This is a genomic window from Thiomonas sp. SCN 64-16, from assembly GCF_001725585.1.
Lineage (GTDB): Bacteria > Pseudomonadota > Gammaproteobacteria > Burkholderiales > Burkholderiaceae_C > Thiomonas > Thiomonas arsenitoxydans.
In genome coordinates this window covers 1-100,105 of record NZ_MEGQ01000011.1, presented here as the reverse complement: position 1 = coordinate 100,105, position 100,105 = coordinate 1, and the positions used below count along the sequence as shown (strand labels likewise).

Sequence of the window (100,105 nt, the reverse complement as noted above, 5' to 3'; positions counted from 1 at the left end):
CGGGCGCTCTGGCTCGCCTGTTGCCGCAAAGGCGGGTCGTCGAGCCAACGCGCAAAAGCCGCCCACACCTGCGCCGCATCCATCGCCTGCACTGCGGCCCCGCCGTCGATCGCTGCCTGAGCCGCGGCAGCGAAGTTGAACTGCGACGGCCCCAGCACCACGGGGCAGCCGCAAGCGCAGGCTTCGATCAGGTTCTGCCCGCCCAAAGGCAGCAGGCTGCCGCCGATGAACGCCGCATCGGCCATGGCGTAGTAAGCCGCCATCTCGCCCAGTGAGTCGCCCAGCCACACGGCAGTCTCGGCCGTCGGCGCCCCCATGCTGCGGCGCTGCACGGCGTGGCCTTGACCCGCGAGAAGTTGCGCGACCGCATCGAAGCGCTGCGGATGGCGCGGCACCCAAACCAGCAGTGCCCGCTGCGCCAGCGCCAAAGGCAGCGCGGCCAGCAGCAACGCCTCCTCGCTCTGCCCGCCCTGCTCGCGGGTGGACGCCAGCAGCAACACTGGGCGCGCAGCAGCCGCCTTCCACTGCTCACCGAGTTGCATCAGCGCGGGGTCGGCTCGCATGTCGAACTTCAGATTACCCAGACTCGTCGCCTGCGCCGCTCCCAGCGCCTGAATGCGCCGTGCATCTTCAGGTGTTTGCGCCGCAGCGAACAAGCCGCCCCAGGCCACGCGCGCCAAGGACGGCCAGCGCTGCCAGCGGCTCGCACTGCGCGCACTCAGCCGTGCATTGGCCAGCAGCACCGGCACCCCGGCTGCGCGACATTGCTCGGCCAGATTCGGCCACACCTCGGTTTCCATCAGCACAGCCGCACACGGCTGAAACCGGCGCAGAAAACGCCGCATCGGCCCCGGCAAGTCATACGGCAGCCAGACCTGCAAATCGCCGGGCTGCAGCAGCTCAGCCCCGGCGGCGCGGCCAGTGGCGGTCATATGCGTCAGCAAAAGGCGCATCTGCGGCATACGCTCGCGCAGTGCCTCGATCAGCGGCGCAGCGGCGCGGGTTTCGCCCAGAGACACCGCATGCACCCAGACCCGCGGCCCCGTAGTCGTCGCAGAAGCCGACTTGCCGTTGAACCATCCCAGCCGCTCTGCCCAATGCCGCCGATACAACGGCTCGGCGCGGCCGCGCCACCACAGCCGCAGCAAGGCGAAGGGCAAAGCCAGCCGCCAGAGCAGGCCGTAAATCCGCAAGGTCAGTTTCATGCCGGGGAGCGACTATTCGCAGCCGCTGACAGCACGTCCCGCGTGGCATTCAGCACCTCGGCCACAGCAGGCTGCTGGCCGGTGTCACCCAGACTGCGCCACGGCCCCGCCGACTCGAAATCCACACTGTGCGGCGACGAGCCGGTGTAAACAGCCACCGCGGGCGTGCCCACTGCGGCAGCGAGATAGAGCAGACCGGTATCGACTCCAACCACCACGCTGGCTGCACGCAACACACGCATCCATTCGGCTAGGCCGAAGGCAGCGGGGGCAACGCAAGCGCGTGTCATCGTGACGTCGGACGCGGCAGCATTCACCGCCTCGGCCAGACGCACAGCGCGGGCACGCTCGGCCTCATCGCCCCAGGCGAACACCCCGATCCGACCTTGCGCTGCAAGCGCTCGACCCAGAGCGACCCAGCGCGCTTCCTCCCACAGCTTGCGGTCTTTGGCGGTGGCGCTCAGCAGCAAGGCATAGGGTGCATCGCCAGCCAGCCATGCGGGGCGCTCGGCCTGCAGGCTCAGGCCGTATTGCGGCTTGCCTTGCGGGGCATAGCGCAAGGCCCAGGCGACCAGCGCCCGGTAGCGCGGCACAGCAGCCTCGGTGCGATGCAAGTCGGTCTTCTGACGATGGGCGTAGAACAAGGGCGCGAGCGCCTCGCGTGCGTTGCCCCACGACAGGCCATAGAGCGGCCCGCGCGCCAGCCGGGCGATGAGGGCGCTTTTCACCAGCCCTTGCAAATCGATCACGGCGTCATAGGTCTCGGCGCGCAAACCAGCCTTCCACTCGCGCCATTCCTGCCGGGTTTCTGCACGCCAGAACTGCTTGCGCCAGCGCCGCAGCGCCAGCGGAATCACTCGCCTGACCCCGGGATGGGCGCGCACGATGTCGGCGTAGGCCTCCTCGACCAGCCAGTCGATTCTCGCCCCCGGATGCGCGGTCAGGATGTCGTGCACCACCGGCAGCGCGTGCACCACGTCGCCCATCGAGCTGGTCTTGACGATCAGCACGCGCAAGGGCGGTGTGGACGGATTCAATACCGTGGTCAAAATGGCAGTTTCAACGAAGCATCGAGCGCCAGCAACGCGGCGCGGAACTCGGCCTGCACCCGCGCCAGCGCCGCCGCATCGGCGCCCTCGAATCGCAGCACCACGCAGGGCGTCGTGTTGGAGGGCCGCGCCAGGCCGAAACCATCGGCGTAGTCGGCACGCACGCCGTCGATGGTGGAAATATTCAAAGCGCCGGGAAAGCGGCCTTCGCGCTGCAAACGCTCGCACAGCGTGAAATTGGCGCCCTCGGCCGTCTGCAGCTTCAACTCCGGGGTGGAGACGGAATCGGGCAAGGCTTCGAGCACGCCCCCCGCATTCTCGGCCCGAGAAAGAATTTCCAGCAGCCGCGCCGCGCCATACTGCGCGTCGTCGAAGCCGTACCAGCGATCCTTGAAAAAGATGTGGCCGCTCATCTCGCCAGCCAGCGGCGCGTCGATTTCTTTCATCTTGGCCTTGACCAGCGAATGCCCGGTGCGTCCCATCACCGGCTCGCCGCCGTGACGCCGCACCCAGGCGGGCAGCTGCGCGGTGCATTTCACGTCGAACAGAATGGGCGCGCCGGGATGGCGCTCCAGCACATCGGCGGCGTAGAGCATGAGCTGGCGATCGGGCCAGATGACGGCCCCGCTGGGCGTGACCACGCCGAGACGGTCGCCGTCGCCATCGAACGCCAGGCCCAGCTCGGCGCCGGTGTCGCGCACGGTGCGGATGAGATCTTCGAGGTTGTGCGGATCGGCGGGATCGGGATGATGGTTGGGAAAGGTGCCATCGACTTCGCAGAACAACTCCACCACTTCGCAGCCCAGGCTGCGCAGCAAGCGCGGCGCAAAAGCGCCGGATACGCCGTTGCCGCAATCGACCACCACTTTCATCGGCCGCGCCAGCTTGATGTCGCCTTCGATGCGGCCCAGATAGTCCTCGACGATGGAGGCCTGCCGCGTGCTGCCCTGTCCTCGTGCGAAGGCATCGCTGCGGGTCAGCGCCAGCAATTCCTGAATCTGCTCGCCGAACAGGGCATTGCCGCCGAGCACCATTTTCAGGCCGTTGTACTCGGGCGGATTGTGGCTGCCAGTGATCTGAATGCCGCTGACCACCGGCGTGGTGGCGCAGGCGTAGTACAGCATGGGCGTGGCGTTCATGCCCAGATCAATCACGTCCACGCCCCCGGCGCGCAAACCGTCGCTAAGCGCCTGCGCCAGCGCCGGGCCGGACAGACGCCCGTCACGGCTGATATTCACCGCCGTCTCGCCATTGCGGCGGGCCAGCGTGGCGAAGGCTTGGCCGATCGCGCGGCAGGCGTCCTCGGTCAGCGTTTTGCCAACGATGCCGCGAATGTCGTAGGCCTTGAAAATCGTGGGATCAAGCTGCGCCATGCGTGGCTCCGGTGGAATGGATTGTCGAGAAGAGCACGCAAGCGTCAACTTGCGTCATTACGATGATGCGTTTGGTAAACCACGCATTTTAGGGAGAGGCTTTGGCAACGTACCTGATCGGCGATGTGCAAGGCTGCGCCGACGCCTTCGACGCCCTGCTCGACGCGCTGCAGTTCGACCCGGCGCACGACAGGCTCATCGTGCTGGGCGATCTGGTCAATCGCGGCCCGCAGTCGCTCGCCAGCATGGAGCGGCTGATGGCGCTGGGCGACAGCGCGCAATGTCTGCTGGGCAATCACGACCTGCATCTGCTGGCCGTGGCGCATGGCGTGCGCAAGGCACACCGCAGCGACACACTCGACGACATCCTGCAATCACCACGGCGCACGGAGCTGATCGACTGGGTGCGCCGCCGCCCGCTGGCACTGATGGAGCAAGGCTGGCTGCTGGTGCACGCCGGGGTGCTGCCGCAATGGTCGGCCGACAAAACCCTGCAACTCGCCGCCGAGGTGGAACGCCGGTTGCGCGCGCCCGATTACGTCGATTTCCTGCGTGTGATGTTCGGCAACCAGCCCGACGAATGGAGCGAGAGTCTGGCGGGGTTCGACCGTCTGCGCATCGTGGTCAACACCCTCACCCGCGCCCGTTTTCTGCAGGCCAGCGGCCCGAATCGGGGACGGCTGGATTTTCACAACAAGCAGGCCAGCGCCAACGGCGCCTCCTCCGAACTCCTGCCCTGGTTCGCCCTGCCGCAGCGCGAGACCGCGCAGACTCCCATCGCTTTCGGCCACTGGTCCACCCTGGGCCTGCGCTGGGAACACAACGCGCTATGCCTGGACAGCGGTTGCCTGTGGGGCGGGGCGCTCAGCGCATTGAAGCTGCCGCCCGCGGGTCAGCCCTGGCTGGACATCACCCAGATCCCCTGCACCCGCAGCCTGGCGCCCATGCCGGACTGAGCTGCAAGGCCCCCTGGCCTGCTGCGCAAGCCGCCCCCCGAGGAGGGATAACTGACATCGACCTGACTGTCGACCTCTGTGCTTTCCCGCTGGCCCGCCTCAGCGGTGCGGGCTAAAGTGGGCGCATAACAACATCAGGAGACTTCGATGCAGATCAGCCACCCCATCAGCCACCCCGGCGCCCATGCCGGTTTTATGCAGGCGCGCGACTTGCTGCAGCGCCATCGCACCGATTACGCCCGCGCCTACGCCGAATTCCGCTGGCCCGCGCTCGACCGCTTCAACTGGGCGCTCGATTATTTCGATCCGATGGCCCAAGACAACGACGCGACTGCGCTGTGGATCGTGGAAGAAGACGGCAGCGAGGCGCGCTACAGCTTTGCCGACATGGCGCAGCGCTCGGCGCGCATGGCCAACTTCCTGCGCGCGGGCGGCGTGGCGCGCGGCGACCGCGTGCTGCTCATGCTGCCCAACTGCATCGAGCTATGGGACGCCATGCTCGCCTGCATCAAACTCGGCGCGGTGATGATTCCCGCCACCACCCTGCTCACCCCCACCGACCTCCAAGACCGCATCGTCCGCGGCGGCGTGCGGCATGTGATCTGCCTGCCGGCCGACACCGCCAAATTCCACGACCTGCCGCAAACCGTCTGGACGCAGGTGCAAGGCCGTTTCACCGCAGGCAGCGCGCCCATCGGGTGGACAGCGCTTGCCGGGGCGCAAACAGCGGCCGCCGACTTCGCGCCCGAGGCCGACACCCGCGCCACCGATCCGCTGCTGCTCTACTTCACCTCCGGCACCACCTCCAAGCCCAAGCTGGTGCTGCACACCCATCAAAGCTACCCCGTGGGTACGCTGGCCACGATGTACTGGATCGGCCTGCAGCCCGGCGATGTGCACTGGAACATCAGCTCCCCCGGTTGGGCCAAGCATGCGTGGAGCAGTTTTTTCGCCCCCTGGAACGCCGGCGCGGCCATCTTCGCCTTCAACCAGAGCCGCTTCAACGCCGCGACCACGCTGCAAACCCTGTCGCGCTGCGGCATCACCACCCTGTGCGCGCCGCCCACGGTGTGGCGCATGCTCATTCAGGAAGATTTGAAGCGCTATCCGGTCAAACTGCGCGAACTGGTGGGCGCTGGTGAGCCGCTCAACCCGGAAGTGATCGAGCGCGTGCGCGCCGCCTGGGGCATCACCATCCGCGACGGCTACGGCCAGACCGAGACCTGTGCACTTATTGGCAACAGCCCCGGCCAGCCGCTCAAACCCGGCGCCATGGGCCGCCCCATGCCGGGCTACCGCATCCGCCTGGTCGATGTGGACGGCAACTCAGCGGAAGAAGGCGAAGTCTGCGTCGAGACCGAGCCGCGCCCCACCGGTCTGCTGGTCGAATATGCGGGCGATGCCGAGAAAACCGCGCAGGTCATGCACGACGGCCTCTACCACACCGGCGACGTGGCGCAACGCGACGCCGACGGCTATTACACCTTCGTCGGCCGCACCGACGACGTGTTCAAGTCCTCCGACTACCGCATCAGCCCGTTCGAGCTGGAAAGCCTGCTGATCGAACATCCCGCCGTGGCCGAGGCCGCCGTGGTGCCCTGCCCTGATGCGCTGCGCCTGACCATCCCCAAGGCCTTCGTGTCGTGCCGGGTCGGCTTTGCGCCCAGCGCCGAACTGGCCCGGGACATTCTGCTGTTCGTGCGCGAACGCGCCGCGCCCTACAAGCGCATCCGCCGCATCGAGTTCTTCGACCTGCCCAAGACCATCTCGGGCAAGATCCGCCGGGTTGAGTTGCGCAAAATCGAAGCCGACCGCGCAGCAGGCGTGCGAGGCGAACTGGAGTTTTACGAGGACGACTTCCCGGGCTGAAAGCGCCGCGCTGCCTTTCTAACCGCGTCTCTAAAATCGCGGCCTTGCTCACCCACAAGCCCCCCATGATCCACAACGAACTCGACGTCCTGACCGAACTGGTGCCGCTGGGTAACAGCCTGAAGGTCATCGAACTGGGTTGCGGTAGTGCCCGGCTGCTCACCGAGCTGCTGCAGCGCTGCCCGGCCTGCGAAGCGCTGGCGCTGGAAGTCGATGCGGTCCAGCACGCCAAGAATCTGGCGCGTCTGCCCGAAATGCTTGCACCGCGGCTGCGCTTCGTGCAGGAGAGCGCCACGGCCATACCGGCCGCGGACGGCGGCTTCGATCTGGCGCTGATGCTCAAGTCGCTGCACCACATTCCGCAGGGCGCCATGCAGACCGCACTGGCGGAAACCTGGCGCGTGCTGCGTCCGGGCGGCTGGCTCTACGTCTCGGAGCCGGTTTATGAAGGCGCGCTCAACGACATCGTCAAGCTCTACAACGACGAAGGTCCGGTGCGCGCCGCAGCGCAGGCCGCGCTCGACCGGGCCCTGTCAACCGGGCAATGGCAGCAGACCGCCGAGCGCCGCTTCGACATGCCCGCGCACTTCCCCAGCTGGGAGTCTTTCGAGCAGCGCATGCTCTACCCCAGCTTCGCCGATCATCAGATCACCGACGATTTGCGGCAGCGCGTCAAGGCCGCCTTCGACCCGCATTGCAGCGCCGACGGCGCGCACTTCACCCGCCCGATGCACGTGCGGCTACTGCAAAAGCAAGCGGCTTGATTCACCCCGCCACTTCCGGATCGACGCCCGCCACTGGCACGCGCAGGAAGTGCTCGCGGTAGTGGCGCAACTCGTCGATGGATTCCTGAATGTCGGCCAGCGCGGTGTGGGCCTGCTGCTTTTTGAAGGCGCTCACCAGCTCGGGGCGCCAGCGCCGCGCCAGTTCCTTAAGGGTGCTCACGTCGAGGTTGCGGTAGTGGAAATAGGCCTCCAGCTCGGGCATGCCCCGGGCCATGAAACGGCGATCCTGGCAAATGGTGTTGCCGCACATCGGCGACTTGCCAGCGGGCACGTATTTTTTGAGGAAGGCGATGATCGCCTTGCTGGCCTGCGCTTCGTCCACGGTGCTGGCGCGCACCCGGTCGGTGAGGCCGGATTTGCCGTGGGTGTTCTGGTTCCAGGCGTCCATGCCGGCCAGCACCGCATCGCTTTGATGGATGGCCAGCACCGGCCCTTCCACGCGCACGGTGAGCTGCGGGTCGGTCACGACCACGGCCACTTCGATGATGCGATCGGTGTCGGGATTCAGCCCCGTCATCTCCATGTCGACCCAGATGAGGTTGTCGTCGTGACAGGTGAGGATGGAAGCGGCGGACGTGGCGGAATCGGACATGAAATGCATTCAAGTAGGGGAATGGCGGCGGCGGGTCGCGAGGACAGGCCGGGTGGGATAATCTGACTGAACCTAAGACTGACAAGGATTTTCGCATGAGCCCGCAACATCTTGCCCTCGCCTGGAGCGCGCTGTTCGCCGCTGCGCTGATTGGCGGCACGGCGCTGAAGCTCTGGCTGGCCCAGCGGCAGCAGCGCCATGTGCTCGCGCACCGTGATGCCGTGCCCGCGCCATTCCGCGCCAGCATTTCGCTCGAAGCCCACCAGAAGGCCGCTGACTACACCGTGGCGAAACTGCGCTTTGGTCTGTGGACGACGCTGTTCTCCGCCATGATCGTGCTGGTGTGGACGCTCGAAGGCGGGCTGCAGTTGCTCAACGGCTGGGTGAGCGCCACTTTCGGCACCGCTTTGGGAGGCCAGCTTGCGCTGCTGGTGGCCTTCGCCGTGATCGGTTCGCTGCTTGATCTGCCCTGGGAAGTGGCGCGCACTTTCGGGCTGGAATCGCGCTTCGGTTTCAACCGGCTCACCCCGCGCATGTTCGTGGTCGATCTGCTCAAAAACGCGCTGGTCGGCGCGGTACTCATGCTGCCGCTGGCCCTGCTGGTGCTCTGGATCATGCAGGTGGCCGGGGGTTGGTGGTGGCTGTGGGCTTGGGCGGGGCTTACGGCTTTCAGCCTGCTGATGATGGTGGCGTATCCGCTAGTGATCGCCCCGTTGTTCAACAAGTTTCAGCCGCTGCCCGACGGCGAGGTGAAAACCCGCGCGCAGGCGCTCATGCAGCGTTGTGACTTTGCGCTATCCGGCCTGTTCGTCATGGACGGTTCGCGTCGCAGCGCTCACGCCAACGCCTACTTCACCGGCATGGGCGCGGCGCGGCGCGTGGTGCTGTTCGACACCCTGCTCGGCCAGCTCAGCCCGGCGCAGATCGAAGGCGTACTGGCGCACGAGGTCGGGCACTACAAGCGCCATCACATTCTCAAGCGCATGGGGGTGATGTTCGGCGTCAGTCTGGCGGGCTTTGCGCTGCTGGGCTGGCTGTCCAACCAAGTGTGGTTCTATGTCGGCCTGGGCGTCATGCCCAATCTGTTCGCCCCCAACCATGCGCTCGCGCTCATTTTGTTCAGTCTGGCGCTGCCGGTGTTTGGCGTGTTTTTCAGCCCACTGGGTGCGGCCACTTCGCGCAAACATGAATTCGAGGCCGACGCCTACGCGGCCCAGCACAGCGACGCCCGCGCGCTAGGCGAAGCCCTCGTCACCCTCTACCGCGACAATGCCAGCACGCTCACGCCCGACCCCATCTATGTGCGCTTTTATTACAGCCACCCGCCCGCCCTGCAGCGACTGGAACGGCTGGGCGCATTGCCCTCATCCATCGCGCCCTCTTCGGCCCACACTCCGGCGACAGCCTGAACAGCCATGACACTCCAGGATTTGCTCGACAGCCACTGCATGCCGCTAGACGCCAGCCAGCGCCTGGACACCGCGGCCATGACGCCCTACCTGCAACTGCTGGACGGCTGGCGGTTTGAAGACGGCAGCATCCGCAAGACTTACGTCTTCGGCAACTATTACCAGACCTTGGCCTTCGTCAACGCACTGGCTTGGATGGTTCACCGCGAAGACCATCACCCCGATCTGCTGGTGCAATACAACCGCTGCAGTGTGGCGTTCAACACCCATTCGGCCGGCGGCATTACCCGAAACGACTTCATTTGCGCGGCCAAAGCCGACGCGATGTTTGCCCAGGGCGCCGCGCGCTAAACCGCCAAACGGCTGGCATGGACGACCTGGAACGCCACAACCCGCAACGCCCCAAGGGCAAGCGCAGCACCAAATCCGCACCGTCCACCTCCCACGGTTTGACCGCACGCATCGTCGGCGCGTTTGGGCGGCACTATCTGGCGCAGCTTGACGATGGCACGGTGCTCGCCTGCGTGCCCCGCGGCAAGCGCGCCGAGGTGGTCTGCGGCGACCGTGTCACCCTCGCCCCGGGTGACGCGCCGCTGGCCATCGAACAGGTGCATGCGCGACGCAATGCGTTGTGGCGCGAAGATCTCTGGCGCAGCAAGATGTTTGCTGCCAACCTCGACCGCGTGATGCTGGTCACCGCCACCTATCCCGGCATCCAGCACGGCCTGATCGGCCGCGCGCTCATCGCGGCAGACGCGGCCGACATTCCCGCAACCCTGCTGCTGAACAAATGCGACTTGCCGCAAGCCGACGCCGCGCGGGCCGAAATGCGGCTGTATCGCGATTTGGGCTATGAAGTGCTCGAACTCTCGGTGCGCACCGAGCCGCAAGCCGCGCTGGCAGCGCTGACTCCCCTGCTCAGCGGCCAAACCACGCTGCTGCTGGGCGCCTCCGGCGTGGGCAAGTCCAGCCTGACGAATCTGCTGGCGCCGCAGGCGCAGGCGCCCACGCGCGAAATTTCCGAGGCGCTGTCAGCCGGCAAGCACACCACGACCGCGACACGGCTATACGACCTACCCGGCTTTCCGCCGGGAAGCGTGCTGATGGATTCGCCGGGCTTTCAGTCCTTCGGTCTGCATCATCTCTCGGTGTCGCAGTTGCAGCACGGCTTTCCGGAAATCCGCGCGCGCAACGGGCAGTGCCGTTTTCAGAACTGCACCCATCGCGACGAACCGGGCTGCGTGTTCACCACCGACCCACAGGCCATCTCTGCGTCGCGGCTGGCGCTCTACCGCACGCTCTACGCTGAACTCACCTCGGCTGCACCGCGATGAAACGGGTGGACATCGCGCCCAATCTGGTCATCGCCACGCTTTGGGCCGATGCGCTCAACGCCGCAGGCCTGCGCGCCGAAGTGTTCTCGCGCTACCTCACCAGCATCGCGGGCGAGATTCCGCCCGATCAATGCAACCCAGCGGTCTGGGTGCTCGACGACGGCGATCTGGCGCGCGCCAAACAGTTGCTGCAGGAATTGCGCACCCCCCTGCGCGGCGCGTTGTGGACCTGCGCCGACTGCGGCGAACGTCACGGTCCGCAATTCGCCCAGTGCTGGAAATGCGGCCACAGCCGCCCGGATTCGTCCTCGTTCTGATCAGGCCGCATCGCCATCCCGGCGCATTTCAGGTGGCGCAGTCGTAACCCCAGTGGGTGCCGCGTCGAGCCAAGGGTGCGCCGCCAAAAGAAGGCCGAAAAGCCACGCCCCTATCGCCGCGGCGCTCAGCGTGTCTGCCTGACTGCGGGGAAAAATACCCAGCGCCCCGCTCAGGCTCCAGGCCAGCAGGCTGAAGATCAGCCCGCTCCACAGCAGCCAGCGGCGCGACCGGTGCGGCAGCCACGGCGCCAGCAGCAAACCCGCGGCGATCAAGGTGTCGACCAGCGCGATCAGCACGGCGAACGCACCCATGCCGAGCGCTTGTGCGAGACCGGCCCAGGCCGCAATCCACTCCGCCTGCCCGTTTGGCGCGTGGGCCTGCGCCTGAATCAAAGCGTCCGACAGGCGCAGCCCGAGGCCCGGCTGCCAGACCGTCCAGACGATTGCAATCCAAAGCAGTCCGACCAGCCAGAAGGCCCAGCGCATCTGCGACAGACCGGGTCTGCGCAGCGCCGCGTCAGACCACGCCGAACCCTGCCATGCCCGCAGCAACAGCAATAGCGCAAAACCCAGCGCATAGACCAGGGCCACCGTGCCAGCGCCGCCGCCGAGCGCGCTCCACACCAGCAGTTCGTAGGCCAGCCCCAACCACCCCATTGCCGGAAATCCCCAGCCCGTCAACAGCCCAACGGTGAGCAGAGCCTCGACACCAAACAGCAGCGCCAAGCCCTTGCTCACCCCGGCAGCAGACAAAACGCGCCAAACCGCACCATCCCACACGGCAAGCCAGTGCGGTTGAGCGGCCGCATCAGCAGCCTGACGCGCGAACTGCGCGGCGTATTGCGGGTGCAAGTGCAGCCCGAGGTTGACGGCGAAGCACACCCCGAACACGAGGCGCAGCCAAAGCAGCGCCCGCATCGCAGTCTGATCGGCCATACCGGGCGGCCCAGCCTTTTCGGCGTCGGCCTGAACAAGCGGCAGCCTGACGTGAGGAACGCCATGGCCGTGCTGCGGCGCAGAAGAATTTTGTTGTGTGAACGCCATGCCTGAACTCCCGAACGATGCATCGCCTGACGATGCACCGCAACAAGATTTTGCTCAGGCCGACTTAAATGCGACTTAGGGCGGGCGTTACGGCCACCCGACCTCGCCTAGGGGAACAGTGTCAATCCAGGCGACCCAAAAGCAGGAATTCCATCAGCGCCTTCTGGCCATGCAGGCGATTTTCCGCCTCGTCCCACACCACGCTCTGCGGCCCGTCGATGACTTCGGCCGCCACTTCCTCGCCGCGGTGCGCCGGTAGGCAGTGCATGAACAGCGCATCGGAATGGGCGCGGGCCATCATCTCGCCATCCACCATGAAGCCCTTGAACGCCTGCTCGCGCGCCAGTTTTTCCGCCTCATAGCCCATGCTCGTCCACACATCGGTGGTGATGAGGTGCGCGCCCTCGCAGGCTTGCCGCGGATCGTCGAACTCGCGCAGGTGCGCGATCTGCGCCGCGCTCAGGGGGTAGCCCGGGCGGTTCTTTTCGACGCCATAGCCTTTCGGCCCGGCGAAGTGCAGGGTGAAACCGAGCACCTCCGCCGCCTGCAGCCAGGTGTAGAACATATTGTTGGCGTCGCCGATCCAGGCCACGGTCTTGCCCTGGATCGGGCCGCGATGCTCGATGTAGGTCATGACATCGGCGAGGATCTGGCAGGGATGAAACTCGTTGGTCAGGCCGTTGATCACCGGCACGCGCGAATACGCGGCGAAACGCTCGACGATCTCCTGACCATAGGTGCGAATCATCACCAGATCGACCATGCGCGAAAACACCTGCGCCGCATCTTCTATGGGCTCGCCACGGCCCAACTGGCTATCGCGGGTATTGATGTAGATGGCCGCGCCGCCGAGCTGGTGCATGCCGGCCTCGAAGCTCAACCGGGTGCGGGTGGAGTGCTTCTCGAAAATCATCGCCAGGGTGCGATCGACCAAGGGCTGGTGCGGTTCGTAGCGCTTGAACTTGGCCTTAATCAGCGCGGCGCGCGCGAAGACGTAGTCGTACTCCTCGCGGTTCAGGTCGGAAAATTGCAGATAGTGCCGCAGCGTGGTTTTCATCACAGCCTCCTTGGATGTCTTTGGTGTGTCTTATTTCGCGGGCGCGTCCTGCAAAAAATCAAGCACCGCGGGAACCAGCGCCTGCACCAGCGCGTCAGCTTGCTCCTGGGTGAAGATCAGCGGTGGCAACAGGCGGACAACCCGCTCCTGCGTGACGTTGAGCAACACCCCGCGCTCCAGCATCCGCCCTACCAGCGCACCGGCCGGCCGGTCGAGCTCGATGCCGATCATCAGACCCTGACCGCGCACTTCCACCACGCCAGCATGGCCGGCAAACGCATGACGCAGCGCATGCTGAATCTGCTCACCGCGCGCCTGCGCGTTGGCCAAAAGGCCATCGTCTTCGATCACGGCGAGGGTTTCCAGCGCGGCACGGCAGGCCAGCGGATTGCCGCCAAACGTGGTGCCATGCTGTCCGGGGCCGAAAGTGGTCGCGGCCGCCCCGCGCGCCAGAATGGCGCCGATGGGCACGCCCGAAGCCAGCCCCTTGGCCATGGCGATCACGTCGGGACTCACCCCGGCCCACTGATGGGCGAACCATTTGCCGGTCCGCCCCGTGCCGCATTGCACTTCGTCGATCATCAGCAACCAACCGTGACGATCGCATAGCGTGCGCGCAGCGCGCAAGAAATCAGCGTGCGCCGGTTGAATGCCGCCCTCGCCCTGAATCGCCTCGATGAATACCGCCACGACATTGGGGTGCGTCTCGGCCACGCTTTGCAAGGCCGAGGCGTCGTTCAGCGGCACGCGCACGAAACCTTCGACCAGCGGCTCGAAGCCTTTTTGCACTTTGGGATTGCCTGTGGCCGAGAGCGTGGCCAGCGAGCGCCCATGAAACGCCCGTTCGAACACCACGATTTCCGGACGGTCGATCCCTTTGTTGTGACCGTGCAAACGCGCCAGCTTGATCGCCGCTTCGTTGGCTTCCAGCCCCGAGTTGCAGAAAAACGCCGTGTCCATGCCGCCCAAGGCGCATAAACGGTCGGCCAACTGCTCCTGCAGGGGAATCTGATACAGATTGGACGTGTGGATCAGCTTGCCCACCTGATCGGTCAGTGCGGCGACCAGCCTCGGATGCGCATGGCCCAGCGTGTTGACTGCGATGCCCGACAGCGCGTCCAGATAGCGTTTGCCCTGCGTATCCCACACCCACGCCCCCTCGCCATGCGCCAGGGCAATGGGGAGCCGCGCATAGGTGTTCATCACATGAGAGGGCATGGTCATTTCTCCTTTGCAAAAAAAGCAAACCCGGCGGGCAAGGCATAAAAAAGCACTGCGCCTCCGGGGGCAAAGTGAAATTATAGAGATCGGCGCATGACAGCTGAACTCAGGCAGCCCGGAGCATTTGTTGCAACTGCAACACAGAATCACCGTTCGGGTTTACCCGGTAATACTGCATTGCAGCATAATTGCGGCACCGCAGCAAAACTGCCTCTTCAAGGATTCACAGCCATGAGCGCCTTTCCACACTCCCTAGAACTGGTCAAACCCAGAGAAATTTTCATTCGCGGCGTCACCACCGAGGGACGCACCTTCCGCCCGAGCGACTGGGCAGAACGCCTGGCAGGCCTGATGGCCCGCTTTCGTCCCGTCGGTCTGTGCCGCAAAGAAGCCCACCTCGGTTACTCGCCCTATTGCGTGCCCACCTTGGTGGACGGCGTGCGTTGCTTGGTGGTGAGCGAGTCGCTGCGTGATATCGAGCCCATGGCGTTTGATTTTCTGCTCAACTTCGCCCGCGACAACCAGCTCGACGTGGTTGAAGCCTGCCTGACGCAAGCCGCCGCAATTGACGCTGAAATGGATGCCGAGGTAGAGGACCTGCAAACGGCGCGCGAAACGCTGCAGCGCGTGTTCCAAACCGCTTGAGTACTTCCCGCCCCCGCGCTGACTTGAAGACATAGGCGCACACAAAAAAGCCCGCAGATGCGGGCTTTTTTGTGGTCAATCTTTTGGTCAACCCAGAGGCCGACCAGAGCAGGCAAGGCAAATCAGGCCGCGGCGCCGGTAGCGGCAGAGGAGGCCAGCGCCTTGATCGCCGCGTTCAGGCGGCTCTTGTGACGCGCTGCGGTGTTCTTGTGGAAAATCTTTTTGTCGGCGATCGAGTCCAGCACCGGGGCGTTGGTCTTGAACACTTCCATCGCCTTGGCGTGATCGCCAGCGGCGATGGCCTTGCGAACCGACTTCACAGCCGTGCGAAAACGCGAACGCAGCGCGGTGTTGGCGGCGTTGGCCTTGACGGATTGACGCGCGCGTTTGCGACCCGACGGGGTGCGAACGCTCTTCTTTTTGGCTGCGGCTTTGGTTGCCATAGTTGAAATCCTTCTGTATTGCCTGCTCGGGAAACCGACCATTATAGACAAAAAATGGCGGGGTGCCAGCCTCTTTCGAGGCCAAGGCCTGCACATTCCTATAATGCTGCCCGGTGAATCTGCTCAAGGCCGCCTCCACCATCTCTTTGCTCACACTGACCTCGCGCATCACCGGCCTGGTGCGGGAAATCATGGTGGCGACTTATTTCGGCGCCAGCGCCTGGACGGACGCGTTCAACGTGGCGTTTCGCCTGCCCAATCTGCTGCGCCGCATGTTTGCCGAGGGCGCGTTTTCGCAGGCCTTCGTGCCCCTGTTGTCGCAGACGCGGCAGACCCAGACGGAAGAGCAGACGCAGGAGCTGATCGATCAGGTGTCCACCGCCTTGCTGTGGATACTCGCGGGGATCAGCCTTGTCGGCGTGCTACTCGCGCCCGTGCTGGTGTGGCTCACAGCGTCCGGCCTGCATCCCGAAGCGTTTGACGCGGCCGTCTGGATGACACGGCTGATGTTTCCCTACGCGGGGCTGATTTCGCTGGTGGCGCTCAGCGCAGGCATTCTCAATACCTGGAAGCACTTCGCGGTGCCCGCGGTCACCCCGGCGCTGCTCAACCTGGCCATCATCGGCGCCGCAGTGGCGTTTCACAAACTGGTGCATCCGCCCATTTTCGCCCTGGCGATCGGGGTGATGATCGGCGGGGTGGCGCAGTTGGCGGTGCAATGGCCGGCGCTGCGCAAATACGCCGTGGTGCCACGCTTTCGGCTGAGCTTTCTCAAGGCCTGGCGCTCTGAGGGCGTGCACCGCGTGGTCAAGCAGATGCTGCCCGCGAGCCTGTCGGTTTCGGTGGCGCAGGTGTCCATTGTCATCAACACGCAGATCGCGTCGCACCTGCAAGCGGGCAGCGTGTCCTGGCTGGCGTATGCGGACCGGCTGATGGAATTCCCCACCGCCATTCTCGGCGTGGCGCTGGGCTCGGTGCTGCTGCCCAGCCTGTCGCGCGCCAGCGCTACGCAAGACGTGGCCAAGTACAGCACCCTGCTCGACTGGGGGCTGCGCCTCACCCTGGTACTGGCGCTGCCCAGCGCCATTGCGCTGCTGATCTTCGCCCAGCCGCTGGTATCGATGCTTTACAACTACGGCCGCTTCGACCATGCGGATGTGCTGGCCACGACGAGCGCACTGCGGGCTTATGGCATCGGCCTGATCGCGTTGATTGGCGTCAAGATTCTGGCCCCCGGCTTCTATGCCCGGCAAGACTTGCGCACCCCGGTGAAAATCGCCCTGGTGGTGCTGGTGTGCACCCAGCTGATGAACCTGCTGTTCGTGCCGTGGCTGGGGCATGCTGGACTAGCGCTGGCCATCTCCGTGGGCGCGCTGCTCAATGCCAGCCTGCTGTTTCGCGGGCTGCGCCGACGCGGCATGTTTCAGCCGCAACCGGGCTGGGGGCGGTATGCGCTCAAGGTGGCTCTGGCACAACTGCCGCTGGGCGGGGTGATGTTGTGGGGCGCCGTCGCCCTGCCGTGGGACCGGGCGCATGGCGACCTGCTGCGGCTGGGCATGGGGCTGGGCCTGCTGGCCGTGGCCGCCGTGCTGTATTTCGCTACGCTGCGACTGCTCGGTTTCCGTCTGCGGCAATTCATGCACAGTGAATGATGTGTTGCGCCAACGCAAGCCGGTGCCCGCTCCGACCTTCCACAATAGGCGCATCATCTGCTGCATCAGCACAACAAGGAGAACGACATGAGCCTCGCCACTGACCTGCGCAATACCCTGCGCGACAAACTGCAGCAACGCCGCGTCCAGATGTTGGCCGACCTCCGGGACGAGTCCATCAGCGACGAGGGCACGCTGGCGGTGCGCAGCCACCGCGGCGAAACCGACGATGAGGCCGTGGTCGAATCGATGGACGCGGTGGAAATCGCCTCGACCGCGCGCGACGCCACCGAGCTTGCCGCCATCGACAGCGCGCTACAGCGTCTGGATACGCCTGACTTCGGCATCTGCATCGACTGCGGCGCGGACATCGAGCCCGCCCGGCTGCTGGCCGAGCCCACCGTGCTGCGTTGCACCGCCTGCCAGCAGCGTTTCGAGCATCAACACCACACGCCCGGCGGCGCGCGGCTGTAGCATCCGGGGCATGCCTGCAAGCCCCGTCACTCCTCCCCGCACCCCGCTCGGCGCACCCGGCCTTGAGCGGGTGCTCACCCGCTGGCTGATTCCGGCCTACGTCATCGGCGTGAGTCTGCCCTGGATCATTGGCGCGTGGATCAAGACCGGCTATCAGCCCGGTCTGGTGAACGGCGACCCGCAGCCCACCCGCGATCTGATCGATATTTTTTGCATCGGCATGAGCCTGTTCGACGCCACGCTGGTGTTCACCGTGGGCATCGGCTGCCTGGTGGTGTCCATCATGAAAGGCCCGGTGCGCTGGGCCGACGCCTCTCACGCCACACAACAGGTGCGCGAACCGGGCGAGCGCGAGAGGTTTTGAGATGCCTCACGCCATCGCCGTCGTCGACATCACCGGCCTGATTCTCGCCGGGGGCCGCGGCAGCCGCATGGGCGGGGTGGACAAAGGCCTTCAGCCCTGGCGCGGCCAGCCGCTGGCACGGCAAGTGCTGCAGCGGCTCAGGCCCCAGGTGGGCACGGTGTTGCTCAACGCCAACCGCCACCTCGAGGTCTATCGCGGCTGGGGCCTGCCGGTGTTGACCGATGCCGCGCCGGACGAATTTTCGGGGCCGCTGGCCGGCTTTCTCGCTGGACTGCAAGCGTGTGTCACGCCGTATCTGCTCACCGCCCCCTGCGATTCGCCGCTGTTGCCCACCGATCTGGCCGCGCGTCTGGGAACAGCGCTGCTGAAGTCTTCTGCGCGCATCGCGTTGCCCCGCGCGGGAGGGCGGCTGCAGCCCGTGTTCTGCCTGATGGAGGCCAGTCTGCGCGACGATCTGGGCGCCTTCCTTCAATCCGGCGGGCGCAAGATCGAGCATTGGACCGCGCAGCACCCCACGGCCATCGTCGACTTCGACGACACCCGAGCCTTCGAAAACATCAACACCCCGGACGACCTGCAGCGGCTGGACGCCGACGTTTCACCATGACCCCTTCATTCGATCTGCAGCACATCATTTCCTGCGTCAGCGGCTACGACCCCAACGCCCTTCGGGTGGACGCGGCGCTGGCGGTCATTCAGGCCAGCATGCAGCCGGTACAGGCCAACGAGCGCCTGGCGGTGCGCGCGGCACTCGGCCGGGTGCTGGCGCAGGACATCATTTCGCCCATCGACGTGCCCGCCCACGACAACTCGGCGATGGACGGTTACGCCCTGCGCGGCGCCGATCTCGCAGCGCAAGGCGACACCGTGCTTTCGGTCGCCGGACGCGGGCTCGCCGGTCATGCCTTCAGCGGCGAAGCGCCGGCGGGCAGCGCCGTGCGCATCATGACCGGCGCGGTGATGCCCGCAGGCTGCGACACCGTGGTGCCGCAGGAGTTTTGCCGCGTCGAAGGCGATCAGGTCATTTTCCCGCCCGGCCTGGTGCGGCCCGGCGACAACCGCCGCCTGCGAGGCGAAGACCTGGCGCGCGGCAAAGCGGCCCTGCCCGCAGGCAAGGTGCTGCGCCCCGCCGATCTGGGTCTGATGGCCTCGCTGGGCATGGCCGAAGTCTCGGTGCGCCGCAAGCTGCGCGTGGCCTTCTTCTCCAGCGGAGACGAGCTGCGCTCGGTCGGCCAGCCGCTCGATCCCGGCTGCGTTTATGACAGCAACCGCTACACCCTGTGGGGCATGCTGGAACGTCTGGGCTGCGAAGTCATCGACCTCGGCGTGGTGGCCGACAACCCGCAGGCGGTAGAGGCCGCGCTGCGCACCGCGACCGAATGCGCCGATGTGGTCATCACCTCCGGCGGCGTGAGCGTGGGCGAGGCCGACTACCTGCGCAGCACCCTGGCGAATGTGGGCGAAGTGGTGTTCTGGCGCATCGCCATGCGGCCGGGCCGTCCGCTGGCTTTCGGCCAGTTGCGCGCGGGTGCGCACAGCGCCTGGCTGTTCGGCTTGCCGGGCAATCCGGTGGCGGTGATGGTGACGTTCTACGCCTTCGTCCGCCCTGCCCTGCTGCACTGCATGGGCGCCAGCCCGCAGCCGCAGCCGATGCTGCGCGCCGTCAGCGCGCAAACCCTGCGCAAAAAACCCGGCCGCACCGAATACCAGCGCGGCCTGCTCACCCCTTTGCCCGATGGCCGCTGGCAGGTGAGCGCCATCGGCAACCAGGGATCGGGCGTGCTCAGCTCCATGTCGCAAGCGCACGGTCTGATCGTGCTGCACCATGAGCAGAGCACCGCACAGGCTGGCGATTTGGTGGACGTACTGCTGTTCGACGGGCTGGTTTGAGCGTTCTGTTTGGGCCGCTCAGAAAATCTTGTTGATCAGATCGTCGCCCAGCCCCATACCCGCGCCCATTTCCATCGCGCGGCCAAAGCCGGAATTGAGAAAACCGTCGAGCGCGCCCATGATGCCGCCGCCCTGCTGCTGCATGGGCATGGCCGAGTTCTGCGCCATCATGCCCTGAGGCATATAGCCCGGCTGCATGGCGGCCGGCATCGCCTGCATCTGCTGCGCCTGGTTTTGCCACATGCCGTGGATGGCCTGCAGCACTTGCCCCATTTGCTGCTGCTCGGCCTGCACGCCCAGCGCGACTTCGCGCAGATCGAGCAACCATTCGCGCGCGTCCTGGTTGCCGCCCTGGGCCGCCGTCTGCAGCTTGGCGGCCAGCGCCTGCAACTGCTGCCCGACCTGCTGCGCCTCGCTCTGCAATTGCTGATACTGCTGATCGATGGTCTGAATATCCATGCGGAAGCCTCCGGGTTGTTCAAAGACCTCTATTGCACCGCAGCGCCAGCGCCCTGCGGGTCAATGGATGTCAAAGTGGCAACAATTCATTCAAGCGCGTCCATCAGTTTGTCCTGCTCATCGTTTTTCGGCTGCCCGCGGCCCAGCAAGGCGTAGAGCAGGATGGCGCCGAAGGTCGCCGTGCCGATGCCGCCCAGTGCGAAGTCGCCGAACTTGAGGGTGAAGTCTGCCGTGCCCAGCATCAGGGTGATAGCCACGATGATGAGGTTGCGGCTGTCGGAGAAGTCCACCTTGTTGTCCACCCAGATGCGCGCGCCGGAAACCGCGATTAAGCCAAAAATGACAATGGCCACGCCGCGCAGCACCGGCGGCGGAATGAGGTGAATGAGCGCGCCGAATTTGGGGCTGAAGCCAAACACAATGGCAATCACCGCGGCGGTGGCGAAAATCAGCGTGGAGTAGATCTTGGTCGCGGCCATCACGCCGATGTTCTCGGCATAGGTCGTCACCCCCGTGCCGCCGGCCGAACCCGAAACAATCGTGGCGAGACCGTCGCCGAGAAAGGCGCGGCCCATGTAGCGATCGAGGTTGCGGCCGGTCATGGCGGTGACGGCCTTGATGTGGCCCAGGTTCTCCGCCACCAGAATGACCACGACGGGCACGATCAGCGTCATCGCCTTGGGCTGAAACTCGGGCGTGGCGAACGTCGGCATGCCGAACCAGGCGGCGTTGGTCAAGCCGGAGAAGTCCATCGGCGTGCCCAGTCCCAGGCCATTGGTGAGCACGGCGTAAATCACGCTGGCGATCAACAAACCCACCAGAATGAGCAGCCGCTGCACCATGCCGCGGGTGTAAACCGCCACCAGACCGATGCTGACGAAGGAGATCAGCGCCATCCAGTCGTCGAAGTTGCTCGCGCCGTGACTCTTGATGGCGATGGGCGCCAGATTCAGCCCGATCACCGCGACCACCGAGCCGGTCACCACCGGCGGCATGAGCCGCTCGATCCATTTCACGCCCACGCCCATGACAATGAGACCGATCACCGCATACACCACGCCGCAGGCGATGATGCCGCCCAGCGCGACACCGATATTCGGGTTCGCCCCGCTGCCCGAATAGCCACTGGCCGCGATGACCACGCCGATGAACGAAAACGACGAGCCGAGATAACTCGGCACTCGCCCGCCGACGACCAGAAAGAAAATCAACGTGCCGATGCCGCTCATCAAAATCGCGATATTGGGACTGAAACCCATGAGCAGCGGCGCGAACACCGTCGAGCCGAACATGGCCACCACATGCTGCAGCCCCATCACCAGGGTCTGCGGCCCGGGCAGGCGTTCATCCGGGGCGATCACCCCGCTGGTCTTGAGTTGCCATTTAGGAAAGTAACCATCGGCCATATTGCGCTCCGCCTTGGATTGAGAGTGGGTGGGATCGGGCTTGAGCTCCGGCGTATGCCGACCGCTGCCCCGGTTTTTACTTGGTGCCGAAAATGCGGTCGCCCGCGTCGCCCAGACCCGGCACGATGTAGCCGTGGTCGTTGAGCCGCTCGTCGATGGCGGCCAGGGTGATGGGCACGTCCGGGTGAGCGGTGCGCACGGTGCGCACCCCTTCGGGCGCGGCCAGCAGGTTCACCAGCTTGAGCGACGTCGCTCCGGCGCGCTTGAGATGGGTGAGCGCGGCGGCGGCCGAGTTGCCGGTGGCCAGCATGGGATCGACCACGATCACCAGGCGTTCGGCCATGTCTTCGGGCACCTTGAAGTAATACTCCACCGGCTCCAGCGTGGCCGGGTCGCGGTACAGGCCGATGTGGCCGACGCGGGCGTTGGGCAGCAGGTCGATCATGCCATCGAGCATGCCGTTGCCCGCCCGCAGGATGGACACCAGACACAGCTTCTTGCCCGCGAGGATGGGCATGCGGCACTGCGCCACCGGCGTGGTCACCTCGACCAATTCCGTGGGCAGATCGCGGGTGGCTTCATAGGCCAGCATGGCGGCGATTTCGCGCACCAGTCGGCGGAAGTTGTCGGTGGTGGTGTCCTGGCTGCGCGCCAGCGTGAGCTTGTGCTGCACCAGCGGATGCGAGACGACGTGGACCTGGGAATCATTCATGGCGGGCTCTTTTTGGAATTGTGACGTTGGAGTAAGAACGGCAATTTTGCGTCATCCCGCTGTACCCACCTGCTACAGCCGCAACCGTTGGTGTGCAAACTACCGAGAATCGGATGCTACGGGTTTGCACTGAGGCGATTGTTGAACCATACTGCAGTGCAACAGAAAAAAGAGATGCGATTCGCACCGCCCCCATTCCAACCAGGAGACTCTCAATGCGTTTACCTCTTTTGACCCTGCTTGCGGGCTGCGCGCTGGGCCTGCAGGCCCAGGCCGCCTTTGCCGCGCAGCCCACCCCGAACGACCCCGAAGTGATGCGCGGCGCCTATCTGGCCCGTGCCGGCGATTGCATCGCCTGCCACACCGCGCCGAAAGGCGAGCCCTTTGCCGGCGGCCTGCCGATGAATCTGCCCATGGGCATCGGCAAGGTGTACTCGCCCAACATCACGCCGGATAAGAAGGACGGCATCGGCAACTGGACTTTCGCGCAGTTCGACGAAGCCGTGCGCCACGGCAAGTCGCCGCGCCTGGGCTACCTCTACCCGGCCATGCCTTACCCCTCGTATGCCCGCATCGAACCGCAGGACATGCGTGCGCTCTACGCCTATTTCATGCACGGCGTGCAGCCGGTGGCGCAGGCCAACAAGCCCGAAGACATTCCCTGGCCGCTGAACATGCGCTGGCCGCTGGCGGTGTGGGACTGGCTGTTCGCCCGCGACGGCGTTTACAAACCCGACCCCAAGCAGACCGCGCAGTGGAACCGCGGCGCTTATCTCGTTGAAGGACTGGGGCACTGCGGCGCCTGCCATACCCCGCGCGGCCCGTTTCTGCAGGAAAAGGCGCTGGCGCCCGGCGGGGCGGATGGCAGCCTGTATCTCTCTGGCGCGCGCATCGACAACTGGTACGCGGCCAATCTGCGCGGCGACCAGTCCGACGGTCTGGGCCGCTGGACCCCAGCCGAACTGGTGCAACTGCTCAAGACCGGGCGCACCGCTAACTTCACCATTGTCGGCAGCATGACCGATGTGATCCACGACAGCACCCAGCACCTGAATGACGGCGATCTGGAAGCGATTGCCGTGTTCCTCAAATCGTTGTCGCCCATCCACCCGAATGCCGCGATCAACCAGCCGCAAACCCCGGTGATGACCGCTGTTGCCCGGGCCGGCGGCCCGCTGTACGCGGCGCATTGCGCCATGTGCCATCAGGCGCAGGGCCAGGGCATTCCCAATGTGTTCCCCGCTCTGGCGCTCAACCCCACGGTCAACACGCCCGACCCGATCAACACCATTCGCATGATGCTGCACGGCGGACATACGGTCGAGACCAAAGGCAACCCCACGCCCATGGCCATGCCCGATCTGGGCGCCACGCTGGGCGACACGCAAGTGGCCGAAATCGCCAGCTATGTGCGCAGCAGCTGGGGCAACGACGCGCCGAACGTCAGCGCGGACGAGGTGGCGAAAATCCGCAAACTCGTCGCGGCGAAATAATCCAAGCAGCCCTTCCAGGCCCGGCCCAGCCGGGCTTTTTTTGCGCCCTCAAAAAAACGCCCGGGCGCCAAAGACACGTCCAGTTTCAAATCAACGCACTTGTTCACCGCTTTGCGCAAAGTCCAGACCGAGAATGAATCATGACATTTCGAAGACGCGCCAAGCACGCGTCGGTTCAGTTTCATCCTCTGGAGACTCTCATGTCCATTCGCACATCCAAAAAAATTCTGCGTCACTTCGCAGCCGGTCTGGCTTTGAGTGCCACGGCCGTTGCCGCCCACGCTGCGGCGGCTCCGTCGCAGATCAAGATCGGCACGCTCTACGCCAGCAGCGGCCCCTTCGCCGTCGCCTCGCAAGGCCAGTATGAAGGCCTGAAGTATTGGGCCGACGCCATCAACAAAGAGGGCGGCGTGTTCGTCAAGGCGTTCAACAAAAAGATTCCCGTCAAGCTCGTCGCCTACGACGACCAAAGCTCCACCTCCACCGCGACCACGCTCTACAACCAGCTCATCACGCAAGACAAGGTGGATGTGCTCGTGGCCGATTTCGGCTCGGTGCTCACCTCGGTGGCCGTGCCGCTGGCCGCCGAGCACCACATGCTGCTGATCGACCCGACCGGCTCGGGCGCCAACTTCTTTACCAAGCCCACCAACTATCTCGCCGATGTAAGCATTCCGTCGAGCACGGTGTGGCCGGTGCCGCTGGCCAACTATCTGGTGCAGCAGAAGATCAAGCGCGTGGCCATCGTCTACAGCGCCAACGACTTCGACGCCTCTCAGGCCGCCACCCTCAAGGACGTGCTGGCCAAGGCCGGCATCAAGCCGGTGTATGACCACGGCGTGCCCACCAGCGAGTCGAACTACACCATCCTGCTGCACACCATCGCCGCCACCCAGCCCGAGGCGGTGCTGGAGTTCGGCTATGCGCCCAACGACATCGCCTTCCTTAAGGCGCTGCACCAGAGCGGGCTGCATTTCCCCATGACCTTCACCATCTTTCCGGGCCAACTGCTGTCGCTGCTGACCAAGAACGTGGGTGAAAAGGCGCTGGCCTATACCTACACCTACCCGACTCCGCCGCTGGTGAAGTACGACAAGGTGAGCTACGGCATGAACACCCAGCAGTTCGTCGATGCCTTCAAGACGGCCATGAAAAAAGAGCCCAACTTCCTCGATTGCTCGGGCTACAACACCGGGCTGATCGTGCAGCACATGCTCGACACCGCGCCCAAGTTCGACCAGCTCGCCTTCCATCAGGCCGTCATGGACATGTCGGGCAAGACCACCACCCTGCTCGGCCCCTTCGACGTCAACGCCAACGGCGCCCAGCTCGGCCAGCCCTTCCCGGTGGCGCAACTACAGCCCAAGGACGGCAAGCTCGACGTGGTCGTGGTCTATCCGCAAGACAAGGCGACCGGCAAGGCGGTGTATCCCGCGCCCAAGCCGTAAGCACGACAAGCCGGGTGACAAAGCGGCGCGGCAGGTGCAGCCTGTGCGCCGCTTCCTTCGACTAATCCACCAAAAGCAGCTCAGGGAGGGCGCGTGGAACTGCTTGAATACGCCATCATCGGCGGCATTCTGTATGGCATTTATTTCAGCCTGATCGGCATCGGGCTGAACCTGATCTTTGGCGTCATGCGCATCATCAATCTGGCGCATGGGCAGTTCATCGTGCTGGGCGCGTATGCCGCCTGGCTGGTGTCGCGCCACTTCGGTTTCAACCCGCTGTGGGGCGTGCCGACGGTGATCGTGGCCGCCATCGTCATCGGCTATCCGCTCTATTACGCCGTGGTGCCCCGACTGCAGCGCAGCGGCGACCCGGAAATGCTGTCGTTCATTCTGTTTTTCGGCGTGGGGCAGATGCTCGAAGCACTCACCGGGCTGGGCTTCGGCGCCGATCAGCGTTCGCTGCCCAGCGAGGCGCTGGGCTCGGGCAATCTTGGGGTATTTGGGCAGGAGTTTCCGGACAGCTGGTGGTGGGCTGCCGGAGTGAGCATCGCCGCCATCGTGGCGCTGTGGCTGTATTTCACCCGCACCCGGCTGGGCTACGCCACCCGCGCCATCATGGCCAGCCGCGAAGAAGCGCTGGCCACCGGCATCAACGTGAACAAGGTCTCGGTGCTGGCCTTCGTGGCCGGGCTGGCGCTCGCCGGTGTCGCCGGGGTGTTTCTGCCCTACCTGCTCGGCTCGGTTTCGCCCGATCTGGGCGACAGCCTCACCACCACCTCGTTCGCCATCGTCATCATCGGCTCGCTGGGCAACCCGCTGGGCACCATCATCGGCGGCCTGGTGTTCGGGCTGGGCACGATGTTGATGCAGACCTATTACTCCTCCTGGTCCAACCTCGTGCCTTATGTGCTCTTGCTGGTGATCGTGCTCATCCGCCCCACGGGCCTGCTCGGAAAGGCGGTGCGCAGTGTCTGAACATTCTTTGCTACAACGCTGGCGACCGGGGCTCATCGTGCTGGCCTTGCTGATTGCGGTGTTCCTGTTTCTGCCGCATGTCTACGGCAACGAATCGCTGCTGTTCACGCTGATGACCTTCATCGTGCTCGCGCAGGGTCTCAATCTGCTCTATGGCTTTACCGGCTATCTGCCCTTCGGTTATGTGGGCTTTTTTGGCTGCGGCGCTTATGCCACCTCGCTGCTGGTGCTGCACAGCGGTCTGCCGGTGCTGCTGTGCGTGGTGGGAGGCGGGCTCGCTGCGGTGGTGATGGGGCTGATTCTCGGGCCGCTGCTGCGGCTCTCAGGCGCTTACTTTTCCATCGCCAGCCTGGCGGCGTCGCAGATTCTGTATTTCGTCGTCTCCAACACCAATCTGGCCGACATCACCGGCGGGCCTTACGGGCTGAAAATCGAACAGGTGTATGCGCCCTCTGCGAGCTATCACACCATGCTGGCGGTGCTGGTGCTGGCCACGGCGCTGGCCGCCTACTTTCGCGTCTCGGCCTTCGGCATGGGGCTGCGCGCCATGAAGCAAGACCCGGTGAGCGCGTCCATGGTCGGCATCAACATCGTGCGCGCCCGGCTCATCACCTGGCTGATTTCGGCTGGCGTGGCTGGCTTGGCCGGCGGGGCCTATGCGTGGAATCTGTCGGTGTTCTATCCCGAAGCGGTGTTCACCTTGCAGATTTCGGTGTTCGCCATCGTGTTCTCGTTGTTTGGCGGGGTGGGCACGGTCATCGGCCCCATCATCGGCGCGGGAGTGCTTTACAGCTTGTATTCGGCGATCGGCATCTCAGAGCCGCAGTATTTCCAGTTGATCTACGGCGGGCTCATCGTGCTGCTGGTGTTGTTCATGCCCGGCGGCGTGCTGTCGCTGTTGACGCGGAGGGGCGTGCGTGTCTTCTGAAACCCTCCTTCAGCTGCAGGGCGTGAACAAGCGCTTCGGCGGCCATGTGGTGCTCAACGACGTGAGCTTCAGCCTCGCGCCGGGCGAGATCGTCGGCCTGGTTGGCCCCAATGGTTCAGGCAAGACCACGACCATCAATCTCATCTCGGGCCTGTACCGCGCCGACAGTGGCAGTATTGCGTTCAACGGCAAGCCGGTGCACAAGGTGCCGATGCACAAGCTGGCGCAGCTCGGCATCAACCGCACTTTTCAGGTGCCCAAGACCTTTCGCGATATGACGGTGCGCGAGAACATTGAAGTGGCCGCGCACTTCGGCCATGCCGCGGGCGCGGTGGACATTAACGCCATCCTGCACGACATCGAGCTGGACAAGCAGGCCGACAAGCTGGCGGGCTCGCTCACGGTCAACCAGCAAAAGCTGCTCGATCTGGGGCGCGCACTGGCCACGGGGCCGAAGTTGCTGCTGGTCGATGAAATCGGCGCCGGGCTCAACCCGGCCGAGCTGGGCGGCATTGCCGAGCTGCTGCGCAAGCTGTCGCAGCGCGGCATCGCCCTCATCGTGGTGGAGCATCTGATGGCGTTTCTCGGCAGCATCACCCAGCGTGTCATCGTGCTCGGGGCCGGGCGCATGTTGTTCGAGGGCTCGCTCGACGCCGCCTCGCGCCACCCGGAAGTCGTGGCCGCATTCTTCGGGGGCGAAGCATGAGCGCATCCAATACAAGCGCCGCCCTGCTTTCGCTACGCGATGTGCAGACCGGCTATGGCGCGCTGCAAGTGCTCTGGGGCGTCGATCTGGAGGTGATGCCCGGCGAGACGGTGCTGCTGCTCGGCGCCAATAGCGCGGGCAAGTCCACCCTGCTGCGCACCCTCATCGGGCTGCTGCCGTGCTGGCGGGGCGAGATTGCCTTCGAGGGCGAACGCATCGACCGCCTCGCACCCGATCAGCGCATTCGCCGCGGCATGGCCTATATGTCGGAACTCGGGGTATTTCCCACCCTGTCGATCGACGAGAACATCGCCCTGGGCGGCTACTTTCTGAGCGATGCGCAGATTCGCAAACGCAAGGAGCAGTTGTTCGCGTTGTTCCCCGATCTGGCCGCCAAGCGACGCGACGCGGCGGGCACGCTGTCGGGCGGGCAGCGCAAGATGTTGGGCATCGCCAAGGTGCTGATCTCCGAGCCCAAGCTGCTGCTGATGGACGAGCCGTCGTCGGGCCTGGCACCGGTGTTCGTCAAGCAGGTCATCGAAGTGCTCAAGACCAGCATCGGCGCGGGCACCGCCCTGCTCATCGCCGAGCAGAACGTGGCCTTCCTGGAACTGGCCGACCGCGGCTATCTGATCGATCACGGCAAGGTGCGACTCTCGGGCACGCGGGCCGAACTCGAAGCCAGCGACGCGGTTCGCGAGACTTACTTCGGGCTGTAAACTCGGCGGCAACGATGCGGCATGTTGTCGCGTGTTGCCGCCATGCCCTACTCCACCTCCCGACAAGACGCCTTCAAACAGAGCACCTATCGCCGCATCTACCCGCTGCGCGTGGTCGGCATGGGGCTGGGCGGGCTGGCGATAGCCGGGGTGCTGATCAAACAGCACGCGCACCCGTGGCGCTGGGCGCTGATGATCGCAAGCTGCCTGCTGTGGCCGCAGATCGCCCTGCTGCGCGCGCGGCTGAGCACCGACAGCTACCGCGCTGAAAAACACAACCTGCTGATCGACTCGGCCATCGCCGGCATGTGGGTGGCGTTGATGCATTTCAACCTGCTGCCCAGCGTGGTGCTGGTCACCGTCACCACCTTCGACAAACTCAGCAGCGGCATGCGCCGCCTGTGGCTGATCTCGCTGCCGGGGCTGTTTGGCGCGGCAGTGCTTACCGCGTTAATTCTGCGCCCACCGGTTCAGCTGGAAAGCTCGCTGCTGATCGTTGCCTGCACCTTGCCGCTGCTGGTGGTGCACACCCTGTCGAGCAGCATCGGCAGCTACCGGCTCATTCGCACCGTGTCGCGGCAGAACAAGCTGCTGGAACAACTGCGCCGCACCGATGCGCAAACCGGTCTGTTCGCCCGCGACCACTGGCAGCAGCAGGCCGACGCCGCGCTGCAGCTTTTTCAGGCCGTGGGGCAGCCGGCCTGTCTGCTGATGATCGATGTGGATCACTTCAAGCAGGTGAACGATACCTACGGCCACACGGCCGGAGACGACGCCATCCGCGCAGTGGGGCAACTCATCCGCGACTGCATCCGCGAAGAAGACTGCGCCGGTCGCTACGGCGGCGACGAGTTTGCGGTGCTGTGCCAGAACACCGGCCAGCCCGACCCGCTGGGCATCGCCGAGCGCATCCGCACCGAGTTGCTGACGCTGCGGCTGCCGCATCACCCCAATGTGCGGCTGAGCAGCAGTATCGGCGTAGCCGCTGCCGCCCCGGCATTCAGCAACCTGCAAGCCTGGATGCAAGCCGCCGACGCTGCGCTTTACTCGGCCAAGCACCAAGGGCGCAACCAAGTAGCGAGTCACCCGACTGCTCCTTACGCTGCGGCGCAGGTTCGCCCCGCCTGAATCAAAGGCCACCTACGGCGGCAATAGTTGGCAATTCGCCCGCTGCAGGTCGCCTTCGCCCCTTCAATTGAGGGGGATGTCCGTTTACATTTCTTGGCATTGATGCGCACTGACCCCGCCCCCATGCCGCACGACGCCCAGATCACGACTGCACCGCACGCCATTGCTGCGGCACGCGTGCGGCTGTTGCTCGCCACGGTGCCGGTCTCTGCCGTGACCAACGCCTCCGTGGCGCTCATCGCCATGGCGCTTCTGCACGGCGGCGCACCCGTCGGCTTTTATGCGGTCTGGGGTGGCGTGATGATCGGCCTGCAGGCGATTCGGCTGTTGGTCTGGCTGATCTGGCGCGGGGCGTCGGCGGAAAACCTTCGTCCGGTGCAGCGCTCGCTGCGGCTACGCGTGCTGCGGGCCGCGTCCTGGGCCACGGGGATGAGTTGGGGCGCGATTCCCGCCGCCCTCTTTCCCGCAACCCCCATCGAGCAGTCGTTCGTCGCCTTCTTCTTGGCTGGGGTGAGCGGGGCTGCGGTGGCGGGCCTGGCGTTCGATGCCTGGGCTTCCGGGCTGTTCGTCGTCTCGGTCATCGTGCCGCTGGCGCTGCGCCTGATGGGGGTGCAAACCTCTTTGTCCACGGCGATGGCGGCCATGGTTTGCATCTATCTGCTCTACCTCGGCGTGGCGATACGCCGCGGGCAGCTCCAGTTCCTGCAACTGCTCGATTGGCGCACGCGGGCCGAAACCGCACGCGCACGCACCGCGCGGCAAGCCCAGCTCAACGCCCTGCTGGCCGAAGCCAACCAGCTTGGCACCAGTGCGCCCAATGCCGCAGCGCTCTATGCCGCGATCTGCCGCACCTACGCAGCGCTGGACGGCCAAGCGCCGCTGAGCATCGTGCAGCGCGACCCCATCACAGGAAGTTTCGAGATCGCCGCGCAGTCCAGCCCGGCGCCGCTGGACGTGCTGGACACCTCGCTGCTCGACAGCGCCTGGGGCCAGAACCGCCCGCAGTTCCAGGGCGATGGCCGCACGCTGGACGCCTGCATCCCGCTGCATGCGCAAGGGCAGGTGTGCGCCCTGCTGCGCGTGGTCTGCGCCAACACAGCCGAGCGCGCCCCTTGCGAAATGGATGACAGCCTGCGCGACTGGCTGCTCAATCTGGCCGCCAGCGTGGATCGCGGGCTGCAAGCCATCAGCCAGCGCGAGCGCATCGACCGGCTGCAAAAACTCTACCGCGCCCTGATCAGCGAAGGCGAAGTGGTGCTGCAGTCGCGCAGCGCAGAAGAGATGCTGCAGCGCACCTGCGACACCCTCGCCACCGACACCCAGTTCCATGCCGCCTGGCTGGCGCGGCCGGACGACAGCGGCGCCTTTCGCGTGCTGGCGCGCGCAGGCGAAGGCGCCCTGCAGCTCGATCACTTTCGCGTGCATCTGAACGACGCCAACCGCGTGCCCCTGGTGCTGCGCGTCTGGGATACCCAGACTCTGCAGGTCTGCAACGATCTGCTCCGCGACCCGGACATGCAGCCCTGGAACTCCACACTGTCGCGCTATCGCTGGCACGCCGCCCTGGCCACCCCCGTATGGCGCGGTGGCGCGCTGTGGGGGGTGCTGGTGTTCACCTCGCCACAGGCGCAGGCCTTCGACGAGCAGACCATCGCCCTGTGCCAGCAGGTCGCGGCCCTGCTGGGCTATGGGCTCGATGAACTCGACGTGAAAGAGCGCCTGAGCCATCTGCAGCGCGTCGAAGCGCACCGCGCGCGGCACGACACCCTCACCGGCCTGCCCAATCGCTATGCCCTGGAGCAATACCTGCCCGAAGTCATCGCCCGCGCGCGTCGGCAAGGCAGCCTGTTCGCCGTGGGCATGATCGATCTCGACGGCTTCAAGCTGATCAACGACACCTGGGGCCATAGCGCGGGCGACCGCGTGCTGCGCGAACTCACCCGTCGCCTGCAGGCCGTGCAGCGTCAGACCGATTTCCTGGTGCGCCTGGGCGGAGACGAATTCGTCGTAGTGATGGAAGACCTCAACCCGCTCGAAGTCCAGACCGGCTATGCCAACAGCGTGCAGCGCCTGCGACAAGCCGTAGCCGCCCCGTTCGACATTGCGCCGAATGTGCAACTACCCATCGACATGAGCATCGGCATCTCCGCCTACCCGCTCGACGCGCAGGACGCCGACACCCTGATGCGGCTGGCCGACAAAGCGATGTATGCGGCCAAACCGAAAAACAGAACCTCTGCGAACTCCCCCTGAATCGCGCGAGCCCTGAAAAGTACGCTACTTCACCAGCGGCCTGATGGTGGTGAAGCCCCCATCCACCGGGATGCACTGGCCGGTGATGCGGCTGGCGGACGCTGACAGCAGAAAGGCCATGACTTCGGCGATTTGCTCGGCCGTCTGCACCCCGCCCAGCGGATATTGCTTGCCCGCGCCTTCGCGCATGGCAGCCACTTTGAGCATGCCCGCGGTCAAAGGCGTGTCGGTCATGCCAGGCGCCACGGCGTTGACGCGCAGGCAGATCGGCGCGTAGGTCGCCGCCGCGCTGCGCACCAGTCCTTCCACGCCCGCTTTGGCCGCGGCAATGGCTTCGTGGTTGGCCACCCCGATCTGCGCGACGACCGAACTCACCAGCACCGCCGCGCCCGGTTGTTGCGCGGCGCGGCGCGCCTCGATCCACGCGCCGAGCACGCAAAGAGCGCTATCGAGGTTGACGCGCAGCACCTCGCGCCATTGCTGGGCGCTGGTGCGGTGCAACGGTGCGATCAGGGTGCTGCCCACGCAATGCGCCAGATGCGACGGCGTCTGGCCCAGTTGCTCCGCGCACTGCGCGATGGCCTGCGCCGCGCCCTCGGGCGTGGTGACATCCGCGGTAATGCGCACGCTGGACGGCACATCGGCCAGCGCCGTCGCGTCGCGCCCAACGGCGGCCACGCGCCAGCCCTGCGCATGCAACTGCGCACTCAGCGCCCGGCCCATGCCGCCGCGCGCACCGGTAATCAAAACAACGGGTTGCTCATTCATGAAACAAATCTCCTTGAATAGACGATGACGCTGAAAGGATTTGCACGCGCGACCAATACGCAGAAAACGATCGGCAACGCGGCGTCGGCTCGGCAAAAGCCGGTGGCGGCGTGGCCAGAGCAAGATCGCTCCAGGCTGCGGAAAGATGCGGGTTATGCCAGCCCTGCACCGAGCGCGCCGCCTGGAGCGCCTCCAGCAAAGAGGCCGTCGTCCCAAACCATCGCGCGGGCGTAAGCACCTGCATGCGTGCAGTCACAAACTGCCAACGCGCGGCAGACCAGGGCCAGCGCGCGTGCCAACCGGCATCGCAAACTGCGACCGGCAGCCTGCCTTCTGGAACCGGCCCCAGCGCCCAGGGGTGAACCAGCCAGACATCCCGTGCGGCCACGGCCAGCGCATCCGCTTGTGAAAACCCACCGGCGGGCGGCTCGGAGAACAGGGCGGGTTCTGCCACGCCGACAAACTCGCCGGGTTCAGGGCCGAGGTCTTGTGGTTGAAGCGCAAGCGCATTCAGCTTGTCGTAAGACGCATCGATCACGGTGCCCGGGCTATGCCAGGCGGCAGGCGCGTACTTCGCCACGTTGTCGGCATTGAACAAATAGGGCTTGGAGCTGCCCGTGCCCGCCACCCATTGCCAAGACAGGTGGTTGCTGACGAGATCGCCATCGAGCAGGTGCGCAAACATCCAGTCGGCCCCGGCGCGCCAGTGCACCTTGCGCAGATGCACGGTGTAGGAAGCCAGCCACATGCGCGCGTGGTTGTGCAAATAGCCCGTGGCATAGAGCGTGCGCACCGCCTGGTCGATCACCGACACGCCGGTGCGGCCTTCGCGCAGGTCCGCGGGCAAGGCGGGGGCGTAAGCACGGTCTGGCAGCGGGCCGGGGTGCTGCGATCGCAAAATGCCGCTGCCCTCGTGACGCCAAACATGCTGAAAAAAGGCGCGCCAACCGAGCTCCTGCAACAGCTTGTCCTGAAGCCCGAGGCCGTGGCGCATCGACAGGTGCTGCACCACGTCGCGCAGACCGAGAAAGCCATGCGTCAAATACGGTGAGAGCCGGGTGACGCGCCCTTCCAGATGGTTGCGGCTGCGGGCGTAGTCTGCAGGACGCACCGCAGCGAGGCGGCGCTGCGCTGCCGCAAGGGTCGGCTCGAAAAGCGTCGCTGGTTCGGTTGCCAGAGTCATGCCGCGTCCCGGATGGACTGGGCTTGCGCCTGGATGCGTGCGCGCTCGTCGGCCGACAACCGCGCCAGATTGCGCACCTGCATCACCGTGCGCGGATTGGCCGCAAGGCGCGCCTCGTGCCGCAGCAAAAAGTCCCAATACAGCGTGGTGTAGGGGCAAGCCTTCGCACCCACACGCTGCGCCGGGTCAAACCGGCAGGCCGCGCACAGGCTGCCTCCGCTCATGCGCTGAATGTATTTGCCGCTGGCGATATAGGGCTTGCTGGCCATCAGGCCGTCGTCCGCCGCCTGGCTCATCCCCAGGGTGTTGGGCAGTTCCACCCACTCCACCGCATCGACATACACGGCCAAAAACCACTGGTGCACCTGCTGCGGCTGCACCCCGTGCAGCAAGGCATACAGGCCGATGACCATCAGCCGCTGGATGTGATGGGCGTAACCGTAGCGCAGGGTTTGCGCCAGGGCGTCGCGCAAGCAGGCCATGTCGGTCTGGCCGGTCCAGAACCAGGCGGGCAACGGCGCCTGCGCGCCCAGCGCGTTGCGCTCGGCGTAGCCGGGCATCTGCGTCCAGTAAATGCCGCGCACATATTCGCGCCAGCCCAGAATCTGGCGGATGAAGCCTTCGGCGCTGTGCAGCGGCGCTTGCCCCTGGCGCCAAGCGGTCTGCGCCGCCTCGACCACTTCGCGCGGATTCAGGAGCTTGAGGTTGAGCGCAGCAGAAAGGTGGGCATGCCAGAGCCAGGGCTCGTTGGGCCAGAGTGCGTCTTGCCACTGGCCGAATTGCGGCAGGCGCTCGCGCATGAAGCGCTCCAGCGCCTGCAAGGCCTGCGGCCGAGTCACCGGCCAGGCGAAATCGGCCAGCGTGCCCGGATGGCTGGCGAAGCGCTGATTCACCACAGCGATGACCTCGCGCGTGATGGCGTCTGGTGCAAACTGCGCCGGGCTGGGTACATGGCCGGGGCCGGACTTGGGAAACGCCTCGCGGTTGTCGGCATCGAAATTCCACTGTCCGCCAGAGGGCTGATCACCCTCCATCAACACATCGTGTCGCTGGCGCATGGCGCGGTAGAAAAACTCCATGCGCAACTGCTTGCGGCCTCGGGCGTGCGCGGCAAAGTCGCTGGGCGAAGCGTAGAAGTGCCGGTCTTCGCGCACTTCCAGCGGCACGCCGCGCGCAGCGGCGGCGGCCTTGATCGACTGCAGCACCCGCCAATCGCCGGGCTGGGTCATGACCAACTGCGCGGGGCGCAGGCGCTGCACAGCGCGCTGCAGTTCGGCAGCCAGACTGCCCGCGTTAGCGGCGTCGTCAAGCTCGGTGTAATGCACTGCGAGGCCAGCAGCACGCAAGTCTGCCGCGAAGTGGCGCATCGCCGCCAGAAACAAAGCGATACGCGGCTTGGAAGACCAGACATGGGTGGACTCTTCTGCCACCTCGGCCATCCACACCGCATCCTGCATGGGGTCGAACCCGTCGAACGCGCTAGCCTGCGGGTCGAGCTGATCACCCAGCACCAGCACCAAATGGCGCAGCGGCCTCGCAGGATCAGGGCTTGTCATGCCACGCTCCGGCTTGGCTCTTGGCCTTGTTCCGATTTTTGCGGCAGGCTTGCGAGCAGTAGCGCACCGCCTCCCAGTTTTTCGCCCAGGCGCGACGCCAGCTCATGGGGCGACCGCACACCGCGCAGGGTTTGCTGGCCAGAGCCGCCTTGTTTCCCTTGTGACCGCTTGCCGCTGCGCTCATTCGAACAACTCCTGCTGTCGCGGTGGCGCGGGTGGCGCGACCGGCGGCTTGCGCGCGCGGGAGCCGCTGGGCGGCAGGCCGCTCTTGCGCGAGCCGTGCCGCTGTTGCACCGCCAGCGCCTCATCGTTCGCCTGAGGGCTTTGGCGGATGGCGTAGATGCGGTCTTTGGCCTGCTTGACGGCGCTGCGCTCATCGACGATGGGCGGCGGATAAGCCGAAGTCCCCCACTCCGGCACCCACTGGCGGATGAACGCGCCCTGCGGATCATGGTCAGCCTGCTGCTTGGCCGGGGAATACACGCGCAGGGTGTTGATGCCGGTGGTGCCCGACTGCATCTGCATCTGGCTCCAGTGAATGCCCGGCTCGAAATCGAGAAACTGCCGCGCCAGATGCAGCCCCGGCTCGCGCCAATGCAACCAGAGGTGATAGGCGGCAAAACTCACCAGCATGGCGCGCATGCGAAAGTTGATCCAGCCGGTTGCGTTGAGGCAGCGCATGCAGGCGTCCACCATCGGGAAGCCGGTGTTGCCACTGCGCCAAGCCTCGAAATACGCGGGGTTGAATTCAGGCTCGCGCAAGCCGTCGTAGGCGCGCGCAAAGTTGTGGAATTCGATGCCCGGTTCATCTTCGAGCTTTTGCATGAAGTGGCAATGCCAGCGCAGCCGCCCGGCAAAACCGCGCAGGTGATACACCATGCTGCGCGCCGGCGCCTCGCCACTGGCCTGCAAGGCGCGAATGCGTTGCTCGGTGGCCTGATGCACTTGCCGCATGGAGAGCGTGCCGAAGGCCAGATGCGCGCTCAGGCGCGAGCAGCCCTGCGCTGCCGTGAGCGGACTGGACAGATCGCGCCGGTACTGCGCGCCCCGCGTGTGCAAAAAGCTGTGCAGAGTGGACAGGGCCGCCGCCGTGCCTGCAGCGGGCATGGGGCGGGCCGCGGGCAAGCGCAGATCGCGCAGGGCCGGAAAGTCGCCCGCTGCCAACGGCTTGGATGCGTCGCGCAGGCCCTGCGGCACAGGCAGCTGCGGCGCATCCATGCGCCTTTGCCAGCGGGCCGCCCAGCCCGCACGATCACGCAGACGGCGCACCACGCCGTTTTGCGGCCATTCCTGCCAGATCACGCCTTGCTCGCGGCACCAATGCGCCACCCGTTTGTCGCGCGCATAGGTCCAGCCTGGACCGGTTTCTTCGTGGCTGAACAGATGGGTGAAACGCACCTCGCGGCGGATGTCTTCGAACACCTGAGGCACATCGCCCACGCGCACCAACAGCCTGAGACCGGCTTGCGTCAGCGACTCCCTCAGCGCGGAAACGCAATCCGCCGCGAACTGCACATGCTGCGCATCGCACTCCGGGCTGGCGATCCACTCCGGCTCCACCACATAAAGCGCCAGCGCCGCATCGCATTGCGCGGCGGCGTGCAATGCGGCGTGATCCTGCACACGCAGGTCGCGTTTGAACCAAACGAGCGCCAAAGTCGACATGGTTCGATGATGCCATGTCCCCATGGCACGCCGCTGCGCGCCGTCGAGTGCCATGACGGCGCCTACGGAAATGTCCGCCGCTTCACAAGGTGGCCGCCAAAACCCCACGCAAACTATTGACCACGGCGATTTGCTCGGCGCGGAGCAATGCATCGGGTTTGAGCACACACTCGCGCACCCCGCCGTGGTCGATCAGCCATTGCCGCCCCACTCCGGGCAACAGGCCGCTTGCCAGCGCCGGTGTGCACCACGCGCCGCCCAAGCGCAGCAGCAATGAGCTGCGCCCGCCTTCGCACAGTTCGCCGCGTTCGTTGCAGAAGATCTGGTCGAACGCGCCCTGCGCCTCGGCGGCGCGCCAGGCGGCGTCGTAGCGCGCACGATGGGTGGTCTTGTGGCGCAGGAACAAGTCGGCCGAATCGAGCGCGTCGGCGGCCCGCAGCAGCCGCACCGGTTGCTGCGGCGCGGGCGGCATGGGCTGCACGTCGATCTCGACCGCGCCCGATTTGCGCAGCACCAACCGCGTGCGCCAGGGCGCGGGAGCCAGCGCCGCGCAAGCGGCTTGCCACGCCTGGCAGCCATCGGCGAGTGCGGGCGCAGAAGGCGCAACGAGGCCGCGATGCGCCTCGGCCAAGGCTTGGCGCAGTGCGGGCAGGTCGCAGGCAAAGGCGAAAAACGCCGCCGAGCGCGCCAGCCGCGCCAGATGCCGCTCGATGCGCGCAGCCTGCGCGGGCCACACGGCGGCGAAGGTTTCGATCAGACCGAAGCCCGGATCGTGCGCGGTGACGAAGCGCAGCTTGTCCCAACATTCCTGCCACTCGGTGGCGGGGTCGGAGTCGATCACCACGCCGCTGCCCACGCCCAGTTGAAAAGCGCGGGTTCCGGCAGTCTCCCCTGTGGTCTGCACGCCGTCTTCGACCTGCAAGGTGCGAATGGGCACGCTGAACACCGCCAGCGGCCCTTGCCCGGCATCGCGCGGGTCGATGAAGCCCAGCGCGCCGGTATAAAGCCCGCGCGGCCCGCCCTCCAGCGCGCGAATGATCTCCATGCTTTTGCGCTTGGGCGCGCCCGTCACCGAGCCGCAGGGAAACAGCGCGGCAAAAATCTCCGCCCAGCGCCGTGGCCCGCCGCGCTCGTCGAGCACGGCCTGCACGCTGGAGGTCATCTGCCACACAGTGGGATAGCGCTCGACGGTGAAGCGCTCGGGCACGCGCACCGAACCCGGCACGGCCAGCCGCCCCAGATCGTTGCGCAACAGGTCGAGGATCATCAGGTTCTCGGCGCGGTTCTTGGGATCGGCAGCCAGCGCCAGCGCGGCCTGCGCGTCGGCTTCTGCGTCGGCGCTGCGCGCAGCGGTGCCCTTCATGGGCCGTGCGCGCAGCGTGGCCCCGTCGCGCGCGAAAAACAGTTCGGGCGAAAAACTGAGCACCCAGCGCCCGCCGAGTTTGGCCAGGCAGGAATAGCGCGTGGGCTGCCCCTGCCGCAGCGCGGCATACAGCGCCAGCGGATGGCCGAACGCCTGACCGCGCAGCGGCCAGGTGAAGTTGATCTGGTAGCTATCGCCCGCGCGCAGGTGCGCAGCGATGCGCGCCAGGGCGGCGGTGTAGTCCGCCTGCGTGATGCCGGGCTGCAGAGCGGCCACGCCGCAGGGCTGGCCACCATCGAGGCGGGCGATTTGCGCTTGGAACCACTGCTGCGTCTCGGCGGCGGTCATGCGCCTGGCCGCATCGAACGCCAGCGCCTCGACCAAAGGGGCGGCCAGGGGAGCATGCACGGGCAAGTCGGCCAGCGCCTGCGCGGCTTCGTAATGGACGAACAAGGCGACCTGACGCCCAGCGTTCAATGCGTGTTCGATCTGCTGAAAAGCACTCTCGACTTGCTCTGCCTGCCACGCCTGCCAGCGCGACAGCGGCTGCTGGTACAGGCGGGTCAGCGGCTGCGACGGCTCCAGCGCGTCGTCGAACAACACAAAGTCTTGCATGGCGGTGAGGCGAATTCGGGGAAACCCCTGTGACAGGTGGGCGACAAATGCGACGTTTTGTCGCGCTCGGGGCGCAACAGGCATTCCTACAGTGAGACCGTCGTTTTTGGCAACGGTTTGAATCCATCGCTTTCAATTGTCCATGCAAACATCTTTCTGTCTTCAGTCAAGCTCGCGTCTGTCGCGTACCGCTCTTTCAATCGCCCTGAGTGCCGCACTGGCGGCGCTGTGCGCCAGCAACGTCCAGGCCGCCGAGACCGCCCTGCCCGAAGTCGTCGTCTCGGGCGCGGCCGCTGGCGCGCAGTCCTGGGCGCAATGGCAAAGCGCCATCGATCTGGCCCAGCGTCGCGCCGCAACGAATGACACCGCCAGCCTGCTGCTGGGCATTCCCGGCCTGTCGGTCAACGCGGCGGGCGGCGTCTCCGGGCTGCCGCAGTACAACGGCCTGTCGGACGACAACCTCGACATCCAGCTCGACGGCATGGGGCTGATCGCCAGCTGCCCCAACCACATGAACCCGGTGCTGTCTTACGCCTCGCCCTCGCAGGTGCAAAGCATCACCGTGTATCCGGCGGGCATGGTGCCGGTGTCGGTCGGTGGCGACGCCATCGGCGGCGCCATCGAGGTGAAAACCCGCGCGCCGCAATTTGCCCCGACGGGGCAGGCGTCGATCACCGGCGGCGAGGTCATCGCGGGCTATGCCAGCAACGGCGATGCGCGCAGCCTCGGGCTGAACGCCTACTACGGCACGCAGTCGTTCGCCATCGCCTATGACGGCGCGCTGACCAAGGCCGACGACTACTCCGCCGGGGGCGACTTCAAAACCTTTACCGCCACCGGCCGCCCGGGGCAGAGCCTCGCGCGCGACGTCGTCGGCTCCACCGCCTACGACGTGCGCAACCACACCCTGGGGCTGGCGTGGAAGGGCAGCGACCAATTATTCGAAATCGGTCTGGGCTATCAGGACGTGCCGTATCAGCTCTACCCCAACCAGCGCATGGACATGCTGGGCAATACCGAAAAGCGCATCAATCTGCACTGGCTCAAGCAGTTCGGCTGGGGCTCGCTCGATGCGCGCGCCTACCATGAAACCGTCGATCACTTCATGGACTTCGGCGCAGATAAACGCTTCTGGTACGGCAGCCAGACCATGCAGGGCAGCGTGGGCGGCTATCCCTGCAGCCCGATCTCGCCCACCTGCGCCGCCGGCATGCCGATGTATAGCCAAAGCCGCACCACCGGGGCGAAGCTGCAGGCGAGCATCGATCTGTCGGCGCAGGACGTGTTGCGCACCGGAGTCGAGCTGCAGCGCTATCACCTCGACGACTACTGGACGCCTTCGGGCGGGATGATGTGGCCCGGCACCTTCCTCAACGTCAACGACGGCAAGCGCGACCGCATCGGCGTGTGGGGCGAATGGCAAAAGCAGCTCAGCGCAGAGTGGCAAACCCTGGCGGGGCTGCGGGTGGAGCGCGTGCGCACCGATGCCGGGCCGGTGCACGGCTATGCCAACAGCAATGGCATGGGCACGATGATGAACTACCAGTTGCGCGACGCCACGGCGTTCAACACCATCGACCGCGCGCGCACCGACACCAATGTCGATGCCTCGCTGCTGTCGCGCTGGACGCTTACTCCCACGCAAGATCTCTCGGTGGGCCTGAGCCACACCACCCGCTCGCCCAACCTCTACCAGCGCGATCCCTGGAGCACCTGGTCGATGGCCGCGGTGATGAACAACTTCGTCGGCGACGGCAACGGCTACATCGGCAACCCCAATCTCAAGCCAGAAAAAGCCACCACCCTGTCGGCCAGCTTCGATTTGCACAGTGCCGACCGCGCTTGGGCGTTCACCGCGCAACCGTTCTACACCCATGTCAGCGATTACATCGACGTGGTGCAGTGGAACGCAATGGCCAACGCGCCGCAATCCACTCCGCTGAAAAACCAGTTCGTCGTCCTCAAATACGTCAACCAGACCGCGCGGCTGTATGGGCTGAATCTCTCGGGCAAGATGCCTTTGGGCGATGGCCCGCTCGGCCGGCTGGGGTTGCAAGGCGTGGTGAACTACACCCGCGGGGAAAACACCACCACGGGAGACAACCTCTACGCCATCATGCCGCTCAACGCCCGGCTCAGTCTCACCCAGCAGTTGGGCGGATGGAACAACGCGCTGGAATGGGTGCTGGTCAAGGCCAAGACACAGGTTTCCGCCGTGCGCAATGAAATCCCGACCGGCGGCTACGGCCTGCTCAACCTGCGCACCAGCTACAGCTTCAAGCAAGCGCGGGTCGATTTCGGCATCGACAACCTGCTCGACAAGTTCTACGCCCTGCCCACCGGCGGCGCCTACGTTGGCCAGGGCACGACCATGTCGATCAACGGCCTGCCCTGGGGCATTGCCGTGCCGGGGCCGGGACGCTCGGTGTACGCGCGGGTGGGGGTGAAGTTCTAAGCTGCCCGGATGGCGTTGAACCCGGATTTTCCATGAGGACACGGGATGATGGCGCGGCGGATTGGGGATGGATTCGGCCCTGCGCGACAAGCCCATAGCCCGAGCTATGGGCGCGAAGCGCGGGGGCGAAGACGCCTCAAGCCGTCCGCCAGCGCCCGTGTAGGGGCAAAGCCCCGCCGAATGGGAAATCCGGGTTGAAATAGCATTGCCTTTTTGCGCCGCCCCTGAAAACCGGGGCGGCTGTTCCCTCACAAGGCTTTGCTCGCATGCACACCACCCGCAGAAGTTTTATCTCCACCCTGGCCGGTGGCTTATTGCTCGGCGCCGCGCCAGTGCATGCGCGGCAGATTCCCACCGTCAAGCTCGCTTTCATCGACCCGCTCACCGGCCCCTTCGCCGCAGTAGGGCAGAACCAGTTGCAGAGTTGGCAGTTCGTGGCCGACCGGGTCAACCGCGGCAACACCGCCGGGGTGCGCTTCGAGATCGTGCCCTTCGACAACAAGGGCGCGGTGCAAGATACGGTCAACGCGCTGCAGGCCGCGGTGGATCAGGGCATCCGCTATGTGTTGCAGGGCGACGGATCGGGCGCGGCGATTGCGCTCTCCAAAGCGGTGAGCCGTCACAACACCCGCCATCCCGGCCAGGAAGTGCTCTACCTGAACTACGCCGCGGTCGATTCCGCACTGACGGGCAGTGACTGCAGTTTCTGGCACTTTGCGCTGCAGCCCAGCGTGCCCATGACCCTGCAGGCGATGACCGACGACATCCGCAACCGGCCGCAGATCAAGCGCGTCTATCTCATCGAGCAAGACTATTCCTTCGGCCATCAGGTGGCGAAGTACGCCCGCGAAATGCTGGCGCTCAAACGACCCGACATCCAGATCGTGGGCGAAGATTTCGTGCCCCTCGGGCAGGTCAAAGACTTTTCGCCCTATATCGCCAAGGTGCAGGCCGCCAAGGCAGACTGCATCATCACCGCCAACTGGGGCCCCGACCTCACCCTGCTCATCAAGGCGGCGCAGCAAGGCGGGCTCAAGGCCGATCTCTACACCTTCTACGCCAGCAGCCTGGGCGCGCCCAGCGAAATCGGCCCGCACGACGCCGGGCGCGTCAAGCTGGTCTATTACAGCAACCCCAATCTGCCCGGCGTGCTGCAAAGCCTGCAAAAAGGTTTCCGCGACAAGTACAAGCAAGACTTCTCGGTACCCGCCACCTACACCGGACTGGCCTTGCTCACCGCCGCCATGACCAAGGCGCACAGCACCGAGCCGTTGAAGGTCGCTAGCGCGATGGAAGGGCTCAAGTTCCACACCTTCAACGGCGAGGTCACCCTGCGCGCGGCCGATCACCAGTTGCTCCAGCCCATCTATGTCAGCGACTGGCAGCCGGTCTCGCCCGCCAACCCTTACGACGTGGAAAACACCGGCTACACCTTTGCGCTGGAGCACACCTACCGCCCCGCGCAAACCACCCTGCCCGCGCAATGCACCATGCAGCGGCCGCTGATGACCGAGGTCTATCCGGTCAAACCGCCCAAGGTGACGGCCAGCGCAGTGCCCGGCGCCAGCCAGGGCACGCCGTCGCGCTAAAGCCGGGAGTCTGATCCCTGGCCACGGCTGCTGCATGGAGGCGCTCGCACTCTCCGCCCTCAATGGCCTGAGCTACAGCCTGCTGCTGTTCCTGCTCGCCTCAGGGCTGACGCTGATCTTTTCGCTGCTGGGCGTACTCAATTTCGCCCACGGCAGTTTCTACATGCTCGGCGCCTATCTGGCCTGGCAAAGCGGCCAGTGGCTGGGCTTCTGGGGCGGACTGCTGCTTGCGCCCCTGGGCGTTGCCGTGGTGGCCACCGGGTTTGAAGTCGGCGTGTTGCGGCGTCTGCGCACGCAGGGGCATCTGCCGGAGCTGCTCGCCACTTTCGCCTTCGGCGTGGTGCTGGTGGAAGCGGCCCGCCTGTTGTGGGGCAGCGGCTCGGTGCCCTATGCCATACCCGCATCTATGCAGGGCGCGCTGTTCACCTTGAGCGGGGTGGATTTTCCGGTGTACCGCGGCTTTGTCATGGCGACGGCGCTGGCCGCGCTGGCGCTGGCCTGGCTGCTGCTGTGGCGCACACGCGCCGGGCTGATCGTGCAGGCCGCGCTGACGCACGCGCCCATGACTTCGGCTCTGGGGCACGATGTGCGCGCCGTGCAGACCGTGGTGTTTGCCGTGGGCGGCGCGCTGGCCGGGCTGGCCGGCGCGGTGGGCGGGCCACTGCTCGTCACCGAGCCGGACATGGCCGCGCAAATGGGCGCACTGCTGTTTGCCGTCATCATCATCGGCGGTCTGGGGTCGTTGCGCGGGGCGCTACTGGGTGCGCTGCTGGTGGGCGAAGTGCAGACCCTCGCCGTAGCCGTCAACGGCTCCTTGGCCGACGGCCTGCAACGTCTGGGCTGGAACGCCCCGGCCGCCTGGCCCGCGAGCGACGGCATTCTCCCCAGCCTGCTGCACCTCGACCTGGCCCGCGCCGCGCCGCTGCTGCCCTATGTGCTGCTGATCGGGGTACTGGCGCTGCGCCCGCAGGGGCTGACGCGCGCGCTGTCTCGGGACGACGGGCTGTGAACGCCGCCGTGCCCGCCCCGGCGCGCGGCCGCGCTGCGCTGTTTTCGCTGCTGGTCGCGCTGCCGCTGGCCTTGCCGCTGAGCAGCGCCGGTTTCAGCCTGCTGTCGCAACTGGCCAGCGCCTGGCTACTGCTGCTGTCGGTGGGGCTGCTGGTCACCCGCGCCGGGCTGCTCAGCTTCGGGCAGGCGATGTATGCGGGGCTGGCCGCCTATGCCGCCGCGCATGCGATGAACACGATTGCCGCCTGCGGCTGGCCGCTGCCCTTTGCCCTGGCGCCCTTGTATGGCGGGGCGTTTGCCTTGGCCGTGGCGCTGGTGCTCGGCCCGATCAGCGTGCGGCGAGGCGGTTTGAGCTTTGCCATGATCACGCTGGGGCTGGGCCTGCTCGTAGCGCTGGCCGCGCCCATGCTGCAGGGGTTTTTCGGCGGGGAAGGCGGCGTGTCCACCGACCGCACCGCCGGGCCGGTCTGGCTGGGGCTGGATTTTCTGTCGCAGCGACAGGTCTATGGCGTGAGCGCCGCTTATGTGCTGCTGGGCGCGGTCTTGCTGCGCGGGCTCGACGGCACCCGGCTCGACCTGCTGGCGCGCGCGGTGCGCGACAACCCCTTGCGCGTTGCGGTCAGCGGCGCCACACCGCGACGGGTTCGGCTGCAACTGGTGCTGGTGAGCGCCTTTCTAGCCGGCCTGTCCGGCGCCTTGCAAACCCTGCGTCTCGAACAGGTGAGCGCCGGATCGCTCGGGCTGCCACAATCGAGCATGGCCCTGCTGTTCAGCTTGGCCGCAGGCAGCGGCACGGCCTGGGGCGCCTTGCTGGGCGCCGGCTTGATGGTGGGCAGCGAGTCGGTTCTGGCCTCGGTTTCGCAGGCCTGGATGCTGTATGTCGGCCTCGGTTTTCTCGCCATCGTGATCTGGGCGCCGCAGGGTTTGAGCGGGGTCTTGCGCGATTTGGCGCAAGGGCTTCGCGCCCGCCGCAATCCCGATCTGCTGTGGGGCCTGGCAGCACTATTGCTCTGCAGCGCGCTCGCGGTCATCGGCGCGAGCAGCCTGGTCGAACTGCTCTACGCCGTGCGTCAACAACTGCAGGTGGGCAGCACTCTGCGGCTGTATGGCGTGCCGCTGCAGATCGACAGCGCCGATGCCTGGGTTGGCGCGGCGCTGCTGGCCGCCACGGGCGCGGGGCTGTGCGCCCTGGTGTGGCGGGCACTGGCGCCGCAGTTGCGCGCAGGCGGAGCCCGCGAATGAACGCCCCACTCAATGCCGCATTCAGCGCCACCGAGCGCCCTCCCTTGCTCGACGTGCGCGGCGTGCACTGCGTGCTCGGCGGCCAGCCCGTCCTCACCGATCTGAATCTGCAGATCGAGGCTGGCGAACGGGTGGCCCTCATCGGCCCCAACGGTGCGGGCAAGTCCACCTTGTTTCAGGTGATCAGCGGCCTGCGCCCCTTGCGCGCCGGGAGCGTGTGGCTGGCGGGCCGACGGATCGACCGCATGAACCCCGCGCAGATCGCCCAGGCGGGCATCGGCCGCAGCTTCCAGTCGCCGCAGGTTTTTTCCCGCTTGAGCGTGGCGGACAATCTGCGCACCTGCCTGCTTGCGGCACAACCGGCCCGGCGCTGGTGGCTGCCGTACCGACGCGATGCCGAACTGCAGCAGCAGGTCGCCTACTGGCTGCGGGCGCTGCAATTGCAGGACTGCGCTGATACGCCGGCGCAAAACATCGACTATGCCCGCCTGCGCGCGCTGGAACTCGGCCTCGGGCTGATCAACAGCGCGCCTTTGCTGCTGCTCGACGAGCCCACTGCCGGCATGAACCGGGCGCAGGCCGCGCACATGCTCGATCTGATCGCCCAGCTCTGCAGCGACCGCACCCTGCTGCTGATCGAGCACGACCCGCACGCCGTGTTCCGCCTGGCCACGCGGGTGGTGGTGCTGCATCAGGGCCGCGTGCTGGCCGACGGCGCGCCCGAGGCCATTCGCCACGACGCGAAGGTGCAGGCGGTCTATCTGGGCACGGCGCCATGAAGCTCCCGCCCGAGAAAGCCGCACTGCTCGATGTTCGCTCGCTGCAGGCGGGCTACGGACCGGTGCAGGTGCTGCGCGGCGTGCATCTGCAACTGCGCGCGGGGGAATTGCTGCTCGTTCTCGGGCGCAATGGCAGCGGGCGCAGCACCCTGCTCAAGGCGCTGATGGGCCTCATTCCCGCAACGGGCTACGCGAGTCTGGCCGGACGAGAACTGCTGGGCCTGCCCGCGCATCGCCGCGCCCGGCTGGGGCTGGGCTATGTGCCGGAGCAGCGCGAGATTTTTCCGCGTCTGAGCGTGCGGCAGAACCTGCTTTTGGGCGCCAAGCCGTCGCCAATAGTCGCGCGAATAGGCCCGTCGCGCTGGAACGAGGCGGCGGTGCTGGCCCTGTTTCCGGCACTGACGCCACGGCTGCACGCGCCCGCCCAGGCGCTGTCCGGCGGCGAACAGCAAATGCTCGCCATCGCCCGCGCGCTGATGGGTAACCCCGATCTACTCCTGCTCGATGAGCCGACCGAAGGTCTGGCACCCCAGCGCGTGGCCGCGACGGCCACGCTCATCCAGCAACTGCAGGAGCAGGGGCTGGGTGTGCTCATGGTCGAGCAAAAACCGTGGGCACGGGAACTCGCGGATCGCGTCATCGTGCTCGGTGACGGCCTCACGCAGTTCGAAGGCCCGCCCGCCGAACTACCGCCCGAGGTCTCAGCGGCGTGGCTTTGAGGCGGCAGCCCGCAAGCGCCGTGCGGTCATGGGATCGACCAGCAAGGGACGGCACAGATCGATGCGGTCGCCGTCCTGAAGCACCTGCTGCAGCGTGACGCGCTGGCCGTCGATGCCGTAGAGGATATCGATCCAGGTCAATTCGGGATGGGCGCCGAGCATGCCGCTGGCCTGCAGCGCCTGGCTAACTGTGGCGCCTGCTGGCAGCGCCAACCGCCTCAAGTCAGGTTCGCCGCGTTCGGGCGCGTAGAACACCGCGATATTCACCACGGCGTCACCACGGCGGCCTCAACGCGGCCCATAGACCTGCTTGGCGCGCTGCACGAAGGCATCGACAAAGCTGCTGGCGATATGGTTGAACACCGGGCCGATGACCTTCTCCACCAGAAAGTTGGAGAACTTGTAGTCGAGCAGAAACTCGACCTTGCACGCCTTGCCGTCGGCCAGGGGGTTGAACACCCAGCGCCCGTGCAGGGCGGAAAAGGGCCCGTCCACCAGCCGCATGCGTACTTCCTGGCCGGGCACGTTGGTGTTTTGTGTGGTGAAGCTCTGACGGATGCCCTTGAAGTCGATGGTCACACTGGCGCGCACCGTATCGCCCTCTTCCGACTGCACCGAGGCGCCCCCGCACCAGGGCAGAAACTGCGGATAGGCGGCCACATCGGTGACCAGGTCGTACATCTCTTGCGGGCTGTACCAGATGAGGACGGATTTGTGAACCTGGGGCATGGGCGAACGCGGGCGGATCAAGGCTTCTTAGAATGTCATGATTGTATTGAGGGCCGAACGCCCCATATTCCCCGCATGAGCATCGCCGAAAACCGCAAGGCCCATTTCAATTACTTCCTCGAAGACCGTTTCGAAGCGGGCATCGTGCTCGAAGGCTGGGAGGTCAAATCCGTGCGCGCCGGGCAGGTGCAACTCACCGACGGCTATGTGGTCATCCGCGACGGCGAGCTGTTTCTGATCGGCATGAACGTCACCGCACTCAACAGCGCCTCCACCCATGTGCGGCCGGACGCGTCGCGTACGCGCAAACTGCTGATGCACAAGGATGAAATCCGCAAGCTCATCGGCAAGGTCGAGCAGCGCGGCTACACCCTGGTGCCCATCAACCTGCATTACAAGGGCGGCCGAGTCAAGCTCGATCTGGCGCTGGGCAAGGGCAAGAAAGACCACGACAAACGCGACACCGAAGCCAAGCGCGACTGGCAACGGGAAAAGGCGCGCATCATGAAAACGCGGTAGCGTTTCGAAAAAACGCGATAGCGTTTCAACAAAACGCGGTAGCGCGCCAGCTTGGTGCGTCGGCGCCCGCTACGCCGCGCCGATGCCGGGAACCAGACTGCCCGCCATCGCTGCAGTCTTTTGCGCTGCTGTGAAGTCGAGCATGCGCTGCACCGGCACGCGGGCGCGGGCGGCCAGAGCGGCGTCGAGTTCGATGGCATTCGCCCCGGTCTCCAACACACGCGCCAGGCCAGCCAGACTGTTCATCGCCATCCATGGGCAATGCGCGCAACTCTTGCAGGTGGCGGCATTGCCCGCGGTGGGCGCGGCGATGAAGGTCTTGCCGGGGTTCTGCTGCTGCAGGGCGTGGAACATGCCGGCATCGGTGGCGACGATGAATTCAGGCGCGTCGAGTTCGCGCGCCGCCTTGAGAATCTGCGCCGTCGAGCCCACCACGTCGGCCAGGGCGACCACGGCAGCCGGGCTTTCTGGATGCACCAGCACGCGCGCTTTGGGATGCTCGGCCTTGAGCAATTCGAGTTCGAGCGCCTTGAATTCGTCGTGCACGATGCATGAGCCCTGCCACAGCAGCATGTCGGCGCCGGTTTGCTGCTCGATATAGCCGCCCAGATGGCGGTCGGGCGCCCAGAGGATTTTTTCGCCGCGCGCATGCAGATGCGCCACGATGTCGAGCGCGCAGCTCGAAGTCACCACCCAGTCGGCACGCGCCTTCACCGCCGCGCTAGTGTTGGCATAGACCACCACGGTACGGTCGGGATGGGCATCGCAGAAGGCGCTGAACTGCGGCGCGGGGCAACCCAGATCGAGCGAGCAATTGGCGTCGAGGTCGGGCATGAGCACGCGCTTGTCCATCGACAGCATCTTGGCGGTCTCGCCCATGAAACGCACCCCGGCGACGACCAGGGTGCTGGCCGGATGACGGGCGCCGAAACGCGCCATTTCCAGCGAATCGGCCACCAGCCCGCCCGTGGCCTGCGCGAGATCCTGCAGATCGGGATGGGTGTAGTAATGCGCCACCAAGACAGCGTCCTGCGTGCGCAGCAGTTGGGCGCAGCGCGCCATCAGCGCGTCACGCTCGGCGGGGCTGGGCTCCACGGGCACGCGCGCCCAGGCCTGCGCGGTGCCGCTGACCGGGCTATCAAATGCGATCGAAAAAGTGGCGGACATGCAGACTTCCTCTTGAATGAATGCGCAACAAATCAAAGCGCCGTAAAACGCATCGACAGATCGACGGCCTGCACATCCTTGGTCAGCTTGCCCACGGAGATGCGGTCCACGCCGGTTTCTGCAATGGCACGCACGGTTTGCAGATCCACCCCGCCAGACACTTCCAGCACGGCGCGCTGGCCGGTGAGGCGGACCGCCTCGCGCAGTTGATCGAGCGACATATTGTCCAGCAGCACCATACGCGCGCCTGCGCGCAGAGCCTCGTCGAGCTGGGCCAGGGTTTCGACCTCGATCTGGATGAAGTGCGCCTGCGCCGCCACCGCCTGCGCCCTGTGCAGCGCCTGCGCCACCCCACCTGCGGCGGCGATATGGTTTTCCTTGATCAGCACAGCGTCGAACAGGCCGATGCGGTGATTCATTCCACCGCCCACACGTACCGCGTATTTCTGCGCCAGACGCAAGCCCGGCAGGGTTTTTCGGGTATCGACAATTTGCGCCCGTGTGCCGCGCACCACGTCCACATACTGCGCGGTACGCGTGGCCACCGCGCTGAGCAATTGCAGGAAATTGAGCATCGTCCGCTCGGCGCTGAGCAGCGCCCGTGCTTTGCCTCTGATCTCCAAAAACACAGCATCTGCTTGCAACGTAGCGCCTTCAGGCGCTAACCACTCCAGATGCGCCGCCGGGTCGAGCGCGCGCACGCAGGCATTGGCCCACGGCGTGCCGCACAACCGCGCGGCCTCACGGCTGCGCACCGTGGCACGCGCCACGGTCTGCGGGTCGATTAGCGCAGCGGTGAGGTCGCCGCTGCCCAGATCCTCCTCCAAAGCTCGCCGCACATCGCGGGCGGCCAGAGTGTGCACATCCATCATGGTGATCGCGCCTTTCGTCTTTACAGGCTGAAAAGCGTTGCAGTGTAGGCGGATCGGCAAACCGTCCCGGGCGTCGCGGGTGTGTCAGGTTGTCGCGGATTGGGCACAAAGGGCTACCGCACCCGCGACAGATTGCCGCAGTTTTGTGCGCTGCAAAAATCGACATTCCGCAATGAAGCGCGCCAAAAATCAGGGTTAGTCCTAGTTATCACGGTGAATTCCCTATATTGACAAGGCCATATCAGTACTCGCTAATATTGCGCTAAATCAATGAAAGCGAGTTATGGAAACCACTTTTGCCAATCCGCAGACAACCACGGCGATTCCGCTCGCGACCCTGCGCAAAACCTTGCCGCGCAGCAAGCAGCCGGAAGCCAACCGCCTGGCGCATACCGAGGTGGTTAACGCCTGGCGCGGCGCTTCCGACTGTCGCAGCTGCGGCGTGCGCCGTATTGCGCTGTTCGGCGCGCTGCGCATGGAAGACTTCGACACCTTCCATCAGGTCATCGACGACATGCAATTTGCCCCCGGACAGCAGCTGTTCAGCGAAGGGCAGCGGGGCGACTGGCTCTACACCATCAAGACCGGCTATGTGAAGCTGGAACGCGTGCTGCCCGATGGCACCCGCCGCATCACCCGCGTGGCGCGGCGCGGCGATCTGATCGGGCTGGAGTGCTTCATTCAAGAGCCCTATATGCATCACGCTTCGGCCATCGGCGCGGTGCGGGTGTGCCGCATTCCGGTGGAAGTGATTCGCAAAATGGAAGAGCAGGTGCCCAATCTGCGCCAGGAGTTTCTGGAGCGCTGGCACCGCGCGCTGCGCGACACCGACGAATGGGCGCTGCTGCTCGGCTCGGGAGCCATTCCCGCGCGCATGGCTCGTCTGCTGCTCAAACTGGCCGACCCGGAACTCAACGACACCATCACCCTACCCAAGCGCAGCGACCTCGGCGCCATGCTCGGCGTGGCGCTCGAAACGGCCAGCCGCGTGATCGCCCAGTTCGAGCGCGACAAGCTGCTCGAGCATGTCGGCCCGCGCTTGTTCCGCGTCAACCGCCCGGCGCTCGGTCTCGTCGCGCAACCCGAACGCGCCGCCTGAGGCGGGCCGAAACCATCCCTTCGACAAAACGGCAGAGCGAAACTCCCGAAAAACCGCAGCCGCCAGCTTCCTTGCAGCTTGGGCACATCCGACGCAATGTTTGCAGGATGTGCCTATTTTTTTACCCGCGCCCTGACGGCTGCTGCAGCCAGCGAGTGATGGGCAGCCATTGCTCCAGGTCTTTGGCCGCCTGGCTGGGCGGCAGGTCCCACAGGGTGAGGCCGTGCGCGGCCATCTGCGGGTACAGCGTGGTCTGGCGCAGATTGCTCAGCATCGGCAGGCCACTTTGCGTCACGAAGGCCTGTAATTGCTCGGCGGCATGGGTGCGCGGGTCGATGCGCACGCCCACCAGGCCCACATCGAAGCCGTGTTTTTCACGCGCCTCGCGCAGTTTTTCCAGGAATTCCTGCGTGGCGTAGATGTCGAAAATCGACGCCGACAGCGGCACCAGCACCTTGTCGGCCTGTTTCATCACATCGTTCAGCCGCCAGCCATGCAGCCCGGCGGAGGTGTCGATCACCGCGTGGGTCGTGCCCTTGGGCGGTTTGGCGATGTAATCAAAGCTCATCTCCCAGGTGTCGATGCGCGGCAGCGCTGAATCGCGCAGCGACAGCCAGAGGCGGGCCGATTCCTGCCGGTCGGAGTCGCCCAGCATGACCCCATGGCCTTGACTGGCGAAAAATCCGGCAACCTGCGTGGACAGGGTGGATTTGCCCACCCCGCCCTTGGGATTGGCGACAACGATGACCGGCATGAGGCGTCCTTTCTGTTTTGTGTTCTGGTGATGGGTACGAAATTACCAGAACCGACGCACAAACTCCACGCCGCGCACGCGCGCCCTATGCGATGCGACAAGCCTGCTCGAAGCTCAGACGCGGGCTGCGGGGGAACAACGCGCTGGCGTCGCCATAGCCGAGATTGCACAGAAAGTTCACCTTGACTTCGGTGCCCGCGAAAAATGCGGCGTTCACCGCGTCGGCGTCGAATCCGCTCATCGGGCCGCAGTCCAGCCCCAGGGCGCGGGCCGCGAGAATGAAATAGCCGCCTTGCAGGCTGGAGTTGCGCATCGCCGAGGAGGCGATGAAATCCGGCTTGCCCGCAAACCAGTTGCGCGCGTCGAGATTGTGCGGAAACAGCTGTGGCAGCTGGTCGTAAAACGCCATGTCCATGCCGATGATGGCGGTCACTGGCGCTTTGAGCGTCTTGGCGCGGTTGCCCTCGCTCATACAGGGCGCAAGGCGGGCCTTGGCCTCCTGCGACTGCACAAACACGATGCGCGCCGGGGAACAGTTGGCCGAGGTTGGCCCCCATTTCATCAGGTCGTAGAGCTGGTGCAGCAGGTGCTCGGGCACGGGCTGGTCCAGCCAGGCGTTGTGCGTGCGGGCTTGGTCAAACAGTTGGCGCAGGGCGCTGGCGTCGATCATGGGCATGGTGAGTCTCCTGAGAACAAGCTGAAATGGTCGCTCAAAACCGATTTGTAAGTGCATGCGAATCACGGGCGGATCGGCTGCAGGACAATACGCCCACCATGTTCAATCCCAGCAAAGACGAGGTTCGGCAGTTTTTTCTTTCCGCCTGGAAGCGGCATCGTGCTGGCGGCGTGCTCACGCCGCTGGAACTCATCGCGGCAGACTGGATGGAACTGCACCCCGAATATCACGCCGAGCTCACCGACCCGCAAAGCGCCAGCCGCGACTACGCCGTGGAGCAGGGCCGCACCAACCCGTTTCTGCATCTGTCGATGCATCTGACGATCGCCGAGCAGGTGTCCATCGACCAGCCGCCGGGCATCCGCCAGGCCTTTGAGTTGCTGCGCAGCAAGCTGGGCGAGCACGAAGCACACCACACCATCATGGAGTGTCTGGGCGAGATGTTGTGGACGGCGCAGCGCAGCGGTCTGCCCCCGGATGGCGCCGCCTATGTGGACTGCGTGCAGCGCCGCGCGACGCGGCGCTGATAGCCCTTTGGGGCGAGAACCGAGCGCAGCGAGGTTTTCGGACGCGCGCCTTCATCCTTCGATGGCTTCAAGCACCAGTTGCACCTGGGTGATGCCCTGCCAGGTATTGCTCTCCAGCCGGTAGGCGATGCGCGCTTCATCCGGGAGAAAGTCGGTGCGGCCCCAAGCCACGAGGTCGAACTGCGCGTTGCCGGGCGCGCCCTCGCCGTCGAGCAGCCGCACCTTGGCTTTCAAGTGACGCTCGCCGAGCAGCCGCTGCTGTCGCACCTGCACCCGGGCGCTGAACAAGGGCGCGGCGAAGCCCTGCCCCCACACCTGCGCAGCAAGGAGCGACGCCATTTCGGGCAGCAGCCATTGCGCGGGTAGCGGCCCGTCCACCTCAATGCGGCGCTGCAACTGGGCCGGCGCCAGCCATTCGGCGGCCACTTGGGCAAACGCGGCGCGAAAGCGCTCGAAGCCATCGTCCACCAAGGAACAACCCGCCGCCATGGCGTGGCCGCCGAAGCGCAGCAACAGACCCGGCTCGCGCTTGGAGACGAGATCGAGCGCGTCGCGCAGATGAAACCCGGCAATCGAGCGGCCCGAGCCACGCAGCGTGCCGTCTTCAGCCGGGGCGAACACAAAGGTAGGGCGATGCTCGCGGTCTTTGATGCGCCCGGCAACGATGCCGATCACGCCTTCGTGCCAGTTGGGCGCGAACAGGCTGATGGCGGGGGCGCTGCCTTCAGTACCGAGATCCAGCCCTTCCAGCATGGCCAGCGCCTCGGCCTTGATGCCGTCTTCGATGCTGCGCCGCTCGCGGTTGAAGGTGTCGAGCAGTTGCGCGAGTTGCAGCGCGCGGGCGGGGTCGTCTGTGGCGAGGCACTCGATGCCTACGGTCATATCCGCCAAGCGCCCCGCGGCGTTGATACGGGGCCCCAGCGCAAAGCCCAGATCGGCGCTGTTCACCCGCGCCGCCTCACGCCCCGCCACCTGCAGCAGCGCGGCAACACCCGGCTGCATGCGCCCGTCGCGGATGCGCTTGAGCCCCTGCGCCACCAGCAGCCGGTTGTTGGCATCGAGCCGCACCACGTCGGCCACGGTGCCCAGGGCCACGAGATCGAGCAAGGCGTCGAGGCGCGGCTGGCTGGCGGCGTCGAACACCCCGCGCTGGCGAAGTTCAGACCGCAGCGCCAGCAGCACATAAAACATCACCCCGACCCCGGCGATGGACTTGCTCGGAAAGTCACAGCCCGGCTGATTCGGGTTGACGATGACCTCGGCCTCGGGCAGCGTGTCGCCCGGCAGGTGGTGGTCGGTGACGAGCACGCGAATGCCCTGCTCGCGCGCCCGCGCCACGCCCTCGACACTGGCGATGCCGTTGTCCACGGTGACGATCCAGTCGGGCTTGCCATCGGCGTGCTGCAAGGCCAGCTCCACCACCGCGGGCGACAGGCCATAGCCCGTGGTGAAGCGGTTGGGCACGAGGTAGGAAACCGCCGCCCCCATCGCCCGCAGGCCGCGCAGCCCCACGGCGCAGGCGGTGGCGCCGTCGCAGTCGTAATCAGCGACGATGAGCAGGCGCTCGCCGCGCGCAATGGCATCGGCCAGCATGCGCGCGGCGTCCTCCGCGCCCTTGAGCTGTTTGGGCGGCAGTAAATGCGGCAAGGCCAGTTCCAGTTCATCCGCCTCTTTGACCCCGCGCGCGGCGAACAACTGCGCCAGCAAGGGATGCGTGCCGGCCGCTTGCAGCCGGTGCTGAGCGCGGGGATCGGGTTGGCGCAGAACGAATTGCATGGGTTCGTGTCGAGAGTCAAAACACTATTGGAACCGATGCCGCAGCGGCCCACCCCCGCCCCTACACTGCGCAGTCCATGTCGCGCTCCAAACTCGTCTCTGCTCTGCTGCCCACGGTGCTGCCGTGGATGACCTCGCCGCCGCTGCGGCCGCTGCTCAACTGGGGGCTGCGCCGCAGCCTGCGCGCCCCGCGCCTGGCGCACACCCGCAGCCCGGGTGACTTCGGCCTGGCGTTTGCCACGGTGCGCATCCCCACCGCCAACGGCAAAACCCTGCACGCCTGGTATTTGCCCGCACCGCAAGCCGCGCCGCGGCCCTCGCCCGCCCTCGTCATCGTGCATGGCTGGGGCAGCAATGCCGACCTCATGCTGCCACTGGCCCCCGCGCTGCATGCCGCCGGGCTTGCGCTGCTGTTCATCGACACCCGCTGCCACGGCGCCAGCGATGACGAGCCCTTCACCTCGCTGCCGCGCTTCGCCGAAGACACGGTGCACGCGGTGGACTGGTTGGCCGCCCAACCCGACATCGCCCCAAGCCGCATCGCCCTGCTCGGCCATTCCGTCGGCGCGGGCGCGGTGCTTTTGGCGGCCACCTGGCGGCCGCAAATCGCCGCCGTCGTCAGCCTGGCCGCCTTCGCCCACCCCGCCGACATGATGCAGCGCTGGATGGCCGAACAAAACCTGCCAGATGCCGTCATCGGCCCCTACATCCTGCAGTATGTGCAGCGCACCATCGGCTATCGCTTCGACACCATCGCCCCGCTCACCACCCTGCCGCAACTGCGCTGCCCCGTGCTGCTGATGCACGGCGAGCACGACACCACGGTGCCGGTGGAAGATGCGCACCGCCTGCTGGCCGCCGCCGCAGCGCGCGACAGCGTGCAACTGCACATCGGCCCCGGCGGGCATGATTCGATGGACGCTTTTCTCGAGCAAATGCCCCAGGTCATCGGCTTCCTGAATCAGGTCAACAGCGCACCGACAGATCTGGCAAACCGCATCGCCACGGACTCGGGTTGCGGCTGCTACGCCTCGATCTCCGGCCGTCCCCAGTAGTAGCCCTGTCCCCAGTCCACGCCGATGCGGCGCATGACTTCGGCGGTGGCCTCGTCTTCGATGCCTTCGGCGATGGTCAGGATGCCCAGCTCGTGCGCCATGCTGTTGATCGAGCGCACCATGGCCTGCGCCCGCGCGCTGTGCGCGGCTTCGCGCACCAGCTCGGCCTCGATCTTGAGGTAGCTCACCGGCAGCTTGAGCACATAGAGATACGACGAGTAGCCGCTGCCGAAATCGTCCACCGCGAGCTGGAAGCCGAAGTCGATCAGCGGCTGCACCAGTTGGCGCACCGCTTCGGCATCTCCGATGAGTTGACGTTCGGTGATCTCGATGACCATGGGCTTGGCCTTGCCGGTCATATCCACCGCGCAAGTGCTGCAGAAATGCTGCGCCCGGTCAAGCAGTTGTTGCACATCTTCCGGTCGACTGAGGAAGTCGGCAGAGCAGTTGATCATGTACTTCATCGGCGTGCCGGTCTGCTCCATGCGCTGGCTGCAGCGCGCCATGACCTGCTTGGACACACGCGAATCGATGCGGTGCTCCAGGCGCAGACGGTTGGCCACGTCGATGAACTGCCCGGCCGCAATCACATCGCCGTTTTCCGCAACCAGCCGCGCGAGGGCTTCAAACCCCATGATCTGCCCGTCGGCCAGGGACACCAGCGGCTGGTAGGCCACGCGGATGCGGTCGTCCTCGATGGCGCGCTTGAGGGTGAAGCCCTGCAGATAGTCCTGCGCCGACTTGCCCTCGAACTGCTTGACCCGGTTGCGCCCGCCGGCCTTGGCGTTGTAGAGCGCGGAGTCGCACTGCCCCAGCAGCTCGGCGGAGGTGAGCGGGCCGCCGGGCTCCCAGGCCGAAACGCCGAAACTCGCCGTCAGCCGCAACTCCGAGCCGCCCACGGACATGCGAGTGTGCGAGATCAGGTCGCGCAGCTTCTCCGCCGTGGCGTGCGCGGTCTCGAGCGACGAATCGGGCAGCAGCACCAAAAACTCCTCGCCGCCCCAGCGCGCCACCTGGTCTTCTTTGCGCACCCGGGTTTGCAGCAGGTGCGCCACCTGCTGCAGCACGGCGTCGCCCGCGGCGTGGCCGAAGCCGTCGTTGATCAGCTTGAAGTGATCGAGGTCGAACAGCACCAGCGCGTAGCCGATGCCATGGTCTCTAGCGCGATCATGGGCGCGCTGCAGGTATTCACCTATGCCGCGGCGGTTGAGCAGCCCGGTGAGGCTGTCCTGATTGGCCAGGCGGTACATGATTTCGGACCGATCGCGCAGTTGCGCGCTGTCGCGCTCGGCCTGTTTGCGCACCAGCCGATAGGCCAGCGTGAGCACCGCCAACCACAGCGCCAGAATGGTCAGCGCAGGCCAGTAGGCGCGCCAGAAATCACGCCAGATCAAAGCGCGCGGCACGGTCATGTTCACCAGCACGTCGTAGTGCGGCAGGCGCACCCAGGCGCCCAGGCGGGGAATATCGTCCGAGTCCACCCGGCCGCTGAACACGCCGGAGGTGGCGCCATCCGGCGCATGCCGCGCGGCACGGGCCAGTTCTCCCTGCCGCTTGGCGCTGTAAAAGCGCGGCAAATCGTCCGTCTTGGGCGCGGGCCAGCGCGCGAGCAGGTAGCCATCTACGCGCATCAGCGCGATCGACATGCCCGGCATGGCATATTCCGCAGCCGCCACGGAACGCCGCCAGCGCTCGAGAAAGTCATTGAGCTCCACGGGCACCGCAATCAGCAACTGCGGCTGCCCCGCGGCGTTTTTCACGATCAGGCGCAGAGGAATCACCCAGCGATGCAGCATGGGGCCATACACCGCCTTGCCCACCTCCAGGCCCCCAGTGCGTCCCGCCTGCTGGATGCCCGGCCAGATGTCGGGCATGTTGCGGAAATTGGGCAAGCGCCTCTGTCCGGGCAGGGTCGTGGCAAACATCTGGCCATCGGCCATGGACAAATTGATCGACAAGGCCTGATCCGGCCCGAGCAGGGCGCGATAGCGCTGCAACAGCGGCTGGAGCTGATCGGGTGCGGCCAGCAATTCAGGACGCGTCAGCAGATCGTTGCCAAGCGCGGACATGACCGATTCATAGCGGTCGAGATAGGCCGAGGTGGCGTCCGCGAGAAACGCCGTTTCCACCCGCAGGGTGCTGCGCAGCGTGACGTCCTGCCGCTGCCAGTTGATCCAGGCCAGCCAGGCCGCGAAAACCAAGGTGAGCCCGACCAGACCCCAATAGCCGCGACGCAGTCGGCGCGGCATGGCCGCGGCGCCTTGCGGCGCAAGCGTCTGGGCGGGGGAAAACAGCGGGGTGGAACCAGGCATGCAGCAAAAAATCACGTACCGGTATCCCGCACGATGCTGTGCGATCTGCGCCGGTTTTTTTTAAGTTGGGCGCAGTGTAAATGCGCCTTGTCTGAAGAGCCCGTCGATTACTTCACACTTTGGCGGCCACCCCCGCGGCCGCTGTGCCCTGCGTCGGCAGATCGAGCCCGGGTGCACCGATAGCGATCTGCAGCGTTGACAGGCCCTACATGCCGACGTAGTTCGGCCCGCCCCCGCCTTCGGGCGCGACCCAGACGATGTTCTGCGTCGGGTCTTTGATGTCGCAGGTCTTGCAGTGCACGCAGTTCTGCGCGTTGATCTGCAATTTGTCGCAGCCGTCTGGGCCCTTGACGAATTCGTACACCCCGGCCGGACAGTAGCGGGTCTCCGGCCCGGCATAGGTCTTGAGGTTGACTTGCACCGGCACCGACACGTCCTTGAGCGTGAGGTGGGGCGGCTGATTCTCCTCGTGATTGGTGTTGCTCAAATAGACCGAACTCAGCCGGTCGAAAGTAAGCACGCCGTCGGGCTTCGGATAGTCGATGCGCGGGCAATCGGCCGCAGGCTTGAGCATGGCGTGGTCAGGCACATGGTGATGCACCGTCCACGGCGGCGACTTGATGCCGATGCGAGGCAGAAACCAACGCTCGATGCCGGTCATCAGCGTGCCCACCAGTCGGCCCTTCTTGAACCACTGCTTGAAATTGCGCGCGGTCTTGAGTTCGGCATGCAGCCATGACTGCTCGAACGCCGCAGGATAGGCGCTGAGTTCGTCCTGCGCGCGCCCTGCAGCCAGCGCATCGGCGATGGCCTGCGCCGCCATCATGCCGGTCTTGATCGCCGCATGACTGCCCTTGATGCGCGAGGCGTTGAGAAACCCCGCTTCGCACCCCACCAGACAGCCGCCGGGAAACACCAGCTTGGGCAAGCTCAACAGCCCGCCGGCCGTGATGGTGCGTGCGCCGTAGCCCAGACGCTTGGCGCCGTCGAACAAACCGCGAATTGCCGGATGGGTCTTGAGCCGCTGAAATTCCTCGAACGGACTCATCCACGGATTGGTGTAATCCAGCCCGACCACGAAGCCGATGGCCACCTTGCGGTCTTCGAGGTGGTAGAGAAACCCTCCGCCGTAAGTCTTGGGATCGAGCGGCCAGCCTGCGGTGTGCAGCACTAGCCCGGGCTGATGCTTGTCGGCGGCGACTTCCCAGAGCTCCTTGATGCCAATGCCGTAGCTTTGCGGATCGCGGCCAGCGTCGAGCTTGAAATGCGCGATCAACTCGCGGCCCAGCTGACCGCGCGAGCCTTCGGCGAACACCGTGTACTTGGCGCGCAGTTCCATGCCCAGCGCGAAATGATCGGTCGGCTCGCCGTCCTTGCCCAGCCCCTGGTTGCCCGTGGCCACGCCGCAAACACGGCCCTGCTCGTCATAGAGCACCTCGGCCGCGGCGAAGCCGGGGAAAATCTCCACGCCCAACGCTTCAGCCTGCTGCGCCATCCAGCGCACCAGATTGCCCAGGCTGATGACGTAGTTGCCGTGATTCTTGAAACAGTCGGGCAGAAAAGCCGCGGGCGCGGGCTTGGCGTTGGCGTCGCTCAGGAACAAAAACTGATCCGCCATGACTGGCTGATTCAGCGGCGCGCCCATCGCCTTCCAGTCGGGGAACAGTTCGGTCAGCGCGCCGGGATCCATGATGGCCCCGGACAGAATGTGCGCACCCGGCTCGGAACCTTTTTCCAGCACGCAGACCGAGATCTCGCGCCCGGCCTGCTGCGCCAACTGTTTGAGATGGATGGCCGTAGCCAGTCCGCCAGGGCCGGCCCCGACGACGACGACGTCGTAATCCATGGCCTCGCGCGGGCCGAATTTTTCCAAGAGTTGATGCGGGGTCATCGCGGTCTCCACGGTCAGGCTGTTTTGAGCAGCATTTTAGGCACGGCGGCCACAAAAAAGAACGGTCGTTCGATTTTAGGGCAACCGCATTTCAGACAGCGTAATAGAGCACCGCGAAAAAATGACAGACCGTGCCCGCGAGCACGAACAGATGCCAGACGAAGTGCGCGTAGCGCCAGCGCTCGTCGAACACAAAAAACACCACCCCCAGGGTGTAAGACACGCCGCCCGCCACCAGCCAGAACAGCCCCATCGGCGCGATGCGCTCGGCTAGCGGCACGATGGCGATCAGCACCACCCAACCCATGCCCAGATAAAGTGCAGTGGACAGGTGCGGAAAGCGCACCCCGGCAAACGCCTTGAGCAGCAGCCCCATCGCCGCCAGCCCCCAGACCAGGCCGAACAAGGTCCACCCCCATCCTCCGCGCAACACGCCCAGGGTGAAGGGGGTGTAGGTGCCGGCGATCAGCAGGTAAATGGCGGCATGGTCGAGACGCTGAAACACCGCCTTGAGCCGCGGCTGCGGCAGGGCGTGGTACAGAGTGGAGGCGAGATAGAGCAGGATGGCGCTGGCGCCGAAAACCGTCGCCCCCACCACGCTGGCCACCGGCTGGTACCCAACCGCATGAACGATGAGCACGGGCAGCGCAGCAATCGACAGCAACAGCCCGAGCCCGTGGCTGATGCTGTTTGCGATCTCTTCGCCCAGACTCTGCGATCGCAGAGTGGCGATGTCGGTTGCGCCCTCGGTTGCGCGTTCAGTTGCGATTTGTGCCATGCAGCAAATATTAAGCCGCTCCCTGAATTCGCGCACCCGACCGGCTCCTGGAAAATTCCCTGCCTGTGCAAATATCTCCCTGCCGCACTATCCTTGCGCTCACGCAAATTAAGGCTATTTTTGCGTTTTCCCGCACTCCCACAAAGATCCAGACCGTGAGTTCCACCCCCACCACCGCTGCACTCGCCCCGGCTGACAACGCCCCGGCGGAGCAGACCCGCTTTCGCATCCTCGGAGCGATCAGCTTTTCGCATTTCCTCAACGACATGATCCAGTCGTTGATTCTGGCGATCTATCCGCTGTTCAAAACCGATTTCCATCTGAATTTCGCTCAGATCGGTCTGATCACCCTCACCTATCAATTCACCGCCTCGCTGCTGCAGCCGCTGGTGGGCTACTACACCGACAAATATCCCAAACCCTATTCGCTGGCGGTGGGCATGGGCTGCACCCTGGCCGGGCTGCTGACGCTGTCGGTGGCGCCGACCTTCCCCATCCTGCTGCTGGCCGCGGCCATGGTGGGCACCGGCTCCTCGATCTTCCACCCGGAGTCGTCGCGCGTGGCCCGCATGGCCTCGGGCGGACGCCACGGTCTGGCGCAGTCCATCTTCCAGGTGGGGGGCAATGCGGGCACCGCCACCGGGCCGCTGCTGGCCGCGTGGATCGTGCTGCCGCATGGGCAAAAGAGCGTGGCGTGGTTTTCGCTGGCCGCCCTGCTGGCCATCGTCGTGCTCATCGGCGTGGGTCGCTGGTACAGCCACCAGCACCGCCTGCCGAAGAAGGCCACCGCCATCAAGCATTCACCGGTTCCGCCGCATCTGGTGCGCCGCACGCTGGCGGTGCTGCTGGCGCTGATCTTCTCCAAGTTCTTCTATTTGGCGAGCATCAACAGTTATCTCATTTTTTATCTGATGCACAAATTCCACGTCAGCACGGAAATTGGGCAGTACCACCTCTTTGTCTTCCTCGCCTCGGTCGCGGCGGGAACGCTGATGGGCGGCCCGATCGGCGACCGGGTCGGCCGCAAGGCGGTGATCTGGGTGTCCATCCTCGGCGTGGCGCCCTTCACCCTGATGCTGCCTTACGCCAGTCTGGAGATGTCGGCCGTGCTCAGCGCCATCATCGGTTTCATGCTGGCCTCGGCATTTCCGTCGATGGTGGTCTATGCGCAGGAGCTCATTCCCGGCAAGGTCGGCACCGTGGCCGGGCTGTTCTTCGGCTTGGCGTTCGGCCTTGGCGGTATCGGTGCAGCCATGCTGGGCCAGTTGGCCGATATGTGGGGCATCGACGCGGTTTACAAAATCTGCTCCTTCCTGCCGCTTATCGGGCTCTTGGCCGTGTTTCTACCCAATCTGCATCAACCCAAGGCTGCGCCGCCCAAACCCGCAGCCGCCTGACGGCATTTCGGCCAAACCCCGGGCCAAACCCCGCCCCGGCGGGGTTTTTTCATGGCCGCAGAAAAATGAAACGAGGCTGAAGGGCTGCCGCCCACGGGCGAACCCGGCCCGCCGGGCAAGGTCTATTTCAGGGCGTGTTCACGCAAGTCTTGAAAGGATCATCATCATGTCCCTCTCGTATCAAGCCCTGCGCCGGGGCGCACTGATCGGCGCTTTAGTGGGCGTGTCGGCGGCTGGCTTGCTCAGCCCCACTCTGAGCCAGGCTGCGGAGGTTCACCACGCCGGAGATATCTCTTACCTCTGCGGCGGCGTGGGCCAAGGCAGCCTGAAAGCGCTGCAGGCGCGAGCGCCCGAATTCAATCTCGGCTTCTGGATGGTGGAAGGGCCGCAAGGGGCCTATCTGGCTGATGTGCCGATCCATGTCATGCAGCACGGCAAGACCGTGGCCCAGTTCACCGCTGGCGGCCCTTTGTGCTATCTCAAAGCGCCTGCGGGTCAGTACACCATCGTCGGGCTGCACAAACAGCAGGAACGCAAAATCGAGATGCAGACCGGAAACAAAAACGCCTACCTGCGCTGGTGAGGCGCGGGCAGGCGTCTTGCCGTTGTGCCCTGCTTCTGCGGCTGATTACAGCGGGCGGCTGATGACTACGGCGCCGCGCAGCTGCCCCGGCGCGTAGCCAGTGGCCGCATCGTGCGGGTAGTCGGTCTTGAGTTTGTCGGCCACGCCGGGTGCGAGTTGCGCGGTGGTACCGTGGCAAGCTAGGCATTGCGTCTGCAGCACGATGGCCTTGGCGTAATGCAGGGTGGGCTTGCCGTTCTCAGTCACCACTTCGCTCCATTCCAGGGTTTCGGGCTTGGCGCCCGATTTCAGATCGGCGTTCAGGTGGCCCAGCGCCTTGTGCTGCCAGACGTTGGGTGTGCCCATGTCGATATTGCGCACTCGGGTGCCCACGCGGGTGATCTTCCAACCAGTCTTGTCGGCCAGACCCATGGCGATTTCGGGGGCGATGGTTTTGCAAACCGTGATCGAACCCGCCGGGCCGTTTTCCTTCATGCTCTCCTGCAGCTTGCCGCTCAGGGTTTTGAGCAGCTCGCCGGTGACGGCGCGAGTGGCCTGCATCTGTTCGGGGCTTGCGGCCTGTTGCGCAAGAGCGGAAACCGGCACAGCTGCAACGGCCAGCGCAGCCATCAAGGGTGGCAAATGACGAGTCAAATGACGCATGAGCATCTCTCCAGAAAATCGCGTCCTGACGACTTGCCGGACACCTTGGCGCGATTATGTAACTAATTGTGTTTCGAGTCTGCCCTAGTTCGCGCGCTTGCGCTTCATATTGATTGAAATCAAACTCACAGCAGACGACCGTCTGACAGCGGCGACATGTCGCACTTTTTTTGCAGTCCCAAACTCAGGTCTGCGGATCGAGGAAGCCCCCCGCGCGATAAGTCAGCACCAAGGTATCGCGCCAGCCGCCTCGGGTTTCGCCTGCGGGCAGGACGGGGGTACTTTCGTGAATCACGCGGGTGTCGTCCATCAGCAGCACGCTGCACGGCTCGGCCAGAGTGAAGCGCACGCCGCGTTGTCCGGCGAGCTCGAACACCCGGGTTTCGCCACCGCGAATGTCGTGCCGCGAGATCAGCACCACGGCCACAAAATCCACGCCGTCGCGGTGCGCCCCTTCCGGCGTCGGGCGGCCCACACCTTCGCGGGTATCGATGCGGAACTGGTGCGCTTCGATGAACCATTGCGGCGCCGGGCGCACCTGCGCGAACAGCCGCCCCAGCCCGAGCAGCAAGGGCTGCCAGAACGGTGCCCGCTGCAGCTCGGCGGTCAAGGGCGCGAACCAGCGCAACATGCCGCCGTGCAGCGCGTTATAAGAGGTCGGCTGCCAATGCGCACGGTGCGGCGCGGTCTGAAGCTCCGCCTGCCCTGCGGCCGGCTGCCGGGTCTGAATGAAGCTGCCGTGACGCCGAAAGCGATAGTGCCCGCCGTCTTTGAGGTAATCGTCGGGCGGCAGGTCGTTCCACAAACCGAGGGCCGGTGCACAGCTCGCCAGGTCATAGCCCGCCATGGCGGCCAGATCGGCTGCGCCCAGCACACAAAAACCTTGCTGCTGCAAGCGCGCCAGCGCGCTGCTGCCCGCGGGCATGGGCGCGCCAAAACTCAGGGTGTCATCGGGCGCCTGCATCATCACTTGCCCCAGCTGTCTCTGAGCGTCGTCGTGCGGTTGAACACGGGCTGCGCCGGGGAATGATCGACCCGGTCGGCGACAAAATAGCCGTGCCGCTCGAACTGAAACGAGGCTCCGGCAGGAGCTATGGCCAGCGCGGGCTCGATATAGGCCTGCACCGTCTGCTTGCTTTGCGGATTGAGCACAGCGAGAAAATCGCGGCCACCCGCGTCGGGATGCGCCTCGGTGAACAGGCGGTCGAACAAGCGCACCTGCGCGGCCACGCCCAGGCTGGCGCTCACCCAGGTAATCACGCCTTTGACCTTCACCGCGTCTGCCCCCGGCGTGCCGCTTTTGGTGTCGGGCAACAGTTCGGCCAGCACCTTGGTGACTCGCCCATCGGCATCTTTTTCACAGCCGGTGCAACGAATCACGTAGCCGTATTTCAGCCGCGCGAGGCCACCGGGCGTGAGGCGGTGATAGCCCTTGGGCGGAACCTCCATGAAGTCTTCACGCTCGATCCAGACCTGCGCGGTGAGGTCGAACTGCCGCCGCCCCATCTCGGGATGTCCGGGATGGACGGGCGCGCTGCAGGGCTCGGCGTGCGCCGCGTTGCCGAACACCTCGGCCCAGTTGGTGAGTTCGAGCTTGAGGGGATCGAGCACGGCCATTGCACGCGGGGCGCGCGCATCGAGATCGTCGCGCAAAGCCTGTTCGAGCACGCTGTAGTCGATCCAGGAATCGGCCTTGCTCACGCCGATGCGGTCGGTGAACAGACGCAGGCTCTCAGGCGTGTAACCGCGCCGACGCAAGCCCACCAGCGTGGGCATGCGCGGGTCGTCCCAGCCGCCCACATGGCGCTCGGCCACGAGTTGCGCGAGCTTGCGCTTGCTCGTCACCACATAGGTGAGATTCAGGCGGGCGAATTCGTACTGGTGCGGCCGCGGACTGGCGACCAAGCCCAGCCGCACGAGATGATCGAGCAGCCAGTCGTAGAAAGGCCGTTGATCCTCGAACTCCAGGGTGCACAGGCTGTGGCTGATGCATTCCATCGCGTCTTCGATCGGATGCGCGAAGGTGTACATCGGGTAGATGCACCAGGTGTCGCCCGTACGGTGATGGTGCGCGAAGCGGATGCGGTAAATCGCCGGATCGCGCAAATTGATATTAGGCGCGGCCATGTCGATCTTTGCGCGCAACACCATGCTGCCTTCCGGGTGCTGGCCCGCGCGCATTTCCTCGAAACGCCGCAGGTTTTCCTCGGGCGTACGGTTGCGCCAGGGGCTGTCCACACCCGGCTCGGTGAGCGTACCGCGGTTGCGGCGCATGTCGTCAGCGTTCTGTTCATCCACGTAAGCCAGACCGTGTTCGATCAGCGCGCTGGCGCAGCGGTACATGAAATCGAAGTCGTCACTGGCATAGAACAGATGCGAAACGCCGTCCGCGTTCCAGTCGAAGCCCAGCCAATGCACCGCATCGAGAATGGCATCGACGTATTCCTGGTCTTCTTTTTCGGGATTGGTGTCGTCGAAGCGCAAATGGCAGACCCCGCCGAAATCCTGCGCCAGACCGAAATTCAGGCAGATGCTCTTGGCGTGGCCGATGTGCAGATAGCCGTTGGGCTCGGGCGGAAAGCGGGTGCGGATGCGTGCCGGATCGGGCTGGCCCGCAGCATGTCCGGCAGCGTCGGCCGGATGACCGGCAAAACGCCGGTTTGCATAAATGCCTTGCGCCAGATCGCGCTCGATAATCTGACGCAGGAAGTTCGAAGGTTTGTCAAGAGGTTCCATAGCCCCGCTATTTGAACAGGTCTGGAAAAGGCAGGACGCGGCTGTGTTGCAGTGCAAACAGGCTGCCCTGTCCTGCGCCGGGCTGAAAGCCAAAATTCTGCCCCGATTGAAGCGCGGGAAAAAACTTCACACGCGCTGTCGGCAAGCCGGAATGGCTCTCGTTACTCAAGCACCAACCACAAGATGTTCAGGAGGTTTCCATCATGTTCCGTCACATCGTTCTGGCCCTTGCGGGCAGCGCCGCACTGATTGCCGCACCCGCGGCGCATGCTGACCGGGTGTTTTGGTCGGTCAACGTCGGCGTTCCCGGGGTGGTGACCAATTTTTCGAATGCTTACCCGGTGTATCAGGCGCCGCCGGTGGTGTATGCACCGCCGCCGCCCATGCCGCCGGTCTATTTCGCCCCACCTCCTCCCCCGCCGCGCCCGGTGTACTACGGCTATGGTCAGGTTTACACCCCGGTGGCAGTCGCGCCGCCCTACTACTACGGCGCTCCGGTGCGCCGCTGGGACCGCGATCATTGGCGGCATGACCGCGGACACGGCTGGGGGCATCGCGACCACGACCGAGGCGATTGGGATCGCCGCTGAGCATAGAGTGATCAGCGGCGCTTGCTGCCCCCCAGCAGGCTGCCCAGCACGCCGCGGATGATTTCCCGGCCCACGGTGCTGCCGATGCTGCGCGCGGCCGATTTGGCCAGGGTTTCGAGCATGGAATCCTTGCGGCCCGACCCGCGCGCCAGACCGCCCAGGCCCTGCCCCAGCGAATCGAGCAGACCGCCGCCTGAACCGGTTGGCGCTCCGGCAGTTGGCGCGGGCGCGGCGACTTCTTGCGCGGTTTCCACACGACCTTTGAGCAGTTCGTAGGCCGATTCGCGGTCTACCGTTTTTTCATACACCCCCGCCACCAGCGAGCCCTGCATCAGCGCCTTGCGTTCCTCGGGGCTGATCGGCCCGATGCGGCTGCCGGGCGCCAGCATCCACACGCGCTCGGTCGGTGTGGGGCGACCCTTTTCGTCGAGCAGCGACACCAGCGCCTCGCCCACCGCGAGTTCGGTGATGGCCTGGGCCACGTCCAGACCGGGGTTGGGACGCATGGTGTCGGCCGCGGTTTTCACTGCCTTCTGGTCACGCGGGGTAAACGCGCGCAGCGCGTGCTGAATGCGGTTGCCCAGCTGGCCGAGCACGGTATCGGGAATGTCCAGCGGGTTCTGCGTGACGAAGAACACGCCCACACCCTTGGAGCGGATGAGCCGCACGACCTGCTCGATTTTTTCCAGCAGCGGTTTGGGCGCATCGTTGAACAGCAGATGCGCCTCGTCGAAGAAGAACACCAGCTTGGGCTGATCGGGGTCGCCGATTTCGGGCAGACGCTCGAACAGCTCGGACAACAACCACAGCAGAAAGGTCGCATACAAACGCGGTGCCTGATAGAGCTTGTCGGCCGCGAGAATGTTGACCATGCCGCGCCCATTGCCGTCGGTCTGCATCAGGTCGTCGATGTTGAGCATGGGCTCGCCGAAGAACTTGTCGGCGCCCTGGCTTTCAAGCTGCAGCAACCCGCGCTGAATGGCCCCCACGCTGGCCGCGCTGATATTGCCGTACTCGGTAGTGAAGCTCGCCGCGTTGTCGCCCACCTCCTGCAGCATGGCGCGCAGATCCTTCATGTCGAGCAGCAGCAGGCCGTTGTCGTCGGCAATCTTGAACACCAGATTGAGCACGCCGGTCTGCGTTTCGTTGAGTTGCAGCAACCGCGCCAGCAGCAGCGGCCCCATGTCGGAAATGGTGGCGCGGATGGGATGGCCCTGCTCGCCGAACACGTCCCACAGCGTCACCGGGCAGGCGCCGAAAGTCGGCTCGGGCAGACCGAGGGTCTTGAGGCGCTCAGTCAGCTTGGGGCTCAGACTGCCCGCTTGTGAAATTCCGGTCAGGTCGCCCTTCACATCGGCCATGAATACCGGCGTGCCGATGCGCGAAAACGCCTCTGCCAGCACCTGCAGACTCACGGTCTTGCCGGTGCCGGTCGCGCCGGTGATGAGGCCGTGGCGATTGGACAGGCGCGGCAACAAGTGGCATTGCACCTTGCCGTGCTGGGCGATGAGGATGGGGTCGGACATGGCGGTAGCCTGGGTGTGAAGGGGGGCGAGCGGGAATCGGGCGCACGGCGCGAAAGTAGAATTCGCAGTCTATCAACGCCCTCGCTGCACGCTGTCACCCTGCCGCAGGGCATCCTCAGGAGCATCGCACCACCATGGCCGGACATTCCAAATGGGCCAATATCCAGCACCGCAAAGGCCGTCAGGACGAAAAACGCGGCAAGGTCTGGACCAAGATCATTCGTGAAATCTCGGCCGCAGCCCGTCTGGGCGGCGGCGACCCCAACGCCAATCCCCGCCTGCGCCTGGCGGTCGACAAGGCCAAGGCGGCGAATATGCCCGCCGATACGGTGAAGAAAAACATCGACAAGGCCACCGGCGCGCTCGAAGGCGTGCATTACGAAGAAATTCGCTACGAAGGCTATGGCGTGGGCGGTGCGGCGATCATCATCGACTGCCTGACCGACAACCGCGTGCGCACCGTGGCCGAAGTGCGCCATGCGCTGTCCAAGAACGGCGGCAATCTGGGCACCGAGGGCTCGGTGGCCTTCCAGTTCAGGCATTGCGGCCAGCTCGTGTTCGCGCCCGGCACCTCGGAAGACAAGGTGATGGAAGTAGCGCTGGAGGCTGGAGCGGACGACGTGATCACGGATGACGACGGCGCGATCGAAGTGCTCACTCCGCCGGCCCAGTTCGAGGCGGTGCGCGCCGCGCTCGAAGCCGCCGCGCTGCAGCCGGAACTCGCCGTCATCACCATGCGCGCCGACAACACGGTCGAGCTGGCGGGCGACGACGCCGAAAAGATGCAAAAACTCATCGACGCCCTGGAAGACCTCGACGATGTGCAAGAGGTCTATCACAACGCCGCCTTCGCCTAAACCACCGTATTCACCATGAAACTCCTCGTCATCGGCTCCGGCGGACGTGAACACGCCATCGCCTGGAAGCTGGCGCAGGCGCCGCGGGTACAGAAGGTCTATGTCTCTCCCGGCAACGGCGGCACCGCGCTCGACTCCCGGCTGGAGAACCTGCAGGTGGCCAACGCCGAAGAGCTGGCCGCGTTCTGCGTGCGCGAAAAAATCGCCTACACCGTGGTCGGGCCCGAAGCGCCGCTGGCCGCTGGCATCGTCGATGGCTTTCGCGCCCGCGGCCTGAAAATTTTCGGCCCGACGCGCGCAGCCGCCCAGCTCGAAAGCTCCAAAGCCTTCTCCAAGGACTTCATGGCGCGGCACCATATTCCTACCGCCGCCTATGCCACCTTCGAAGACGCTGCGGCAGCGCATGCCTATGTAGACGAGCACGGCGCGCCCATCGTCGTCAAGGCCGATGGCCTGGCTGCGGGCAAGGGCGTGGTGGTGGCGCAGACGGCGGAAGAAGCCCATGCCGCGATCGACGACATGCTGCAGGCCAACCGCTACGGCGTGCAGCACAACGCGGGCCGCGCACGCGTGGTCATCGAAGAGTTTTTGCAGGGCGAGGAAGCCAGTTTCATCGTCATGGTCGACGGCCTGCATGTGCTCGCACTGGCCTCCAGCCAGGATCACAAACGGCTGCTCGATGGCGACAACGGCCCCAACACCGGCGGCATGGGCGCCTACTCACCAGCGCCCGTGGTCACGCCCGAAGTGCACGCCCGGGTGATGCGCGAAATCATCCAGCCCACCGTCAAAGGCATGGCGGCCGACGGCATTCCGTTCACCGGCTTTCTCTACGCTGGGCTGATGATCGACGCCCAAGGCCGCGCCAAGACGCTGGAATTCAACTGCCGTATGGGCGACCCGGAAACCCAGCCCATCATGGCCCGTCTCAAGAGCGACCTTTCGGTGGTGTTCGAGAAGGCCATCGCCGGGCAGCTCGATCAAGTGGAACTGGAGTGGGACCGCCGCACCGCCCTGGGCGTGGTGCTCGCCGCACATGGCTACCCTGAAAGCCCGCGCAAGGGCGACGCGATCACCGGCATTCCGCCCGAGACCGCCGACTGCATCACCTTCCATGCCGGTACCACGCTTGACGCGCAGGGCGTGCTGCGCACCTCGGGCGGCCGGGTGCTGGCCGTCACCGCGCTGGGCGATTCGCCGCGCATCGCGCAGCAACGGGCTTACGAGGCCATCCACACGATTCACTTCGACGGCATGCAATGCCGCCGCGACATCGGCTGGCGGGCCATCAAGCGATAAGCTGAACGTTGACCTGCGCCTGCAAGCCGGGCAAAACGGCCGGATCGAATAGCTCGGTACCCGGCTGCTGAGAAGTGCCGCTGCCGCAGGCCAGGGCGAGACGCAGGGCATCGGCGGGTGTTGCATGGCGTGAGAGGGCGGCGACCAAACCGCCGACCATCGAATCGCCCGCGCCGACGGTGGACACCACCACCACCTCGGGCGCGTGGCCGATATAGGTCTCGGCGCCCACCAGCACCGCGCCTTCGCCGCCCAGAGAGACACAGACCCACTCCACGCCTTGCGCGTGCAGCACGCGGGCCTCGCGGATGACCTCATCCCGCGTGGGCAGCGGTCGGCCGACGAGCTGTTCGAGTTCGAAACGGTTGGGCTTGATGAGAAAGGGCCGGGCGGCCACTGCCTGCGCCAGCGCCTCGCCCTGCGCGTCTACCACGGGCTTTGCGGCTTGGGCGCGCAGGGCGGCGCACAACTCGGCGTAATAGCCGGGCGGAACGCCAGGGGAACGCGAGCCGGTGAGCACTGCGTAGCCATTGCGGGCGAGTTCGAGCACTTCGGCGCTGATGCGGTCCAGTATCGCGGCGTCGATCACCGGCCCGGTGGCGCTGACCTCGAACTGGGCACGCGGCTGGCGCTGCTGCAAGGTGGTGTTGATACGGGTTTCGCCGTCGATGCGCACCAGATGAGGATGGTCGATTTGCCCGGCGATCAGTCGCTCGAACAGCATGCCGATTTCGCCCGCCACGGTGGCGCAGGCCCATGCCGGAATGCGCAGCCGCTTGAGCGCGCGCGCCACGTTGATACCGTTGCCGCCGGGATCAAGCCGCGTGGCGGTGGCGTGGACTTTCTGGTCTTCGATCAGTTGCGGGATGTCGTAGCTTACGTCCACGCAGGGGTTGAGCGTGAGGGTGACGATGGGCGGCACGTCGGCTTGAACGGGGGTCATGCGGTTTCCTCTTTGCGATGCCCTCAACCATAACCGCCGCCGCCGGGCGTTTGAATGACGAATACATCTCCCGGCTGCATTTCTACACTGGCGCAAGCGGGCAGCGGCTCGATGCGGCCATCGGCGCGTTCGATCTGGTTGAGGCCCATGGCGCCAGGAGCGCCGCCCGCCATGCCGAAGGCGGGCACGCGGCGGCCATTGGAGAGAATGCCCGCGGTCATCGGCTCGAGAAAGCGGATGCACCGCACCCCGCCGTCGCCGCCGCGCCAGCGCCCGGCGCCGCCCGAACCGGCGCGGATGGCGAAGCTCTCCATCCGCACGGGATAGCGCCATTCCAGCACTTCGGGATCGGTCAGTCGGGAGTTGGTCATATGGGTCTGGACGACGGAGGCGCCGTCGAAGCCGCCGGTTTGCTGGCCCTGGGCATCGAACACACCTCCCGCGCCGGAGCCGCCCGCGATGGTCTCGTAATACTGATGCTGCGCGTTGCCGAAGGTGAAGTTGTTCATGGTGCACTGGCTTGCGGCCTGCACGCCCAGTGCGCCGAACAGCGCATTGGTGACACACATGCTCACTTCCACATTGCCTGCGACTACGGCAGCGGGCGGCCGCGGCGCAAGCATCGAGCCCTCGGGCACGATGAGTTGCAGGGGCTTGAGGCAACCGGCGTTGAGCGGAATGTCGTCGTCCACCAGGCAGCGAAACACGTACAGCACCGCCGCCACGGTAACGGCCTTGGGCGCGTTGAAGTTGTCGGGCTGCTGCGGCGAGGTGCCGGTGAAGTCGATCACGGCTTCGCGCCGCTCGCGGTTGACACGGATGCTCACGCAGATGCGTGCGCCGCTATCGAGCTCCAGGCTGAACGCGCCGTCATGCAGCGCGCCGATCACCCGGCGCACCGCGGCCTCGGCGTTGTCCTGCACATGCTGCATATAGGCGCGCACCACGTTCAGCCCATAGTCGGCCACGAGCTTGCGCAATTCGTATGCGCCGGTCTGGTTGGCCGCGATCTGCGCCTTGAGGTCGGCCAGGTTCTGCTGCGGATTGCGCGCTGGCCAGCGTCCGCCAGACAGCAGCGCCAGCACCTCGGCCTCGCGCAGACGGCCTGCGTCCACCAGCTTGAAGTTGTCGATCACCACGCCTTCTTCAAGAATGCTGCACGAGAACGGCGGCATGGAGCCCGGCGTGATGCCGCCGATGTCGGCATGGTGGCCGCGTGAACCCACGTAGAACAGCACCTCGCGCCCTGCGGCGTCGAACACCGGCGTGACCACGGTGACATCGGGCAGATGCGTGCCGCCGTGATAGGGATCGTTGAGCATGAACACATCGCCAGGCCGCATGGTGGCGCGGTTTTCGCGAATGACCGTCTGGATGCTCTCGCCCATCGACCCGAGATGCACCGGCACATGCGGCGCATTGGCGATGAGCTGGCCCTGCGCGTCGAACAGCGCGCAAGAGAAGTCCAGCCGCTCCTTGATGTTGACCGACACGGCGGTGTTTTGCAGTTGCACCCCCATCTGCTCGGCGATGTGCATGAACTGGTTGTTGAACAGCTCCAGCCGCACCGGGTTGACCGCGGTGTCGTCATCGCACGCGCGGGTCTGGGTGGCCTGCCGGTGCAATTCAACATGACCGGCCGCGGTGATGCGGGCGCGCCAGGCGGGGGCAACGAACACCGTGGTATGGGCATCTGCGAGCAACGCGGGGCCATCGACATGCTGGCCCGGCTGGCACTCGGGGCGCCGCACCAGCACGGTGTCTTGCCAGCGGCCGCCAATGAACACGGGCAGCCGGGCGTGCGGCGGCATGACGCCCGTCACTTCCGTCTGCAGCGCCTCGTGGTGCAGTGGTGCGCCGCCTCCAGCGGCCTCCACCGACAACGCCTCGACCACCAGGCCGCGTTCGGGCATGTGGTGGGCATAGCGCTGCAGATAGATGCGCTCGAATTCGGCCCGCATCGCCCCCGCATCGGCCAGCGCCACCGGCAGCGCGCTATCGCTGCCCGCATAGCGCAACAGCACGCTGACGCGCAAACGGATGCTGGGCGCATCCACGCCCTGCGCTTGCAGCTCTTGCCGCGCCTGCGCCGCCAGCGTGTCGCGCAAAGCGTGCAGGCGCGGCAGCAGGTCGTCGTGCAGCGGCGCTTCCACACTGCGCTGCTGCATGGCGGTCTGCTCGGCCAGCCCCATGCCGTAGGCGGAGAGCACTCCGGCGAAGCGATGGATGAACACCCGCTCCATGCCCAGCGCATCGGCCACGCTGCAGGCGTGCTGCGCCCCGGCGCCGCCAAAACATTGCAGGGTGTAGGGCGCCACGTCATAGCCGCGCGCCAACGAAATACGCTTGATCGCCCCGGCCATGGCCTGCACCGCAACGGCGAGATAGCCCTCGGCTACATCCTCCGGGGTTTGCGGCTGGCCGGTGTCGCGGGCGATGCGCGCGGCCAGTTCGGTAAAGCGCTCGCGCACCCCGTCAGCATCCAGCGGAGCGTCGCCCCGCGGTCCGAACACGGACGGAAAGTGCTCGGGGCGAATGCGGCCGAGCATCACATTCGCATCGGTGATGGTCAGCGGCCCACCGCGCCGGTAGCTGGCCGGGCCCGGGTTGGCCCCGGCCGAATCGGGCCCCACGCGCAGCCGTGCGCCATCGAAATGCAGAATGGAACTGCCCCCGGCCGCCACGGTATGAATATGCAACATCGGCGCGCGCACCCGCACCCCGGTCACCTGGGTATCGAACACCCGCTCGAACTCGCCCGCGTAATGCGACACGTCGGTCGAGGTGCCCCCCATGTCGAAGCTGATGACCTTGGCATGGCCCGCCTGCTCCGCCGTGCGCGCCATGCCCACGATGCCGCCTGCCGGGCCAGACAGAATCGCGTCCTTCCCATGAAAAGCATGCGCCTCGGTCAGCCCGCCGCTGGACTGCATGAACAGCAGCCGCACCCCCGGCATCTCGGCGGCCACCTGATCGACATAGCGACGCAGAATGGGCGAGAGATAGGCGTCGACCACCGTGGTGTCGCCCCGCGAGACAAACTTCATCAGCGGGCTGGTTTCATGCGAGGTACTCACCTGCGTGAAGCCGACTTCGCGGGCGATGCGCGCCGCAGCAAGCTCGTGCTCGGGCTCACGCCAGCCGTGCATGAACACAATCGCCGCCGCACGCAGCCCAGCATCAAAGGCATCTTGCAGATCGCGCCGCAAGGCCTCGGCATCGAGCGGCCGCAACACCGCTCCGTTGGCCCCCACACGTTCCTGCGCCTCGATCACCCGGCTGTAAAGCAGCTCGGGCAACACGATGCGGCGGTCAAATAGTCTGGGACGGTTTTGGTACGCAATGCGCAGCGCGTCGCGAAACCCGCGCGTGGTCACCAGCACCACCGGCTCGCCCTTACGCTCCAGCAGCGCATTGGTCGCCACCGTCGTGCCCATGCGCACGCTCTCCACCTGCCCCGGCGTGATCAAAGCCCCCTGCTGCAACCCCAGCAGTTGGCGTATGCCCGCCACCGCCGCGTCGCGGTACTGCTGCGGGTTCTCCGACAGCAGCTTGTGCGCCACCAAACTTCCATCGGGCCGACGCGCAACGATGTCGGTGAACGTGCCGCCACGGTCGATCCAGAATTGCCAGCGATCGGACGGGGCAAGCATGGCAGAGGTTCAGCTGTTCTGCACGCTGATGGTCGGGAACTTGGCGGTGTAGTCGCGGCCTTGCTGCGCGACTTTCACTGCCACGGCGCGGGCGATGGATTTGTAGCTCTGGGCGATGGCACCCTCCGGGTCGGCCACCACGGTGGGACGGCCGCTGTCGGCCTGCTCGCGGATGCGGATGTCCAGCGGCAGGCCGCCGAGATAGTCCACCTTGAAATCAAGGCTCATCTTTTCGCCGCCGCCCGCGCCGAAGATGTGCTCGACATGGCCGCAGTTGGAGCACACATGCATCGCCATGTTTTCGACGATGCCGAGAATGGGCACGCCCACTTTCTCGAACATCTTCAGGCCTTTGCGCGCATCGAGCAGAGCGATGTCTTGCGGCGTGGTGACGATGATGGCGCCGGTCAGCGGCACGCGCTGGCTCAGGGTCAGTTGAATGTCGCCGGTGCCCGGAGGCATGTCCACGATGAGGTAGTCGAGGTCTTGCCACGCGGTCTGGCGCAGCAATTGTTCGAGGGCCTGCGTGGCCATGGGGCCGCGCCAGATCATGGGGTTGTCGGCTTCGATCAGAAAGCCGATGGACATGATCTGCACGCCGTAGTTTTCGAGCGGCTCCATGTTCTGGCCGTCGCGGCTTTGCGGCTGGCCGGAAACGCCCATCATCATGGGCTGGGACGGGCCGTAGATGTCAGCGTCAAGCAGGCCGACACGGGCGCCCTCCGCCGCTAGCGCGAGCGCAAGGTTGGCCGCGGTGGTGCTCTTGCCCACCCCGCCTTTGCCCGAGGCCACCGCGACGATGTTCTTCACTTCCGGCAGGGGTTTGAGCCCGCGCTGCACCGCGTGCGACACCACCCGGCTGCGCACCGCCACCGAGACGTTCTGCACCCCCGGCACGGCGCGCAGCGCGGCGATGACTTGCTTTTGCAGATCGGCATGCAGGCTGCGCGCTGGGTAGCCGAGTTCAACTTCGAGCGACACGTCGCCGCCGTCCACGCGCAAGTTTTTGATGGCTTTTTCCGCGACCAGCGAAGCGCCGGTTTGCGGGTCTTGAAGGGTTTGCAGCGCGGCCTGAACCGCAGAATCGAGAGCTTGGGACATGGTCAAACTGATGGAGGGGTGCCGAGTTGTTCGTGCCGATGGAATTTTGAGCCACCGTGCCGATTCAATTTTGACCCGGGGTCTGAGGGCGACTGCTGGGCAGCCGGATGGCAATAAGTCTACGGTTTTTGCTTAGAGTTGGTTTTTGGTGGGCGGGCTTGGATCCTAGGAATCTGTCGGACTTGAGGATCGCGGGCTGCAAAATGGCGCTGCGGCGCCCTGCGCCAGCGGCTTTTTGCCCCATAGCTGCGGCTATGGGGCGGCAAATCCGCCGCCACAGGGCATCCCCATCGCCATTTTTCGCCATCCGCGCCCCAAGCCCGACAGACTCCTTGAGGCAAGCTGCGTCGGACGCGGCACAGAGCGTTGTGCTGGCGGAAATGCAACCGGCGGATCTTGCCAATCATGTCCATGGTGATCACTCCTGCCCCCGCGCCTAAAAAAGCAGCAGGGTAGGTGGAACACCCGAGTCAATTCTCGCTCGGCCCGACAGGCTCCTCTCAAGCTGCCGCAGGGCAGCTTGAAGCCGCAGGCCTCATCCCCCTCTCGGGAGCCAGACGCGAACGCGGCAGGTCTGGGGGCGCTCTCAGTGCAGTACGGCAAGATCGCGGGCCATGCGAATGGCCGCAATCAGGCTGGAGGGGTCGGCCTGATCGCGGCCGGCGATGTCGAACGCCGTACCGTGATCGGGGCTGGTCCGCACAAAGGGCAGCCCCAGCGTGACGTTTACGCCCTGCTCCACGCCGAGATACTTCACCGGAATCAAGCCCTGATCGTGATACATCGCCACCACGATGTCGAAGGCACCCGGGTGCTCGGGCGGTGCGTGACGCGCGCGCATGAACACGGTATCAGGCGGGTAAGGCCCGCTGGCGGCAATGCCCTCGCTGCGCGCCTGAGCGATCGCCGGGGCGATGATCCGCTCTTCCTCGTCGCCGAACAGACCTGACTCGCCCGCATGCGGGTTCAGCCCGGCAACGGCGATGCGCGGCTGCGCCAGCCCCCAGCCACGGGCAGCCTGATGGGCGATGCGCAAGGTCTGCAAAACCGCTTCGGTCGTCACCGCATCGATGGCTTGCCGCAAGGCCATGTGCACAGTCACCAGCACGGTCTTGAGTTGCTCGTTGGCCAGCATCATGCGCACGGGTACGCCGCCCGCGATGTGCTGCAGGATTTCGGTATGTCCGGGAAAGTTCACGCCCGCGGCATGCAGCGCCGCTTTGTGGATGGGCGCCGTCACCACGGCGGCCACCCGACCCGCGAGGGCGTCTTGGGCCGCGGCTTCGATGCACGCGTAGGCAGCCGCACCCGCGCGGGCGTCCACCTGCCCGGTGACGAGATCGGCAGGCAGCGCGACGATGGGCAGCACGGGAATGGCCCCGCGCGGAACCTTCTTCCACTCGGCCAGTTCGTCGAGTTCCACGATGGCCGGACGGCTGCTGTCGGGTGAAAACCGCAGGATGCGCGCTGTGCGGGCCAGCCAAGCCGCGTCGCCGTAAACCACGCACCCATTCGCCTCGCCTTGCGCAAAGGCCCGCACGAGGGTTTCGGGGCCGATGCCGCAGGGGTCGCCCATAGTCAGGGCGATCGGGCGGCTGGGCGACGATTCAGGCGGGGTTGTCGAGGTCGATGAAGACATGGTCGAGTCCGTAGTGAGCGGCCAGATGGTCGCCGAGCGCACGAATGCCGTCGCGCTCGGTGGCATGGTGGCCGCAGGCCAGATAAGTGATGCCCATTTCACGCGCGAAATGCGCCGTGGGTTCGGAAATTTCGCCGCTGACAAAGGTGCGCGCCCCCGCGGCCCAGGCGTCTTCGATCCAGTCCTGCGCGCCGCCGGTGCACCAGGCCAATGTCCCGACAGGCGCATCGGCCTCGCCCACCACCAGGGGCGTGCGCCCCAGATCGCGCGCAACGGCCTGCGCGAGTTGGCCGATGGTCGCTTGCGGCGCGCTGCCCAGACAGCCCAGTTGCTGTTTGCCGAAGCGGCCCTGTACCGACCAGCCCAGCCGCCGCGCCAGCATGACGTTGTTGCCGACTTCGCCATGCGCGTCGAGCGGCAGGTGATAGGCGAACAGGTTGAGATCGGCGGCTAGCAGCAGCACCAGGCGCTTGCGCTTCTGGCGGATGATGCGTGGATCTTCTCCGCGCCAGAAATAGCCATGATGCACCAGCAGCGCATCGGCCCGCAGCGCGATGGCGCGCTCGATCAGCGCCAGGCTTGCCGTAACGCCAGTGACAATGCGCGCAATCTCTTCCCGACCCTCGACCTGCAGGCCGTTTGGGCAATAATCGGTAAAACGCGCGCAATCGAGATAAGTGTCGATTTCGCCCTGCAAATGGTCTCTGCGCATGGTGGCCTTGAAGCGTGATGACGCGCCGCCATGTGGGGAGACAACTCCTCACTCGGTCTCTGTATGCGACGCCTCTGGCTACTATTTTCCCAGACTGTGACGATTGCGCTCGCCGCGCTGTTCGTCGTCTCCACCCTCAAGCCGGAATGGGTGTGCTTTGGCACTCCGGATTCCACGCTGGCGAGCGCGCCGGCTGTCGTCACCATTCAGGACGCCCCGGCCGCGCCTGCCGCTGCGCCCGCTGCGGGAAGCTATAGCGCCGCAGCGCTCAAGGCCATGCCGGCCGTCGTCTCCATCACCACCTCGAAGGCTCCGCGCCGTCTGCCGGGCCGTGACCCTTGGCTGCGCCAGTTTCAGGGCAGCCGCCAGCCGACCGTCGGCCTCGGCTCGGGCGTGATCGTCAGCCCGGACGGCTACATCCTCACCAACAACCACGTCATCGAAGGCGCGGACCAGATCGAAGTCAAGCTGTCCGATGGACGCGAAGCCCGGGCCACCCTGGTCGGGCGCGATCCCGATACCGATCTCGCGGTGCTGCGCATCGGGCTGAACAAGCTACCGGTCATCACATTCGGCAGCGATGCCAACGCGCATGTGGGCGATGTGGTGCTGGCCATCGGCTATCCGTTCGGCGTGGGCCAGACGGTTACGCAGGGCATCATCAGCGCCCTGGGCCGCACCCAGCTGGGCATCAACACCTTTGAGAACTTCATCCAGACCGATGCCGCCATCAACCCCGGCAACTCCGGCGGCGCGCTGGTGGACGCGAACGGCAACCTCATTGGCATCAACACCGCCATCTTCTCGCGCAGCGGCGGCTCGCTGGGCATCGGCTTCGCCGTTCCGGTCTCGACGGCGCGCAATGTCATGCAGCAACTCATCAGCACCGGACAGGTGGTTCGCGGCTGGATCGGCGTCGAACCGCAGGACGTGACCGATCAGCTCGCGCGCACCCTGAATCTGCCGCATCCGGAAGGCGTGGTGATCATCGGCGTGCTGCGCAAAGGCCCGGCTGACGAGGCGGGCGTGCGCCCCGGCGATGTGGTGCTCGATGTGGCGGGCAAGCCGGTGGTCAATACCGGCCAACTGCTTAACGCCGTGGCGGCGCTCACGCCCGGAAGCGAAGCCGCGATTAAGGTGCTGCGCGGCGGCAAGGCCACCACGCTGCAGGTCCGCATCGGCACCCGTCCGCAGAACATCGGCCAGATGCCGCCCGCTGAAAACGGAGAAGGCGTGCTGCCCTGAGCTTGTTTAGCGTAGCGCTCAGGCTGCTGGCGACTGCGCGTCTTTCTCTTCGTCGGAAGGCGGCGCTGAATACTTGACCAGATACTTCGCCGCGAGAATGCCGACCTCGAACAGCAGAATCATCGACAGCGCCAGCGAAGTCTGCGACACCACATCCGGCGGCGTGACGATGGCCGCCACGATGAACGCCACCACGATGAAATAGCTGCGCCAGGATTTGAGCTGCTCAACCGTCACCAGCCCGAAGCGCACCAGCACCATGAGCACCACCGGCACCTCGAACGCGGTGCCGAACGCCATGAACATGGTCAGCATGAAACTCAAGTACGCCTCGATGTCCGGGGCGGCGGTGATCACTTTCGGGGCAAACCCCTGAATGAAGGTGAACAAGCGCCCGAACACAAAGAAGTAGCAAAACGCCACCCCCATATAAAACAACAGCGTGCTGCTGATGATCAGCGGCATGACCAAGCGCTTTTCATGGGTGTAGAGACCGGGCGCAACAAAGGCCCAGACCTGATAGAGCACTGCAGGCAAGGCGATCATGAACGCCACCAGCAGCGTGACCTTGATGGGCACCACAAAAGGCGAGATCACGCCAATGGCGATCATCGTCGAGCCCTTGGGCAGATGCGCGATGAGCGGTTGGGACAGTAGGTCGAACAGGCCCGAGGGGCCGGGGTAGATCGACAGCACAAGGAACACCACGCCGATGGCCGCAATGGCGCGGATGAGTCGATTGCGCAGCTCGATCAGATGCGAGATGAACGGCTGCTCGGCCTCGGGGCTGTCCGGTGTCACTGTTTTCTTGGGGTCAGACACGGGCGATGCACTCGATTGCAAAGAGAGGATGGAACAAGCAGAAGGGGCGCCGCATCGGCACGCTGATCACCACGGCGATCAGCGTTTGACGCGATAACGCGCCATGCGCGCCGCACCCGACAAGGCCTGGGTGCGCACACGCGCCTGCCGCCGGTACCACTGCGGAACCGTATTGCCCGAGAGTTTTTTGCGTTTCTTGGTCGGATAGTCCGGCCTGGGCAGACTGGGGGACGAAAAACCATCGGCCATGGAAGGCTCGGCCTCGCCGCTCAGACCCGCCGTGGCTTCCTTCCAGGCATCATCAAAGCTGCCCTGAACCTCGGCCACGTTGTCGCTCACCGACTTTTTCATATCCTGCGCTGCGGTCTCAAGGGACGATTTCACGTTGCGCAGCTCTTCAAGATCGATTTGGCGATTGACCTCGGCCTTCACTTCAGCCAAGTAGCGCTGCGCGCGGCCCAGCAAATTGCCCGCAGTGCGAGCCACGCGCGGCAGTTTCTCCGGCCCGAGTACAACTAGGGCCACCACGCCGATCAGGCCGATTTCGGACATTCCGATGTCAAACATGGGCGGTCAGTGGGAGCAATGGCTCAGCAGGCAAGCCGAGCAGGAAAAGAGATACAAAAGAGATACAAAAAATCGGGGCAAGACAAAAAACCGGCATCGCTGCCGGCTCGCGGTGAGGGCCAATTTCAGGAAGACGACTTCTCTTTGGCCTGCACGTCAATGGCTTCTTTCTTGGCGCTGGCTTCGGCGGCAAGCTGTTTGTCGGCCTCGGCAGGTTTGTCATCTGCGCTGGCATCGCGCATGCCGTCCTTGAAACCTTTCACCGCAGAACCGAGGTCGGAACCCATGTTCTTCAGCTTCTTGGTGCCGAACACCATCATCACAATCACCAGCACGATCAGCCAGTGCCAAATGCTAAATGAGCCCATGATTTACTCCTTCGCCGCAAAAAAATTAAGGGGCCTGTTTTTTCCACGGACGGGGACCGCCCATAACGTGCAAGTGCAGGTGAAACACTTCCTGCCCTCCATTCTGGCCGGTGTTGATGACGGTACGAAACCCGTCATCACAACCCTGCTCACGCGCCAGTCGGGGTACAAGCTGCAACATTTTACCGAGTAAAGCCTGATGCTCCGTACCCACATCGAACAAAGACGATAGATGCAGTCGGGGAATGATCAGGAAATGGACGGGCGCCGCCGGGTGAATGTCGTGAAATGCGACCACATCCTCGTCCTGGTACAGCACTTTGGCGGGCAGTTCACCCGCGGCGATTTTGCAGAAAATGCATTGGGAATCAGTCATGGCGGGACGGCAATAGCGAGGGAAAAGATTCAGAGAGAAGGACGCACCTGCTTGCGCTCGGTGAGTTTGAGCCAGCCTTTGACCACACGGTAAATGGTCCAGAAATACACCACGGCCAGCACCAGAAAACCTAGACCAAAAACCCAGATCAGGGCAAAGCCGATCACCGACCAGAACAGCGCCCACCAGAAGGTGCGAATCTGCCAGCGCAGGTGATTCTCCACCCAGGTGCCGCGGGCGTCATCGAGCTTCACATAGTCGATGATTACGCCGATGACCGCCGTGATGCCCCAGAAAAAACTCAGCGCCTGCAACACATAGACGACCAGCGCAATCGTTTTGAGACCCTCGACGTCTTGAGGGCCGGGTTGATCGATGAGGGTTCTTGGATCGTTCATGGCGCCGAGCTCAGGGGTTGACCGCGCGCGCGGCAAACTCGGCCAGACCCGACCTGCCTTCGCGGCGCTCCAGTTCGGCAAGCACTTGCTGCGGCGTGAGGCCATGCTGGGCCAGGGCGATCAGGCTGTGGAACCACAGGTCGGCGGTCTCGTACAGAATTTTCTCCGCCTCGCCATCCTTGGCCGCCATGACGAGTTCGGTAGCTTCTTCGCCGATTTTTTTCAGAATGGCGTCTTCGCCCTTGTGAAACAGCCGCGCCACATAAGAAGCGCTCGGGTCGGCCCCTTTGCGGCTGACGATGGTGGCGTAGATGCGCGCGAGCGCCGCGCTGGAATCGGCGGCCCCGGCTGCGTCAACCTGCCCATGCGCGGACGCGCCGTCATAGATCTGTGCCGGGTCTTTCAGTACCGGATCAGCCACCTTCCAATGGCCGTGATCGAGGCTGTTGAAAAAACAGGACTCGCGCCCGGTGTGGCAGGCAATGCCGCCCGCCTGCTCCACTTGCAGCAGCACCACGTCGCCGTCGCAATCGAGGCGGATATCGCGCACGGTCTGCACATGGCCGGACTCTTCGCCCTTGTGCCACAGCTTGTGGCGCGAGCGCGACCAATACACCGCTTCGCCGCGCTGGTGCGTCAGCTCCAGCGCCTCGCGGTTCATCCAGGCGAACATGAGCACGCGCCCAGTATGCGCGTCTTGCGCGATGGCGGGCAAGAGCCCGCGGGCATCCCATTTGACTTGATCGAGCCAGTTCATGGAATGGATTTTAGGCGTTCCACCCCCGCCCTGACCCAGCAGTTTGCGCAGGACGCTCACAGCGCCAGATCGGGCCGCATGGCGATGCCTCGCCCGGCCAGGTATTGCTTGGCCTGCCCCACGGTGTATTCGCCGTAGTGGAAGATGCTGGCGGCGAGCACGGCGTCGGCGTGGCCTTCGAGAAAGCCCGCAGCCAGATGGTCGAGACTGCCTACGCCGCCCGAGGCGATGACGGGCACGCTCACCGCGTCTGACACGGCGCGGGTGAGCGCCAGATCGAAGCCGATCTTGGTGCCGTCGCGGTCCATGCTGGTGAGCAGGATTTCGCCCGCCCCCGCCTGCGCCATGCGCACCGCCCACTGCGCGGCGTCGAGCCCGGTCGCCTTGCGGCCGCCGTGGGTGTAGACCTCCCAGCCCTCGCCGTCTGCGCGGCGCTTGGCGTCGATGGCCACGACGATGCATTGCGCGCCATATTTGGCCGAGGCATCGGCGATGACTTGCGGGTTGGCCACTGCGGCGGAGTTGAAGCTGACCTTGTCGGCCCCGGCGTTGAGCAGGCGGCGCACGTCGTCCACGGTGCGCACGCCGCCGCCCACGGTGAGCGGAATGAAGACCTGCGACGCGACCGCCTCGATCTGGTGCAGCAGCAGATCGCGGGCGTCGCTGGTGGCGGTGATGTCGAGAAAGGTGAGTTCGTCCGCGCCCTGGGCGTTGTAGCGAGCGGCGATTTCCACCGGATCGCCGGCATCGCGCAGTCCGACGAAGTTGACGCCTTTGACCACGCGGCCGCCGTTCACGTCGAGACAGGGGATGATGCGTTTGAACAGCATGATGGGTGCGCCTAGAGTCGCGTCAGGCCGCGTCAGCGGCTGGTGACGTAGCGTTGGGCGGCGGCGAAATCGAGCGTGCCGGTGTAGATGGAGCGGCCGCAGATCACGCCTTCGACGCCGCTGCTTTCCACCGCGCAGAGCTTTTCGATGTCGTCCATGCCTGAGAGGCCGCCGGAGGCGATGACCGGCACGTCGAGCACTTCGGCCAGTCGCACGGTGGCCTCGATATTGATGCCGGTGAGCATGCCGTCGCGGCCGATGTCGGTGTAGATCACGCCTTCGATGCCGTAGTCCTGGAACTTGCGTGCCAGATCGGCGACTTCGTGACCGGTGAGTTTGCTCCAGCCATCGGTGGCGACTTTGCCGTCGCGGGCATCGAGGCCGACGATGATGTGCCCGCCAAAGGCGCTGCAGGCATCGCGCAGGAAGCCGGGGCTTTTCACCGCGGCCGTGCCGATGATGACAAAGCTCAGGCCCTGATCGAGATAGGCCTCGATGGTGTCGAGATCGCGGATGCCGCCGCCGAGCTGCACCGGAATCTCATCGCCCACCTCGTCGAGAATCGCGGCAATGGCCTCGGCATTGCGCGGCTTGCCGGCGAAGGCGCCGTTGAGATCGACCAGATGCAGGCGTTCAGCGCCCTGGTCGATCCAGTGCCGGGCCATGGCGGCGGGATCTTTGGAGAACACCGTGGCGCCTTGCATTTCACCTTGTTCGAGGCGAACGCACTGGCCGTCCTTGAGGTCGATTGCCGGAATGAGCAGCATGATGTCAGGGCAAATGAAAAGAGTGGCTCGAAGAAAGTTGAGGAAACCGCACCGTCAGGGCGACCAGTGCAGAAAATTGCGATACAGCATCAGCCCCGCGTCGGCGCTTTTTTCGGGGTGAAACTGGGTGGCGAAAAGATTGTCGCGCGCCACCGCGCTGGCAAACCGCACGCCATACTCGGTCTCGCCCGCACTGTGGCTGCCGTCTTGCGGCGCGGCGTAAAAACTGTGCACGAAGTAGAACGCCGCGCCATCAGGCACCTGCGCCCATAGCGGATGCAGCGCCCCACGCGCATCGCGACCCTGCCACACCGCGTTCCAGCCCATATGCGGCACTTTGTAGCGGCTGCCATCGGGCTGCAACTGGCCGTCGAGCTCGAAGCGCTGCACCTGGCCGGGAATCAGGCCGAGACCATCGACATGACCTTCGGTGCTGTGATCGAGCAGCATCTGCATGCCCACGCACACGCCGAACAGCGGCTTGCTGGCTGCCGCTTGCAGCACGGCCTCTTGCAGGCCGGACTCGCGCAGCTCACGCATGCAGTCGGGCATGGCGCCCTGGCCGGGCAGCACTACGCGGTCGGCTGCGCGCACCACGGCGGGGTCGGAGGTCACGACCACGTCGAACTCGGAGCCTGCGGCGACATGCGCCACGGCTTGCGACACCGAGCGCAGATTGCCCATGCCATAGTCCACAACGGCAACGCGTTTCATCGATTCAGGGAAGGAGGCGGTTTGACTTCAGCAAAGCAGCGCGAAAGACAGAAAGACAAGAGCGGACCTGTAATGCCAATTTACAGCGAACCTTTGGTCGAGGGAATCAACTCGCCCATGCGAGGATCGCGCTCGGCGGCCGCCCGTAGGGCGCGACCGAAAGCCTTGAACACGGTTTCGCACTGGTGATGCGCGTTGTCACCGCGCAGATTGTCGACATGCACGGTGATGGCGGCGTGGTTGACCAACCCCTGAAAGAACTCGTGGGCCAGATCGACGTCGAATTCGCCAATCATCGCACGGGTGAACGGCACATGCCATTCCAGACCGGGGCGGCCTGAAAAATCGATGACCACGCGGCTCAGGGCTTCATCGAGCGGCACATAGGCATGGCCGTAACGGCGGATGCCCTTCTTGTCGCCGATGGCCCGCGCCAGCGCCTGGCCCAGCGTGATGCCCACGTCTTCGACCGTGTGATGCGCGTCGATATGAAGATCGCCCTTGGCCTGGATGTCGAGGTCGATCAACCCGTGCCGGGCGATCTGGTCGAGCATGTGATCAAAGAAGCCCACACCGGTGGACAGTTTGGAGACGCCGGTGCCGTCGAGGTTGAGGGACACGGTGATTTGCGTCTCGGCGGTGTTGCGGGAAACCTGGGCAGTGCGCATGGGAAAGTGGCGTCAAAAACGGCGGTCAATACGGCGGTCAATAGGCGCAATCCTAACGTCAGCGCGACGCCGCCGTCTGCTGCGCAACGGCGTCGTAAGCGTTCAGCAAGGCTTCGCACTGCTGCGGGGTGCCGATGGTGATGCGCAGGAAGTCGGCAATGCGCTGCGGGCGGGCGAATTGCCGCACCAAAATGCGCTGCTCGCGCAACTGCGCCGCCAGGCTTGCGCCCTCGTGTGCGGGGTGGCGCGCGAACACGAAATTCGCCTGCGAAGGCAGCACCTCGAACCCACGCGCGCGCAGGCCTTCGCTCAAGGCCTCACGGCTGGCTTGAATGCGTGCGCTGGTCTGCGCCAGCCAGGCGGCATCTGACAGGGCGGCTGTGGCACCAGCGAGCGCTAGACGGTCTAGGGGATAGGAATTGAAGCTGTCTTTCACCCGACTGAGTGCTTCGATCAGATCGGGGTGGCCCAGCGCATAGCCCACGCGCAAGCCGGCCAGCGCCCAGGCCTTGGACAGGGTACGGATCACCAGCAATTGCGGATAGCGGTCGATCAAGGGTGCAGCGGTCTGCCCGCCGAAATCGACATACGCCTCATCGACCACCACCACGGAATCGGGATTACCCGCCAGCAGACGTTCCACTTCCGCCAGGGGCAGCGCCATGCCAGTTGGGGCATTGGGATTGGGAAAGATGATGCCGCCATTCGGCCCGGCCTGCAAATAGTCATCGACGGCAATCGAGAAGTCGGCACGCAGCGCGATCTCGCGCGTCTCGATGCCATACAGGCGGGCGTAAACGGGATAGAAGCTGTAGGAAATGTCGGGGTGCAGCAGCGGCGCTGGATGCCGCAGCAGCGCAATGAAGGCATGCGCCAGCACTTCGTCCGAGCCGTTGCCGACGAAGACCTGCTCGGCCTTCAGTCCGTGATGGTGTGCAATCGCGGCCTTAAGCCCGGTGGCCTGCGGATCTGGGTACAGACGCAAATCGCCCGTGGTCTGCGCCGCGATAGCCTGCAGCACCTTGTCGCTGGGCGGATAGGGGCATTCGTTGGTGTTGAGTTTGATCAGCCCGTCGATCTGCGGCTGTTCGCCCGGCACATAAGGGGTCAGACCGTGAACGACTTCGCTCCAGAATCGGCTCATGGCATTTCCGTTTCAGCGCAGCCGCATTTCGGCGGCGCGGGCGTGCGCGGTCAGGCGTTCGCCGTGGGCCAGCACGCTGGCGATACGGCCGAGTTGCTGCGCGCCCTCGGCGCTGACCTCGATGATGCTGGAGCGCTTGATGAAGTCGTACACCCCCAGCGGCGAGGAGAACCGGGCCGTGCCCGAAGTGGGCAAGACATGGTTGGGCCCGGCGCAGTAGTCGCCGAGCGACTCGGAGGTGTAAGCGCCGAGAAACAGCGCGCCAGCGTGCTTGAGCGCGGGCACATATCGATGCGGGTTCTGCGCGGAAATCTCCAGATGCTCCGGCGCGATGCGGTTGGCCAGCGCACAGGCCTGCGCCATGTCGCGCACGCGGATAAGCGCGCCGCGGCCGTTCAGCGAGGCGGTGATGATGTGCTTGCGCGGCATGTCGGGCAGCAGCCGGTGGATGGCCTCGGCCACGGCGTCGATATAGGCCGAGTCCGGACAGAGCAGGATGCTCTGCGCCAGTTCGTCATGCTCGGCCTGGCTGAACAGATCCATCGCCACCCAGTCGGGCGGCGTGCTGCCGTCGGCGAGCACCAGAATCTCGGACGGCCCGGCGATCATGTCGATGCCGCAAACGCCGAACACCCGCCGCTTGGCCGCAGCCACATAGGCGTTGCCAGGGCCGACGATTTTGTCCACCGCGGGCACGGTGGCCGTGCCGTAAGCCAGAGCGCCCACCGCCTGCGCCCCGCCGATGGCGAAGGCGCGGCTCACGCCGGCCACGGCCGCTGCGGCCAGCACCAGCGGATTGCGCTCGCCGCCCGGCGTAGGCACAACCATGATGATCTCTTGCACACCGGCCACATGCGCCGGAATGGCGTTCATCAGCACCGAAGAGGGATAGGCCGCCTTGCCGCCGGGCACGTAAATGCCCACGCGGTCGAGAGGCGTGACCTTCTGGCCGAGCAGAGTGCCGTCTTCATCGCGGTACTCCCAGCTCTGGCCGACTTGTTGCAACTGGCGCTCGTGGTAGCGGCGCACCCGGATGGCGGCCGCCTCCAGCGCGCTGCGCTGCTCCGCAGTGATGGTGGCAAGCGCGGCCTGCAACTCGGCCTGGCTGATCTCGAGCACGGCCATGTCGGGCGCGTCCAGGCGGTCGAATCGGCGCGTGTAGTCGAGCACGGCGGCATCACCGCGCTGCTGCACATCGCGCAGGATGTCGGCCGCGCGGGCATCGATCTCGGCGTTTTCATCGGCCATGCGGGCGAACAGGGCGCGGTATTGCGTCTCGAAGTCGGGGCCGGTGGCGTCTAGCCTGCGCAGTTGCAGGGCATGGACCGGAGCATTGAGCGGGGCGTTCATGCAGCAGCCTCCTCGGTGGCTTGCGCGGCTTGGCGCAGTTGGTCGATCAGGGGTTTGAGCAAAGCCGTGCGGGTTTTGAGCGCGGCCTGGTTGACGATGAGACGCGCGGAAATGTCCATGATGTGTTCCACCTCAACTAGGCCGTTGGCCTTGAGCGTGCCTCCGGTAGAAACCAGATCGACGATGGCGTCGGCCAGCCCGGTGAGCGGCGCCAGTTCCATCGAACCGTAGAGCTTGACCAGATCAACGTGCACGCCCTTGGTGGCGAAGTGCTCGCGCGCCATGTGCAGGTATTTGGTGGCCACCCGCAGACGCGCGCCCTGTTTGACCTGGCCTGTGTAGTCGAAATCATGCCGCACCGCCACGCTCAGGCGGCAGCGGGCAATGCCCAGATCGACCGGCAGATACAAGCCGTCCGCCCCGCTGCCGGCGAAGTATTCGCGCAGCACGTCCAGCCCGGCCACGCCGATGTCGGCGCCGCCGTAGCGCACATAGGTGGCCACATCGCTGGCCCGCACCAGCACCACGCGCACATCGGGCCGATTGGTCGGCAGGATGAGTTTGCGCGTGGACTCGGGATCGCCAGACACCGTGATGCCCGCCCGCGCCAGCATGGGCAGGGTGTCTTCGAAAATTCGTCCCTTGGACAGTGCGAGGGTCAGCATGTCGGTTCCTTACTTGCCGCTGATGCGGTCGCTGATACGTTCGATCTGCGCGCCCAGGCCGCGCAGCTTGACCTCCATGGCGTCGTAGCCGCGGTCGAGGTGATAGATGCGGTCGATCACGGTTTCGCCTTCAGCCGCCAGCGCCGCCACCACCAGGCCGGCCGAGGCGCGAAGGTCGGTCGCCATGACGGTGGCGCCCGAGAGCTGCGGCACGCCATGCACCACGCAGGTGTGACCGTCGATATCGATCTGCGCACCCAGCCGCATGAGCTCCTGCACATGCATGAAGCGATTCTCGAAAATGGTCTCGGTCATGCGCGCGGCGCCGTCTGCCAGGCAGTTGACCGCCATGAACTGCGCCTGCATATCGGTGGCAAAGCCGGGGTATTCGGTCGTGCGCACCGAGACGGCGCGCGGACGACCGCCGGGCAGCGCATCGGCCCGCAGGCGAATCCAGTCGGCGCCGGTGTCGATCTGGGCTCCGGCTTCGCGCAGCTTGTCGAGCAAGGCATCCTGGTGAGACGGCTCGGCCCCCTGCACCGTCACATCGCCGCGCGCGGCCAAGGCGGCGCACAGAAAAGTGCCGACTTCGATGCGGTCGGGAATGATGCGGTGCGACGCGCCGTGCAAGGCGTCCACGCCCTGAATGCGAATCTGCGAGGTTCCGTCGCCGCGGATCTGCGCGCCCATGGCACGCAGCAGATTGGCGAGATCGACAATCTCGGGCTCGCGCGCCGCGTTGTCGATCAGGGTCTCGCCCTCGGCCAGCGTGGCGGCCATCATCAGGTTTTCGGTGCCCGTCACGGTGACCATGTCGGTGGTGATGCGCGCGCCGCGCAACCGGCCCGAAGGCGTCGCCACGCGGGCCACGATATAGCCATGTTCCACCGCGATGTCCGCCCCCAGCGCCTGCAAGCCCTTGATATGCTGATCGACCGGGCGTGCGCCGATGGCGCAACCTCCGGGCAGGCTCACCCGCGCCTGCCCGAATCGCGCCAGCAAGGGGCCGAGCACCAGCACCGAGGCGCGCATGGTCTTGACCAGTTCATACGACGCCTCGTAGTGATTCACCGCTGCGGCACTGAGGCGGATCTGCCCGCCGTCCTGTTCGACCTGAGCGCCCAGGCTGCGCAGCAGCTTGGCCAGGGTGCGCACATCCATGAGCTGCGGCGCGTTGTTCAACTGCACGGTCTCGGCGGTGAGCAACGCGGCGGCGATCAGCGGCAGCGCGGCGTTCTTCGCCCCGCTGGCCTGCACCACGCCTTGCAGCGTGCGCTGCCCGGTGATTCTGAGTTTGTCCATGATGACCTTCAGCTCGGCAGTCTTGCGCTACCCAGCAGCACGCGTCGTCGCGCGCGAAAAAGGCAGGATTCTAGGCGTTCGGTAATGCCGCGAATTCCTGCGGGGTGAGCGTTTTCATGGACAGCGCGTGAATTTCCGCGCGCATGCGCTCGCCGAGTGCCCCGTAGACCAGTTGGTGCCGCTGCACCCGGTTGCGTCCTTCGAAAGCCGCGCTGACGATGGTGGCGTAAAAATGCTGGCCATCACCTTCGACGTGCAGATGACTGCATTCCAGCCCCGCGGCGATGTAGCGGTGGAGGTCTTGGGGGGTGGGAAGAGACATGGGGTTCAGTTCCGAAGTTTGGTGCCGCGCACCAGCATGGCCAGGGCGATGCCGCCGCAAAGCAGGTTACCCAGCAGCGCCGCCAGCAGACTGATCCAGGGCGAGACATCGCCCGAGCCGAAAAAACCATAGCGGAAGCCGTCGATCAGATAGAAAAACGGGTTGAGGTGCGAGGCCAGTTTCCAGAAACCCGGCAGGCTGTGAACCGAGTAGAACACGCCCGAGAGAAACGTCGCGGGGGTGATGATGAAGTTCTGGAAGGCGGCCATCTGATCGAACTTCTCCGCCCAGATACCGGCAATCAGGCCGAGCGCACCCAGCATGCTCGCCCCCAGAATGGCAAAAATAAGAATCCATAGCGGATACACAAAGGTCAGCGGGACGAACCACATCGTCACCAGCAGCACCCCGGCGCCGACCATCAGCCCCCGCAGCACCGAAGCGCCCACATAGGCCGCGAACAGTTCCCAGGGTTTGAGCGGCGACAGCAGCACGAACACCAGATTACCGGTGATCTTGGACTGGATGAGCGAAGACGAGGTGTTGGCGAACGCGTTCTGCAACACGCTCATCATCATCAGACCAGGGATGAGGAAGGCGGTGTACGGCACATGCCCAAACACCTGCAAGTGCGCCGTGAAGGCGTGGGAGAAAATCAACAGATAGAGCAGCGCCGTGACCACGGGAGCCGCGACAGTCTGGAAGCCCACTTTGATAAAGCGCTGCAGTTCCTTCTGCAGCAGGGTGTACAGCCCGGTCATCGCGCGGCTCCGATCAATTCGAGAAACACGTCTTCGAGGTCGGCGCGGCGCAGCTCCAGTTCATCGATCTCACAGCCCGCCTGGCGCAGCGCGGCGAGCTTGGCCTCCACATCCTGCGCGCCCCGCACCGCCAGCGCGACGCGCCCGCCCTGCTCGGCGCCCAGCCCTTCGGGCAAGCGTCCCTTGAGCAGGCGGAAGTACAGCACCGACGACGCAAACCGCTGCAGCAGCGCCTCGGTGCGATCGAGCGCGACCACCTTGCCGCCCTTGATCACCGCGATGCGTTTGCACAGCGCCTCGGCTTCTTCGAGATAGTGCGTGGTGAGCAGCACGGTATGGCCTTCGGCGTTGAGCCGGGCGATGAACTCCCACAGTGATTGCCTCAGTTCGACATCGACTCCCGCAGTGGGCTCGTCGAGCACGATGACCTGCGGCCGGTGCACCAGCGCCTGCGCCACCATCACCCGGCGTTTCATGCCGCCGGACAAAGCCCTCATGTTCTTGTCGGCCTGCGCGGTTAGCCCGAGGTTGTGCAGCAATTCGTCGATCCACGGATCGTTCTGCCTGAAGCCGAAATAGCCCGATTGAATGCGCAGCACCTGGCGCACGGTGAAAAACGGGTCGAACACCAGTTCCTGCGGGACGACGCCCAGCAGACGGCGGGCCGCAGCGGCGTCGCGCTGCACATCAAAGCCGGCCACTCGCACATGACCCGAAGTCGGGCGCGTGAGGCCGGCCAGCATGCTGATGAGCGTGGTTTTTCCCGCGCCGTTGGGGCCGAGCAGACCGAAGAACTCGCCGTCGGCAATGTCGAGCACGACGCCATCGACGGCCAGGTTCTGGCCGTACTGCTTGACGACGCGATCAAAGGAAACAGCAGGAGGATTTGATGACATGGACGATGAACAGCGCCCGCGCAGACCGGGCGCGACGCGCCGCTCCGCTCGGGCGAGAAAAATCAGGGATGCTCGGCTGCCGGGCCGAACAGAAACTCAAGCCCGTAAGCCTTCGCCAGATCACGTAATCGGGCAGGAATGGCCTTTACCTCTAGGGCTTGCTGAGGGGCGACACGGCGCAATTCGAGCAAGAGGGCCAGCGCGGCGGAATCGAAGGTGTGCAAGGCGCCCGCATCGACCACCCAAGGCGTTGACTGCGCACCCGAAGCCTCACCTAAAGTCGCCAGCGCTTGGCGCCGCACGGCCGAGGCGGTATCGAGGGTCAGGTCGGCGGGCAGGGCGTAAACCGGCATGGTGCAATCCAGATCAGCCCTTGGCCTGGGCGAGGTTCTGGTTTTTTTCCTTCAGCGTGGCGATCAGGCCATCGATGCCTTTTTGCCCGATCTCCTGGGCGAACACGCTGCGGTAGTTGTCGACCAGCCAGATGCCCATGACGTTGACATCGGTGATCTTCCAGCCAACCGGGGTGTTCTCCAGGCGGTAGTCGAGTTGCAGCGGTTCGCCGTTGTTGATCACGCGAGTGCGCACCGTCACATCCTGCGCATTCGCGGGTTCACGGTAAGGCAGCATCTTGACCTTCTGATCCTTGATCTGCTTGACGGCGCCGGCGTAGGTATAGACCAGCAGTTGTTTGAACTGCTGCTCCAGCGCGGTGCGCTGTGCCGGAGTGGCTTCGCGCCAGTAGCGCCCCACGGCGCTCTGAGTGATTTTCTGGAAGTCCACATTGGGCAGGATTTTCTGCTCCACGAACTGCATGACCACCTCGGGATTGCCCGAGCGTAGTTTTGGATCCTGCTGCACATCGCGAATGATCTCGTTCGACATGGTCTCGATCAATTGCGGCGGCGAGAGCGTGTCTGCGGCCTGAGCGAGCACCGGAACCCCGGCCAGCATCACCGCGGAGGACAGGGATAAAGCCATGAAGTGGCGTCGAAGCATGGGAGGTTCTCCAGTTCTTGTGTTGTGTCGATTAACGCGCGGCCGCCCCTGAGGATGACAGCGGCAGTCGGTTCAGTGCGAGGGGGCGTCTGGCTTGGCGTCTGCCTTGGCAGCCGAGTTCGCCGCACTGGCCGCGGCAGTTGGCGTCGGGGAGGCAAAACTCATCAGGCCCCCGTTCGCGTCGTCGTAGCTGTACTTAGCCAGCGGATTGGGCTCGCCCAGATCGATGATGGGCCGGTCGCGCACCTCTTCAACCTGGGATTTGCGGCGCTGTTCGTAGGCGCTGCGTGTAAAGACGTAGGGATCGAGCGCAATCTGGTCGAACAAATTGGAGGCGCTCAGCAGATTGGCGCGGGTATTCACCAGATTGAGCGCCAGCGCGCCGTAGCTGGCGCTGGGCGGGCTGATCTGCGCCGTTGGGCCATAAGCGAGAAACACCCCGGTGCCAGCGGCGTCGCGCACCGTGCTCGGTCCGTAGAACGGCAGCACCACATACGGCCCGGAACCCACGCCCCAGCGCGCCAGCGTGAGCCCGAAATCGTTGGGGTGTTTGTAAATGCCCATCTCTGTGGCGATGTCGAGGGTGCCGAACAGACCGAACACCGAGTTGACCCCCACGCGCATAAAGGTACTCAAACCATCGTGCACATTGCCCTGCAGAAAGTCATTGGTCATCGACCACACATCGCCAAAATTGCCGAAGAAATTGGTCACACCGTGGCGAATCGGCGTGGGCGTGACGGCTTTATAGCCGGTGGCAACTGGCTTGAGCACGGCCTTGTCGACCTTGTCATTGATGGTGAACATCGCCCGGTTGTAAGGCTCTAGCGGGTCTTGCGGGTTGTGCGTGGCACAGCCGCCCAGGGCAGCCAGCGCCAGCAGCGGAATGAATCGCGCCATCGGTTTCATTTGCCGTCTCCCGCCCCGCTCGAAGCGGCTTTGTTGTAGAGGAATTGACCGATCAGATTTTCGAGCACCACGGCCGACTGGGTATTGCGAATCACTGAGCCGTTGGCGAGATTCTTTTCACTGCCGCCGGGGCTGAAATCAATGTATTGATCGCCCAGCAAACCGGCCGTCAGAATCTTGGCCGAGGTATCCACCGGGAATTTGAAACGCTGATCGATGGCCATGTGCACATCGGCCTGGAAGGTCTGATTGTCAAAGGTGATGGACGTCACCCGCCCCACGACCACGCCCGCGCTTTTCACCGGCGCGTCCGCCTTGAGGCCGCCGATATTGTCAAACCGGGCCGTCACCGTATAGGTTGGCCCCCAGTTGATCTGCAGCAGATTGCCCGCCTTGAGCGCCAGAAACAGCAAGGCGGCAGCTCCCAGCACAACGAGTATGCCCACCCACAGATCGATTTTTCGTTGATTCATTTGCGACAACTCCAGGGCCTCATGCCCTCAGGTGCTGAACATCATGGCGGTCAACACAAAGTCCAGTGCCAGTACCGCCAGCGAAGCAATGACCACGGTGCGCGTGGTGGCCCGCGACACGCCCTCGGGCGTCGGCTGACTGCGCCAGCCCTGCAACAGCGCGACGAAGGTGACGGCCAGGCCGAACACCACGCTTTTGATCACCCCATTGCCCACATCCTTGAACACATCGACGCCGCTTTGCATCTGCGACCAGAACTGCCCGGCATCGACGCCGATCATCACCACCCCCACCACATAGCCGCCCATGATGCCCACCGCGCTGAACACAGCCGCCAGCAGGGGCATGACAATCACGCCAGCCCAGAACCGCGGAGCAAGCACCCGCACCACCGGATCGACGGCCATCATCTCCATCGCCGCAATCTGCTCGCCGGCCTTCATCAGGCCGATTTCGGCAGTCAGCGAGGTGCCCGCGCGACCGGCAAACAGCAAGGCGGTGACGACGGGCCCGAGCTCGCGCACCAGCGACAGCGCCACCAGCACCCCCAGCGCGCTCGACGAACCGTAACGCGACAAGGTGTAGTAACCCTGCAGCCCCAGCACGAAGCCGACGAACAGGCCTGACACCGCAATGATGACCAGCGACAAATTGCCGAGAAAATACATCTGCTGAATCAGCAGGCTGGGACGCATGAACACCCGGCCGACCAGCCACAGCAGCCGCACGAACAAGCGCGCCGCATAACCCAGGCTGGACAGCAGTTGCCGCGTGCCAACGCCGATGGAAACCAGTCTGTCAGCCACCGTCATGCCCGCTCCTTGCGCACGCTGTCAGGCCGCAAAAAATCATCCCCAATCGCCGCGGCCGGGTAATGAAAATGCACCGGGCCGTCGGGCTCGCCGCGCACGAACTGATGCACCAGGGGATCGGTGCTCTCGCGCATCTGCTGCGGCGTGCCGTGGGCGATCAAGCTGCCATTGCCCAGGATATAAACATAATCGGCGATGTCGAAAGTCACCTCGACATCATGCGACACCACAATGCTGCTCAGGCCCAGCGCGTCGTTGAGGCTGCGGATCAACCGCGCCGAAATCCCCAGCGAAATGGGGTCGAGTCCGGCAAACGGCTCGTCATACATCACCAGCGCCGGATCGAGCGCAATGGCCCGCGCCATCGCCACCCGTCGCGCCATCCCGCCCGAAAGCTCTGCAGGATAAAGATCGCGCGCTCCACGCAGCCCGACGGCGTTGAGCTTCATCAGCACCAGATCGCGAATCATCGAATCCGGCAAATCCGTGTGCTCACGCAGCGGAAAAGCCACGTTGTCGAACACGCTCATATCGGTAAACAGGGCGCCGAACTGAAACAACATGCCCATGCGCCGCCGCATGGCGAAAATCTGATCCTGCGACGCCCCGGCCAGGTCTTGTCCCTCGAACCGCACCGAACCCCGCTGGGGCCTGACCTGCCCGCCGATCAGCCGCAGCAGCGTGGTCTTCCCCCCGCCCGATGCGCCCATCACCGCGACCACCTGACCCCGCTGAATGGTCATGTCGATGTGACGCAGAATCGGCCGCTCGCCATACCCAAAATCGAGCGCGTCGATCTGGACAATGGGCCGAGCAAAAGTGTCTTGCATGTTTGGAGGGATGTTGGGCGGGAAAGACAGACGATTCAGTCTTCTCTTCGGAAAATGCCCCGCACCGCAGGGCAACTGGCGCATTCTAAGGACTTACCCTAGACCTCGCAGAACCGATGCTTCGCCCTCGGCCCCGTCGGATTCGTATGCCCGCAGCGCATTGAGATCGGGCACTTCAATTCCGCCATAGCGTAGCTGCAGTAATCCCAGACTGCAGAGATGACTCAACGCCTTGTTCACCCGTTGACGCGATAGACCGCAGAGATATCCAAGCTCTTCCTGAGAGATACGCAGCCACCTATCCACGCCGGGATAAAGGATGGGATGAAACATAGCAGCAACCGTACGGGCAACCCGTTCATCTGCGCCTGAAAGTCGGTCAATTTGGAGTTGGCCTATGAACTGCCCGAGCCGCTCGTTGAGTTGGTTGACGATGACCCGATTGAACTCGAGACTACGGTCCAACAGCCAGAAAAAGCACTCGGCCGGCAACAGACCGATATGGCTATTGCGCAACGCAATGACGTCATAGCGCCAATGCTCGCTTTTTAGCAGAGTGCCCTCACCGAACCATCCGCCCGGTGCCACGCCCGTGTAAGTCAGAGATTTTCCGCTGACCGAGACCGAGGAAATCTTGACCAGCCCGTCCAGCACACCTACCCAGTACCGCGCCTCCTCGCCACGGTGACAAACCATCGCACCCGCATCAACATTTTGCCGATGCAAGGAGCCACGCACCCGCTCTCGCTCGTGCTCGGTCAGGACATGCATCCAAGCGCACGACCCTTCACTCTCCGTGTAATCCCTAGTCATTTTCTGGATGAATTGTCAGCTGGAAGACAAATATGCACCAAACAACTGCATACACTCCGTTTCAAAATGTAATTTCACCTGGGTTTTTGTCATTCGGTTGTAACCGTCTACCCGGTAGCCAAAGGAGGAGACATGGAGTATGCGCATTCCGCTGGGAGGACATTCCCCCAGCTTCTTTGCGAGCAGGCCAGAATCCGTCCCAAGGGAATCGCGTGGCGCGAAAAGGAGTTGGGCATCTGGCAGGAAACCACCTGGGATCGGGCACTCGACTGGGTACAGCAGCTTGCAGGTGGCCTTGCCAAATTGGGGGTCAGCCGAGGCGACCATATTGCAATCATCGGCGAGAACCAGCCGCGCCTTTATGCCACCATGCTGGCCGCTCAATGTTTGGGCGCAATCCCCGCACCGCTTTACCAGGACGCCGTCGCAGCCGAGTTGGTCTACCCACTGCAAATCGCCGAGGTGAAACTCGCGGTGGCGGAGAACGAGGAGCAGGTCGACAAGCTGCTGGACATCCGCGATCAGCTTCCATTTCTGCAGCACATTCTTTATCACGATCCGCGCGGGCTCAGAAAGGCCGAGGCGGCCTGTCTCCTCAGTCTTGATCAGATTGAAACCGAGGGCACTGACTGGTGGACTCGGCATTCTGGCGGCTTCGATGCCGTCGTGCAGTCCATCGAGACAGACGACGTGGCTGCACTCTTCTTCACTTCTGGCACCACCGGCAAACCCAAAGGGGTTGTGCACACGCACGGTAGTTTGATCGACCGCGCTCGTGCCGGTGCTGCCTTTGACCGACTTGGGCCACAGGAAGAGGTGCTCGCCTACCTGCCTCCGGCTTGGATCGGACAGAACATCTTTTCCTACGCCCAGCATCTGGTCTGCGGATACACGGTGAACTGCCCGGAATCGCCTTCGACAGTGGCGATCGACCTGCACGAAATCGGCCCGACCTATTACTTCGCCCCGCCCCGGGTATTCGAAGCGCTGCTCACCGACGTGCGCGTGCGCATGGACGATGCCGCACCCCCCAAGCGCCGCTTGTTCGACGCCAGTCTGGCCATCGCCCAAAGGGTGCACGCGGCGAAAGACAACGGCAAACCGCCCCGCAAGCTTGATCTCTTGTTGTTGCCCATAGCCGACCTATTGATGCTGGCGCCGCTGCGCAACGTGCTGGGAATGAGCCGAATCCGCGTGGCTTATACCGCGGGAGAGGCAATCGGGCCGGAACTATTCCGTTTCTATCGGTCTATTGGCATCAACCTCAAACAGCTCTATGGCTCCACTGAAACCGCCGTCTTCGTCTGCATGCAACCCGATAACGGCGTGCGCAGCGACAGCGTCGGTCTTCCAGCGCCGGGCGTGGAACTGCGGGTCGCTGAGCACGGAGAAATTCTGCTTCGCAGCGCTGGTCTGCTGCGCGAGTACTACAAGAACCCGGAGGCCACTTCCGAAGTGCTCGATGCCGACGGTTGGTACCACACCGGAGACGCCGGTTGGCTGGAACCGGACGGTCAGCTGCGCATTATCGATCGCGCCAAGGATGTGTCGGCACTCTCGGGCGGAGCGTTGTTTGCCCCCAAACTGATTGAAAACAGGCTGAAGTTTTTCCCGGCGATCAAAGAGGCGGTGGCCTTTGGGGCAGGACGCGACCATGTGGTCGCAATGATCAATATCGACTTTCCAGCGGTGGGGAGTTGGGCCGAAAAGTTCGGTCTGCCGTACACCGGTTACGCCGATCTTTCAGGCAAGTCAGAAGTCGCCGACCTTGTGGCTGAATGCGTAGCCAAGGTCAACGCCGATCTTGCCGCAGACCCACACACGGCCGCCTTGCAGATCCACCGCTTTGCCGTACTCCACAAGGAGCTCGATCCGGACGACGACGAACTCACACGGACTCGAAAGGTACGCCGCCGTTTCGTGGCAGAAAAATACGGCAGTCTTATCGCTGCGTTGTATGACCCCGCTCAGACTCATCACCATCTGAGCGTGCAGGTGCGCTTTGACGATGGCCGCACGGGCACCGTTCAGTCTGACTTGAGACTGCGCAATGCCCAGGTTTACCCGGCACTGCGCTCGGCTGCCTGATCTCGTGAGACCCACCATGGCCGCCCTGCTCGACACCGCATCAGCCTTCACACATCCTTCGTCGGCGCAAGCGCTCGCCGCAACCCAAATGCCGGTGTTGCGGCTGGAAGATATCCACCTGCGATTCGGTGGCATCAAGGCGCTGCAGAGTATCGGCTTCGATGTTCAGCCAGGCGAAATCCGGGCGATCATCGGACCCAACGGCGCCGGAAAGAGTTCGCTGCTCAATGTGATCAATGGCGTCTATCAGCCCCAGCAGGGACGCTTGACTTTTGCCGGCCAAGCGCTGGGTTTGATGCGCCCCGTTCTCGCGGCAAAATTGGGCATTGCACGTACCTTCCAAAATCTGGCGCTGTTCGCGGGCATGAGCGTGCTCGACAACATCATGGCGGGTCGCAATCTGCACATGCGCTGCGGCCTGCTCTCTCAGGCCTTGCGGCTCAGACCAGCCGTGCGCGAGGAGGTCACGCACCGCTTGGTGGCCGAACGCATCATCGATTTCCTCGAAATCCAGGCTTGGCGCAAAGTGCCTGTGGGACGTCTGCCT

Annotated in this window: 99 protein-coding genes; 39 read left to right on the top strand and 60 right to left on the bottom strand. The window is 65.0% G+C overall.

Features of this window, described 5'->3' with window-relative positions; genetic code table 11:
- From ABT24_RS04995 to ABT24_RS04985, 3 genes are all read right to left on the bottom strand, one after another.
- Positions 1-1,205 (bottom strand): 3-deoxy-D-manno-octulosonic acid transferase (locus ABT24_RS04995; protein ID WP_286737401.1); only part of this gene is annotated, 1,205 nt, incomplete at its 3' end.
- Positions 1,202-2,254 carry a lipopolysaccharide heptosyltransferase I gene (gene waaC, locus ABT24_RS04990; protein WP_276727482.1) on the bottom strand — a complete coding sequence of 351 codons (1,053 nt, stop codon included), beginning with the start codon at positions 2,252-2,254 and terminating at the stop codon, positions 1,202-1,204. The genes ABT24_RS04995 and waaC, both read right to left, overlap by 4 nt.
- The gene (locus ABT24_RS04985; RefSeq protein ID WP_276727485.1) at positions 2,251-3,627 is read right to left on the bottom strand and encodes a phosphomannomutase/phosphoglucomutase; all 1,377 of its coding nucleotides are present in this window, start codon (positions 3,625-3,627) and stop codon (positions 2,251-2,253) included. The genes waaC and ABT24_RS04985 overlap by 4 nt, the downstream gene beginning before the upstream one ends.
- A gap of 101 nt (positions 3,628-3,728) precedes the next feature.
- Here ABT24_RS04985 and ABT24_RS04980 point away from each other — a divergent pair, with 101 nt between their 5' ends.
- The 3 genes from ABT24_RS04980 (at position 3,729) to ABT24_RS04970 (ending at position 7,216) form a co-directional block, all read left to right on the top strand.
- Positions 3,729-4,583 (top strand): symmetrical bis(5'-nucleosyl)-tetraphosphatase, encoded by an 855-nt coding sequence (locus ABT24_RS04980; protein WP_276727487.1) that lies wholly within the window; start codon positions 3,729-3,731, stop codon positions 4,581-4,583.
- 147 nt (positions 4,584-4,730) lie between these two features.
- Complete coding sequence (locus ABT24_RS04975; protein WP_276727490.1) at positions 4,731-6,452, top strand: AMP-binding protein; 1,722 nt, start codon at positions 4,731-4,733, stop codon at positions 6,450-6,452.
- A gap of 65 nt (positions 6,453-6,517) precedes the next feature.
- Positions 6,518-7,216, top strand: coding sequence for a class I SAM-dependent methyltransferase (locus tag ABT24_RS04970; RefSeq protein WP_276727492.1), 699 nt, complete (start codon positions 6,518-6,520; stop codon positions 7,214-7,216).
- Position 7,217: 1 nt separating this feature from the next.
- Here the strand turns inward: ABT24_RS04970 and orn are convergent, their stop codons facing one another.
- Positions 7,218-7,829, bottom strand: coding sequence for an oligoribonuclease (orn, locus tag ABT24_RS04965; RefSeq protein ID WP_276727495.1), 612 nt, complete (start codon positions 7,827-7,829; stop codon positions 7,218-7,220).
- 95 nt (positions 7,830-7,924) lie between these two features.
- On the opposite strand from orn, the gene ABT24_RS04960 reads away from it, so the two are divergent.
- Genes ABT24_RS04960 through ABT24_RS04945 form a run of 4 tightly spaced genes read left to right on the top strand, consistent with a single transcriptional unit; the run spans position 7,925 to position 10,889 of the window.
- Positions 7,925-9,238 carry a M48 family metallopeptidase gene (locus ABT24_RS04960; RefSeq protein WP_276727498.1) on the top strand — a complete coding sequence of 438 codons (1,314 nt, stop codon included), beginning with the start codon at positions 7,925-7,927 and terminating at the stop codon, positions 9,236-9,238.
- A 6-nt stretch (positions 9,239-9,244) separates the two neighbouring features.
- Positions 9,245-9,589: a 4a-hydroxytetrahydrobiopterin dehydratase gene (locus tag ABT24_RS04955; RefSeq protein WP_276727500.1), complete on the top strand. Its 345-nt coding sequence runs from the start codon at positions 9,245-9,247 to the stop codon at positions 9,587-9,589.
- Between the two features lie 17 nt (positions 9,590-9,606).
- Positions 9,607-10,572 (top strand): ribosome small subunit-dependent GTPase A, encoded by a 966-nt coding sequence (rsgA, locus tag ABT24_RS04950; protein ID WP_276727503.1) that lies wholly within the window; start codon positions 9,607-9,609, stop codon positions 10,570-10,572.
- On the top strand, positions 10,569-10,889 hold the full coding sequence (locus tag ABT24_RS04945; RefSeq protein ID WP_276727508.1) for a putative signal transducing protein: 321 nt from the start codon (positions 10,569-10,571) through the stop codon (positions 10,887-10,889). Before rsgA ends, ABT24_RS04945 begins: the two co-directional genes overlap by 4 nt.
- Here ABT24_RS04945 and ABT24_RS04940 read toward each other — a convergent pair whose 3' ends face one another.
- From ABT24_RS04940 to ABT24_RS04930, 3 genes are all read right to left on the bottom strand, one after another.
- On the bottom strand, positions 10,890-11,933 hold the full coding sequence (locus ABT24_RS04940) for a hypothetical protein (RefSeq protein ID WP_276727511.1): 1,044 nt from the start codon (positions 11,931-11,933) through the stop codon (positions 10,890-10,892).
- A 121-nt stretch (positions 11,934-12,054) separates the two neighbouring features.
- Positions 12,055-12,990, bottom strand: coding sequence for an ornithine carbamoyltransferase (argF, locus tag ABT24_RS04935; protein ID WP_013122642.1), 936 nt, complete (start codon positions 12,988-12,990; stop codon positions 12,055-12,057).
- Positions 12,991-13,020: 30 nt separating this feature from the next.
- Complete coding sequence (locus ABT24_RS04930; protein WP_276727514.1) at positions 13,021-14,208, bottom strand: acetylornithine transaminase; 1,188 nt, start codon at positions 14,206-14,208, stop codon at positions 13,021-13,023.
- A gap of 234 nt (positions 14,209-14,442) precedes the next feature.
- On the opposite strand from ABT24_RS04930, the gene ABT24_RS04925 reads away from it, so the two are divergent.
- Positions 14,443-14,856, top strand: coding sequence for a DUF3579 domain-containing protein (locus ABT24_RS04925; RefSeq protein ID WP_013105224.1), 414 nt, complete (start codon positions 14,443-14,445; stop codon positions 14,854-14,856).
- Positions 14,857-14,978: 122 nt separating this feature from the next.
- Here ABT24_RS04925 and rpsT read toward each other — a convergent pair whose 3' ends face one another.
- Positions 14,979-15,299, bottom strand: coding sequence for a 30S ribosomal protein S20 (gene rpsT, locus ABT24_RS04920; RefSeq protein ID WP_276727517.1), 321 nt, complete (start codon positions 15,297-15,299; stop codon positions 14,979-14,981).
- 113 nt (positions 15,300-15,412) lie between these two features.
- Here rpsT and murJ point away from each other — a divergent pair, with 113 nt between their 5' ends.
- From murJ to moeA, 5 genes are all read left to right on the top strand, one after another.
- Positions 15,413-16,951: a murein biosynthesis integral membrane protein MurJ gene (murJ, locus tag ABT24_RS04915; RefSeq protein WP_276727520.1), complete on the top strand. Its 1,539-nt coding sequence runs from the start codon at positions 15,413-15,415 to the stop codon at positions 16,949-16,951.
- A gap of 87 nt (positions 16,952-17,038) precedes the next feature.
- Positions 17,039-17,425 (top strand): TraR/DksA family transcriptional regulator, encoded by a 387-nt coding sequence (locus ABT24_RS04910; protein WP_276706143.1) that lies wholly within the window; start codon positions 17,039-17,041, stop codon positions 17,423-17,425.
- A 10-nt stretch (positions 17,426-17,435) separates the two neighbouring features.
- Positions 17,436-17,789 (top strand): hypothetical protein, encoded by a 354-nt coding sequence (locus tag ABT24_RS04905; RefSeq protein ID WP_276727522.1) that lies wholly within the window; start codon positions 17,436-17,438, stop codon positions 17,787-17,789.
- Position 17,790: 1 nt separating this feature from the next.
- Positions 17,791-18,396 (top strand): molybdenum cofactor guanylyltransferase MobA, encoded by a 606-nt coding sequence (gene mobA, locus ABT24_RS04900; protein WP_276727524.1) that lies wholly within the window; start codon positions 17,791-17,793, stop codon positions 18,394-18,396.
- On the top strand, positions 18,393-19,679 hold the full coding sequence (gene moeA / locus ABT24_RS04895; RefSeq protein ID WP_276727526.1) for a molybdopterin molybdotransferase MoeA: 1,287 nt from the start codon (positions 18,393-18,395) through the stop codon (positions 19,677-19,679). The genes mobA and moeA overlap by 4 nt, the downstream gene beginning before the upstream one ends.
- A gap of 18 nt (positions 19,680-19,697) precedes the next feature.
- On the opposite strand, the gene ABT24_RS04890 is transcribed toward moeA, so the two are convergent.
- The 3 genes from ABT24_RS04890 to upp all read right to left on the bottom strand — a co-directional run bounded on the left by ABT24_RS04890 (position 19,698) and on the right by upp (position 22,256).
- Positions 19,698-20,138, bottom strand: a complete 441-nt coding sequence (locus ABT24_RS04890) for a hypothetical protein (RefSeq protein ID WP_276727529.1) — start codon at positions 20,136-20,138, stop codon at positions 19,698-19,700.
- An 86-nt stretch (positions 20,139-20,224) separates the two neighbouring features.
- On the bottom strand, positions 20,225-21,544 hold the full coding sequence (locus tag ABT24_RS04885) for a solute carrier family 23 protein (RefSeq protein WP_286728664.1): 1,320 nt from the start codon (positions 21,542-21,544) through the stop codon (positions 20,225-20,227).
- Positions 21,545-21,620: 76 nt separating this feature from the next.
- Positions 21,621-22,256, bottom strand: coding sequence for a uracil phosphoribosyltransferase (gene upp / locus ABT24_RS04880; RefSeq protein WP_013105215.1), 636 nt, complete (start codon positions 22,254-22,256; stop codon positions 21,621-21,623).
- Positions 22,257-22,471: 215 nt separating this feature from the next.
- On the opposite strand from upp, the gene ABT24_RS04875 reads away from it, so the two are divergent.
- The 8 genes from ABT24_RS04875 (at position 22,472) to ABT24_RS04840 (ending at position 31,906) form a co-directional block, all read left to right on the top strand.
- Positions 22,472-23,749 carry a c-type cytochrome gene (locus ABT24_RS04875; protein ID WP_276727536.1) on the top strand — a complete coding sequence of 426 codons (1,278 nt, stop codon included), beginning with the start codon at positions 22,472-22,474 and terminating at the stop codon, positions 23,747-23,749.
- Between the two features lie 200 nt (positions 23,750-23,949).
- Positions 23,950-25,197 carry an amino acid ABC transporter substrate-binding protein gene (locus ABT24_RS04870; RefSeq protein ID WP_276727538.1) on the top strand — a complete coding sequence of 416 codons (1,248 nt, stop codon included), beginning with the start codon at positions 23,950-23,952 and terminating at the stop codon, positions 25,195-25,197.
- 93 nt (positions 25,198-25,290) lie between these two features.
- The gene (locus ABT24_RS04865; RefSeq protein WP_276727542.1) at positions 25,291-26,172 is read left to right on the top strand and encodes a branched-chain amino acid ABC transporter permease; all 882 of its coding nucleotides are present in this window, start codon (positions 25,291-25,293) and stop codon (positions 26,170-26,172) included.
- Positions 26,165-27,100: a branched-chain amino acid ABC transporter permease gene (locus ABT24_RS04860; RefSeq protein ID WP_172979057.1), complete on the top strand. Its 936-nt coding sequence runs from the start codon at positions 26,165-26,167 to the stop codon at positions 27,098-27,100. Before ABT24_RS04865 ends, ABT24_RS04860 begins: the two co-directional genes overlap by 8 nt.
- On the top strand, positions 27,090-27,806 hold the full coding sequence (locus tag ABT24_RS04855; RefSeq protein ID WP_276727545.1) for an ABC transporter ATP-binding protein: 717 nt from the start codon (positions 27,090-27,092) through the stop codon (positions 27,804-27,806). The genes ABT24_RS04860 and ABT24_RS04855 overlap by 11 nt, the downstream gene beginning before the upstream one ends.
- Positions 27,803-28,525, top strand: a complete 723-nt coding sequence (locus ABT24_RS04850; protein WP_276706121.1) for an ABC transporter ATP-binding protein — start codon at positions 27,803-27,805, stop codon at positions 28,523-28,525. The genes ABT24_RS04855 and ABT24_RS04850 overlap by 4 nt, the downstream gene beginning before the upstream one ends.
- A gap of 21 nt (positions 28,526-28,546) precedes the next feature.
- Positions 28,547-29,653 (top strand): diguanylate cyclase, encoded by a 1,107-nt coding sequence (locus ABT24_RS04845; RefSeq protein WP_276727549.1) that lies wholly within the window; start codon positions 28,547-28,549, stop codon positions 29,651-29,653.
- Between the two features lie 102 nt (positions 29,654-29,755).
- On the top strand, positions 29,756-31,906 hold the full coding sequence (locus ABT24_RS04840) for a sensor domain-containing diguanylate cyclase (protein WP_286737390.1): 2,151 nt from the start codon (positions 29,756-29,758) through the stop codon (positions 31,904-31,906).
- A 24-nt stretch (positions 31,907-31,930) separates the two neighbouring features.
- Here ABT24_RS04840 and ABT24_RS04835 read toward each other — a convergent pair whose 3' ends face one another.
- The 6 genes from ABT24_RS04835 to ABT24_RS04810 all read right to left on the bottom strand — a co-directional run bounded on the left by ABT24_RS04835 (position 31,931) and on the right by ABT24_RS04810 (position 39,056).
- Positions 31,931-32,674 (bottom strand): SDR family NAD(P)-dependent oxidoreductase, encoded by a 744-nt coding sequence (locus ABT24_RS04835; protein WP_286737389.1) that lies wholly within the window; start codon positions 32,672-32,674, stop codon positions 31,931-31,933.
- The gene (locus ABT24_RS04830) at positions 32,667-33,857 is read right to left on the bottom strand and encodes an FAD-binding domain-containing protein (RefSeq protein ID WP_276727558.1); all 1,191 of its coding nucleotides are present in this window, start codon (positions 33,855-33,857) and stop codon (positions 32,667-32,669) included. The genes ABT24_RS04835 and ABT24_RS04830 overlap by 8 nt, the downstream gene beginning before the upstream one ends.
- Positions 33,854-35,413, bottom strand: coding sequence for a cryptochrome/photolyase family protein (locus ABT24_RS04825; protein ID WP_276727561.1), 1,560 nt, complete (start codon positions 35,411-35,413; stop codon positions 33,854-33,856). The genes ABT24_RS04830 and ABT24_RS04825 overlap by 4 nt, the downstream gene beginning before the upstream one ends.
- The gene (locus tag ABT24_RS04820) at positions 35,400-35,597 is read right to left on the bottom strand and encodes a DUF2256 domain-containing protein (RefSeq protein ID WP_276727564.1); all 198 of its coding nucleotides are present in this window, start codon (positions 35,595-35,597) and stop codon (positions 35,400-35,402) included. The genes ABT24_RS04825 and ABT24_RS04820 overlap by 14 nt, the downstream gene beginning before the upstream one ends.
- Complete coding sequence (locus ABT24_RS04815; protein WP_286737385.1) at positions 35,594-37,078, bottom strand: FAD-binding domain-containing protein; 1,485 nt, start codon at positions 37,076-37,078, stop codon at positions 35,594-35,596. Before ABT24_RS04815 ends, ABT24_RS04820 begins: the two co-directional genes overlap by 4 nt.
- Before the next feature lie 82 nt (positions 37,079-37,160).
- Positions 37,161-39,056 (bottom strand): chorismate-binding protein, encoded by a 1,896-nt coding sequence (locus tag ABT24_RS04810; protein WP_276727570.1) that lies wholly within the window; start codon positions 39,054-39,056, stop codon positions 37,161-37,163.
- A 142-nt stretch (positions 39,057-39,198) separates the two neighbouring features.
- Here ABT24_RS04810 and ABT24_RS04805 point away from each other — a divergent pair, with 142 nt between their 5' ends.
- The 6 genes from ABT24_RS04805 to ABT24_RS04780 all read left to right on the top strand — a co-directional run bounded on the left by ABT24_RS04805 (position 39,199) and on the right by ABT24_RS04780 (position 46,848).
- Positions 39,199-41,511, top strand: a complete 2,313-nt coding sequence (locus ABT24_RS04805; protein ID WP_276727574.1) for a TonB-dependent receptor plug domain-containing protein — start codon at positions 39,199-39,201, stop codon at positions 41,509-41,511.
- Between the two features lie 266 nt (positions 41,512-41,777).
- Positions 41,778-43,100 carry a branched-chain amino acid ABC transporter substrate-binding protein gene (locus ABT24_RS04800; protein WP_276727577.1) on the top strand — a complete coding sequence of 441 codons (1,323 nt, stop codon included), beginning with the start codon at positions 41,778-41,780 and terminating at the stop codon, positions 43,098-43,100.
- A 34-nt stretch (positions 43,101-43,134) separates the two neighbouring features.
- Complete coding sequence (locus ABT24_RS04795) at positions 43,135-44,109, top strand: branched-chain amino acid ABC transporter permease (protein ID WP_276727580.1); 975 nt, start codon at positions 43,135-43,137, stop codon at positions 44,107-44,109.
- Positions 44,106-45,350, top strand: a complete 1,245-nt coding sequence (locus tag ABT24_RS04790) for a branched-chain amino acid ABC transporter permease (RefSeq protein WP_276727583.1) — start codon at positions 44,106-44,108, stop codon at positions 45,348-45,350. Before ABT24_RS04795 ends, ABT24_RS04790 begins: the two co-directional genes overlap by 4 nt.
- Positions 45,347-46,129 carry an ABC transporter ATP-binding protein gene (locus ABT24_RS04785; RefSeq protein WP_276727586.1) on the top strand — a complete coding sequence of 261 codons (783 nt, stop codon included), beginning with the start codon at positions 45,347-45,349 and terminating at the stop codon, positions 46,127-46,129. Before ABT24_RS04790 ends, ABT24_RS04785 begins: the two co-directional genes overlap by 4 nt.
- Complete coding sequence (locus ABT24_RS04780) at positions 46,126-46,848, top strand: ABC transporter ATP-binding protein (RefSeq protein WP_276727589.1); 723 nt, start codon at positions 46,126-46,128, stop codon at positions 46,846-46,848. The genes ABT24_RS04785 and ABT24_RS04780 overlap by 4 nt, the downstream gene beginning before the upstream one ends.
- On the opposite strand, the gene ABT24_RS04775 is transcribed toward ABT24_RS04780, so the two are convergent.
- Together ABT24_RS04775 and ABT24_RS04770 are read right to left on the bottom strand one after the other, a co-directional pair.
- Entirely contained in the window at positions 46,831-47,118 is a 288-nt protein-coding gene (locus ABT24_RS04775) for an RnfH family protein (RefSeq protein ID WP_276727593.1), read from the bottom strand. The genes ABT24_RS04780 and ABT24_RS04775 overlap by 18 nt on opposite strands.
- Positions 47,119-47,136: 18 nt before the next feature.
- Complete coding sequence (locus ABT24_RS04770; RefSeq protein WP_013105194.1) at positions 47,137-47,577, bottom strand: type II toxin-antitoxin system RatA family toxin; 441 nt, start codon at positions 47,575-47,577, stop codon at positions 47,137-47,139.
- Between the two features lie 75 nt (positions 47,578-47,652).
- On the opposite strand from ABT24_RS04770, the gene smpB reads away from it, so the two are divergent.
- The gene (smpB, locus tag ABT24_RS04765; protein ID WP_013105193.1) at positions 47,653-48,096 is read left to right on the top strand and encodes an SsrA-binding protein SmpB; all 444 of its coding nucleotides are present in this window, start codon (positions 47,653-47,655) and stop codon (positions 48,094-48,096) included.
- A gap of 69 nt (positions 48,097-48,165) precedes the next feature.
- Here smpB and nadA read toward each other — a convergent pair whose 3' ends face one another.
- Together nadA and nadC are read right to left on the bottom strand one after the other, a co-directional pair.
- The gene (nadA, locus tag ABT24_RS04760) at positions 48,166-49,263 is read right to left on the bottom strand and encodes a quinolinate synthase NadA (protein ID WP_276727596.1); all 1,098 of its coding nucleotides are present in this window, start codon (positions 49,261-49,263) and stop codon (positions 48,166-48,168) included.
- A gap of 32 nt (positions 49,264-49,295) precedes the next feature.
- The gene (gene nadC, locus ABT24_RS04755; RefSeq protein ID WP_276727599.1) at positions 49,296-50,135 is read right to left on the bottom strand and encodes a carboxylating nicotinate-nucleotide diphosphorylase; all 840 of its coding nucleotides are present in this window, start codon (positions 50,133-50,135) and stop codon (positions 49,296-49,298) included.
- A 283-nt stretch (positions 50,136-50,418) separates the two neighbouring features.
- On the opposite strand from nadC, the gene ABT24_RS04750 reads away from it, so the two are divergent.
- The gene (locus ABT24_RS04750) at positions 50,419-51,234 is read left to right on the top strand and encodes a Crp/Fnr family transcriptional regulator (RefSeq protein ID WP_013122609.1); all 816 of its coding nucleotides are present in this window, start codon (positions 50,419-50,421) and stop codon (positions 51,232-51,234) included.
- Positions 51,235-51,355: 121 nt separating this feature from the next.
- Here the strand turns inward: ABT24_RS04750 and ABT24_RS04745 are convergent, their stop codons facing one another.
- Positions 51,356-51,988: a nucleotide-binding protein gene (locus ABT24_RS04745; RefSeq protein WP_276727602.1), complete on the bottom strand. Its 633-nt coding sequence runs from the start codon at positions 51,986-51,988 to the stop codon at positions 51,356-51,358.
- Positions 51,989-52,073: 85 nt separating this feature from the next.
- The gene (locus ABT24_RS04740) at positions 52,074-52,664 is read right to left on the bottom strand and encodes a malonic semialdehyde reductase (protein ID WP_276727606.1); all 591 of its coding nucleotides are present in this window, start codon (positions 52,662-52,664) and stop codon (positions 52,074-52,076) included.
- Positions 52,665-52,762: 98 nt separating this feature from the next.
- Between ABT24_RS04740 and ABT24_RS04735 the strand changes: the two genes are divergently transcribed.
- Positions 52,763-53,191: a DUF1841 family protein gene (locus ABT24_RS04735; RefSeq protein ID WP_276727609.1), complete on the top strand. Its 429-nt coding sequence runs from the start codon at positions 52,763-52,765 to the stop codon at positions 53,189-53,191.
- A 51-nt stretch (positions 53,192-53,242) separates the two neighbouring features.
- On the opposite strand, the gene recJ is transcribed toward ABT24_RS04735, so the two are convergent.
- Entirely contained in the window at positions 53,243-54,967 is a 1,725-nt protein-coding gene (recJ, locus tag ABT24_RS04730) for a single-stranded-DNA-specific exonuclease RecJ (protein ID WP_276727612.1), read from the bottom strand.
- Positions 54,968-55,044: 77 nt separating this feature from the next.
- Here recJ and ABT24_RS04725 point away from each other — a divergent pair, with 77 nt between their 5' ends.
- On the top strand, positions 55,045-56,022 hold the full coding sequence (locus ABT24_RS04725) for an alpha/beta hydrolase (RefSeq protein WP_276727616.1): 978 nt from the start codon (positions 55,045-55,047) through the stop codon (positions 56,020-56,022).
- Here the strand turns inward: ABT24_RS04725 and ABT24_RS04720 are convergent.
- From ABT24_RS04720 to trhA, 3 genes are all read right to left on the bottom strand, one after another.
- Entirely contained in the window at positions 55,992-58,334 is a 2,343-nt protein-coding gene (locus ABT24_RS04720) for a bifunctional diguanylate cyclase/phosphodiesterase (protein WP_276727620.1), read from the bottom strand. The genes ABT24_RS04725 and ABT24_RS04720 overlap by 31 nt on opposite strands.
- Positions 58,335-58,539: 205 nt before the next feature.
- The gene (locus tag ABT24_RS04715; RefSeq protein WP_276727623.1) at positions 58,540-60,225 is read right to left on the bottom strand and encodes an electron transfer flavoprotein-ubiquinone oxidoreductase; all 1,686 of its coding nucleotides are present in this window, start codon (positions 60,223-60,225) and stop codon (positions 58,540-58,542) included.
- A gap of 91 nt (positions 60,226-60,316) precedes the next feature.
- Positions 60,317-61,003, bottom strand: a complete 687-nt coding sequence (gene trhA, locus ABT24_RS04710) for a PAQR family membrane homeostasis protein TrhA (protein ID WP_276727626.1) — start codon at positions 61,001-61,003, stop codon at positions 60,317-60,319.
- Between the two features lie 155 nt (positions 61,004-61,158).
- On the opposite strand from trhA, the gene ABT24_RS04705 reads away from it, so the two are divergent.
- Positions 61,159-62,400: an MFS transporter gene (locus ABT24_RS04705; protein ID WP_423837796.1), complete on the top strand. Its 1,242-nt coding sequence runs from the start codon at positions 61,159-61,161 to the stop codon at positions 62,398-62,400.
- 166 nt (positions 62,401-62,566) lie between these two features.
- Complete coding sequence (locus ABT24_RS04700) at positions 62,567-62,983, top strand: hypothetical protein (protein ID WP_276727629.1); 417 nt, start codon at positions 62,567-62,569, stop codon at positions 62,981-62,983.
- 45 nt (positions 62,984-63,028) lie between these two features.
- On the opposite strand, the gene ABT24_RS04695 is transcribed toward ABT24_RS04700, so the two are convergent.
- The 3 genes from ABT24_RS04695 to ABT24_RS04685 all read right to left on the bottom strand — a co-directional run bounded on the left by ABT24_RS04695 (position 63,029) and on the right by ABT24_RS04685 (position 66,361).
- Positions 63,029-63,625 carry a Tll0287-like domain-containing protein gene (locus ABT24_RS04695; protein ID WP_276727632.1) on the bottom strand — a complete coding sequence of 199 codons (597 nt, stop codon included), beginning with the start codon at positions 63,623-63,625 and terminating at the stop codon, positions 63,029-63,031.
- Between the two features lie 184 nt (positions 63,626-63,809).
- Complete coding sequence (locus ABT24_RS04690; protein ID WP_423837797.1) at positions 63,810-64,589, bottom strand: 2OG-Fe dioxygenase family protein; 780 nt, start codon at positions 64,587-64,589, stop codon at positions 63,810-63,812.
- Between the two features lie 2 nt (positions 64,590-64,591).
- The gene (locus tag ABT24_RS04685) at positions 64,592-66,361 is read right to left on the bottom strand and encodes a glutamine--tRNA ligase/YqeY domain fusion protein (RefSeq protein ID WP_276727639.1); all 1,770 of its coding nucleotides are present in this window, start codon (positions 66,359-66,361) and stop codon (positions 64,592-64,594) included.
- 203 nt (positions 66,362-66,564) lie between these two features.
- Here ABT24_RS04685 and ABT24_RS04680 point away from each other — a divergent pair, with 203 nt between their 5' ends.
- On the top strand, positions 66,565-66,951 hold the full coding sequence (locus ABT24_RS04680) for a hypothetical protein (protein ID WP_013105175.1): 387 nt from the start codon (positions 66,565-66,567) through the stop codon (positions 66,949-66,951).
- 11 nt (positions 66,952-66,962) lie between these two features.
- Here the strand turns inward: ABT24_RS04680 and ABT24_RS04675 are convergent, their stop codons facing one another.
- Positions 66,963-68,477, bottom strand: coding sequence for a helicase HerA-like C-terminal domain-containing protein (locus ABT24_RS04675; protein ID WP_276727642.1), 1,515 nt, complete (start codon positions 68,475-68,477; stop codon positions 66,963-66,965).
- A gap of 134 nt (positions 68,478-68,611) precedes the next feature.
- On the opposite strand from ABT24_RS04675, the gene ABT24_RS04670 reads away from it, so the two are divergent.
- Positions 68,612-69,334, top strand: coding sequence for a YebC/PmpR family DNA-binding transcriptional regulator (locus ABT24_RS04670; protein WP_013105173.1), 723 nt, complete (start codon positions 68,612-68,614; stop codon positions 69,332-69,334).
- A 15-nt stretch (positions 69,335-69,349) separates the two neighbouring features.
- Positions 69,350-70,633 carry a phosphoribosylamine--glycine ligase gene (gene purD / locus ABT24_RS04665; protein ID WP_276727645.1) on the top strand — a complete coding sequence of 428 codons (1,284 nt, stop codon included), beginning with the start codon at positions 69,350-69,352 and terminating at the stop codon, positions 70,631-70,633.
- Here purD and ABT24_RS04660 read toward each other — a convergent pair.
- The 5 genes from ABT24_RS04660 to ABT24_RS04640 form a co-directional block, all read right to left on the bottom strand.
- On the bottom strand, positions 70,623-71,576 hold the full coding sequence (locus ABT24_RS04660; protein ID WP_276727648.1) for a 1-phosphofructokinase family hexose kinase: 954 nt from the start codon (positions 71,574-71,576) through the stop codon (positions 70,623-70,625). The genes purD and ABT24_RS04660 overlap by 11 nt on opposite strands.
- Positions 71,577-71,599: 23 nt before the next feature.
- A complete protein-coding gene (locus tag ABT24_RS04655; RefSeq protein WP_276727651.1) occupies positions 71,600-75,229 on the bottom strand; it encodes a hydantoinase B/oxoprolinase family protein in 3,630 nt (1,209 codons plus the stop codon).
- Between the two features lie 9 nt (positions 75,230-75,238).
- Complete coding sequence (apbC, locus tag ABT24_RS04650) at positions 75,239-76,330, bottom strand: iron-sulfur cluster carrier protein ApbC (protein ID WP_276727655.1); 1,092 nt, start codon at positions 76,328-76,330, stop codon at positions 75,239-75,241.
- 586 nt (positions 76,331-76,916) lie between these two features.
- Positions 76,917-77,969, bottom strand: a complete 1,053-nt coding sequence (gene pdxA / locus ABT24_RS04645; RefSeq protein ID WP_276727658.1) for a 4-hydroxythreonine-4-phosphate dehydrogenase PdxA — start codon at positions 77,967-77,969, stop codon at positions 76,917-76,919.
- Positions 77,938-78,681 carry a Nif3-like dinuclear metal center hexameric protein gene (locus ABT24_RS04640; protein ID WP_276727662.1) on the bottom strand — a complete coding sequence of 248 codons (744 nt, stop codon included), beginning with the start codon at positions 78,679-78,681 and terminating at the stop codon, positions 77,938-77,940. Before ABT24_RS04640 ends, pdxA begins: the two co-directional genes overlap by 32 nt.
- A 63-nt stretch (positions 78,682-78,744) precedes the next feature.
- Here ABT24_RS04640 and ABT24_RS04635 point away from each other — a divergent pair, with 63 nt between their 5' ends.
- Positions 78,745-79,926: a S1C family serine protease gene (locus ABT24_RS04635; protein ID WP_276727665.1), complete on the top strand. Its 1,182-nt coding sequence runs from the start codon at positions 78,745-78,747 to the stop codon at positions 79,924-79,926.
- Between the two features lie 18 nt (positions 79,927-79,944).
- Here the strand turns inward: ABT24_RS04635 and tatC are convergent, their stop codons facing one another.
- The 24 genes from tatC to ABT24_RS04515 form a co-directional block, all read right to left on the bottom strand.
- Positions 79,945-80,748 (bottom strand): twin-arginine translocase subunit TatC, encoded by an 804-nt coding sequence (gene tatC, locus ABT24_RS04630; protein ID WP_013105164.1) that lies wholly within the window; start codon positions 80,746-80,748, stop codon positions 79,945-79,947.
- Between the two features lie 78 nt (positions 80,749-80,826).
- A complete protein-coding gene (gene tatB / locus ABT24_RS04625; RefSeq protein WP_276727668.1) occupies positions 80,827-81,315 on the bottom strand; it encodes a Sec-independent protein translocase protein TatB in 489 nt (162 codons plus the stop codon).
- Positions 81,316-81,440: 125 nt separating this feature from the next.
- Positions 81,441-81,683, bottom strand: a complete 243-nt coding sequence (tatA, locus tag ABT24_RS04620) for a Sec-independent protein translocase subunit TatA (protein ID WP_013105162.1) — start codon at positions 81,681-81,683, stop codon at positions 81,441-81,443.
- A 25-nt stretch (positions 81,684-81,708) separates the two neighbouring features.
- A complete protein-coding gene (locus ABT24_RS04615) occupies positions 81,709-82,059 on the bottom strand; it encodes a histidine triad nucleotide-binding protein (protein ID WP_013105161.1) in 351 nt (116 codons plus the stop codon).
- A 29-nt stretch (positions 82,060-82,088) separates the two neighbouring features.
- Positions 82,089-82,457: a DUF4870 family protein gene (locus tag ABT24_RS04610; protein ID WP_156053198.1), complete on the bottom strand. Its 369-nt coding sequence runs from the start codon at positions 82,455-82,457 to the stop codon at positions 82,089-82,091.
- A gap of 10 nt (positions 82,458-82,467) precedes the next feature.
- The gene (hisIE, locus tag ABT24_RS04605; RefSeq protein WP_276727731.1) at positions 82,468-83,223 is read right to left on the bottom strand and encodes a bifunctional phosphoribosyl-AMP cyclohydrolase/phosphoribosyl-ATP diphosphatase HisIE; all 756 of its coding nucleotides are present in this window, start codon (positions 83,221-83,223) and stop codon (positions 82,468-82,470) included.
- Positions 83,224-83,270: 47 nt separating this feature from the next.
- Positions 83,271-84,044 (bottom strand): imidazole glycerol phosphate synthase subunit HisF, encoded by a 774-nt coding sequence (gene hisF / locus ABT24_RS04600; RefSeq protein ID WP_276727671.1) that lies wholly within the window; start codon positions 84,042-84,044, stop codon positions 83,271-83,273.
- 32 nt (positions 84,045-84,076) lie between these two features.
- Positions 84,077-84,811, bottom strand: a complete 735-nt coding sequence (gene hisA, locus ABT24_RS04595) for a 1-(5-phosphoribosyl)-5-[(5-phosphoribosylamino)methylideneamino]imidazole-4-carboxamide isomerase (RefSeq protein ID WP_013105158.1) — start codon at positions 84,809-84,811, stop codon at positions 84,077-84,079.
- Between the two features lie 54 nt (positions 84,812-84,865).
- Complete coding sequence (gene hisH, locus ABT24_RS04590; RefSeq protein WP_013105157.1) at positions 84,866-85,525, bottom strand: imidazole glycerol phosphate synthase subunit HisH; 660 nt, start codon at positions 85,523-85,525, stop codon at positions 84,866-84,868.
- A gap of 80 nt (positions 85,526-85,605) precedes the next feature.
- The gene (gene hisB / locus ABT24_RS04585; protein WP_276727674.1) at positions 85,606-86,193 is read right to left on the bottom strand and encodes an imidazoleglycerol-phosphate dehydratase HisB; all 588 of its coding nucleotides are present in this window, start codon (positions 86,191-86,193) and stop codon (positions 85,606-85,608) included.
- Positions 86,194-86,251: 58 nt separating this feature from the next.
- On the bottom strand, positions 86,252-87,337 hold the full coding sequence (gene hisC, locus ABT24_RS04580; RefSeq protein ID WP_276727677.1) for a histidinol-phosphate transaminase: 1,086 nt from the start codon (positions 87,335-87,337) through the stop codon (positions 86,252-86,254).
- A gap of 12 nt (positions 87,338-87,349) precedes the next feature.
- The gene (gene hisD / locus ABT24_RS04575; protein WP_276727680.1) at positions 87,350-88,687 is read right to left on the bottom strand and encodes a histidinol dehydrogenase; all 1,338 of its coding nucleotides are present in this window, start codon (positions 88,685-88,687) and stop codon (positions 87,350-87,352) included.
- Positions 88,684-89,352, bottom strand: a complete 669-nt coding sequence (gene hisG / locus ABT24_RS04570; protein ID WP_276727683.1) for an ATP phosphoribosyltransferase — start codon at positions 89,350-89,352, stop codon at positions 88,684-88,686. Before hisG ends, hisD begins: the two co-directional genes overlap by 4 nt.
- A 9-nt stretch (positions 89,353-89,361) precedes the next feature.
- On the bottom strand, positions 89,362-90,654 hold the full coding sequence (gene murA, locus ABT24_RS04565; RefSeq protein WP_276727687.1) for a UDP-N-acetylglucosamine 1-carboxyvinyltransferase: 1,293 nt from the start codon (positions 90,652-90,654) through the stop codon (positions 89,362-89,364).
- Between the two features lie 70 nt (positions 90,655-90,724).
- Positions 90,725-90,976 carry a BolA family protein gene (locus ABT24_RS04560; protein ID WP_276727690.1) on the bottom strand — a complete coding sequence of 84 codons (252 nt, stop codon included), beginning with the start codon at positions 90,974-90,976 and terminating at the stop codon, positions 90,725-90,727.
- Positions 90,977-90,981: 5 nt separating this feature from the next.
- Entirely contained in the window at positions 90,982-91,737 is a 756-nt protein-coding gene (locus ABT24_RS04555) for an ABC transporter permease (protein ID WP_276727693.1), read from the bottom strand.
- On the bottom strand, positions 91,734-92,633 hold the full coding sequence (locus tag ABT24_RS04550) for an ABC transporter ATP-binding protein (RefSeq protein WP_156053209.1): 900 nt from the start codon (positions 92,631-92,633) through the stop codon (positions 91,734-91,736). Before ABT24_RS04550 ends, ABT24_RS04555 begins: the two co-directional genes overlap by 4 nt.
- 62 nt (positions 92,634-92,695) lie before the next feature.
- Positions 92,696-92,986, bottom strand: a complete 291-nt coding sequence (locus tag ABT24_RS04545) for an STAS domain-containing protein (protein WP_156053210.1) — start codon at positions 92,984-92,986, stop codon at positions 92,696-92,698.
- Positions 92,987-92,999: 13 nt separating this feature from the next.
- Positions 93,000-93,632, bottom strand: coding sequence for an MlaC/ttg2D family ABC transporter substrate-binding protein (locus ABT24_RS04540; RefSeq protein ID WP_276727698.1), 633 nt, complete (start codon positions 93,630-93,632; stop codon positions 93,000-93,002).
- 72 nt (positions 93,633-93,704) lie between these two features.
- Positions 93,705-94,541 (bottom strand): MlaA family lipoprotein, encoded by an 837-nt coding sequence (locus ABT24_RS04535; protein ID WP_156053213.1) that lies wholly within the window; start codon positions 94,539-94,541, stop codon positions 93,705-93,707.
- The gene (gene mlaD, locus ABT24_RS04530; protein WP_013105145.1) at positions 94,538-95,014 is read right to left on the bottom strand and encodes an outer membrane lipid asymmetry maintenance protein MlaD; all 477 of its coding nucleotides are present in this window, start codon (positions 95,012-95,014) and stop codon (positions 94,538-94,540) included. Before mlaD ends, ABT24_RS04535 begins: the two co-directional genes overlap by 4 nt.
- Before the next feature lie 27 nt (positions 95,015-95,041).
- A complete protein-coding gene (mlaE, locus tag ABT24_RS04525) occupies positions 95,042-95,827 on the bottom strand; it encodes a lipid asymmetry maintenance ABC transporter permease subunit MlaE (RefSeq protein ID WP_013122577.1) in 786 nt (261 codons plus the stop codon).
- On the bottom strand, positions 95,824-96,657 hold the full coding sequence (locus tag ABT24_RS04520) for an ABC transporter ATP-binding protein (RefSeq protein WP_013105143.1): 834 nt from the start codon (positions 96,655-96,657) through the stop codon (positions 95,824-95,826). Before ABT24_RS04520 ends, mlaE begins: the two co-directional genes overlap by 4 nt.
- Positions 96,658-96,750: 93 nt before the next feature.
- Positions 96,751-97,428, bottom strand: a complete 678-nt coding sequence (locus tag ABT24_RS04515; protein WP_276727703.1) for a Crp/Fnr family transcriptional regulator — start codon at positions 97,426-97,428, stop codon at positions 96,751-96,753.
- A gap of 174 nt (positions 97,429-97,602) precedes the next feature.
- On the opposite strand from ABT24_RS04515, the gene ABT24_RS04510 reads away from it, so the two are divergent.
- Both ABT24_RS04510 and ABT24_RS04505 read left to right on the top strand, forming a co-directional pair.
- On the top strand, positions 97,603-99,558 hold the full coding sequence (locus ABT24_RS04510) for an AMP-dependent synthetase/ligase (protein WP_276727706.1): 1,956 nt from the start codon (positions 97,603-97,605) through the stop codon (positions 99,556-99,558).
- 88 nt (positions 99,559-99,646) lie between these two features.
- Positions 99,647-100,105 (top strand): ATP-binding cassette domain-containing protein (locus tag ABT24_RS04505; protein WP_286737404.1); only part of this gene is annotated, 459 nt, incomplete at its 3' end.

Excerpts from the sequence above, each read along its gene's own strand:
- ABT24_RS04985 (WP_276727485.1), bottom strand. The coding sequence starts at position 3,627 with ATGGCGCAGCTTGATCCCACGATTTTCAAGGCCTACGACATTCGCGGC.
- ABT24_RS04975 (WP_276727490.1), top strand. The coding sequence starts at position 4,731 with ATGCAGATCAGCCACCCCATCAGCCACCCCGGCGCCCATGCCGGTTTT.
- ABT24_RS04970 (WP_276727492.1), top strand. The coding sequence starts at position 6,518 with ATGATCCACAACGAACTCGACGTCCTGACCGAACTGGTGCCGCTGGGT.
- orn (WP_276727495.1), bottom strand. The coding sequence starts at position 7,829 with ATGTCCGATTCCGCCACGTCCGCCGCTTCCATCCTCACCTGTCACGAC.
- ABT24_RS04960 (WP_276727498.1), top strand. The coding sequence starts at position 7,925 with ATGAGCCCGCAACATCTTGCCCTCGCCTGGAGCGCGCTGTTCGCCGCT.
- ABT24_RS04955 (WP_276727500.1), top strand. The coding sequence starts at position 9,245 with ATGACACTCCAGGATTTGCTCGACAGCCACTGCATGCCGCTAGACGCC.
- rsgA (WP_276727503.1), top strand. The coding sequence starts at position 9,607 with ATGGACGACCTGGAACGCCACAACCCGCAACGCCCCAAGGGCAAGCGC.
- ABT24_RS04945 (WP_276727508.1), top strand. The coding sequence starts at position 10,569 with ATGAAACGGGTGGACATCGCGCCCAATCTGGTCATCGCCACGCTTTGG.
- ABT24_RS04940 (WP_276727511.1), bottom strand. The coding sequence starts at position 11,933 with ATGGCGTTCACACAACAAAATTCTTCTGCGCCGCAGCACGGCCATGGC.
- argF (WP_013122642.1), bottom strand. The coding sequence starts at position 12,990 with ATGAAAACCACGCTGCGGCACTATCTGCAATTTTCCGACCTGAACCGC.
- ABT24_RS04930 (WP_276727514.1), bottom strand. The coding sequence starts at position 14,208 with ATGCCCTCTCATGTGATGAACACCTATGCGCGGCTCCCCATTGCCCTG.
- ABT24_RS04925 (WP_013105224.1), top strand. The coding sequence starts at position 14,443 with ATGAGCGCCTTTCCACACTCCCTAGAACTGGTCAAACCCAGAGAAATT.
- rpsT (WP_276727517.1), bottom strand. The coding sequence starts at position 15,299 with ATGGCAACCAAAGCCGCAGCCAAAAAGAAGAGCGTTCGCACCCCGTCG.
- ABT24_RS04910 (WP_276706143.1), top strand. The coding sequence starts at position 17,039 with ATGAGCCTCGCCACTGACCTGCGCAATACCCTGCGCGACAAACTGCAG.
- ABT24_RS04905 (WP_276727522.1), top strand. The coding sequence starts at position 17,436 with ATGCCTGCAAGCCCCGTCACTCCTCCCCGCACCCCGCTCGGCGCACCC.
- mobA (WP_276727524.1), top strand. The coding sequence starts at position 17,791 with ATGCCTCACGCCATCGCCGTCGTCGACATCACCGGCCTGATTCTCGCC.
- moeA (WP_276727526.1), top strand. The coding sequence starts at position 18,393 with ATGACCCCTTCATTCGATCTGCAGCACATCATTTCCTGCGTCAGCGGC.
- ABT24_RS04890 (WP_276727529.1), bottom strand. The coding sequence starts at position 20,138 with ATGGATATTCAGACCATCGATCAGCAGTATCAGCAATTGCAGAGCGAG.
- ABT24_RS04885 (WP_286728664.1), bottom strand. The coding sequence starts at position 21,544 with ATGGCCGATGGTTACTTTCCTAAATGGCAACTCAAGACCAGCGGGGTG.
- upp (WP_013105215.1), bottom strand. The coding sequence starts at position 22,256 with ATGAATGATTCCCAGGTCCACGTCGTCTCGCATCCGCTGGTGCAGCAC.
- ABT24_RS04875 (WP_276727536.1), top strand. The coding sequence starts at position 22,472 with ATGCGTTTACCTCTTTTGACCCTGCTTGCGGGCTGCGCGCTGGGCCTG.
- ABT24_RS04870 (WP_276727538.1), top strand. The coding sequence starts at position 23,950 with ATGTCCATTCGCACATCCAAAAAAATTCTGCGTCACTTCGCAGCCGGT.
- ABT24_RS04850 (WP_276706121.1), top strand. The coding sequence starts at position 27,803 with ATGAGCGCATCCAATACAAGCGCCGCCCTGCTTTCGCTACGCGATGTG.
- ABT24_RS04845 (WP_276727549.1), top strand. The coding sequence starts at position 28,547 with ATGTTGTCGCGTGTTGCCGCCATGCCCTACTCCACCTCCCGACAAGAC.
- ABT24_RS04840 (WP_286737390.1), top strand. The coding sequence starts at position 29,756 with ATGCGCACTGACCCCGCCCCCATGCCGCACGACGCCCAGATCACGACT.
- ABT24_RS04835 (WP_286737389.1), bottom strand. The coding sequence starts at position 32,674 with ATGAATGAGCAACCCGTTGTTTTGATTACCGGTGCGCGCGGCGGCATG.
- ABT24_RS04830 (WP_276727558.1), bottom strand. The coding sequence starts at position 33,857 with ATGACTCTGGCAACCGAACCAGCGACGCTTTTCGAGCCGACCCTTGCG.
- ABT24_RS04825 (WP_276727561.1), bottom strand. The coding sequence starts at position 35,413 with ATGACAAGCCCTGATCCTGCGAGGCCGCTGCGCCATTTGGTGCTGGTG.
- ABT24_RS04820 (WP_276727564.1), bottom strand. The coding sequence starts at position 35,597 with ATGAGCGCAGCGGCAAGCGGTCACAAGGGAAACAAGGCGGCTCTGGCC.
- ABT24_RS04815 (WP_286737385.1), bottom strand. The coding sequence starts at position 37,078 with ATGTCGACTTTGGCGCTCGTTTGGTTCAAACGCGACCTGCGTGTGCAG.
- ABT24_RS04810 (WP_276727570.1), bottom strand. The coding sequence starts at position 39,056 with ATGCAAGACTTTGTGTTGTTCGACGACGCGCTGGAGCCGTCGCAGCCG.
- ABT24_RS04805 (WP_276727574.1), top strand. The coding sequence starts at position 39,199 with ATGCAAACATCTTTCTGTCTTCAGTCAAGCTCGCGTCTGTCGCGTACC.
- ABT24_RS04800 (WP_276727577.1), top strand. The coding sequence starts at position 41,778 with ATGCACACCACCCGCAGAAGTTTTATCTCCACCCTGGCCGGTGGCTTA.
- ABT24_RS04795 (WP_276727580.1), top strand. The coding sequence starts at position 43,135 with ATGGAGGCGCTCGCACTCTCCGCCCTCAATGGCCTGAGCTACAGCCTG.
- ABT24_RS04785 (WP_276727586.1), top strand. The coding sequence starts at position 45,347 with ATGAACGCCCCACTCAATGCCGCATTCAGCGCCACCGAGCGCCCTCCC.
- ABT24_RS04780 (WP_276727589.1), top strand. The coding sequence starts at position 46,126 with ATGAAGCTCCCGCCCGAGAAAGCCGCACTGCTCGATGTTCGCTCGCTG.
- ABT24_RS04770 (WP_013105194.1), bottom strand. The coding sequence starts at position 47,577 with ATGCCCCAGGTTCACAAATCCGTCCTCATCTGGTACAGCCCGCAAGAG.
- smpB (WP_013105193.1), top strand. The coding sequence starts at position 47,653 with ATGAGCATCGCCGAAAACCGCAAGGCCCATTTCAATTACTTCCTCGAA.
- nadA (WP_276727596.1), bottom strand. The coding sequence starts at position 49,263 with ATGTCCGCCACTTTTTCGATCGCATTTGATAGCCCGGTCAGCGGCACC.
- nadC (WP_276727599.1), bottom strand. The coding sequence starts at position 50,135 with ATGATGGATGTGCACACTCTGGCCGCCCGCGATGTGCGGCGAGCTTTG.
- ABT24_RS04750 (WP_013122609.1), top strand. The coding sequence starts at position 50,419 with ATGGAAACCACTTTTGCCAATCCGCAGACAACCACGGCGATTCCGCTC.
- ABT24_RS04745 (WP_276727602.1), bottom strand. The coding sequence starts at position 51,988 with ATGCCGGTCATCGTTGTCGCCAATCCCAAGGGCGGGGTGGGCAAATCC.
- ABT24_RS04740 (WP_276727606.1), bottom strand. The coding sequence starts at position 52,664 with ATGCCCATGATCGACGCCAGCGCCCTGCGCCAACTGTTTGACCAAGCC.
- ABT24_RS04735 (WP_276727609.1), top strand. The coding sequence starts at position 52,763 with ATGTTCAATCCCAGCAAAGACGAGGTTCGGCAGTTTTTTCTTTCCGCC.
- recJ (WP_276727612.1), bottom strand. The coding sequence starts at position 54,967 with ATGCAATTCGTTCTGCGCCAACCCGATCCCCGCGCTCAGCACCGGCTG.
- ABT24_RS04725 (WP_276727616.1), top strand. The coding sequence starts at position 55,045 with ATGTCGCGCTCCAAACTCGTCTCTGCTCTGCTGCCCACGGTGCTGCCG.
- ABT24_RS04720 (WP_276727620.1), bottom strand. The coding sequence starts at position 58,334 with ATGCCTGGTTCCACCCCGCTGTTTTCCCCCGCCCAGACGCTTGCGCCG.
- ABT24_RS04715 (WP_276727623.1), bottom strand. The coding sequence starts at position 60,225 with ATGACCCCGCATCAACTCTTGGAAAAATTCGGCCCGCGCGAGGCCATG.
- trhA (WP_276727626.1), bottom strand. The coding sequence starts at position 61,003 with ATGGCACAAATCGCAACTGAACGCGCAACCGAGGGCGCAACCGACATC.
- ABT24_RS04700 (WP_276727629.1), top strand. The coding sequence starts at position 62,567 with ATGTCCCTCTCGTATCAAGCCCTGCGCCGGGGCGCACTGATCGGCGCT.
- ABT24_RS04695 (WP_276727632.1), bottom strand. The coding sequence starts at position 63,625 with ATGCGTCATTTGACTCGTCATTTGCCACCCTTGATGGCTGCGCTGGCC.
- ABT24_RS04690 (WP_423837797.1), bottom strand. The coding sequence starts at position 64,589 with ATGCAGGCGCCCGATGACACCCTGAGTTTTGGCGCGCCCATGCCCGCG.
- ABT24_RS04685 (WP_276727639.1), bottom strand. The coding sequence starts at position 66,361 with ATGGAACCTCTTGACAAACCTTCGAACTTCCTGCGTCAGATTATCGAG.
- ABT24_RS04680 (WP_013105175.1), top strand. The coding sequence starts at position 66,565 with ATGTTCCGTCACATCGTTCTGGCCCTTGCGGGCAGCGCCGCACTGATT.
- ABT24_RS04675 (WP_276727642.1), bottom strand. The coding sequence starts at position 68,477 with ATGTCCGACCCCATCCTCATCGCCCAGCACGGCAAGGTGCAATGCCAC.
- ABT24_RS04670 (WP_013105173.1), top strand. The coding sequence starts at position 68,612 with ATGGCCGGACATTCCAAATGGGCCAATATCCAGCACCGCAAAGGCCGT.
- purD (WP_276727645.1), top strand. The coding sequence starts at position 69,350 with ATGAAACTCCTCGTCATCGGCTCCGGCGGACGTGAACACGCCATCGCC.
- ABT24_RS04660 (WP_276727648.1), bottom strand. The coding sequence starts at position 71,576 with ATGACCCCCGTTCAAGCCGACGTGCCGCCCATCGTCACCCTCACGCTC.
- ABT24_RS04655 (WP_276727651.1), bottom strand. The coding sequence starts at position 75,229 with ATGCTTGCCCCGTCCGATCGCTGGCAATTCTGGATCGACCGTGGCGGC.
- apbC (WP_276727655.1), bottom strand. The coding sequence starts at position 76,330 with ATGTCCCAAGCTCTCGATTCTGCGGTTCAGGCCGCGCTGCAAACCCTT.
- pdxA (WP_276727658.1), bottom strand. The coding sequence starts at position 77,969 with ATGTCTTCATCGACCTCGACAACCCCGCCTGAATCGTCGCCCAGCCGC.
- ABT24_RS04640 (WP_276727662.1), bottom strand. The coding sequence starts at position 78,681 with ATGCGCAGAGACCATTTGCAGGGCGAAATCGACACTTATCTCGATTGC.
- ABT24_RS04635 (WP_276727665.1), top strand. The coding sequence starts at position 78,745 with ATGCGACGCCTCTGGCTACTATTTTCCCAGACTGTGACGATTGCGCTC.
- tatB (WP_276727668.1), bottom strand. The coding sequence starts at position 81,315 with ATGTTTGACATCGGAATGTCCGAAATCGGCCTGATCGGCGTGGTGGCC.
- tatA (WP_013105162.1), bottom strand. The coding sequence starts at position 81,683 with ATGGGCTCATTTAGCATTTGGCACTGGCTGATCGTGCTGGTGATTGTG.
- ABT24_RS04615 (WP_013105161.1), bottom strand. The coding sequence starts at position 82,059 with ATGACTGATTCCCAATGCATTTTCTGCAAAATCGCCGCGGGTGAACTG.
- ABT24_RS04610 (WP_156053198.1), bottom strand. The coding sequence starts at position 82,457 with ATGAACGATCCAAGAACCCTCATCGATCAACCCGGCCCTCAAGACGTC.
- hisF (WP_276727671.1), bottom strand. The coding sequence starts at position 84,044 with ATGCTGTTCAAACGCATCATCCCCTGTCTCGACGTGAACGGCGGCCGC.
- hisA (WP_013105158.1), bottom strand. The coding sequence starts at position 84,811 with ATGCTGCTCATTCCGGCAATCGACCTCAAGGACGGCCAGTGCGTTCGC.
- hisH (WP_013105157.1), bottom strand. The coding sequence starts at position 85,525 with ATGAAACGCGTTGCCGTTGTGGACTATGGCATGGGCAATCTGCGCTCG.
- hisB (WP_276727674.1), bottom strand. The coding sequence starts at position 86,193 with ATGCGCACTGCCCAGGTTTCCCGCAACACCGCCGAGACGCAAATCACC.
- hisC (WP_276727677.1), bottom strand. The coding sequence starts at position 87,337 with ATGAGCCGATTCTGGAGCGAAGTCGTTCACGGTCTGACCCCTTATGTG.
- hisD (WP_276727680.1), bottom strand. The coding sequence starts at position 88,687 with ATGAACGCCCCGCTCAATGCTCCGGTCCATGCCCTGCAACTGCGCAGG.
- hisG (WP_276727683.1), bottom strand. The coding sequence starts at position 89,352 with ATGCTGACCCTCGCACTGTCCAAGGGACGAATTTTCGAAGACACCCTG.
- murA (WP_276727687.1), bottom strand. The coding sequence starts at position 90,654 with ATGGACAAACTCAGAATCACCGGGCAGCGCACGCTGCAAGGCGTGGTG.
- ABT24_RS04560 (WP_276727690.1), bottom strand. The coding sequence starts at position 90,976 with ATGTCTCTTCCCACCCCCCAAGACCTCCACCGCTACATCGCCGCGGGG.
- ABT24_RS04555 (WP_276727693.1), bottom strand. The coding sequence starts at position 91,737 with ATGACCGGGCTGTACACCCTGCTGCAGAAGGAACTGCAGCGCTTTATC.
- ABT24_RS04550 (WP_156053209.1), bottom strand. The coding sequence starts at position 92,633 with ATGTCATCAAATCCTCCTGCTGTTTCCTTTGATCGCGTCGTCAAGCAG.
- ABT24_RS04545 (WP_156053210.1), bottom strand. The coding sequence starts at position 92,986 with ATGCCGGTTTACGCCCTGCCCGCCGACCTGACCCTCGATACCGCCTCG.
- ABT24_RS04540 (WP_276727698.1), bottom strand. The coding sequence starts at position 93,632 with ATGCTTCGACGCCACTTCATGGCTTTATCCCTGTCCTCCGCGGTGATG.
- ABT24_RS04535 (WP_156053213.1), bottom strand. The coding sequence starts at position 94,541 with ATGAAACCGATGGCGCGATTCATTCCGCTGCTGGCGCTGGCTGCCCTG.
- mlaD (WP_013105145.1), bottom strand. The coding sequence starts at position 95,014 with ATGAATCAACGAAAAATCGATCTGTGGGTGGGCATACTCGTTGTGCTG.
- mlaE (WP_013122577.1), bottom strand. The coding sequence starts at position 95,827 with ATGACGGTGGCTGACAGACTGGTTTCCATCGGCGTTGGCACGCGGCAA.
- ABT24_RS04520 (WP_013105143.1), bottom strand. The coding sequence starts at position 96,657 with ATGCAAGACACTTTTGCTCGGCCCATTGTCCAGATCGACGCGCTCGAT.
- ABT24_RS04515 (WP_276727703.1), bottom strand. The coding sequence starts at position 97,428 with ATGCATGTCCTGACCGAGCACGAGCGAGAGCGGGTGCGTGGCTCCTTG.
- ABT24_RS04510 (WP_276727706.1), top strand. The coding sequence starts at position 97,603 with ATGGAGTATGCGCATTCCGCTGGGAGGACATTCCCCCAGCTTCTTTGC.